This window comes from Mesorhizobium sp. M7A.F.Ca.US.005.03.1.1, assembly GCF_003997975.1.
Lineage (GTDB): Bacteria > Pseudomonadota > Alphaproteobacteria > Rhizobiales > Rhizobiaceae > Mesorhizobium > Mesorhizobium ciceri.
On sequence record NZ_RZRO01000004.1, the window covers coordinates 1 to 115,343 of the forward strand.

Sequence of the window (115,343 nt, forward strand, 5' to 3'; positions counted from 1 at the left end):
ATTCAAAACCCTCGCGCCGCGCCTGCCGCCGATGACGAGGCTTTCTCGCTCACCCCGCTCTGGCATGTCGCCGGCAAGGGCAAAGCCTTTGTCGACCAGCAACACGACGTCACCGCGTCCGACATCGAGCTGGCGCAGCGCGAGGGTTTTGAATCGGTCGAGCATCTGAAGCGCTACACCACGCTCGGCATGGCGACCGACCAGGGCAAGACCTCCAACGTCGCCGGCCTCGCCATCATGGCGGCGGTAACAGGCAAATCCATTCCCGAGACCGGCACGACCATCTATCGCCCGCCTTACGTGCCCGTCGCCATCGGCGCCTTTGCCGGACACCATCGCGATGAGACTTTTCATGCAACGCGGCTGACGCCGTCGCATCACTGGGCGGTGGAACAAGGTGCTGTCTTCGTCGACACCGGTCTTTGGAAACGGGCGCAGTGGTACCCCCGCGCGGGCGAGAAGGACTGGCTGGAATCGGTGACGCGCGAGGTCAAGGCGGTGCGCTCAGGCGTCGGATTCTGCGATGTCTCGACGCTCGGCAAGATCGACGTGCACGGTCCGGATGCCGGCGCCTTCCTCGACCGCGTCTACATCAACACCTTCTCCAGTCTTGCAGTGGGCAAGGCGCGCTACGGTCTGATGCTGCGCGAGGACGGCATCGTCTATGACGACGGCACCACGTCGCGGCTGGCCGAAGACCACTATTTTCTCACCACCACCACGGCCAAGGCCGGTCTGGTGATGCAGCATCTCGAATTCTGCCGCCAGGTGCTGTTCCCGGAGCTCGACGTGCAGCTCACTTCCGTCTCCGACCAGTGGGCGCAGTTCTCGATCGCCGGACCGAGCGCGCGGGAGTTGCTGAAACAGATCGTTGATGAGTCCGAGGACCTTTCCAACGAAGGCTTTCCGTTCATGGGCGCGCGCGAAGTGACATTGCGCGGCGGCCTCAAGGCGCGGCTGTTCCGCATCTCGTTCTCCGGCGAAATGGCCTTCGAGATCTCGGTACCGGCACGCTTCGGCGATGCGATGGCGCGCAATCTGATGCTGGCCGGTGCGCCATTCGGCGTGACGCCTTACGGCACCGAGGCGCTCGGCGTCATGCGCGTCGAAAAGGGCCACATCGCCGGACCGGAACTGAGCGGCACGACGACAGCGGCCGATCTTGGTCTGGGCAAGATGATGTCGACCAAGAAAGACTATATCGGCCGCGTCATGGCCGGACGCGAGGCGCTGGTAGCCCCAGATCGCCAGGTCGTCGTCGGCATCAAGCCGACGGACGAGACACGCCGGTTGCGCTCCGGCGCACACATCATCCCGAAGGGGCAGACGCCCGGCCCCGGCAACGACCAGGGCTATGTCACCTCGGTCTGCTTCTCGCCGACGTTGGATCAGTGGATCGGGCTCGCGCTTGTCGAACGCGGCCGCGAACGCATCGGCGAGATCGTGCACGCGCATGATCCATTGCGCGGCGAAGACTATGACGTCGAACTCTGCAATCCCGTCTTCTACGACCCGGATGGAGGGCGCCAGCGTGGTTGAGTTTTCCTGGGCTCCCCGCAGTCCGCTTGAAAAGGCGCTCGTTGCCGGCGTGCATGGTGCACGCGGTATTGAGGCCGGCGTCTCGCTGACCGAGATCCGCAATTTTGATCTGATCCAGGTGATGGCGCGGCGCGGCCAGGCGGCCGAGCTGGGACAAGCCGCCAAGGCTCGGTTTGGTGTTGCTGTCCCTGATGCGCCCAAGGCGGTGCGGACTTCGGACGCAACCCTGATCTGGTCGGGACCGGACCAGTTCTTCGTGCTGTCGAAGGGCGGCAAGCACACGATACAGACGCTGGAGCCCGCATTGTCCGGCTCGCTGTCGGACCAGTCGCATGCGCGGGTTCTGGTCAGCATCTCCGGCGCCAAGGCGCGGACAATGCTGGCGAAACTGTCGTCGATCGATTTGCATCCCGATGCGTTTCCGGTTGGCGCCGCCGCCGCGACGTCGATGGATCACACCAGCGTCACGCTCTGGCGCGGCGGTGATCGGACGGATGGGCAGGCGGTGTTCAACGTTCTGATGTTTGCGACGTTTGCCGAGAGCCTTTGGCATACGATGCTGGATTCGGGCGCGGAGTACGGCGTCGACATCGACCATACAGAGAGACTGGCTTAGCCTTGGCTAGTCTTCCCTTCTCCCACAACAAGGGGAGAAGGGAAAGCGCGCGCCACCTCCGCCTTGCCAAACCCAACCGCACTGCTATTCTTGCTGCTAAAATAATTTCACACACAGGCAAACTTGTTTCTCGAACCGCAAGGCTGAGATGAGCCAGTCGCCCTACCCCGCAATTGCCGCCGGACCGCCCAAGCCTAGCCTCATCCTGAGGCCCGGCCAGATCGCGCTGCCGCCGGGCATGGAGCGTTATACGATCCAGGGCAACGGCGCGGTGCTGATCGACATCGAGGCCGGCGACGCGATCACCGTGCGCAATGTCGAAGGCGGCCAGGCCTGCGAACTTCTGGCCTGGGACAGGACCGGCGCGACCGATCCCAGCATTTTTGGTGAAGCATCGAACAGCAACGCTGCCGGCATCAAAGCGCTGCTCATAGAGGGGGACGACAGTCTCGCATCCCTGCGGAGCGGGCTCGCCCGCCGGCAGGTGCAGCTTGACCACGCCAAGGCCGTGCGGGTGTTCGGCGTCACGACACCGGCCGGCACCGAGCAGGCTTTCACCGTCGCACGCGATGGTGTGGTGCTGATTGCCGCCCCCGGCGGGCCGATGCTGGTCGATGGTCATGACACGGCGACACCGCTGACCGTCTTCGTTCGCCGCGCCACGATCCGCCCGGCGGCGAAATCGGTATTGGCTGATCCGCTTGCCGACCCGGTGCTCGATTTGCGCGTCCATTCGGCGACCGCGGAGGCCTATTTCGTTAGGGCTGGCGACTATCTGCAGATCATCGATGTCGACGGGCGCCAATGCACCGATTTCCAGTGCTTTTCGGCGCGCAAGCTGGACAGGGGACTGGATCATCCGCTCGACGTGACGACGACGCGCACGCTCATGGGTGCGAGCTACCCGATGCCCGGCCTGCATTCCAAATACTATGACCAGGACATGGAGCCGCTGGTCGAGGTGGTGCAGGACACATGCGGCCGGCACGACGCCTTCGCGCTCGCCTGCGCCGCCAAATATTACGACGACATCGGCTATCCCGGACACACCAACTGTTCGGAGAATTTCAACGGCGCTCTGGTCGGCAAGGGCGTCAATCCCCGCGCGGGCTGGATGGCGATCAACTTCTTCTTCAACACGGCGATCGACGCGCATGGCGTCATGGTGTCCGACGAGCCGTGGTCGCGGGCGGGCGACTATGTGCTGCTCAGGGCGCTCACCGACATCGTTTGCGTTTCCTCCGCCTGCCCCGACGACACGACGCCGGCCAATGGCTGGAACCCGACCGACATCCATGTGCGGACCTATTCCGGCCAGCACAAATTCTCGCGAGCGATCGCCAGACGCATGACGCCCGATTCGGAACCGAAAATGACCCGCGAGACCGCTTTTCATTCGAGCTTTGCCAAGCACACCCGCAACTTTCAGGAGTACAAGGGCTATTGGCTCGCCAATTCCTTCGCCAAGGACGGGCCGATCGCCGAATACTGGGCCTGCCGCCAAGACGCGGTGATCATGGACCTGTCGCCGCTGCGCAAGTTCGAGGTCACCGGCCCGGATTCCGAAGCGCTGCTGCAATACACGCTGACCCGCGACGTCAAGAAGCTCGGCGTTGGCCAGGTGGTCTATTCGGCCATGTGCTACGCGCATGGCGGCATGATTGATGACGGCACCCTGCTGCGGCTGGGCAAGGACAATTTCCGCTGGGTCGGCGGCGACGATCTGTCTGGCGAGTGGCTGCGCGAGACGGCGACAAAACTCGGCCTCAATGTCCTTGTGCGTTCCTCCACCGACCAGATGCACAATGTCGCCGTGCAGGGACCGAAGAGCCGCGACATCCTCAGGGAGGTGATCTGGACCTCGCCGCTGCAGCCGTCGATCGACGAACTCGAATGGTTCCGCTTCGCCGTCGCCCGCATTGGTGGCGGCAACGGCATTCCGGTCGTCGTCTCGCGCACCGGCTATACCGGCGAGCTCGGCTACGAGATCTGGTGCCATCCGCGCGACGCCGAAAAAGTCTTCGACGCCATCTGGGAAGCCGGCCAGCCGCACGGGCTGAAGCCGATGGGACTGCAGGCGCTGGACATGGTGCGCATCGAGGCCGGGTTGATCTTCGCCGGATACGAATTTTCCGACCAGACCGATCCGTTCGAGGCCGGCATCGGCTTCACCGTGCCGCTGAAGAGCAAGACCGACGATTTCGTCGGCCGCGAGGCGCTGATCCGCCGCAAGGAGCACCCGCAGACGAAGCTGGTCGGTCTCGACATCGACGCCAATGTCGACGTCGGCCATGGCGATTGCGTGCATGTCGGCCGTGCCCAGATCGGCGTGGTCACGTCAGGCATGCGCTCGCCGGTGCTGAACAAGACCATCGCGCTGGCCAGGCTCGATGTCACCCATTCGGCTGTCGGTACCGAGGTCGAGATCGGCAAGCTCGACGGCCATGCCAAGCGGCTGCCGGCGCGAGTCGTCGCCTTCGCCCACTACGATCCGCAAAAGACCAAACCGCGTTCCTGACGGCCCTTCCCTCCCAAGACAGTGAGGCCGTGCTGCAGTTCGTGATAGGAATTTTTTCTTGACCTGCTGAGGGCAGCTATGCTACATATTCGTCCATGGTGCTGATTTGCGCTGCGACCCGCCTCCGGCGGGTTTTTCGCTTCCTGACCCTTGGTCCTTTTCCGAACAATCCCACCGCGGCAGTGTGAAGCCGACATGTTTCGCAAGCGTGATGTGCACGGCGCGACAAATCGCTTGACCTGAAAGCGCGCCGGATCAATCTTCACTGTTAAGAAAAAAATGCGACTGAGTGGAAACACCGACAGCCGCCCAAAGCATGCGTCGATGATGAAGCCTCGCGAAGTCGCGGCCGTCACGAACGGGGAACATCAAAATGGGGAACAAAGACATATGAGCACGATAACGACTGTCCTGGAGCCGCTTGCCGAAGGCAAGTTGCACCGAAATATCGACTGGCGCGGCGCCTTCTGGGTGGCGAGCGGCGTGCCGGCCCTGGTCCTGTTCTCGATCGGCGGCATTGCCGGCACGACCGGCACGCTGGCCTTCGCGATCTGGATCTTCTCCATGATCATGGGCTTCCTGCAATCCTTCACCTATGCCGAAATCGCCGGCCTGTTTCCGAACAAGTCGGGCGGCGCGTCGATCTACGGCGCCACCGCCTGGCTGCGCTATTCCAAGTTCATCGCGCCGCTGTCTGTCTGGTGCAACTGGTTCGCCTGGTCGCCGGTGCTGTCGCTCGGCTGCTCGATCGCCGCCGCCTACATCCTCAACGCGCTGGCGCCAGTGCCGCTGTTCACCGAAACCTCACCCGATGTCGTCGCCTATATCGCCGCGCATGCCGGGACGAGTGCCGCCGACGCCATCACAGCGGTGACCGCGGCGGCGACGCCGGCAATCCGCAACTGGACGCTTTACAGCCACACGCTGGGACCGGTCTCGTTCACCTTCAACGCGACCTTCTTCATCGGCGCAGTGCTGATGCTGATCATCTTTGCGATCCAGCATCGCGGCATTCTCGGCACCGCCAATGTGCAGAAATATATCGGCCTCTTGGTCATCGTCCCGATGCTGATCGTCGGCGTGGTGCCGATCGTCACCGGCCAGATCAACTGGGCGAATTTTTCGCCGCTGGTGCCGCTGGCCGCAGCCTACGCGCCCGAGCCCGGTGCCTGGAACATCGCCGGCTGGACGCTGGTGCTTGGTGGTATGTTCATCGCCGCCTGGTCGACCTACGGCTTCGAGACCGCCGTCTGCTACACATCCGAGTTCAAGAACCCCGGCACCGACACGTTCAAGGCGATTTTCTATTCCGGCCTTCTGTGCATGCTGCTGTTCATCCTGGTGCCGTTCACCTTCCAGGGCGTGCTTGGCCTCAACGGTATGCTGGCGACGCCGATCGTCGACGGCTCCGGGGTCGCCGACGCGCTGGCCGGCATGGTCGGCGGCGGCGCGCTAGTCCACAGCCTGTTGGTGATGCTGATGATCCTGGCGCTGGTGCTGTGCATCATGACGGCCATGGCCGGCTCTTCGCGTACGCTCTACCAGGGCTCGGTCGATGGCTGGCTGCCGCGCTATCTCAGCCATGTCAACGAACATGGTGCGCCGACACGGGCAATGTGGACCGATCTCGTCTTCAACCTGATCGTGCTGGCCATCGCCTCGGCCGACGCGACGAGCTTCTTCTTCATCCTCGCCGTGTCGAATTGCGGTTACATCATCTTCAACTTCCTCAACCTCAACGCCGGCTGGATCCACCGCATCGACAACGGCCATATCGCACGGCCCTGGAAGGCGCCGAGCTGGCTGCTCGGGATCGGGGCGATCTTCGCCTATGTCAACGCGATCTTCATGGGCGCCGGTGCCAAGGTATGGAACCCGATGGCGCTGTGGGCCGGCCTGATCACGGCAGCGCTGATCATCCCGGTGTTCTGCTTCCGACACTACATTCAGGACAAGGGCAAGTTCCCCGACCACATGCTGGCCGATCTCGGCATGACGGGGGCCGACCTCTCGGTCAAAAAGGCGGGCATGCTGCCCTATCTGACGCTGGTCGCCGGCGTGGTGGTGATGCTGCTCGCCAACTGGTTCTTCGTCATCTGACCTCATAAAAATAAAAAGGATCGGGCGCGCTTCGGCGCGCCCGATCCTTTTCGACTGGCGCGATCGATCTATTCGGCGGCCAGCGCCAGTTGCGGCTTTTCGGCTTCCTGGCTCAGTTCCAGATCGTCCGTCCGTCCCTCCGCCCCGCGCTTCTTCGGCTCCCGGCCGAAGAACAGGGCGTAACCGGCCGGCAGGACCAGGATGGTCAGCACCGTGGCAACCAGGATGCCGCCCATCATGGCGTAGGCGAGCGGACCCCAGAAGACGCCGCGCGAGATCGGGATCAGCGCCAGCACCGCCGTCAGCGCCGTCAGCGTGATCGGCCGGAAACGGCGAACGGCCGAACCGATGATGGCCTCGTAGCGGTCCATGCCCGCGGCGATGTCCTGGTCGATCTGGTCGACCAGGATAATCGAGTTGCGCATGATGATGCCGAGCAGCGCGATGACGCCGAGAATGGCGACGAAGCCGAACGGCGCACCGCTGATCAGGAGTGCCGCGGCAGCACCGATAATGCCAAGCGGACCGGTCGCCAGCACCAGCATCGCCTTGCCGAAGTTCTGCAGCTGGATCATCAAAAGCACGACAATGACGGCCAGCATGATCGGTGCCTTGGCGGCGATCGAAGCCTGGCTTTCCGCCGAATCCTCCGCACCGCCCTGGATTTCGATCTTGTAACCGGGCGCCAGACCCGCACGCAGGTCCTTCATGTCGTTGTACATCTTGGTGACGACGTCGTTGGACTGCACGCCGTCGGGCAAGGTGGCGCGCACGCTGATGGTCGGCAGGCGGTCGCGGCGCCATTCGATGCCTTGCTCCAGCACCGGCACCACCTTGGCCACCTGCGACAGCGGCACGAAACCGCCGAAGTCGGTCGGGATATAGACCGAGTCGACCGAGGACAGCAGGCTGCGGCTGGCATTCGGCTCGCGGGCGACGATGGACACCGTCTCCTCGCCGTCGCGGAAGTCGTCGAGCGGCGCGCCGGACATCGTCGCCTGCAGCATCTGGCGGATGCGCTGCGAGGTGACGCCGAGTGCGCGGGCACGATCCTGGTCGATGACCAGCTTCATCGCCGGAACCGGCTCCAGCCAGTCATCATGCACGGCGCCAAGCAGCGGATCTTCACGGAACTTCGCCTTCACCTGGTCGGCGATGCGGCGCACCTCCTGGCGATCCGGCCCCATGACGCGCATCTGCACCGGCCAGCCGGTCGGCGGACCGAGGAACAGACGATCGACCTTGGCACGGATGGACGGGAAGTCTTGCGCCAGGACGGTGCGCAACTTGACGATCAGACGCTCGCGAGCCGGTTCGTCATTGGCCATGACGAGCAACTGGGCAAAGTTGGGGTTGCTCAGTTGCTGGTCGAGCGGCAGGAAGAAGCGCGGCGCGCCCTCGCCGATATAGGTGGCGATGAAACGCTTGTCCTTGTCGTCCATCATCTTGGTCTCGAGCGCCTTGGCCTGCGCCTCGACTTCCTTGATGCTGGTGCCTTCCGGCAGCCAAAGGTCGACGAGGATTTCCGGCCGCGACGATTGCGGGAAGAAGTTCTGCGGAATGAACTGGAAAGCCCACAGGCTGGTGCCGAAGGTGACCAGCGTCATCACCAGGACGATGATGCGATGGCGCACGGCCCAGCTGACGGTGGCACGAAGCCGGCGGTAGAAACGCGTGTCGAAGACATCGTGATGGCTGCCGGCATGCTTGCGCTGCTTGAGGATCATGTTGCCGAGCCATGGCGTGAAATAGACCGCGACGAACCAGGAGACGATCAGCGCGATGCCGACGACATAGAACAGCGTGCGGACATATTCGCCGGCGGTCGAGGCCGCGAAGCCGACCGGAATAAAGCCGGCCGTGGTGATCAGCGTGCCGGTCAGCATCGGGAAGGCGGTCGAGGAATAGGCGAAGCTCGCCGCCTCGACCTTGACCATCCCCTCCTCCAGCTTGCGCTCCATCATCTCAACGACGATCATCGCGTCGTCGACCAGAAGACCGAGCGCGATGATCAGCGCGCCGAGCGAGATGCGCTGCAGGTCGATGCCGAGCTCGTACATGATGGCGAAGGTCGCGGCCAGCACCAGCGGGATGGCGATGGCGATGACCAGGCCGGAACGCCAACCGATCGACAGGAACGAGACGACGAGCACGATCAGCAACGCTTCGCCAAGCGCATGCATGAACTCCGCCACCGCATCGGTGACGACGCCCGGCTGGTCGGAGATCTGGTCGACCGCAACGCCGTAGGGCAGCGCCTCTTCGAAGCGCTTGTAGGTGGCCTCGACATCCTTGCCGACATCGGTAACCTTGAAGCCCTTGGCCATGACGACGCCCAACTGCACGCTGTCGTGGCCGTTGAAGCGGTACTTTCGCTGGAACGGATCCTGCAACCCCGAACTCACCGTGGCGATGTCGCCCAGCCTCGTGACCTGACCGCCGGCGCGCAGGCGCAGGTTCCTGATATCCTCGACCTTGCCGACATCGCCCTCGACGGAAATGCGCACCGAGTTGGTGCCGGTATCGACGGAGCCGGCCGGGTCGACATTGTTCTGTCCCTTGATCGCATTCTGCAGATCGGTCAGCGTCAGGCCGCGTTCGGCCAGGGCCTTGGACGAGACGTCGATATAGAGCTTTTCAGGCTGGTCGCCGATGATAACGGCCTTCTCGACGCCGGGCGTCGTCAAAAGCATGTCGCGCGCCTGGATGGCGAACTTCTTCAGCTCGGGATAGCTGAAGCCGTCGCCGCTGATCGAATGCAGGGTGATGAAGGTGTCGCCAAATTCATCGTTGAAATAGGGGCCGAGCAGACCTTGCGGCAAGTCACCGGCAATGTCACCGACCTTCTTGCGCACCTGGTAGAACGCGTCGGTCACCTCGGCAGTGTTGGTGTCGCCCTTGATCTGCACGGTGATGATGGCGCTGCCGGCGCGGGTAAAGGAGCGCACGAAATCGAGATGCGGCGTTTCCTGCAGCTTGCGTTCGATCTTGTTGACGACCTGGTCTTCCATCTCCTGGATCGAGGAGCCCGGCCAGATCGCCTGGACGACCATGACCCGGAAGGTGAAATCGGGATCTTCCTTCTGGCCCATGCGCATCAGGCCGAGCGCGCCGGAAATGATGATCAGGCCGAACAGGAACCGCGCAATGGCGGGATGGCCGATTGCCCAGCGCGACAGGTTGAAGGGCCGCTTCTCTTCCGTGGAATTGGTCATCGACGCTGGTCCATCTATCTAGCGCAACAAAATCGAGGGTTCGTAGTGGCTTCCGGGCGGCAAGGCTCTCCCAGCGGAGAAGCACTCATCGCGGTGGGACGCGAAATCGATGTGGGGGTTACATCAATCGAGCGTCTCGGTCGGGCGCCTGCCGCCCGGAAACCAGCGACTGCGGGAACGCGCAGCCGGTTGTCTGTCGTCAGCGCACCTGCTTGGCGTCGCCGTCCGCCGCGGATGCCGATTGCAGCGCCGTATCACCGGCGAGCTTCACCTTGAGGTTCTCGGTCATGAATTGCGTGCCGGCGGCGACCACGACATCGCCGGGTTTCAAACCCTCCGCGACACGCACGCCATCGGCGGCGAACTCGGCAACCTTGATCGGACGAGCATGAACGGTGTCGGCGCCACGATCGACGGTCCAGACGATCGATTGGGTGCCTTGCTCGGCCAGTGCGCTCAGGGGGATCGAGACCAGCTGCCGCTCATTGGCCGCCGTGGCTTCGATGCTGGCGGTCATGCCGAGCAGCACACGCGGATCGTTGGGCAGGCTGACGCGGACGGCAAAGGTGCGTGATTGCGGATCGGCGCTGCCGGCGACTTCGCGGACCTTGCCGTCGAGCGCCAGCGCATCGTCCGACCAGAAGCCCGCCTTGACCGCCTTGCCCGGCTTGAATTCGGCGATTTCCATTTCGGGGACGGCGATCAGCACTTCCTTTTCGCCGTCGACAGCGACAGTGACAACCGGCGTACCGGAACCGACCACCTGGCCAACGTCGGCGCTGACCGTGGTGACGATGCCATCCCTGTCGGCCTTGAGATCGGTATAACCGACCTGGTTCTTCGCCTGAGCCAGTGTCGAAAGGGCGGAATCACGGGTGGCGACCGCTTGGTCATAGGTCAAGGTCGCCTGTTCGAGCTGTGATTTCGGGGCAAAATTCTTGGCAAAAAGCTGCTCGGCACGCTTGCGGGCGAGTTCCACGGTCTCGACCTGCCGCTCGGCGGCATCGAGCGCTGCCTGCGCGCTCTTGACCGAAAGGTCGTAGTCAATGGGATCGATGCGGGCGAGCACATCGCCCGAGGCCACATGCTGGCCGATATCGACGAGGCGCTCGGTGATCTTGCCATTGACGCGAAATGCCAGAGCGCTCTCGGTGCGGGCCCTCACCGAGCCGGAATAGGAGAGCGTGCGGGTGTCATTTACCTTCGCGATCTCGACAACCTTGACCGGGCGGATGATATCCTTGACTTCGGCTTTTTCCTGGCTGCAGCCGGCAAGCCCGAGAGTGGCGGTGACAAGCAGCACCGGGCCTACAACCGGCAGCCTGCCGATGATTGAACTGAACGAAGACACGCGCGTACTCCCGAAATGGAGATGAATCGTTGAAACCGGCGCCCGACGGGCGGAGGCTACTTCAAGGCCTTGATTGCATAGTCGACGAGGTCGTCAGGCATTGCCCGGTTGGTCTTGGCAAGGCATTGCGCCACCATCTGCGGGTGACACAGGATGACGGTCGCGGCGCCGAAACAGCGAGACGCGATAACCGGATCCTGTTTTCTGAACTCACCGGCCTCGATCCCGTCACGAATGATTTCCGCGAACAGGTCGTGAATGCTGTCGACATGCTTGTCGATCACACCCCAATCCCGTTCGAGGGCGACGATGACCATCTCGTGGACCTTCTGGTCGTCGAGCATGACCTCCATCGTCATCTTGTATTGCGCATGCACGTAGCGCCGGAGCCGCTCCTCGGCGCTGATCGGCAGACGCGAAATCTCGTAGGCCATCTTGTAGCTGGCGCCGAGCATCCGGCCGCAGACGGCCTGGTGGATTTCGACCTTGGAGGCGAAGAAACGGTAGATGTTGGCCGGCGACATGCCGAGCTCACGCGCAATGTCGGCGACATTGGTCTTGCCGTAGCCATAGTGCCGGAACAGGCGCTCGGCGCAATCGAGAATGCGCGTTACATTTTCCTGTCGGGCGGCTTCGGCGACTATGGTGGCGGCTTCGGACATGATCCTCTATCGATTTACGAGTGACGAATTTTGATTTTCATCACTCGTAAATCGAAAAGAAGGACCTGTCAATGCGAATTCGGTATACACGTACGAATGGTGACAGATGGTGACAGTGAGAAGGTGGAATCGACGATCGCTGTTAGCGGCTGGCCCTGATGAATTCGTCATCCTAGGGCGAAGCAAGGAGCGAAGCGACGCGGCGCAGACCCTAGGATCCATGCCGCGGCGTTGGTCAAAGAGTGCGACGGATCAATAGGTTACACCGGTCAGCGAGCTGTAGCCTGCAGCCGCCATTCTCGACTGTCGGAGCTCGGCCGCAAGGTGACGGCATGGATCCCTTGGGCTGCGGAGCAGCTCCAGGGTTTCCGCGACGTCGCTCGCGACTGCTACACCCTAGGATGACGAAGCCCGGAAGCCCGCGACAAATTGTCGAGGCGAAGCATGGGTGGCGATGCAGCTAAGCCCCCTTGGCCATCTCGCGTAGCCGGAATTTCTGGATCTTGCCGGTCGAGGTTTTCGGGATTTCGGCGAAGATGACCGCCTTCGGCACTTTGAACCGGGCAAGCAGCGCGCGGCAGTGATCGATGATCTCGGCTTCGGTCGCGACCTTGCCGGGTTTCAGCTCGACATAGGCAACAGGCACTTCGCCCCATTTGTCGTCGGGCCTGGCGACGACGCCGCAAGAGGCAACCGACGGGTGCTTGTAGAGCGCGTCCTCGACCTCGATAGAGGAAATGTTCTCGCCACCGGAGATGATGATATCCTTGGAGCGGTCCTTGAGCTGGATGTAGCCATCGGGGTGCATGACGCCGAGATCGCCGGAATGGAACCAGCCGCCGGCGAAGGCTTCGTCGCTCGCCTTGCGGTTTTTCAGGTAGCCCTTCATGACGATGTTGCCGCGGAACATGACCTCGCCGATTGTCTCGCCGTCGGCCGGTGTCGTCCGCATCGTCTCGGGGTCCATGACCGTCAGGCCTTCGAGCGCTGCATAGCGCACGCCCTGCCGCGCCTTCCTGGCGCTGCGCTCGCCCTTTTCGAGATCATCCCAGGCGCCGTGCCATTCGTTGACGACCGCCGGGCCATAGGTCTCGGTCAGGCCGTAGAGATGGGTGACGGCAAAGCCGGCATCCGCCATCCCCGACAGCACGGCTTCCGGCGGGGGTGCTGCAGCCGTGTTGAAAGTGACCGTCTGCGGAAATGCGCGCTTGTCCTCGTCCCTGGCATTGATCAGCACCGACATGACGACCGGCGCGCCGCACAGATGGGTGACGCCCTGATCGGCGATCGCATCGTAGATCGGCTTCGGCCGCACCCAGCGCAGACAGACATGGGTGCCGGCCTGGACGGCGAGCGTCCAGGGAAAGCACCAGCCATTGCAGTGGAACATCGGCAGCGTCCACAAATAGACCGCGTGCTTGGCCATGCCGGCATGGATGGTGTTGGTGTAGGCCATCAGGGCCGCACCGCGATGGTGGTAGACGACGCCCTTCGGATTGCCCGTCGTTCCGGACGTGTAGTTGAGCGAAATCGCATCCCACTCGTCGTCGGGCATCGACCAGGCGAAGTCCGCGTCGCCGCCTGCGACAAATGCCTCATAGTCCAGTGAGCCTACCCGCTCGCCCTTTGGGTACGGCGCGTCGGCGGCGTATTCGGGATCGTCATAGTCGATGACCAGCGGCTTGACCCTGGCCAGTTCCAGGGCCTGCTTGACGACGCCGGAGAATTCGCGGTCGACGATCAGCACCTTGGTCTCGGCATGATCGAGTTGGAAGGCGATGACCGCCGCATCGAGGCGGGTGTTGAGCGAATGCAGCACCGCCTTGGTCATCGGCACGCCGAAATGCGCCTCCAGCATCGGCGGCGTGTTTGACAGCATGACGGTGACGGTGTCGCCCTTGCCGATGCCGCGCTTCTGAAGGGCCGAGGCAAGCTTCAGCGACCGCTGCCAGAAAGTGCGATAGTCGATGCGCTGGCGGCCATCGATGATGGCGATATGGTCGGGATAGGTCTTGGCCGCGCGCTCCAGATAGGTGAGCGGCGTCAGCGGCTGATGGTTGGCCGCGTTCTTGTCGAGATCCTGTTCGTAAGGATTGCCCATCCCATGCTCCCCCGCGATTTTCTTTCAGACGTTCTAATCACAGGCTCGGGCCGCGTCACCACAAACGATGCCACGACGGAGCGCATTCGGCACAATGATGAACCAGATTCGGCGCAAGCGGGAGCATCGCATACCTCTGCCCAGTTTGACTTTTGTCGAGAGCCGTGAATAATGTCAGCTGAGGAGACGGCATGGCGATCCGACCGGCAGAACAACTCATCCACAAGGCCGCCTGGCTCTACTATGCCCATGGCCTGCGGCAGGACCAGGTGGCGAGCCAGCTTAACATTTCCCGTGCCTCGGTCGCCATGTACCTGCGCAAGGCGCGCGAGACCGGCATCGTCAACATCTCGACTTCGACCCAGCTTTTCACCGACGACGTGCTGGCGCGCAAGCTCGAGGATGCGCTGAGCCTCGACGCCGTCTGGATCGCGCCGGAGAATGATCATATTGCCGACCCGTCGACGGAAATCGCCGTGCTGGCGGCGAGCGTCTTTCTCGAACTGGTCAAGAAGGGCGACCGCATCGGCGTCGCCTGGGGCCGCACCGTCTATATGATTGCCGACGTCATGTCCTATGCCGATCTGCAGGATGTCACGGTGGTGCAGCTCTGCGGCAATCTCGGCGCGCCCTATTCCTATCGCCCCGACCAATGCACTATGGAAATCGCGCGGCGGCTCAACGCCAAAGGGCTCAATTTCTACGCGCCGCTGGTGCTGTCTACGGAAGAACTTGCGCGTGCGCTGCGTGCCGAGCCGGTGATCCGGGAACAATTGTCGGGTGTCGGCGAATGCGACCTGGCGTTATACTCGGTCGGCGCGGTCGACGCCGACAGCCATCTGGTCAAATGCGGCGCGCTGACGCCAAGTGAAATGGCGGATCTGCGCAGCCAAGGCGCTGCCGGCGTGATTGCCGGGCAGATCATAGACGCCGAGGGCAAGGTGCTCGACTGCAGTTATAACAGGCGGGTGATCTCCGCCGAGCTTGCATCGCTGCGCGCCATCGCCAGGCGGTTGGTGGTGGTGCAGGAGGACAGCAAGTTCGAACCGCTGCTCGCGGCGATCGCCGGCGGCCTTTGCACGCATCTGGTGGTCGGCGCGCACATGGCGCAGCGGCTCCTGGATCATGCTGCTGCCACGACAGAAAAGGCCTCCTAGGAAATCCCCTCTCCGTCGCCGGCGCATTGTCATCAAAGCGTCGCGGCATTCCTGTTTCACCATCAAAGACAAACAACCGGACGAAGCGAACATGAAGAATTTGTGGAATGACGAAGCAGCCGAAAAACTCGTCGCCGACTACGCGAAAAAGGGTGTCGGCCGCGACCTGGCGCTGCGCGTCTACACGACCCGGCTGCTCGGCGGCGAACCACGGCTGGTCCTGCATGGCGGCGGCAACACTTCTTGCAAGACGACGGCAACCGACCTCGTCGGCGACCAGTGGGACGTGCTGTGCGTCAAGGGCAGCGGCTGGGACATGGGCGTCATCGAGCCGCAGGGCCTGCCGGCGGTCAAGCTCAAGCCGCTGCTCAAGGCGCGCGCGCTGAACAGGCTGGCCGACGAGGACATGGTTGCCCTGCAACGCGTCAACCTCATCGATCCGTCCTCGCCCAACCCGTCGGTCGAGACGTTGCTGCATGCCTTCCTGCCGCACAAATTCGTCGACCACACGCACTCGACCGCCATTCTCGCCATCGTCGACCAGGAGGACTCCAAGCCGCTGGTGAAGACGGTTTTCGGCAGCAAGATGGGTTACGTGCCTTACATCATGCCCGGCTTCGACCTCGCCAAGGCGGCTGCCGACATCTTCGACGCCGATCCTGACGTCGAGGGCCTGATCCTCGACAAGCATGGCATCTTCACCTTCGGCGACGATGCGAAGCAGGCCTACGACCGGATGATCCATTATGTGAACGTCGCCGAGGACTATATTGCCGCAAGCGGCAAGCCGAAGGCGGCAAAGGCAGCCTTGCCGGCAAAGCTCGCGACGCCGGCGTCGATCGCGCCGATGCTGCGCGGCGCGGTGGCGGTAGCGCGCGGCGAAGGCCGCTTCGACCGAATGGTCAGCGATTTCCGCACTTCGCCGGCAATTGTCGATTTCATCAATTCAGCCGAGATCGCCGATTATGCCGGGCGCGGCGTCTCGACGCCCGATCTGTCGATCCGCATCAAAACCGGGCCGATGGCGCTGCCGGCGCCCGACGCGGACAAGGCCGGCGACTACAAGGCGGTGATCAAGAGCCATGTCGACGCGTTCGCCAAGGATTATCGCGCCTATTTCGAAACCAATGATGCGCTCGACGACGTCAAGCGCACCATGCTTGACCAGATGCCGCGGCTGACGCTGGTGCCCGGCCTCGGCATGTTCGGCCACGGCCGCACCCTGAAGGACGCGAAGATCGCGTCGGATGTCGGTGAGATGTGGATCGAGGCAGTGCGTGGCGCCGAGGCCGTCGGCCGGTTCCATCCGCTTTCCAAGGCCGACCTGTTCCCGCTCGAATACTGGTCGCTGGAACAGGCCAAGCTCGCCTCCAACAAGCCGAAGCCGCTGACCGGCCAGGTGGTGCTGATCACCGGCGGTGCCGGCGCGATCGGTGCAGCGACGGCAAAGCTGTTCGCCGACAATGGCGCCCATGCCGTCGTCGTCGATCTCGACGCCGAAAAAGCCGCCGATGCAGCGAAGAAAGCCGGCAACAATTCGATCGGCGTCGCCGCAGACATCACCGACCCGGCACAGGTGCGTGCCGCCTTCGACAAAGCGGTCGCCGTGTTCGGCGGTGTCGACATCCTGGTTTCCAATGCCGGCGCCGCCTGGGAAGGCCGCATCGGCGAGCTCGACGATGCACTTTTGCGCAAGAGTTTCGAGCTCAATTTCTTCGCCCACCAATCGGTGGCGCAGAATGCCGTGCGCATCATGCTCGAGCAGGGCACCGGCGGCGTGCTTCTGTTCAACACCTCCAAGCAGGCCGTCAACCCCGGCCCGAAGTTCGGCGCCTATGGCGTGCCGAAGGCGGCGACGCTGTTCCTGTCCAGGCAGTACGCGCTCGACTATGGCGCGCATGGCATCCGCTCGAACGCCGTCAACGCCGACCGCATCCGCTCGGGCCTTTTGACCGACGCCATGATTGCCAGCCGCTCAGGCGCGCGCGGCGTGTCGGAGAAGGACTACATGTCCGGCAATCTGCTCGGCCAGGAAGTGACGGCGCAGGACGTGGCGCAGGCCTTCCTGCATCACGCGCTGGCCGACCGCACCACCGCCGACGTGACGACCGTCGACGGCGGCAATATCGCGGCAGCGATGCGGTAGGGAAAACCGGCCGAGACTGACGCAAAACAGGCGAAGGTATTCGGGATCTGCAGCTACAGCTGTTCTCGGATGCCTTCCCACGCCATTCTGCCCAACCGTGATTCGGCCTCGTCATTGCCGCCATGTGCATGCAATGTCGAGCGTGGTGTGTTCTCGCCAGGCAAGAGAATGCGATGCCCCGCATCCGGCGATGACACGAGATGTGTGATCTTGCCTGCTTCGCTGCGCCGCCGAACAATTTCTGTCGCGAACCATAGGGAGGGCCACAGCGCATCGTCACCGCCTGCGACCAGCAGGATCTCGGCCGATGCGGTCTCAACGGGGATGGTCGCCGCAGCCGCTTCCTGCCTGAAGGTTTTCAAGCAATGTTCGAAGAGTCCCCTGTAGGATACCAAGCCATCCACGTATTCTGGTGTCCAGTTTGGATCCGTCGGCACAAACGGCAGGGGGATTCCGTCGAGCGACCATGAGGATCGTTCAGGCCAGCTGACGCCATCCGGGCCAGCACCAATATTTCCCCAAATCACCGATGACGGGCTGATGGCGACCACAGCGTCGATGCGCGGGTCATGGACCGCCGCAAGCAGTGAGGCCTCGGCACCCTTGGATGTGCCGACATAGACGATGCGGTGGCATCCTGTTTCAAGGAGACAATCGGTTGCCGCGAAGAAGGTTTCGAGGGGAATTTCGCATATTCCGGGAGGCTGGCCCTCACCGCTAAACCATTGCAGGGCCAAAGCCGACGAGCCCTCGTTTGCAAAGAGCCGTGCGCGCCCGACATCGACGCGGCCACTCGACCCACCCAGCACCACGACACCCGTGGTGGCCTGCGGGCATCGAAACAAGGTTCCGGCGACGGCGCCGGACAGGTTTTCCTCGATTGCCGCTTGGACTTCCATATACGCACCGAACCTTGGGCCGGAGCCTGGCGCCGGCTGCAGATATTCGGCAAAAAGGCCGCCTGCAGCAAGCGGCTGCAGGCGGCCTTCGATAGCGAAAGTTACTTGGCGTTCGGGTTCGGCATCCAGGCCGGCATCGCGACATCGGCGTGGGCGAACTGCGGCAGCTTGGCCGACAGGTCCTCCATGTTCTTGATGTCCTTGTCGATGAGGTCCTTCTGGGTGATCAGTGTCGGCGGCACGACGACGTTGTGGCCGGGGTCTTCACCGGCCAGCAGCTGTGCCAGCGCACGCACCGAGACCTGGCCGACGACGGCCGGGTTGGTCGCGGCGGTCGCGGCCCAGGCGCTGTCGGGCTCGCGCATCGCAGCGATGTCCGAGGTCGAAATGTCGGCCGAATAGATCTTGATGCCCTTGTTCAAGCCCGCTTCGTCGACAGCGATCTTCACGCCCTTGGCGAATTCATCATAGGGAGCGAACATCACCTTGATGTCGGGATGCGCCGTCAGCACCGAACGCGCCTGGTTGGCGACGGAGTTGGCGATCGGATTGTCGAGCGTGCCGAACATCGCGACTTCCTTGATGCCGGCATATTTCTTCTTGACGTCAACCCAGGTCTCGTTGCGGCGGTCGAGCGGCGCGATGCCGGCGACATAGACATAGCCGGCATTCCAGCTCTCGCCATTGTCCTTGACCGCCTGCTCGAGCGCGAGGCGGGCCAAGTCGCGATCGGACTGTTCGATCTGCGGGATCTTGGGGTTTTCGACATTGACGTCGAAGGCCACAACCTTGATGCCGGCGTCGACCGCACGCTGCGCGGCATCCTTCATCGATTCCGTCAGGCCGTGCTGGATGATGATGCCCTGCACGCCGAGCGCGATGGCCTGGTCGACCATGTCGGACTGAAGAGCGGCATCCTGGCGGCTGTCGAGGACGCGCAGGTCGATGCCGAGCGCCTTCGACTGCGCCTCGACGCCCGAGAGATAGGCCTGGAAGAAGTCACCGGTCGAGAGATAGCGCACTAGCGCGATCTTGACGCCGGGCTTGTCGAAGGGCGCCGGCTTGTCCGCGGCAAAAGCCGGAAACTGCATCAGCATGGTTGCGCCGGCCAATCCGAGCGCCACCTTCCCCAGAAGTCTTCTTGTAATGCTCACTTTGTTTTCCTCCACTCTTGTTGAACTCGAAAATCCTGTTCCGGTCGAAAGCTATCTCCTGCCCCTGCCCGAAAGCGCAAAGGTGAAGACAAGGGCGACGACCAGAACCACGCCCTTGATGAAATCCTGCGTGTAGTAAGGCGCGTTCATCATCGTCAGGCCTTGCAGCAAGATGCCGACGAACAGCGCGCCGATGGCGGTGCCGAACGCATTCGGCTTGGCGGCACCCAGCACCGCGTAGCCGATCAGCGCCGCGGCAACCGCATCGAGCAGCAGATTATTACCCGAGGCGATGTCGCCGCGTCCAAGCCGGGCAGCGAGCAAAATGCCGCCGATCGAGGCAAAAACACCTGAAATGACGTAAGCCCAGATCTTGTATGCCTTGACAGGCGCACCGGCGAGTTCGGCGGCGCGCTCATTGCTGCCGACGGCATACATCATGCGGCCGAAACGGGTGTATTCGAGGAAGAACCAGATCAGCACGGCGAGCACGAGCAGCACCACCACCGACACTGGAATGAGGTTCGGGATGAAGAAGTCGAAGCGGTGGCGGCCGAGCGCCAGGAAGGCGTCGGAGAATTTGCCGTTGGCGACCGAACCGTCCGGCATGGTCATGCCGGTGGCGATCGAGCGGCCTTCGGTTGGAATGCGCTGCAGGCCGACGAGCAGGAACATCATGCCGAGCGTCGCCAGCAGATCGGGCACACGCATGTAGACGATCAGCCAGCCATTGATCAGGCCGACGATGGCGCCGATGAGCAGGCAGACGACGACCGCGACAAGGGCGTTCTGCTCCAGCACCACCATGACATAGGCGGCCGCCATCATGGCTGAGGTGGCGACCGAGCCGATCGACAGATCAAAACCTCCGACGACCAGCGTGGCGGTGACGCCGAGCGCCAGCACGCCGGTGATGGCGACCGACTGGAAGATGAAAACCGCACTTTGCGGCGAAACGAAACCGTCGGCGGCGATCGAGAAATAGGCGACGAGCCCGAACAAGAGCACGATGAAGCCGTAGCGGATGGCGTGGTCGCGCAATGTCATTCGGCGCTCCCGCGCGCTGCTGCCGTTTTTAGCCAATCCGAACCCATGCTCTTTCCATTCCCATTCCTAACGCCCGTGCTCAGGCGGCACTGTGCAGCGGCCCGCCGGCGACCTCGGCCAACAGGCGGTCGAGATCGACATCGGCATTGCGGTGCTCGCCGACGATGGTCTGTTCCGACATGACCAGGATGCGATCGGCGGTCTCCAGCGCCTCGTCGAGTTCGGTGACGAACAGCAGCGTGGCGCGTCCGTTTGCACTGGCCCTGAGCTTGGCGGCGATGTCGCGCCGGGCGGAAATATCGACGCCCTGAAACGGCTCGTCCAGAATGAACAGTCTCGCATGCTGGGCCATCCAGCGGGCGACCATCACCTTCTGCTGGTTGCCGCCGGAGAGCTCCGACATCTCGTCCTTCTCGGAGCGGCAGACGATGCCCAGCTCCTCGATCTGCCGGCGCGCCGTGGCGCGTTCCAGACGGCGCTTGAGAACAGCGAAACGTGACATGCGCTTGTGAAACGGCAGGCTGATATTTTCCTGGATGTTGAAGCCGCCGACGATGCCGTTCTCGCCGCGGTCCTTGGCAACGAGGAACACGCCGGCGGCGATCGCCTCGCCGGCTGTTTCAGGCGCATAAGGCCTGCCGTTCAGCGTCATTGTGCCGGCCAGCGGCTGGCGCACGCCAAACAGCGTCTCGGCAAGCGCCGTCTTGCCGACGCCGACGAGGCCGGTGATGGCAACGACCTCACCGTCGCCGAGCGTCAGCGAGATCGGCCGCGCGCCTTGTGCGATGCGCAGACCGTCTATCTTGAAGACGGCATTGGCTGAATCCCTGACAACAATCCGGTCGAGATGGATCTTGCGGCCGAGCATGGCGTTGACCGCGCCTTCATAGTCGAGCGGTTTCTTGTCGAAAATGCCTGAGATGATCCCGTCCCGCATCGATACGATGCGGTCGGCCAGCCGCCTTATGTCCGACATACGGTGCGAGATGTAGAGGATGGCCACGCCTTGCTCGCGCAGCCTGTCGATCAGGGCAAACAGCCGATCAGCCTCGGCGCTGGAGAGCGATGAGGTCGGCTCGTCGAGGATCAGCACTTTCGGCTTGTGCGCCAGCGCGCGGGCAATCGCCACCATCTGGCGATCGGCCAGCGAAAGATCACTCACCCGCGCCTTCAAATCGATGGCCAGCCCCATGCGGTCGGCAACCGCCTTGGCCTCTCGCCGCACGCGCATTGGATTGAACAGGGTCGGCGCACCGCTGCCGCTCAGCCGGTCCAGCGTCAGGTTGGTGGCGACGTCGAGATCGGCGACGACACCGTCATTGATGTTCTGGTGCACGGTGACGACGCCGGCGCGGATCGCCTCGGCCGGGGTTTTCGGCGCGAAATCCTGGTCGGCGAGCACCATCGTCCCGCCGCCGCGTTCATAGACACCAGAGATGATCTTGACGAGGGTGGATTTGCCGGCGCCGTTGGCGCCCATCAGCACGGTCACTTCACCGGCATACAGTTCCAGCGAGACGCCGCCAAGCACCTCGTTATGGCCAAAGGATTTCCTCAGTCCCTCTACGCGGAACACGGCATTGCCGACCATGCGTTCCTCCCTGACATGACGCTATGAGCTGCATCGGCAATTGTCAACACGATTGACAATTGCCAGATCGCTTCCTAGCTTGGCCCGGCCGCCACGCCTCCGTTATGTTGGAAGCGCATATGCGGGAGGATAACGATGACTGAAGAATTGCCGTTCGAAGCCCTGTCGGTCGAAACCCTGGCTGCACGCCTTGGCGGCAACGAGGCGCTGTGCGCGAAGATCGGCAAGGACACTGGCGCCTGGAAGGTCCGCGAGGTCGGCGACGGCAATCTCAACCTGGTGTTCATCGTCGAGGGCGCCAGCGGTGCGGCCGTGGTCAAGCAGGCCCTGCCCTATGTCCGCCTGGTCGGCGACAGCTGGCCGCTGCCGTTGAAGCGCTCCTTCTTCGAATATCACGCGCTGACCAGGCAAGAGGCGCGCGCGCCGGGCTCGGTGCCGGCGATCCATTATTTCGATGAAGGTCAGGCGCTGATCATCATGGAATATCTTGCGCCGCCGCATATCATCCTGCGCCGTGCCCTGATCGACGGCCGCCAACTGCCGAACATCGCCCGGGATATCGGCCTGTTCATGGCCCGGACGCTGTTTCGCGGCTCCGACCTGCATATGGCCGCCAAGGACCGCAAGGCCGATCTGGCGCTGTTCGCCGACAATGTCGAGCTTTGCGACATCACCGAAAACCTGGTGTTCTCCGATCCCTATTTCGATGCCAAGATGAACCGGCACACCTCGCCGCAGCTCGACGGCCTGGTCGCCGAACTGCGCGCCGACCGCGACCTCAAGGTCGAGGCGCAGCGGCTGAAGCACATCTTCGCCGCCAATGCCGAAACGCTGCTGCATGGCGACCTGCATTCCGGTTCGATCATGGTCACCGACACGGAGACCCGGATGATCGATCCGGAGTTCGCCTTCTACGGCCCGATGGCTTTCGACGTCGGCATGCTGCTTGCCAATTTCTGGATGTCCTTCTTCTCGCAACGCGGCCACGAACAGAAGGGCAAGCGCGACGCCATGCGCGCCTATCTGCTCGGTGTGACGGTCGAGACCTGGTCGGTGTTCCGCGCCGAGTTTTCGCATCTATGGCGCAGCGAGCGCACCGGCATGCTCTACCAAAAGAGCCTGTTCGAGGACCAGGGCGACATCCTTGCCTCAGAGCAGGCGCGCGACCATGTGCTGCACCAGATCTGGACCGACCTGCTAGGCTTTGCCGGCGTCGAAGTGCACCGGCGCATCCTCGGTCTCGCTCACAATGCCGATTTCGAGACCATTGCCGACGAGGATCTGCGCGCCAGTTGTGAAGCAAAGGCGCTGAAATTCGGCCGCCACCTCGCCGTCAACCGGCGCCAGATCCACAGCATCGACGAGGTCAACCAACTGGCCGCGCTGATCGAACAGGAGAGCAGCATTTGAACGTCGGCGACCGCCACTATCGCACCATCTGGCTGAGCGACGACGGGCGTTCGGTCGATATCATCGACCAGCGCTGGCTGCCGCATGATTTCCGCATCGAGAGGATCGGCACGGTTGCCGGCATCGCCACCGCCATCCGTGACATGTGGGTGCGTGGCGCGCCTCTCATTGGCGTCACCGCTGCCTATGGCGTCGCCATGCAGATGGCCGACGATGCGTCGGATGCAGCGCTCGACGCCGTGTGGGAGACCCTGCACGAGACGCGGCCGACCGCGATCAATCTGCGCTGGGCGCTGGACGAAATGCGGCGCTTCCTGCGGCCTTTGCCTACCGAACAACGCGCTGCAGCCGCCTATCGGCGGGCCAGTGAGATCGCCGACGAAGATGTCGGCCTCAACCGCGCCATCGGCGAGAACGGTCTCACCATCATCAAGGCGATCGCGGCGCGCAAGCAGAAGGGCGAGCCGGTCAACATCCTGACCCATTGCAACGCCGGCTGGCTGGCGACGGTCGATTACGGCACGGCGACCGCGCCGATCTACCTGGCCACAGAAGCCGGCATTCCGGTCCATGTCTATGTCGACGAGACGCGGCCGCGCAACCAGGGCGCCCAGCTGACCGCCTGGGAGATGGCCGGGCACGGCGTGCCGCACACGCTGATCGTCGACAATGCCGGCGGCCATCTGATGCAGCGCGGCGCAATCGACATGGTCATCGTCGGTACCGACCGCACCACGGCCGACGGCGATGTCTGCAACAAGATCGGCACCTATCTCAAGGCGCTCGCCGCCGCCGACAATGACGTGCCGTTCTATGTCGCATTGCCGTCGCCGACCATCGATTGGACGGTGCATGACGGTCTGGCCGAGATCCCGATCGAGCAACGCTCGGCCGACGAGGTCTCGCTGGTCTGGGGCAAGACCGCCGCCGGCGAGATTGCCCAGGTGCGCATTTCGCCTGAGACGACGCCGGCGGCCAACCCGGCCTTCGACGTGACGCCGGCGCGGCTGGTGACCGGCCTGATCACCGAGCGCGGTGTCGCCAAGGCCTCGCGCGAGGGCCTGAAGCAGATGTTTCCCGAGCGGGCGTAGCCGCTCGCTTCTAGTACAGAGGCTCGGCCATGTGCTTGGGTGTCGGCCAAGTCTCGGTGATACCCGGCTGCACCGGCCGCTCCAGATAGGTCGAGAGCACCACATAGCTGCGCGTCGAGGTGACGCCCGGCGTTTCGTAGAGGCGCGCCAAAAGGCCTTCGAGGGCCCTGGTGTCTTCGGTGCGGACCTTCAGCAGCATGCAGGTGTCGCCGGCGACGGTATGGATTTCCTCCACTTCGGGATATTGCGAGACCGCCATCAGTTCCGGCGTCTTTCCCCAGCCCCTGGTGTCGATATGGACAAAGGCGAGCAAAGGCTTTTTCACCGCCCGGGGATCGATGATGGTGACCGTGTTGCGGATGGCGCCGCTGCGCCGGAGCCGTTTGACCCGCTCATGCGCTGCCGGTGGCGACAAGCCGACGCGATCGCCGAGTTCGGCGTAGCTGATCGTGGCATCATCGACCAGGACACCTAATATTCTTCGGTCTATCGCGTCGAGATCGCGGGCCGCTGGCCTGTTCTGCAGAATGCCATCTGTTTCTTCATCCATGGCGAAATTCCTGGTTCTCCGCTGAATATAATACGGCCATTATGCCGATATGTCGAACATTGATCAACTTGCACCATTGACTGCCCGAGCCCCGATCCCGGCGCTTGCCTATCTGTTGACGGGCTGCATCGCGGTCATCGGCTCGAACTCGCTGGTGCTGGGTCCGATTGCACCGGCTGTCGCCTCGTCGTTCGGAACCAGCGTGCCGGCCGTGATGATTGCGGCGGCCGCGTTCGGCCTCGGCACCTCTGCCAGCGCGCTGTTCCTGGCGCGCTACATCGACCGGCTCGGTGCTCGCAGAATGCTGCAGGGCGCACTGCTGCTGTTGGCACTGGCGCTGGTCGCCAGCGCCGCGGCACCCACGGTGATCATGCTGGTCGCCGCACAGCTGCTGGCCGGCATCGCCGCCGGCGTCGCCATGCCGGCGATCTATGCCAGCGCGGCGGCCATCGCTCCTCCGGGCAGGGAGAGCGGCACGATCGGCGTCGTGCTGACCGGATGGACACTCAGCATGGTTGCCGGCGTTTCGCTTTCGGCCGTGCTTGCCGATCTGGTGCATTGGCGCGCCGTTTTCGCAGCGGTCGCGGTGCTTGCGGCCCTTGCATGGATGGGGCTGACAGCGACGTCGCTCAGCGACACCAGGAAGGCCGGACCGGCGCCCGCCCCGCTGGAAGCGCTCGGCATTCCCGGAATCCTGCCGCTGCTGGTCGCGTGCGCGGCCTTCATGACTTCGTTCTACGGCGTCTATGGCTATCTCGGCGACCATCTTCATGTCGGGCTTGGACAGCCGGTGAGCGCCAATGGCCTGGCGGCGCTTGCCTACGGCATAGGCTTCGGGACGGCTGCTCTGCTCGACGGCATCATCGACAGACTGGGTGCGCGGCGCGTCATGCCGTTTGCCTATCTTCTTGTCGCCGTCGTCTACGTCGCGATGGCGGCGACGAGCGACAGTTTCGGGCTGACCCTGACCATGGTGGCAATCTGGGGACTGGCCAACCATTTCGGCCTGAATGTCCTGGTGATGCGCCTGTCGGCGCTCGATCCGTCGCGGCGCGGCACGATCATGGGGCTGAACAGTGCGGTGACTTACCTCGCGGTCTTTGTCGGCACCACCAGCTTCGGGCCGCTTTATTCCAACTTCGGCTTTGCTGTCTGCGTGATGGTTGCAGCACTGCTCATGCTGATCGCCGCATCGGCGGCGGCGTGGCGCACGCGGTAGTCGAACGGACTTGGCCCAACCTTCTCACGGTTGACAGCAGCGTCCTGCCCTTTCATACAAAGCCGTTAATGTTCTCAGGGCGGGGTGAAAGTCCCCACCGGCGGTAAGGGTTTCTACCCAAGCCCGCGAGCGCTTTCCGGTCCACGCATCAATGCGTGGATTCTTAAGTGCTAGAGCGTCCTTTACGCGTCCAAGGGACGCGTGGCGCTCTAGTGGAAAGGTCAGCAGATCCGGTGTGATTCCGGAGCCGACGGTTACAGTCCGGATGGAAGAGGACGAAACGGAAGCCGGCCCGCTTTTCGCGGGCTTAATCCGTATCGTGCGTCCTGATTCTGGTTCGAAACGGAAGGATGGACCCATGAATCAGCATTCCCATAAAGACTACGAAACGACCCGCATCGCCGTTATCCGCGCGCGCTGGCATGCCGATATCGTCGACCAGTGCGTACTGGCGTTCGAGACGGAACTGGCCTCTCTGGGAGGCGAGCGCTTCACCGTCGACATCTTCGATGTGCCCGGCGCCTATGAGATCCCCCTGCATGCCAAGACCCTGGCCGGGACCGGCCGTTATGCCGCGATCCTCGGCACAGCCTTTGTCGTCAATGGCGGCATCTACCGGCATGAGTTCGTCGCAAGTGCCGTCATCGACGGCATGATGAACGTGCAGCTGTCGACCGGCGTGCCGGTGCTGTCGGCGGTGCTCACCCCGCACAACTACCACGACAGCGCCGAGCACCACCGCTTCTTCTTCGAGCACTTCACCGTCAAGGGCAAGGAAGCGGCGAACGCCTGCGTGCAACTCCTGGCGGCGCGGGACCTGATCGCGGCCTGAGGTCGTCAAACTGGCCGGATTTCAACCCTGCAACAAGAATTGCGATCGATAAGCGCTCCGAAGGTTGCGGTTCCCTTGAAATCCCGCCAGAAGCATCAAGGGCCGACCGGCAAACCGGCCGGCCCGCGACGTTGCGCTTGAAACCAGATACGGGAGACTATTGGGTGGCTCGCATAACACTGAGACAATTGCTCGACCACGCCGCCGAATACGGCTATGGCGTGCCCGCTTTCAACATGAACAACATGGAACAGGGCCTCGCCATCATGGAGGCCGCCGAGGAGACCAAGTCGCCGGTCATCCTGCAGGCTAGCCGCGGCGCGCGCGCCTATGCCAATGACGTGGTGCTGGCCAAGCTGATCGACGCGCTGGTCGAAATCCATCCCGACATTCCGGTCTGCATGCATCTCGACCATGGCAACAACGAAGCCACCTGCGTCACCGCGATCCAGTACGGCTTCACCTCCGTCATGATGGACGGATCGCTGAAGGAAGACGGCAAGACGCCGGCCGACTACGCCTACAATTCCGGCATCACCAAGCGCGTCGTCGACATGGCGCATTGGGGCGGCGTGTCCGTCGAAGGCGAGATCGGCGTGCTCGGCTCGCTCGAGAGCGGCGGCGGCGAGCAGGAAGACGGCCACGGCGTCGAAGGGGCGATCAGCCACGACCAGCTTTTGACCGATCCCGAACAGGCGGTCGAGTTCGTCAAAGACACCCATGTCGATGCGCTGGCGGTTGCCATGGGCACCAGCCATGGCGCCTACAAATTCTCGCGCAAGCCGGACGGCGCGGTGCTGGCCATGAACGTCATCGAGGAGATCCACCGCCGCCTGCCGAACATGCACCTGGTCATGCACGGCTCGTCCTCGGTGCCCGAGGATCTGCAGGAGATCATCAATAAATATGGCGGCCAGATGAAGCCGACCTGGGGCGTGCCGGTCGAGGAGATCCAGCGCGGCATCAAGCACGGCGTGCGCAAGATCAACATCGACACCGACAACCGCATGGCGCTGACCGGCGCGATCCGCAAGGTGCTGACCGAGAATCCAAGCGAGTTCGATCCGCGCAAATATTTGACACCGGCCATGGCCGCCATGCGCAAGCTCTGCAAGGAGCGCTTCGAACAGTTCGGCACCGCCGGCAACGCGCAGAAGATCAAGCCGCTGCCGGTCGCCGAAATGGCCAAGCGCTACAAGTCGGGCAGTCTGGACCCGAAGTTCGGCTGAGCTGAACGCTGGTATCGAGGGCAGGAGCGCGGCAGCGCCCTGCCCGTTTACCGAACACTATTGAAGCGTCCGCGCCGGCTGACCGGCGTGGTCGCGCGCGATGCCGGCGTCGGCATCCTCGGCGCCAAAAGCACGGTCGAGGCCCGTCGCCACGACCGAGACCCTGAAGCGGCCTTCCATGCCCTTGTCGAAGATGGCGCCAACGATGATGTCGGCATCCTCGTAGACCTCTTCGCGGATGCGGGTGGCGGCCTCGTCGACTTCAAACAGGGTCATGTCCCTGCCACCCGATATCGAGACCAGCACGCCCTTGGCGCCTTTCATCGACACTTCGTCGAGCAGCGGGTTGGCGATCGCGGCTTCGGCCGCCTTCATCGCGCGGCCTTCACCGGAAGCCTCACCGGTGCCCATCATGGCGCGGCCCATGTCGCGCATCACGGATTTGACATCGGCGAAGTCGAGATTGATCAGGCCTTCCTTGACGATGAGGTCGGTGATGCAGCTGACGCCGGCATAGAGCACCCGGTCGGCAATGACGAACGCATCGGCGAAGGTGGTCTTGGCATCGGCGATCCTGAACAGGTTCTGGTTCGGGATGACGATCACCGTGTCGGCGCTCTCGCGCAGCCGCTCGATGCCTTCTTCGGCCATCTGCATGCGGCGCCGGCCTTCAAAGGTGAACGGCTTCGTGACGACGCCAACCGTCAGGATGCCGGCTTTGCGCGCCGCCTGGGCGATGATTGGAGCCGCACCGGTTCCCGTGCCGCCGCCCATTCCGGCGGTGACGAAACACATATGCGTGCCGGCCAGATGATCCATGATCTCGTCGAGCGATTCCTCGGCCGCGGCGCGGCCGATCTCGGGAAGCGATCCGGCGCCCAGCCCTTCGGTGACATGAGCGCCAAGCTGGATCAGCCGCGTCGCCTTGGACATGGTCAGCGCCTGCGCGTCGGTGTTGGCGGCGATGAATTCGGTACCCTGAAGCTGCTCGGCGATCATGTTGTTGACGGCATTGCCGCCGCCGCCGCCGACGCCGATAACGGTGATCTTGGGTCTCATCTCGGAGATTTCGGGCTTCTTGAACTCGGCCATGCCTGTTTCTCCTTCGTCAATTGCGCGCGCTTCACGACCCACCCGCAGACTGCCTTGGGCATATTGCAATCGAGCGGCATGACGCGAATCAGTCCGTTGCGATGGGTACCCCAAAAAGCCAGACAGCGGCCAGAGGTGCAAGTGCATGCGAGGTCAAGATTTGTGATGACCGTTTTGCACAGCGTGGCTCGGGCGCTGCGTGCGCCAGATCTTACCGCAGCGAGCTCGCCGCTCCCGCCGATAGCGGCTGCGCGCTGGTTTACCGGCTCGTGCTTGGCATTCCGCCCTCCAACCTCTATGTTGCGATCGCAGATCGCGCAATTGGTTTTGAAATGCCTCCCGACATACCAGCTAGTGACTTGAAAAAATAAGGAAAAGCGCTTGGCGACAGCCACGTCTGTTTTCCTAAAACTCACCAGCTATTTTTACCAGGGACGTGCGGCCGGTCAGGCTGCGGCACCTTCGAAAACCAGAGGTTTTAAATTGAGCGATGCAATTGCGGACGTTTTGAACTGGCTTGAAAGCAGAACCGACATCCAGAGCCTGAGGGCGGCGGTGTGCGACCTCAACGGCATCATGCGCGGCAAGCGCATTCCCGTCGAGCAGGCAAGAAAGGCGCTGGAAGGCAAGCTGCGCATGCCTTTTTCGCTGATCGGACTGGATGTCTGGGGCGAAGACATCGAAGGCAACAGCCTGGTTTTCTCGACCGGCGATGCCGATGGACTGTGCCAATGGACCGGGCGCGGCATTCTGCCGGTGGCCTGGACGGCGCATCCGACGGCACTTGTCCCGCTGTGGCTTGCCGACGAAAGCGGCGCGCCCTATCTCGGCGACCCGCGACGGGCGCTGGCCCGCATCCTCGATCGCTACAAGGTCCTGGGCCTGACCCCGGTCGCGGCAACGGAACTCGAATTCTACCTCGTCGATCCGCAATCGCAACGGCCGGTCGGCCCTGTCTCGCCGGTGACCGGACGCCGGCTCGATTCCGACGCGGCGCTGTCGATCGACGAAATCGACGATTTCGAATCCTTCATCCATGACGTCTACGAGGCCTGCCGGACGCAAGGCATTCCCGTCGACACGGCCATCGCCGAAAACGGCGTCGGTCAGTTCGAGATCAATCTGAACCATGTCGCGGACGCGTTGCGGGCGGCTGACGATGCGGTGCTGTTCAAGCGCACGGTGAAGGGCATTGCCCGCAAGCACGGCTTTGCCGCCTGCTTCATGGCCAAGCCCTATGGCGACCGGGCGGGCAACGGCTTTCACGTTCATTTCAGCCTGGTCGACGGTGAAGGACGCAACGTCTTCGACGACGGCACCGACCAGGGCTCGGAGACCATGCGCCATGCAGTCGGTGGCCTGCTTGCGGCAATGGCCGAGAGCACGCTGGTGTTCGCGCCGCACTTCAATTCGTACCGCAGGCTGCGCCCAAGATCCTATGCGCCGACTGCGGTCGCCTGGGGCTATGAGAACCGCATGGTCGCGATCCGCATTCCGGGCGGGCCGACCGCTGCTCGCCGTATCGAGCACCGCGTGTCGGGAGCCGACGCCAACCCCTATCTGGTGCTCGCGGCCATATTGGGCGCCGCGCTGACCGGCATCGAAAGACAGTTGTCGCCAGGTGATCCGATCGGCACAGACGGCCAGGGACTTCCGCCGGCAAAGCTGCCGCCGGACTGGGCATCCGCGATCGCCGCCTTCGAGAGCGGGACGCATGTGGCGGAGATTTTTCCAGCCATCCTGCGCGACTCCTTTGTGGCCTGCAAACGCCAGGAGCTGAACACGTTCGCGCTCAATGTCAGCGATTTCGAGATCGAGACATACCTCGAGAGCGTCTAGATCGGGTTACGCCAGTACGGCCAAGCTGGCGCGCATCGGCCAATCATGTCCTGGCGGCCGCGATACGGTCGGCAGGCCTCGGGCTTCCTGCGTACCGAACCCTAATCGCGTCAGGCAGGCTCGCGCCAGGGCCGCATTGCTGTCGATGACGACCAATCCATTCACGTCGTTGAGGCTGGCGGCCACCACCGACAGTTCGGTGCAGCCGAGCAGGGCGGCATCGGCGCCGGTCGCTTGCGCGATGTCGAGCGCGCGCTCGGTTTCAACCGCCGCATCCGCGATCGAACCCGCCTTGACGAGGCTGATCGCGCTGTCGACGCACGCCTGAAATTCGGTGTTCGCGGGAAGGCAGATCTCAAATCCCGCCGCCGACATCCTGTCCTGATAGAAGCCGGAGGCCAGCGTGCCTTGGGTGGCGAGAACAGCAACCCGGCCCCGCTCCAGGCTACGACGCGTCTCCGCCACCACGGCGTCGCCGATATGGATGATTTCCGCGCGCGAATTCGCCGCCAGTTGGTCGTACCAATGATGGGCGGTGTTGCACGGCATCGCGACGCAGGCGACGCCGAGCGCATTGAGCGTCGCGACCGCGGCTTTCAAAGGCGCCAGCGGGCCGTCATGGCCGGCAAGGATGGCTTCGGTCCTGTCGGGCAGCTGCGGTACGCTGAGGATCACGGCAGGCACATGTTCGTTGTCTCTGAACGCCTGGGTCATCCGGGTCAATTTGAAGTAGAAGTCAGCCGATGCAAGCGGCCCGAGGCCGCCGATAATGCCGAGCTGGGGACGGATGCTGTCGTCGATCATCCGGCAGGCTCGGCTTCGAGCTGTCCCGAGACGGTTTCAGGCTGTGTCGCCTCCCTGTGGCTGGGAGCGATCATTGCCGTGCTCGCTGCGACGGTGCAGACGCTGGCCAGCGTCATGAACGTGTCCACGGCCGCATCCACCGCGACGAACAAAGCGAACGCCGCCTCGAAGGGAAGCTTCAGGTAGCCGCAGACGATGGACATCTGCGACAGGATGAGCAGGCTGCCCATGCCGCCGGTGGTGAGGGCGAGAAGCGCCGAGATGATGCCGACGAGCACGAGGTCGGGGACTGCAAGCGGATGGCCGTAGAGTTGGGCGATGAACAGCGCACCCGAAGTGTAGAGCAGCGCCGGGCCTGTACGCAGCAAAGCCGCCTGCAGCGGCACCAGCAGTTCCACGACCACCAGGCTGAACCGCAGGCGCTCGCTCAAAAGGTTGATGACCCACGGCAGCGAGGCGACCGTAGAGCGTGTGGTGATGGCCACCATGAGAAGGGGCTGGCAGGTCTTGATCGTCGTCCAGTAGCTTCGTCGCGACCGGATGGCGATAATGGCAAAGGCGCCGGCAACGAATATGAGGCAGGAAAGACCCATCACCAGCAGGTAACCGCCCATCAGCGTGAGCGGCTTGGTTCCGGTCGACGCGGTCTGGTCCGCGATCAGGATGAAGGTTGCAAAGGGCAACCCCCAGATGAACCAGTTGGTCAGCACCGTACAGGCCCTGTAGACCGCGTTGAGCGCCTGCGTCAGGCTCATGGACGAGGGCTGGGGAATCTTCCCCATCGCGAGCCCGAAAAGCAGGCAGAACAGCAGAACCTGGATGGTCTGTCCCGAGGCCAGCGCATTGAAGACGTTGTTCGGCACCAGGTCGAGCAGGATCGAATGCCCGGGATCCCCATTGGAGGGCGGCGGCTGGAACGGGAAGGCGAGATCGGTGGACACGCTGCCTTGCGAATTGATGAACTCGCCAAGCTCGATGCGCGACTGGGGATTCTCGATCTGGCCCGGCTGCAGGATCAGCGACAAGGTGCCGCTCACCAGCACGGCCAGGAACGACACGACCAGCACGGCCATACCCACCTTACCGAGGTAGCGGACCGATTTCGGGTCCTGGACCATCGCCGTGATGGAGAAGATGACCGATGAGACCAAATAGGGCAGGACGACCATCTTGAGGAAATTCAGGTAGAGTTGTGCGACAGGGCTGATCGCATGGGCAAAGTCTGGATAGTAGAGGCCGCACAGGATTCCTGCAGCAATCATCGCAATCGTCGTCACCGGCGATCGCAAGATACGCCTTGCCACGAGGCGCCAATCGAAAGGCAGGGGTCCGGCTACGTCGGAGATGGCCATTGTCAGGCTTTGCTCCCCAGGCGATAGCGGGCGATGATCTCGTCCGTGTTGAGAATCTGCTGACCCCGCGCGAGGTCGAGATACAGATCGACAAAGGCCGCGAGATGCGGATTGTCCGGCCGCACGCCGACTGCGATCGTATCGACCTTGTCGGTCAGCGTGATGGAGCGCGCTACGACTGTCATCGACGGATCGTCGACCATCAGCTTCTTGATCTCGAAATCATCGCGATAGGCCATGTCGATCGTCCCGTTTCGGATCGCATCGATGATCAGATCCCAGCTTGCCAAGCGATGGATTTGCGCATGTGGGAAAGTCGTGGCCGCATAAGTGGCGAAGGAAGAGCCCTCGATCACGCCGAGATCGCCTGAGAAATCACGGACAATCTGTTCTGGCGGCTTGCCTTGCGCGATACGCGCCAGGTTGAGGCGGTTGGCGATCAGCCCTTGCCGCAGCATGGCGTAGGGGCGGGAATAGATGATCGACCGGCCGCGCTGAAGCGTCCTGCTGAGCTTGCCAATCGCCATGTCGGCCTGTCCGGAACTGACCTGTCTGACGATATCGTCGAACGTTGCGGCGGATCGGTCGAACACCGGCTCGACGCCAAGCGCCGCGGCGATGCCGTGGGCCAGTTCCATGTCTATGCCATTGTCCCCCGATCCGTCGGCCGGGAAGAACGGATTGGAAGCGAAGGCCGGCATTGCGATGCGCAAGGCATCGCCGCTCGCGATCGGCTTTGGGGCGTTCTCCGCCTGCTGTCCTGGAGTGTTGGCCGCCCGGGCTTGCGAGATCAGCAACCCGCCGCTCCCGGCCGCAAGCAGTGTACGACGTGTAACCGGCATACGCGTTCTCAATTAGACCGGGAAAGCCAGCAAGATGCACAACCGACGTTAAACAAACGTATATATTACACTGGGCTTTTTTATGTATCGGATAAGCAGCTCAGAGCCACAAAATATTAGTATCGCCTAATGTAAAAGGAGTGGCGGAAGGCTCGCGTTACTTCCCGCCAGGCGATCAGTTGGCCCCTAGGCGATCAGCTGCACTGTCAAAACGTCTCTGCCCAGGGCCGCAGCTCAAGCTCCGAGCTCCAGGCGCTGCGATGCTGGCGATGGGTTGTAAGATAGGCCTCGGCGATGGCGTCCGGCGATAGACGGCGGTCCGGCCGGCCGGGATCGGCCACCTGTCCGGGCGGCTCGATCTGGCCGTCGATGATGAAGTGGGCGACGTGGATGTTCTGCGGAGCGAGCTCGCGGGCCATGGACTGCGCCAGGCCGCGCAGGCCGAATTTCGGCATGGCGAAGCCGGCTGAGCCGGGAAATCCCTTCACGCTGGCGGTGGCCCCGGTGAACAGGATCGATCCGGAACCCCGCGCAAGCAGCCGGCGCGCCGCCTGCTGGCCGACCAGGAAGCCGCCATAGGCGCCGACCAGCAATGCCTGTTTGACCGCTTCGGCATCGAGCTCGGCGATCGGTCCGCGGGTGCGCGCGCTGGCGTTGAACACTGCAAGCGCCAGCGGGCCGGCCTTGTCTGCGGTGTCGAACAGGCTGGCGACGGACGCGACGTCGGCAACATCCGTCTCGACGGCCAGCGCACCGGTTTCGTCGGTCAGAGCGCTGAGCTTCTCGACATTGCGGGCGGCCAGAACCACGCGAAAGCCTTCCCGGGTGAGAAGGCGCGCAAGCGAGGCGCTCAGACCAGCGCCGGCGCCTGCAATGACGGCCACATCGGATGCCATGATTTTTCACTCCTTGCGGATTTCGGCGGAAGCGTTCGCCAGATCAGGCAAGGTCGCGCCTTCGGGGCTGACAGGCAAGAGGTGGCATCTCGGCGGTTGTTGAGCCAGACGGCTGCAGAACCGACGTTGCGCGGTCCAGCATCGCCTGTGGCGCTACGAAGGCCGTTCGGTCTTCAGCACCGAGACCGCCACTTCGACAGTGGCAAGGCTTGGACCTTGCCCGCCAACCGGATTCATCCGACCGATATTTTGACGGTAGGATCGTCAGGCTTCGCAAAGCTATCGGTGATCTCATCGATGGGGACTGGAGCATGGTCCCGAAAAGTGGGAAACGGTTTTCGGAAAAGATCATGCTCAACGAGGAAACGACTATGGAACCAATCTGGGCCGTCGGCCTGATGACCGGCACGGTGCTGGACGGCAACATCGACGTCGCGCTGATCAAGACCGATGGCGAGCAGATCGAGGATTTCGGCACCTATCGGCTGATGCCCTATCCCGCGTCGATCCGCTCGCTGCTGGAAGAGACGCTGACGGAGGCGCGGGCGTGGAATTTCGTCGGGCCGGAGCCGGCGATCTTCCGCACCGCGGAGGATGCCCTGACACGCGCGCAATCGGCGGCCGTCAAGGAGTTGGTCGAAGGCTGTGGCATGACGATGGCCGATATCGGCATTGTCGGTTTTCACGGCCAGACCGTTCTGCATCGTGCGCCGCAGGTTGGACGGCTGGGCCAGACCCGGCAGCTCGGCGACGGTGAGCTGATGCATGCCATACTGGGCACCAAGGTCGCATACGATTTCCGCTCGGCCGACATGCGCGCCGGGGGGCAAGGCGCGCCGCTGGCCGCGGTCTATCACACCGCGCTGATGCGCAGCGCCGGTGCCAATGGCGAGGTCGCCGTACTCAACCTCGGCGGCGTCGCCAACATCACCTGGTGGGACGGCGCTGACAATGTCGTCGCCTTCGACACCGGCCCCGCCAACGCGCCACTCAACGATTTCATCAAGTCGAAGGCGCTCGGCGAGATGGACCGCGACGGCGCGCTTGGCCGGGCGGGAACGGTCGACGAGGCCCGGCTCGCCAAGCTGCTGCAGCACCCTTATCTGAGCAAAGCCTACCCGAAATCGCTGGATCGTTTCGACTTCGGTGCCGCGATGGCGGACGGCCTGAATGCAGAGGATGGTGCAGCCTTGCTCACCGCGTTCACCGCCGGCGCCGTCGGCAAGGCACTCGACCTCTTACCAAGCCGGCCTAAAAAGCTGGTGGTCAGCGGCGGAGGTCGCCATAATCCGACCATGATGGCGATGCTGGCCAGCCGCGCCGGCGTCGAGGTGGTGCAGGCCGAGAGCCTGGGCTGGAGCGGCGACGCGGTGGAGGCGGAATGCTTTGCCTTCCTCGCGGTTCGCGTGCTGCGCGGGCTGCCGATCAGTTTTCCGAGCACGACCGGCGCACCGCGGCCGATGCAGGGCGGAAAACTCGCCGGTTAAGCCAGTTTCTTCTGCAGGAAGATGCGGCTGCGGCCGACGGGGAAGTCGGCAAGTGTTCCAAAGGGCTGATAACCCTGGCGCTGATAGACCTTGGCGGCATTCGGATTGAAGGTGTCGATCCAGGCGTTTTGACAGCCGCGCGCCACCGCTTCATGTTCGGCCGCGTCCAGCATCTTGCCGGCCATGCGCTGGCCACGCAGCCGCTCATCCACCCAGAGCCATTGCACATAAAGCCATCCCCAGGCGGTGTAGCCGGAAATGCCGGCGACGACCGCGCCGGCGTCGTCGCGCACGAACACCGCAAGCGCATGCCTTTCGGACGCGCCGACATCGCCGTCGTTGAACGCCGTCAGCCTTTCGCTGAGAAAAGTGAGGTCTTGCGGCGAGGGATTTGCCGTCGTTTCCAGTGTCGTGTTCATCGCTTTTCCGAGATGGGTTGCGTATCGGCATCGCCGCCATTGCGAAATTCGGACGCGGCAATGCCGTAGCGCTTGAGCTTGTCATAAAAGGTCTTACGCGGCACGCCGAGCGCGTCGATGGCGCCGCGCACGTCGCCGCCATGGTCGCGCAGCGCATCGCGGATCAGTTGCGCCTCATAGTGGCCGACCCGTTCGGGCAATGCTGCCGCAGGCTCCGGCGAATGCGCGCGAACCGTTTTCGTCTCCTCGTCCGGGCCGAGACCGAGCGCGACGCGATCGGCGAAATGGGCGAGCTCGCGCACATTGCCCGGCCAGTCATGCGACTGGAGATGATCGCTGACGGCTGCATTCACCTTGGCGACAGGCCGGCCAAACCGTTCGGCCGCCTTGCCGAGGAAATGCCCGAACAGCATCGGGATATCGCCGCGGCGTTCACGTAGCGGCGGAATGCGCAGCGTCACCACGTTGAGGCGAAAATACAGATCCTCGCGAAAATCGCCGCGCTGGTCCGGCCGCCCGAGATCGACTTTGGTCGCCGCGACGACCCTGAGATCGATGCGCCGGATCTCGTTCGAGCCAAGCGGCGTGAGGCTGCGCGTTTCGAGCACCCGCAGCAGCTTGACCTGGAGCGCAGGCGGCATGGATTCGATCTCGTCGAGAAACAGCGTGCCGCCGCTGGAATGCTCGATGCTGCCAATCCGCCGCCGCTGCGCGCCGGTGAACGCGCCCGCCTCGTGGCCGAACAACTCGCTCTCTATGACCGTCTCCGGCAGAGCGCCGCAATTCAGCGCGACGAAGGGTTTTGCGCGCCGCCGCCCCCATCGGTGCAGGAGGTCCGCCACCACTTCCTTGCCGGTTCCCGTTTCTCCTTCCACCAGCACATCGACATCCATGTCGGCGATCTGGCGCAAGGTCTCGCGCAACCGTTTGATGGCAGGCGCCTCGCCGATCAGCGGCAGGCCGTCGGCAGCCACTGCCGCGGCTTCGCGCAGCCGCCGGTTCTCCATCACCAGCCGCCGCTTCTCACTCGCCCGTTTCAGCGCCTCGACAAGGCGATCGCCGGCATAGGGTTTCGGGATGAAATCGTAGACGCCGTCCTTGAGCGCGGCCACCGCGAGATCGACGTCGCCATGCCCGGTGACCAGGATCACGGGTATATCCGGATCGATCGCCTTGATGCGATCGAACAGCTGCAGACCATTCATGCCCGGCATGCGGATATCGCTGACGACGACGCCCTCGAAATTCCTGTCGACGACGGCAAGTGCTGCCTCGGCGGCGTCGAGTGCGACCACCGTGAAGCCGGCAAGCTCGAGCAATTGCGTGGTGGCGTGAAGGAGGTCCGCATCGTCGTCGACGAGCGCGACCAGCCCTGATCCGTCTGTCATTCAATTCGCCTCAAATCGATGGTGAAGGATGCGCCGCTGCCATTGCCGGGATCGAGCCGCAGCGTGCCGCCCAATTCCTGGGCGATCTCCTGCGAGATCACCAGCCCCAGGCCAAGCCCCTTCTCCTTGGTGGTCTGGAACGGCATGAACAGATTGCCAGCCGCCTCCGGACCAAGGCCGGGTCCATTGTCGCGCACCGAAATCAGCACCCTGTCGTCGCGCTCGGCAAGTTCGATCTCGATGCGGGGATCGGGCTGGTCCTTCATCGCGTCCAATGCATTTTGCAAAAGATTGACCAGGATCTGCTCCAGCCGGATGCGGCTCGCCATGACCACCGGCGAGGCATTGCCGCGCGGCCTGACGATGGTGACGCCGGAATCGCGTATGCGGCCTGACAGCAGCGACAGCGCGCCGTCGATCGCCTCGCGCACCGGCAGCGGCGAAGCGGCGACGCCCGGCCGGCGGGCGAAAGTGCGCAAGGTGCCGGTGATCGCGCCGATGCGTTCGGTCATCGAAACGATCGATGTCAGATTGCCGCTGGCCGATCCGGTCTTGCCGCTGTCCAGAAAACGACCTGCATTCTCGGCATAGGTGCGGATGGCGGCGACCGGCTGGTTGATCTCATGCGCCACGCCGGCGGCGATCTGGCCGAGGATGGAAAGCCGGTTGGCCTGGGCGAGATCGTCGCGCAATCGGCGGACCTTGGCTTCGGCATTCTCGCGCTCGGCGATTTCGCCGGCAAGTGCGGTGTTGGAGCGCGTCAGCTCGGCCGTTCGCGTGCTGACCCGGCTTTCCAGTTCGACATTCATGCGCGCCAGCGCTTCCTGCCTTAGCCTGCGCGTTCGCCGGCGCCGGGTCAGCACGTAGGCAAGCAGGCCTAGAAGCAGCAAGCCCAGGAGCGTGGTCAGGCGCGCCGTATTGGCGGCCGAGGAGAGAGCAGCGTCGGCGGGCGTCAGCAGCCACAGACGCCAGCCTGGGACTGCACCGGGCAAATCCTGCACCACCTCGACGAACTGGCGTGGTTTTCCGGCGTTGTCGATCGTCGCCAGGCCATCGCCGGCGCCGCGTCTGAACGGCAGCGGCTCGAAGGCAGCATCGGCCAATTGCAGTTGCTCATGGGCGGCGGCCACGTCCTCGGCCGACAGTGGTGCCAGCGCACGAAACCGCCAGTCGGGCTGGCTGGTGGCCAGCACGACGCCTCGTTCATCGGTGACAAAGACAAGGAAACCGCTGGAACGCCAATTTGCCTCGACGCCGTCGAGCTCGACCTTCAACACCGCAACGCCAAGCGGCTTGCCGTTATCGTCGACGCGGCTCGAAAGGTAGAGTCCCGGCCGTCCGCTGATCGTGCCGAGGCCATATTGGCTGGCAGCACCTTTCGCCATCGCCTCCTGAAAATAGTGCCGGAAATTATAGTCGATGCCGACAAAGCTGGTCGGTTCGCCGGCATTGCTGGCTGATATGGCGATGCCTGCCGTATCGATGACATAGATGGCGGAGGCCGAGGCATCGCCGGCAATCGCCTTGAGCTTGTCGTTGAGGGCCGCTTCTTGCATCTTCCCGGCCCGGCGCAGCGCGCCCCGCACAGCATCGTCGCGGGCCAGCACCAAGGGAACCAGGCGCTGCTTTTCGATTTCGCCGGTCAGCGTTCCCGCCGCCAGCGGCAGAGCGGCAAGTGCTGTGTCGCGCAGATTGTCGGCCGCCTGGCCGGAGGCGATGCGCCCGGCGATGGCGATCGCGCCAGCCAGGACGGCAAGGGCTGCGACCACGGCAAGCCAGCGGCCATCGCGCAGCCGGGCCACCGCCTCGCGCAGCAACTCACGGCCGGCAAACCCTTGGGATTCGCTATCGGTGCCTGCCTGCGGCGTCTGCCCTCTCCCTTTTCTTCGCGGCTTTCCGGTCAGTGTAATGCGAAAATCCGCCCAGGCAAACGCCACTTGTGCGGAAATCCGCACAAGTATTGTCCGCGCGACCTCTGACAAAGGCGGAAATCCGCGATTCCGGCCTTTCCCCGATCTGGCACGACGCTTGCAAAACTGCTTTCAGCGGCGTGCGACCGGAGCGCCGCGATGGGAGAAGTCACGCAGGCGATCCGTTTTCGCCCATCCGGCCAGGGAGAGTTCGATGCACATCGCAGACCAATCAGGCGCGCTTGCCGCGCAGCGCAAACCTTTCTATGCCCAACTCTACGTGCAGGTGCTCGTCGCGATCACCGTCGGCATCCTGCTCGGCCATTTCTATCCGTCGGTCGGCGAGAGCATGAAGCCGCTCGGCGACGCCTTCATCAAGCTGGTCAAGATGATCATCGCCCCGGTCATCTTCCTGACCGTGGCAACGGGCATTGCCGGCATGAGCGACCTGCAGAAGGTCGGGCGTGTTGCCGGCAAGGCGATGCTCTATTTCCTCACCTTTTCGACGTTGGCGCTGATCATCGGCCTTGTCGTCGCCAATGTCGTGCAGCCGGGCGCCGGCTTCAACATCGACCCGGCGACGCTCGACGCCTCGACCGTCAACACCTACGCCGCCAAGGCGCACGATCAGTCGGTCACCGGGTTCCTGATGAACATCATCCCGTCGACCATCGTCGGCGCCTTCGCCGACGGCGACATCCTGCAGGTGCTGTTCTTCTCGGTGCTGTTCGGCATCGCGCTGGCGCTGGTCGGCGACAAGGGCATGCCCGTGCTCAACTTCCTGCAGGCACTGACGACGCCGATCTTCAAGCTGGTCAGCGTGCTGATGAAGGCCGCCCCCATCGGTGCCTTCGGCGCCATGGCATTCACCATCGGCAAATACGGCATCGGCGCGGTCATCAATCTCGCCATGCTGGTCGGCACCTTCTACGTGACGTCGTTCCTGTTCGTGTTCATCGTGCTGGGTGCGGTCTGCCGCTACAACGGCTTCTCCATCCTGTCGCTGATCCGCTACATCAAGGAAGAGCTGCTTTTGGTGCTGGGCACCTCCTCGTCGGAGGCCGCCCTGCCCTCGCTGATGGAAAAGATGGAGAAGGCCGGCGCCAAGCGCTCGGTGGTCGGCCTGGTCATCCCGACCGGCTATTCCTTCAACCTCGACGGCACCAACATCTACATGACCTTGGCGGCGCTGTTCATCGCACAGGCGACCAACATCCACCTGTCGATGGGTGACCAGATCCTGCTGCTGCTGGTGGCCATGCTCTCGTCCAAGGGTGCCGCCGGCATCACCGGAGCGGGCTTCATCACCCTTGCCGCCACGCTGTCGGTGGTTCCGGCGGTGCCGGTCGCCGGTATGGCGCTGATCCTCGGCGTCGACCGCTTCATGTCGGAATGCCGGGCGCTGACCAACTTCGTTGGCAATGCCGTCGCCACGCTGGTGGTGGCGCGCTGGGAAGGCGAACTCGACGAGGCCAAGCTGGCGAGGGCGCTGGCGGGCACGGCTGACGACAGCCTGCCGGCGGATGTCGTCCCCGCCGAGTAACCACGTGTGGCTTATGCGTAAAAGGCCGGAGGCATGCTGCCTCCGGCCTTTGTCATGCAGTCGCACGTCAGACGGTGCCGATCTTGCTCAGTGGTGTGTCCGGATATGTGCTTGGGCCGACAGGCATGCGGGCTGCCAAAGTGCCCTCGTCGTCGAACAGCACAAGGCTGGCGGCGCCGACGAGCCCAGCATGGCGGCCGAGCTGTGCTGGAACGACCGGTACGTCGCGATAGGCGCGCATGGCCCGCTGCCTGATGGTTGCCTCGATGGTCGGCGCCATCAGGTCGAGCCCATTGGCGATGCCGCCGCCGACGACCAGCACATCGGGCGAATAGAGATGTAACAGGTTGGTGAAGCCGACGCCCAGCCAGCGGGCTTCCTCGTCCAGCAAGGCCGAGGCAAGATCGTCGCGCAGCCGTGCCGCCTCGACGACATGGCGGCCGGTCACCTCCGCATCCGCTGACAGGCGCCGCAAGGCAGAGCCGTCGCCGGCCGCCGTGGCGGCGCTGGCGCGGCGGCCGAGCGCGGTTCCCGAAGCGATGGCCTCGAAGCAGCCGATGACGCCGCACACGCAACGCTCGCCCTCATTGGTGATGGTCATGTGACCGATCTCGGCGGCAAGGCCACGGCGGCCATGCAGGATGCGCCCATCGACGACGACACCGCCGCCGATGCCGGTCGACACCGTGACAAAGACCAGCGAGCGAGCGCCATGGCCGGCGCCGAAGCGCCATTCGCCGAGCGCCGCGGCATTGGCGTCGTTCTCCAGACGGACCGGCAGGCCGAGCCGCCGCTCGAGGATGTCGGCAAGCGGTACATCCAGCCAGCCGGTGAGTGTCGGCGGGCCGACGGCGATGCCGGCCAGCGGATCAAGCGGTCCCGGCGCACCGACACCGACGCCGACGACCGACAGTGCCGGGGCTTCGGCATGGACGGTCGCCGCCAGCGCCTCGATCTGGCCGATCACCACGTCTGGACCGGCCTGCGCCTGCGTCGGCACCGCCGCGAATGCCAGGATCTTGCCTTCGCGGTCGACCAAGGCGGCGCGAAGCTCCGTCCCGCCAAGATCGATCGCAAGGGCGGCTTCCGTTGTCATGCCGCGACCTTCAAGCCGCGCAGCCAGCCGATGCGGCCGGCGAGGTCCTTGTCACCGAAGGCGAGCGAACCGAGAACCACGGTTTCGGCGCCGGCGGCACGCAGCAGCGGCACGGTCTCGTGGCGGATGCCGCCGTCGGCGGCCAGAACCACTTGCACCTCACGGCCGGCCTTTCTCAGGATAGCGCGGGTAGCGCCCAGCCTGTCGCAGGCCTTGTCCGACAGGCTCTGTCCCTTGACGCCGATTGCGGTTCCAAGAAGCGTTACGAAGGCGACTTCCGGGACGAAGGCCGTCACCGCTTCCACAGGCGTCTCCAGCCTGAGCACGACGCCCGCCTCGGCGCCGAGCTCCCGCGCCAGCCGCACGGCGCGCAATCCCGCTTCGCCATTCTCGGCATGGACGCTGATCATGTCGGCGCCGGCTTCGATGAACTGGCGCGTCTGCGCCTCGACGATTGCTTCATCGACCATCAGGTGGACGTGGATGGGTTTCGCCGTCAGCCCGGCGATGCGGGCAACGAGGTCGGGGAAGAACAGGAAGGACGGGGCGAAATGACCGTCCGCCACATCGATATGATGAAGATCGACATAGGGTTCGATGCGCTTCAAGTCGTTCTCGAAATTGGCAAGATTGGCAGACCAGAGCGAGAATTCGGCGATCATGCGATCGCGTGGCAGTTCGGCGATGGCGGCCGGGCCGGAGAGAGATTTCGAGATCATGATTGGTCCTGGTTGTCAAAATTTGTGTTGAGAAAGCTGCCGATGGCGGCGCGGATTTCGGCGAAATGACGCTCCTTGTCGGTGGCCTTCGGCGTCACCTCGACAAAGGCGGCATTGGGGATGGTGTCTGCAAGGCTGCGCGCGGTGGCCAGCGGATGGACGAGATCGATGCCGCTGCCGATGACGAGTGTCGGGAGCGCGAGGCCGGCGGCCGCTGCCCGCGTCACGCCGGGCCCATCGTTTGCGATTGCTCGCATCACCTCGGCGAAAACATTCGCGTTCTCGCGCGCAAAAAAGCCAAGCAAGGACGCGAGATTGTCCGGCGCTTCGGTGCGAAACCATGTGGCAGTCGCGGAGGCCGCGAAGGCATCGCGCGCGTCATCCAGCGGACGGCTGAGGATGAGCTCCGCCACTTCCACGTAAGGGCGCATGTTTTGCGGTGCCGCGTCGAAAGCCCAGGCAGGGCGAACAAGCACGAGACCTGTGACCCTATCCGGGTGCCGGGCCGCAAGCCGCAAGGCGATGGCCGCGCCCATCGAGATGCCGCCGGCGACGAAACGGTCGAGGCCGACCGCATCTGCGGCGGCCAGCACGTCGTCGGCGAACATCGCGATCGAAAACGGGCGATTGCTGCCGGCGTCGGAACCGCCCTGCGCTCGGCATTCGACGGTCAGCCGGCGGTATGAAGGGCCATCGGGAAAGTTCTGCGCCACCTGCGCCGCATCACCGCCGAGGCCATGCTGGAAGACGACGGGAGGCCTGCCCTGCCCCGTGTCGAAGACACGAAGCGATGCATCGTCGCGAAGCAGGATCGCCGGCGCGGCGCCCATCAGAGGAGTCCCCGCAGAAAGGCTGCGACGCCGGGGGCTTCATCGGCGGACAGCCCGTGGGTGACGAGCGATCCGTCGAAGCCCGCTGCCTTCAGCCGTGAAACAAAATGCGGAAAATCGACGATGCCTTGTCCGGCGGTGGCAAAGCGGCCGTCACCAGAGCGATCCTTGGCGTGCGCCATGGCGATATGGCCGGCAGCCTCGTCGATCGCGGCGGCGACGATGGCGCGCGCTTCGTGTTGCGTCGCGTGCTCGAACAGGTTCGCCGGATCGAGCACGATCTTCAGATGCTTCGATCCCATTTCGGCGATCAGCCTGGTCGCGTCCCTGGCCGAGGTAACGATGTTGGCCTGCTCGGGCTCGATGCCGAGATCGACGCCGGCGTCTTCGGCAAGCGCCAGCGCTTTCTCCATCTCGGCGGCCATGTCGGACCAGGCGGCCGGCGTGCTATTGTCGGGATGATACGCCCATTGATCGGCGGCATTGCGCGAGCCGGTGCAGAGCGTGACCAGCGGAATACCGAGGGCCGCCGCCGTCTCGATGACGACGGCAAGACGGCGAAGACCATCGTCGCGCACAGCCTTGTCGGGATGCGCCATGTTGTAGGTGCCCGACAGCGCGGCCAGCGAAACGCCTGACGATCGCACTGCGGCACGGACGGAAGCGATGGCATCCGCCGGCACGACATCCGGCATCGACGGCAGGCCGGCGCAGGCGAGATTGAACTGCGTCGTCTCATAGCCAGCCTGCTTAACCGCCGTCAGCACGGCAGCCGGCTCTGTGCCGGCAAATGTCTTGGCGAAAATGCCGAGACGCATCAGACCGCTCCCGAAACCGAGGCGAGTTCGACCCGTTCACCTGTCTCGACCGAACGCGCGATGGCGACCATGGCGCGGATCGAGGCGATACCGTCCTCGACATTGGCGCCGCGCATCGGCGTGCCGGTGAGCACGGTGTCGGCAAGACCTTCGAGCTGGCGGCGGAAGAAATGGCCGTCGGCGCCGAGCGGCTTGTGGGCGGTGGCGGTCTTCTCGTAAAAGATCTCGACCTCGCTGGCGCGGAAGTACCAGGGGTTGAAGGTTTTCGCGATGACGGAGCCGTTCTCGCCATAGAGCTGAAAACCTTCGTGCCAGTCCATGCGCACGGCAACCGTCAGGTCGAGATGGCCGAGCGCGCCGCTGGCGAATTCGGTCTCGACGAACCAGCAATAGGCGCCGAAGCGTTCGTTGAGGCGGGCGCGCACGGCAACGATTTCGCCGCACAGGAAACGCGCCGTATCGACGAGATGCGAGCCGTGCGCCAGCATGAAATATTGCCTGAGATCAGCCTTGGGATTGCCGGTCGGCTTCTTCGCCAGCTTGCTGGTGACCGGCAGCGGCTGAATGGCATCGGTGTTGGTGTAGCGATGGGTGGAATCGCAGTACCAGGCCTTCAGCGCCAGCACCTCGCCGATCTCGTCGCGCACGAAGTCGCGCGCCGCCTCCAGCGCCGGGTCGAAGCGCTTCATATGCCCGACCTGCAGCACCTTGCCCGAGCGCCTGACCGCCTGGGCCAGCGCCTCGCCTTCCTCCACCGAGGTGCCGATCGGCTTTTCGCACAGGACATGCTTTCCCGCATCGAGCGCCTTGATCGACATCGGCACGTGATAGGCGTCCGACGTGGCGACGATCACCGCTTCCAGTTCGGGATCGGCGAGCATGGCGTCGTAGTCGGCATACATCTTTTGCGGCTCGTAGGTGGCGCCCATGCGGGCGAGCAGATCGGGTGCCGCGTCGCAGATGGCGTAGAGGTCGGCATTCCCAGCCTTCACGCAGGATTGCAGATGCGCGAACTGCGCGATGGGGCCGCAGCCGAGCACACCGACCCTGAGGCGTCTGTCCTGTTTCTTGATCATCGTCTCGTTCTTCAGGCGCCCAAGCTGCGCATTGTCTGGCGGTTGGTTTTTACCGCGCCGGCGGGATCCGCGGCGGCCGTTTCGGATTCCTCCTCCAGCACCAGCCAGCCATTGAAGCGCGGTGCGGTGTTGGCGATCTCGATCACCGCCGGCGTGTCGCAGACGCCCTTGCCGAGCATGGCCCAGGTGCCGTTGGCATCGACGTCCTTGAGGTGGATGTAGCGGATGCGGTCGCGGTAGGTGCGCAGCGTATCGGACATGTCGTTGTGGCCGCGCAGTATATGGCCGGTATCCGGTACCCAGCCGACCAGGTCGGGGTCGAGCAAGGCAAAGATCGCATCGTAATCGGCGCGGTCGAACAGCAGCGTGTTGTGGTGCGAGCTGGGATGCACCGCAACCTGGACCCCGGCCTTGCGTCCGATCTCGCCGGCGTTGTTGTAGACATCGGCCGCGATGGCGAACTTATCCTCACGCGGCCCGTCGGACACCACCGTCGCCGAGCCCATCGAGACCAGCGCGCCCGGGAACGCAGCCGCGAAGCCGATCCAGCGTTTGGCGGTCTCGAGATCGTCGCCGATCTTCTCCTTCAGCGTAAAGCCACTGTTCGAGCCAAAGGCGAAAGAAACCAGCGTCAGCCCCGACGTCTTCAGCGCGGCGGCGAACTCCTCCGGCTTGTCGCCATAATGTCCGATCATGGTGTCGGTGATCTCGATGCCGGCATAGCCACCGTCAGAGATCGCCCTCAGCAGATCGTCGGGGCCGCCGGTGAACCGGTCTCCCAGCATTTCCCAGGTGAAGGTCTGGCAGCCGACTTTGAGGTCTTTCACGTTCATCCTTTCAATCCTTGATACCGCTTATTGATTGATGCCACCCTGCGTCGCCGTGGGATGAACATCCTACTTGACCGAGCCCGCGGTCATGCCGGCGAGGAAGTACCTCTGGGCAACGAGGTAGATGAGCAAGAGCGGTAGCGAGCCGAGCACGCTCATCGCCATCATCTGGTTCCATTCGAAGGCATGCTGCCCCATCAACAGCTGGATGCCGATCGGGACCGTGCGCATGGACGTCGACTTCGTCAGCGTCAGCGCAAAGAGAAATTCGTTCCAGCACAACAGGAAGGTGTAGACCGACGTCGCCACGATACCAGGCAGTGAAATCGGGACAATCACCCGCCAAAGCGCGGTCCAGCTGCTGCCGCCGTCGACAGCCACGGCTTCATCGAGATCGCGGGGCAAGGTGTTCAGATATCCCGTCATCAGCAGGATCGCGTAGGGCAGCGTAAACACCAGGTAGGTCAGGATCAGCGCGACGTAGGTATCGAAGATACCGTATGAGACGACAAGCCCGAAGAAGGGGATCAAAAGTGTGATCGGCGGAATCGTCTGCGTGCTGATGATGATTGTGTTCAGGCTGCCCTTGCCGCGGAAATTGAAGCGGCTGAACCCGTAGGCCGCCAGCAAGGCGATCAGCACCGTCAGCACGGTCACCGCTCCCGCCACGAAATAGCTGTTGAAGAAGAAGCGCAGCTTTACCGGGTCGCCAAGGATGGCTGCATACGCTTCCAGCGTGAACGCCTTTGGCAGGATGGTTGGTGGCAGGGCAAAGATTTCGGTATTCGATTTGAACGAGCTGCTCAGCATCCAGTAGATCGGGAATGCCGCGAAAAAGAGCCCTGCTGCAAGCGCTACATGGAGCGCCACGGTGATCAGCCTGTCTTTCGGCGTGTGCCTTTTCCTCATGGTGATTACCGAGCCTTTTGATAGCGAATATAGAACAGCGTCAGGCCGAGAGAGATCAGCAGGATGACCACGGCGCTGGCCGAAGCCTGCGACAGGTTGTAGCTCGAAAATGCCAGCTTGTACGTGTAGGTGCTGAGGACCTCGGTCGAGTAGATCGGGCCACCGCCCGTCGTTATCCAGATTAGCGGGAAGACCTGCATGGTCCAGATGAAGTCGAGCAGCGAGATGCTGATGATGATCGGCATCAGCTGCGGAATGGTGATGAAGATCAGCTTCTGGTAGGCTTTCGCCCCGTCGATATCGGCGGCCTCGTAGAAATCCTTGGGAATGCCCTGCAAACCCGCGAGCAAACTGACCATGAAGAGCGGGTAGCCCGCCCAGATATTGGCAAAAGTGACTGCATGCAGCGCGGTCTCAGGCGAGGAAAACCATTCGACCTTGGAACCTATGATGCCGATTTGCATGAGAATACTGTTCACGACACCGTTCGGCTCAAGCAGGAGGCGCCAGATCACGGCGATGATCACCGCGGTGAACAGCCAGGGCAGTATGTAGAGCACGCGCAGAATATTGCGCAGCGTCGGATTGATGCGGTCGCTGTTCAGCATGAGCGCGAAGACCATGCCGATGGTCATGTGGAAAATGACACTCATGCATGTGAAGTAGAGCGTGTGCCACAGCGAAGCCCAGAACACGGGGTCGTCGAAGATCGCCTGGTAGTGCTTCAGTCCGGCAAAGGATGGGTCACGACGCAGCACCGCGCTGTTCTGGAACGAGTAGGCAATCACCGTCACCATCGGCAGCAGCATCAGGAGCCCGATTATGAGCAGCGAGGGCGACAGATAGAGGTAGGGTGCGACCGCTCGTTTGAGCTTGTGGTGGGAGCGCTTTTGCCGGGTCATGTGCCAACCTTGGGATACGCCTTCAAGGGAAGGTAAGCTTTCAAAAACAAGTCCACTCAGAATGCCGATCCGTTGTTGCCGGGTGGCCTGCCCGAAGTCAGGTCACCCGGTCGAAGACAGCAAACGGGAACAGGCCGATCAGAATTTCGCCATCCAGCCCTTCTGAGCGGCGGCGGCTGCTTGTTCCGGAGACTGCTCGCCGGCGAGCATCTTCTGGGCTTGCACGTCGAACTGGGTCATCAGGTCTTCAGCCACCGGCAGGCCCGTGAACTCATTGGCGAGATGACCGGTCTTGAAGATTTCAAAAGCCTTGCCGAAAGCCTTGTCCGAGGTCACGAAATCGGGCTTGGCGTTGACGTTGCCCGGGAACGCGTTTGCAAGCGACACGAGCTTGGCGTTGACCTTTTCACTCATCAGATACTGGACGAGTTTCCAGGCCTCTTCCTGATGTTTCGAAGCCGCAGAGATGCCGATGCCCCAGGAGGCATAGGGAAGGCCGCGCTTGCCGGTATAGTTTTCCACGACAGGGACCGGGATGAGGTCGAAGTTCAGCTTGGGATTGCGCTTGCGGATGAGGTTCACATGCGCGAGCGAGTCGATCATCATCCCGACGCGGTTGTTGACGAACTCCTCGACCTTTTCCTGCTCGGTCTTGGTGGCGATGCCGGGCGAGATGGTGCCGGCGTCATTGAGTGATTTGACGAAAGTGAGCATATCCACCACCGGTTTGCCCTCAAGGTCCGGCTTGCCGCTCGCCATCATCGACTGGCCCGAAGCCCAAACCCACGACATCATGTCGTTCTGGACGCCGGATGGCGTTTGCAGCGACAGGGGCAGCACCCAGCCATACTGGTTCTGGTCGGCGTGCGTCATCTTCTTGGCGGCTTCGAGAAACTCCGCACGGGTCGACGGCAGCTTGGTCACGCCCGCCTTGGCGGCGAGGTCCAAATTCACGAAGACCGGATAGACGAACGAAGCCACGGGAAACATCACGGCCTTGCCGTCCACCTTGATGATATCCGCGACCTGGCTCTTGTCGAAACCGCTCGCATCCATCATCGGATTCATGTCGGCGAGTGCACCCTGCGCATTCAGATTGTTCACCCAGGCGCCGTCGAGACCGACGACGTCGCTGAGCGTTCCGGTTGCAGCACCAACCGAGATCTGGTCTCGCGTGGTGGCGTAGGGGCCGCTGACCAGCGTCACCTTGATTCCGGGGTTTGCCGCCTCGAACTCGTCCATAATTGACCTGAGCGAGCCAGCCGGCAATTCGGGCTCCCACCATTGGGTGAATTCCAGCGTCGTATCCGCCATGGCGCCGGTTGCGCCAAGCAACCATGCGGCCGCGGCCATTTTCAGCATCGCGGATTTAATACGAAACGTCATTTTCTCCTCCTTCTTTATATTCGCCCGCACAATGCGGCCGATCGTCTGATTATTCAGAAGTCTTCTTACGCAGGCGCCTCACCCTCGCCCGCGGGTCTCATCGCTGATATTCAGATTGCCAGATGCGTCTCGGGGTCGAAGAAATGGAGCTTGGCATCATCCAGGGCCAAGCTGATTTCCGAGCCGGAGCGGACTGTGCTGACCGGTTCGAATTTCGCCACCGCATTCGACGCCAGGCCGAAATCCTGCACCGCGTCAGGGTCGCCGGAGTCCACCCGGACCGCATCGATGTTGAGATGGACGATTTGTTCGGATCCGAGTTCTTCGATCGAGGTCACCTTTGCCGGAATCGTCTGATACTTGCGGCCCGATTCGAGACTGCTGTCATAGAGATCCTCCGGTCGTATCCCGAACACGACCTTGCGCCCCGCATACGACCTCAAGCCCGGCCTGCGCACGAAGGCTGCATCCTGCAGCCGGATGGCCAAGGCGCCGGACATCAGTTCGTCGCCCGTCAGGGTTGCCTCGAAAAGATTCATCGAAGGAGACCCGATGAAGCCGGCAACGAAAGCGTTCACCGGCGATTCATAGAGTCTCTTGGGTGCGTCGACCTGCTGCAGCACGCCGCCTTTCAACACCGCGACCCTGTCGCCCATCGTCATGGCTTCGGTTTGGTCGTGGGTCACATATATGGTCGTTACGCCGAGCTGCTTTTGCAGACTGGTGATTTCGGCGCGCATTTGAACACGCAGTTTCGCGTCCAGATTGGAAAGGGGTTCGTCCATGAGAAAGGCTGCCGGCTCGCGCACCATGGCGCGGCCCATGGCAACCCTTTGACGCTGTCCGCCTGAAAGGTTCGCGGGTTTGCTGTCCAGCAGAGACGTCAGTTGAAGGGTTTTGGCGATCTCGTCCACGCGCTTTTTGCGCTCGGCCTTCGGCTTGCCTGCCAGCCGCATCGAAAAGCCGATGTTTTCGAACACAGTCATATGCGGATAGAGGGCGTAGCTCTGGAAGACCATCGCGATGTCGCGATCCTTGGGCGGCATGTCGACGACGTCGACCCCGCCGATCCGGAGGCTGCCGCTGGTGACGTCCTCCAATCCCGCGATCATCCGCAACGCGGTGGATTTGCCACAGCCGGACGGCCCGACGAGAATCAAGAACTCGCCGTCCTTGACCGACAGGTTCAATTGGTCGATTGCGTGAAAATTGTTCCCGTATGTCTTGCAGATATTCTCAAGAACGACTTCTGCCATATTCCTCCCTCCACAAGTCTAAGCCATTGATTCTTATGATTGTCCTCGGCTTACGCTCACCTGCGAAATTTTTCCTCGGATAGTTCAGGCTATGTTCCGGTATCAAGCCGCGCATATTTCAGTTCGACTGCCGACGGCGCGTTCGTCGATGCCAGGAGTTCCTTGACCTGGTCGTCGGTCGGAAGCGCCTCGCGCCCGCCCCGCCCCGTTATCGAAAGGGCCGCCGCCGCGGCCGCGAATGCGACCCGGCCTGCGGTGTCGGCCCCGCGCGTCAAGGCAAGGGCATAGGCGCCATGAAAGCAGTCACCGGCGCCGGTCGAGTCGACGACGGCAACCCGGTGCGGAGGCAGGTGCCAGAGCCCTGTCTCGTCGCGTCCGCGATAGAAGACGCCTCTGCCGCCATCCGTCAGAACCACGGCGGACCGCGACGGCAACCACAATGCGTCGAGTATCTCGGCCGGAGCCTGGCGGCCGGTGGCGGTCCGCGCGAAACCGAGCGGAAGAATGAGATGGTCGCAGAGCCCGATCAGTCTCTCGGTGGCCGGGCCGTGGCTCCATTCGACATCGCCGAGGATCGCAAGGCCGAGATCGCGAGCCCGAGCCACGACATCCAGCGACTCGATCCCGTAACTGTCGACGATCAGGACAGTCGCGCGGCTGAGAACCTCGTCCGGAAAGTCCGGCGCGGTGCCCAGCATCGCTTCGTCGTCATACGCGATGAACCGCTCCCCATCCGAACCGACGGTGATCCGCGAGCGCACCGGGCGCGCGTGCGGGTGGCGCGGCGCGAACGCGGTTTCAACGCCGCTCGCAACGAGATCGCACAACACGGCGTCGTCGGCGGCACTGCCCAGCCATCCGACGAACCCGGCGCTTCCGCCGAGCCGCGCGACGGCGGCAAGTGCCGTCGCGACGTTTCCCCCGAAAGCCCGGGCACTTTGCAAAACCTTCCCCTTGCCCGCCGACAACGGCTGATCGACATAGACGATGTCGTCGATCGCAATAGCTCCGAAGCCGAGGATTGAAGGGACGGCGGGCATCGTTCAGGCACCCGCCTTCGCCAAGGCGTCTTGCGCCGAAAGGCCGTCATGGATGACGCCCCGAAAGGCGATCGCTGCCTTTTCCGGATCGCCGTGCCCCCAGAGATTGCGGCCCACCACGGCACCGCGCGCGCCGGCACGGATGGCGTCCGCCGTCTGCTGAAGGGCGCCGAGCAGCGTGTCGGTCTTCGGACCTCCGGCGATCACAACCGGCACCGGGCAGGTCCGAACGGTCTCTCGAAACGACTCGAAATCGCCCGTGTAACCGATCTTGATCACATCGACGCCGGACTCGTAGCCGATGCGTGCCGCATAGGCGATCTCGTCGGGGGTGAAGACGATTTTTGCCCCGTCGGTGAAATCGCGAGGGTAGATATGCGCCACCACCGGCATGCCGTAACGAGCCGCCGCGTTCACCGAATCGGTCAGCCAGCGTATGTATTTTCCCTCGGTCGCGCCACGCACCGGAATGGCCACGGCCAACGCATCGGCGCCGGCGCGCACCGCATCCTCGGGCGTTGCAATCAGTTCACTGATGCGATCGTCTGGGGTGAAGCAGCCGGCCTGGATCACCAGGGAAGCCTTGCCCGCATATTGCGGCCACAGATGGCGCGCGGTGCCAGGCTGGATGCTGACGTAGTCGGGTTTGCCTACCATGACGCGTGCAAGCGCACCCGGCAGGTCGGCAAGACCTCCTTTGCGCACGTCGCCATAGCCGACAAAGTGGTCGACCGCGCCGCCAAAAAGATTCCCCGATGGATGTGAGAAGAGGCGCGCCAGGCGCACCTTGGTTCCGAGGCTCATGAGTCCAAAACTCTCCAATTGATTGATTTCAAAATCCTGGACCCAGTGTTTGCGAAAGAAATAACAAATGCAATCTTTCGAAAGCTTTCGAATTCCCCTATTTTCGGTAGAGTGAACCGAGGCCAGGGCGATCGCTTGGCGCATGGAGGCAAGGACAGGCCAATGTTGTCAGAGCAGAGACGCCAATCGATCCTGGGTGAAGTGCAACGCAGCGGACAGGTTCGCATCAAGGACCTGTCAGATGATTTTGGCGTGTCGGAAGTCACGGTGCGCTCCGACCTCGAGATACTGGATCGCAAGGGACTGCTGACCAAGACCCGCGGAGGCGCGGTGACCCGGACCACGGATTCGACCACGGCCGCGTTCGCCCGGCGGATGCAAACAAACCTCGATGCAAAGAAACGCATCGCCCGGGCAGCGATAGACCTGTTCGAGGACAACCAATCAGTCATCTTCGATGGCGGCTCGACATTGATGCAGGTTGCCATGCTGTTACCGCCGCTCAGCAATGTCGTGGTCGCGGCCACGGCGATGAATATCGTGCAGCATCTGATGCATCGGCCCGGGCTCGACGTTCACATGATCGGCGGCCGGGTCTACCCGGACACGGTAAGCACGCTGATCACCGATGCCGACACGGCTCTCGGCGGCTTGGTAGCGCATCAGGTCTTTGTTGGAGCGCATGCGATTGACTCGTCACTGGATGTGGTCGACGTGAACGAAGACATGGCGCGAACCAAGCGAAACCTCGTGCGCATGGCCCGGCGCGTTGTCCTCCTTGCGGATTCGAGCAAATGGGGCGTCAGCGGAACCTCCAAGGCCTTTTCGCTGTCGAGCGTCGATGTCGTGATCACCGACGATGGCCTGTCCGGCCCAATACGCAGCCAGCTTGATAGGACAGGGGCCAAGGTGATCTATGCCTGACCCCGTCGAGGTCCCTGGCCGCGGCGGAAATATCCGATGCGCGCATGACCCACGGCATCCGCATCGGCGGTCGGCCGTTTTTTCATGTCGGTCATTTTCTCCTCCCAGGACTGGCAGCCTCCCGATATCGCGCCAGCATTTTCGCATGTTGTATAAAAATTTTACGCGCGTCAATATTTAAAATGTTGTATAGCCCTTTGCGAAGGCGATCCGTTACTTCTGGGCGGATTCGGCAGACGGTGACCGCGTTGGGAGGTACGATCGAAAATGCACGGGATATCAACGACGAAACTCGGGATCGGCGTCATCGGATGCGGCAATATCTCGATGACCTATCTGCGCAATGCCGCTCTCTTCGGCGGCATCGAGTTGCGCGCCTGCGCCGATATCTCGGCCGACATGACGGCGCTGCGGGCGAAGGAATATGGCATACGGGCACTCGGCGTCGATGCACTGCTGGCCGATCCCGAGATCGATCTCGTCCTCAACCTGACCATTCCGGCGGCGCATTTCGACATTTCGTTTGCCGCCCTTTCGGCCGGCAAGCACGTCTTCACCGAAAAGCCGCTCGCCACCTCGGCGGCCGATGGACGGCGCCTGGTCGACGAGGCGCGGTCGCGCGGGCTGCTGCTCGGCTCGGCGCCCGACACCTTCCTTGGTGCAGCCGGACGCCGCGCCCGCCGGCTGATGGATGACGGCGCCATCGGCCGCCCGGTCACCGGCACCGCCTTCATGATGGGCCGCGGCATGGAGCACTGGCACCCCAACCCGCAGTTCTACTACCAGCCAGGCGGTGGCCCGGTGTTCGACATGGGCCCCTACTATCTGACCATGCTGGTCAATCTGCTCGGCCCGGTCGAACGCGTCATGGCGATGGCGACGCGCGGCCAGGAGGAGCGGCTGATCACTGCCGAAGGGCCATTCAAGAACACCACATTCAAGGTCGGCACGCCGACCAATGTGCTGTCGCTGCTGGAGTTCCGCTCCGGCGCAACCGTCACCTTCGGCGCCTCGTGGGATGTCTTTCGCCACTCCAACCATCCGATCGAACTGCACGGCACGGAAGGCTCGCTGCGCCTGCCCGACCCCGACACGTTCGGCGGCACCGTGTCGCTGTCGAAACGCGGCACCGACTGGAGGGATTTCGCCAGCGAAGGCGAACTCTATGGCGCCCGCAACTGGCCTTATGCGGCGCCCGATCGCGCCAATTACCGCATGCTCGGCGTCGCCGATCTGGTGCGCTCGCTTCAGACCGGCAACACGCCACGCGCCTCCGGCAATCTGGCGCTGCATGTACTGGAGATCATGGAGGCTATCCTGCGCTCCGGTGAAACACAGGGCTCGGTCGCCATCGCGGGCGATGTCGTCCAGCCGGCCCTGCTGACCGAGGAAGAGGCGAGCGATCTGCTGGCCTGAGGGTATGATCATGACGCTCGATCCGGATGCGCTGCGCGTCCTCGACATGGCTCGTGCAGCCGGCGGCAAGCCATTCGAGACCGGCAGCGTGGCGGCGGCGCGAGCTGCCTACAACGCCTCGTTCCCGACGCTGCAAGGTGAGCATGAGCCGGTCGCGACGACCTTTGAACAGCAGATCGACGGGCCGAACGGCCCCATCACTGTCCGCATCCATCGCGGCATCGACGCACTGCCGAGCGGGGCGCCGGCGCTGCTCTATCTGCATGGCGGCGGCTGGGTCATCGGCAATCTCGATTCACATGACGAGATCTGCCGCCTGATGGCCAATCTCGGCAACGCCGTCATTGTCTGCCCCGACTATCGCCTGGCCCCGGAGCACAAATTTCCCGCCGGGCTCGAGGATTGCCTGGCGACACTTCGCTTCATGGCCGAGAATGCCGTCGATCTGGGCATCGACAAGGTGCGCATTGGTGTTGCCGGCGACAGCGCCGGCGGCAATCTTGCCGCAGTGCTGGCGCTGCTCGCACGCGATGGGCTCGCTCCACCACTTGCGACGCAGATCCTGATCTATCCCAACACCGACGCGCGGCAGACATCGGACAGCTACCGGCGTTTCGGCGACGGCTTCGGCCTTACCGCGACGACCATGGCATGGTTCCGCGACCATTATGTGCGAACGCCCGACGATATCATGGACTGGCGCGTCTCGCCCTTGCTGGCGCCTGATCTTGCCGGCGTCGCGCCGGCATTCGTGGGGCTTGCCGGCTGTGACATCCTGGCCGACGAAGGGGCAGCCTATGCGGCGTGCCTGCAGGCCGCGGGCGTGTCTGTGATCCTGCGGCAATGGCCGGGCCAGATCCATGGCTTCGTCTCGATGGGACGCCATATTCCCGCCGCCCGGCAAGCGGTGGTCGAGGCGGTGACGGCCTGGCGCCACTTCGAGGGATCGACGTCGACCGGTTAGGCCGACTGACGCATCACCAGGGTGGCACCGAGCTTGACGGTGCGCGCCATGCCCTGCTTCGGCGGATCGGCCTCGTCCAGCAGGGCCAGCAGGATCTCGACGCTGCGGCCGGCCATGGCGGTGAAATCCTGCGCCATGGTGGTCAGCGCCGGACAGGTGTAGCGGCTCAGCGGATGGTCGTCGTGGGCGGCAACGCGCAGATCGCAATCGGGCCTGCGGCCGACCTTCAGGCCGCGCGAGTACGCGGCCGCCATTACGCCAAAGGCGAGACGATCGTTGGCGCACAGGATGGTGCGGCCAGGCAAGGTCCCGGCCTCCAGCATTTTTTCCGTCTGCTCGTAGCCGATGCGTTCGAAGTCCCAGGTGTAATCGCGCGCGGCCTCGATGACGGCCGGCTTGAAGCCGGCGGTCTCCATCGCGACGATGTAGCTCTCCTGGCGTTCGCCGGAGTTGTGGTTGACATGTGGGATGTCGAGATAGACCGGCGGTTCGCCCGAGCGACAGAGATAGTCGACGATGGTCGACACGCTCTGCCGGTTGTCGTTGCCGACGAACGGCGTATCGCCCTCGATATAGGTGTCGAAATAGACGATCGGAATGTCCTGCCCGAGCTTGTCGAAGACGCTGCGGTCGGAGGCCAGGCCGAGCGGGGCGATGATCGCGCCAGCCACCTTCAGCGACAGCAGCGTCCTGACCGACTCCGCTTCCAGCTTCGGCGAGCCATGCGAGGAGATGACGATCGGCCAGTAGCCTTCGTCGCGGCAACGAAATTCGATGCGGCTGACCATCTCGGCGTAGAAAGGATCGGTGATCGTCGGCACGACGATGCCGATGTTGCGGGTGCGCTTGCGGTTGAGATTGCGGGCGAAAAGGTTCGGCTGATAGTCCGAGGAACGCAGGGCGGCTTCGATGCGCGCCCGCGTCGCCGGCTTCACGCTCGCCGGATCGTCGAAATATTTGGACAGCGTCGGGCGCGACACGCCGCATGCCTGGGCGAAGTCGTCCATCGTGCGGTGCGTCTTCTCCGCCATCGATATGTTCCTGATCCCCTGCCAACGATCGGCCCCGCCCACAGTCATGCGGCCGTTGACCGGATGCGACAATGCTCGACGGAACTTATTCAGTCAATTTTCACAGTTCCCATTAGAATGCAAAAAGATTGCGTGCGTCAAATTATTTGTTAACGCTTTAAACCTGATGGCGTCAGTTCGACGAGGATAGGCTGCAGAAGCTTGCCGCTCAGCCCTCGGCTACGGGCCTGCTTGCCAAATGTCGCCATGCCGCCCATACACGGCTTGGAAATCACCCCACCCCGTTCGCCCCCCCTGCCAGGGATACCGTCCAATGTCCGTGACGCCGTGGTCAAAGCCGTGACGGATCACTCCACGCCATCGCTCGCCAGCCTGGGCTGGACCGAACTTTTCGGCGACCAGCTCGAGCCCGGCGAAGCCAATCTTGTCCCGACGCGGATCGCCACCGTCCACCGCGATCGCCTGACCGGCCTGTCCCAGGCAGGGCCGGTCGACCTGACGCTGCCGGCGCAGGCGAACACCGGTGACTATGCCGTCGGCGACTGGGTTCTGGTCGATGGGCATGAACACCTTGTGAAGCGCCGCCTGACCCGCAAGACGGTGCTGGAACGCCGCACCCAGGGCGGTGGCAGGGTGCCGCAGCTTGCCGCGGCCAATGTCGACACGCTGTTCATCGTCACCTCGTGCAATGCCGACTTCAATCCCGCCCGGCTCGAGCGCTATCTGGCGCTGGCCAACGAGGCCGGAACGACGCCGGTGATCCTGCTGACCAAGGCCGATACCGCTGAAGACGCCGAGACCTACCAGAAGCAAGCTGCGGCGTTGCAGCGTGGATTGCCGGTGGTAATGCTGAACCCCCGCACATCGGATGCGGCAACCGTCCTGGCTGCCTGGTGCGGTGTCGGCCAGACGGTGGCGCTGATCGGCTCCTCCGGCGTCGGCAAATCGACGCTGGTCAACACGCTGGCCGGATCGGCGCAGCAATCGCCGCAACAGACCGGGGGCATCCGCGAGCACGATTCCAAGGGACGCCACACCACCACGTCGCGATCGCTGCATTCCATCGCCGGCGGTGGCTGGGTGATCGACACGCCGGGCATGCGGACGCTGCAGGTCAGCGATGTCGGCTACGGCATCGACACGCTGTTTGCCGAAATCACCGAGCTTGCACCGCTCTGCAAGTTCCGCGACTGCACGCATGTGCACGAGCCGGGTTGCGCGGTTCAGGCTGCCTTGAAGGCGGGGACGCTCGACCCGGAGCGCCTTGCCCGCTGGCGAAAACTGTCCGACGAGAACCAGAACAACACGCCGGTCCAGAGCGGGCCTCGCGGAGCCAAGACTTCCGGCGGTCGCGGAAAGAGGCGCTGAACGGCGAGGACTGAGGACTTCAGAGCTGCGCCGTGCCGAAAACGCGATCCCAGAATGCCGAAGTCACACCGAAATTGGCCGTTTCGTCGATGTGGTGATGCACCGCATGACGGCGCTTGAGCGTGTAGAGATAGCTCGGATGCGCCGGGTGCCAGTGATGGATCATGTGGTGGATGCTGATGTACCACAGATATCCCAGCATCAACCCGCAGCTCACCGCGCTCGCCGTGGCGAAATCTGAGACCACCCAAACGGGCACAAACGCGACCAGCGCATGCACGCCGAGACTGAGCCAGGTTGGCGTGCCCACAGAACTGCGTTCCTCGACATGGTGACGGTCGTGCAGGTCCTTGACGTAAGGAATATGGTGAAGAGCGAACCTGTGCAGCACATACTCGATCAGCGTCCAGAGGCCGAGACAGGCGAGGACAGTGCCGATCCAGCCTGGCGCACTCTCTTCGCCAGCCTCGAGCAGCCCGGCCACTGCCAGCACGGCGATCACCAGCGGATACACCACGAAGTCGCTATAGTAGCCAATAAGACCGAGTTGCATCGTCACCTAGCCTTCGAGCCGCCAAATAAGCGATGGTATCAGATTGCCGGACTCGCGACCGAGGTGCAATGCAGACGCGCCTGACATAGCGTCGCAATCCCCTAGTGCAAGGTTCGCATCAACGATTCAAGGACCATCGGCAGGCTGCCGGCTTCGCAAATGGACGTACAAAAATGGCAAAACGCAGTGCGGGATTGCTGATCTATCGCCGCAGCGATGGCGATCTTAGGGTGTTGCTGGTTCACCCGGGCGGGCCGTTCTGGGCGAAGAAGGACGATGGCGCCTGGTCGATACCGAAGGGTCTCGTCGGCGAGGACGAGGATGAGTTGACGGCAGCGCAACGCGAGACCGAGGAAGAGCTCGGCGTCAAGGTCGACGGCACCTTCGCGCGGCTTGGCGACTACAAACAACCCGGTGGCAAGGTTGTCACGGCCTGGTCCGTCGAGGCGCGCATCGACATCGATGTGGCTGCCATCAAAAGCAACATGTTCACCATGGAATGGCCGCCAAGGTCGGGATCCCTGAAGGAATTTCCGGAGGTCGACAGAGCGGGCTGGTTCACTTTGGCCGAGGCGGAGGTGAAAATCCTCAAGGGGCAGCGCCCGATGCTTTTGGATTTTGCCAGGCAGCAAGGCGCCGGATGATCCGCAGCCCTCAATAGGGCAGGCCGACATAGTTCTCGGCGAGCGCGGTCGATGCGGCACGCGACTGCACGAGATAGTCGAGCTCGGCCTCCTGGATGCGCTGGCCGAACTCGCCGGTGTCGGGAAAACGGTGCAGCATCGTCGTCATCCACCAGGAAAAGCGAACCGCCTTCCAGACCCGTGCCAGCGCCTTGCCGGAATAGGCGTCGATGCCAACAGATGATTTCTCGATGTAGAAGTCGCGAAAACCGGCGAAGAGATAGCGCACGTCGCTGGCGGCGAGGTTGAGGCCCTTGGCGCCGGTCGGCGGCACGATGTGGGCGGCGTCCCCGACCAGGAACAGCCTGCCGAAACGCATCGGCTCGGCGACGAAAGAGCGCAGCGGCGCGATCGACTTTTCAAAGGATGGTCCGGTAACGACGCTTGCCGCGGTCTGCTCCGGCAAGCGGCGGCGCAACTCGTCCCAGAAGCGATCGTCCGGCCAGGCTTCGACGCGATCGTCCTGCGGACACTGCACATAATAGCGGCTGCGATGCGTCGAGCGCATCGAGCACAGGGCAAAACCCCGCTCGTGATTGGCGTAGACCAGTTCGTGATCGGCCGGCGGCACTTCGGCCAGCACGCCGAGCCAGCCGAACGGATACTGCCGCTCGAAGATTTTCAGCGCACGCTCGGGCACCGATTTGCGGCTGACGCCGTGATAGCCGTCACAGCCGGCAATGAAGTCGCAATTGATGCGATGCGTGACCCCGTCCTTGTCATAGGTCGCGAAAGGTGCGGCGCCGTCGAAATCGTGCAACGCGACATTTGCCGCCTCGTAGATCGTGGTCAGTCCGTCCGCATCGCGCTTGTCCATCAAATCGTGCGTCACCTCGGTCTGGCCATAGACGGTGACATGCCTGCCGCCGGTTAGTGCCTCGAGGTCGATGCGGTGCAGGCGTCCGTCGAAGGCGAGCGAGATGCCGGAATGCGGCAGTCCTTCGGCATGCAGCCTTGCCGCCGCGCCAGCCTGTTCCAGCAATTCGACGGTGCCCTGTTCGAGCACCCCTGCCCGCACACGGCCAAGCACGTGCTCGCGGCTCGCGCGTTCCAGAATGACCGTCTCGACGCCGATGCCGGCCAGAAGCTGCCCAAGCAGCAGGCCGGACGGTCCGGACCCGACGATGACGATTTGCGTGCGCATCAGTGGCCGAGACTTTCGACCTGTGCGGTCAGCTCAGCGGCAAGGCGGAGCGACGCGGCCGTCGCGATGACCATTTGCGGCAGCAATAGCCATTCCAGCGTCCAGGCAGCGCCCGAGCGCTCCTGCTCATGCACGAGCGCGTGATGCATGCCCGCAAGCTGCGTGGCGTTGAAGCGGGCAAGCGCCACCAGCGCTTCGGCCTTCACCGGGTTCTGCTTGTGCGGCATGGCCGAAGAGCCGCCGCCGCCGGAAAGCTCGATCTCGGTTCCACCTTGCGCCATCAGCGCGATGTCCTGGCCGAATTTGCCGAGGCTGCCTGATAGCAGCGACATCAGGCCGGCGAAATCGGCGAGTGCGTCACGCTGGTTCTGCCAATGCGGTGCGTCGCCAAGGCCGAGCTTTGCGGCCAGTGCTGCGCGCACCGCCGGACCTTTGTCGCCTAGCTTTTCCAGCGTGCCGGCGGCACCGCCGAACTGCACCACCAGCAGACGCCTCGACTGTTCCGACAATCTTTCCTGATGCCGTTGCAGTGGCGCCCGCCACGTCCTGACGCGATCGGCCACTTTGATCGGAATGGCTGGCTGCATGCGCGTCATTCCCTTCAGCGCCCTGCCGCCAAACCGCTCTTCGAGCGAGACGAGCCGTATAATGGTCTCGGTCAGGAGCAGGCCGAGATGCTCGACGATGGACTTCAGCCGAAACACCAGGCCGGTATCGATGACATCGTGGCTGGTTGCGCCGAGATGCACTTTGTCGCCATGCGGTTCGCCGACCGCCGCCCTGATCTGGCGTACCAGTTCCGGCACAATGACGCCGTCTTTGGCGACGGCAGCCCGCAGCAAGGCGGTGTCGGGCCGGAATGTGGCAAGTGCGGCCACGATCGCGGCGGCATCATCCTTGGTGATAATCCCGTTTTCAGCTTCCGCTTGCGCCAGCGCCCGCTCGAAGGCAAGCATCGCCTCGATTTCCGCCTCGACGGAAAAACGCCGGTTCGCCTCCTCGTCGCCGAGAAGAGCGGAGAGCAGTGGATGGTCGAAGGGCGATACGGTCATATCCTGCTCCTCCTGACCATCAGCTGTCGAAGAAGACCGTTTCCTTCTCCCCCTGGAGATGGATGTCGAAAACATAAATATCGCCGTTGCGCTCGGCGATCAGCGTCGGCACGCGGACGCGGTGCTCGATGCGCGCCAGGATCGCATCCCCGGCATTGGCCTTTTCCTCATCGGAAAAATACAGGCGTGTGTGCAGGCCGAGATTGATGCCGCGCGCGACAATCCAGAGGGTGATGTGCGGGGCCATCAGGCTTCCGTCCCTGAACGGCACGCGGCCCGGCTTGATCGTCTCGAACGTGCACAGACCGGTGTCCATGTCGGTCGGGCAACGGCCCCAGCCGAAAAAGTTCGGATCGGCCGCGCCGCGCAGTTCAGCCGGCGAATTGTAGAGCCCATCCGCATCTGCCTGCCAGATCTCGATCAGCGCATCCTTGAGCGGCGTGCCGGTACCGTCGAGCACCCGGATGCGCAGGCCGATGCGCTCCCCCTTGGTCTTGTCGTTGACCATGGTCGCACCAAGGTCGGTCGCATAGACGCCGCCGATGCCGCAGAAATTGGGCGTCAGCCCGATATGGACATAAGGTCCGGCGGTCTGCGAGGGGCTTTCCCTGAGCCGGTCGAGCGACTGGGCCATCAATTGCCCTCCAGCCTGTTTTCGAACAGCGACGCGCGGCGCCCGCGCAGCACGATGTCGAACTTGTAGGCGCGCGCGTCGAAGGGGATCGTCGCCTGCATGTCGAGCGTGGCGATCAGCGTTTCGACGGCGGCCTTATCGGGGATGCCGCGCACGATCGGGCAGTGCCAGATCAGCGGATCACCCTCGAAATACATCTGCGTGATCAGCCGCTGCGCAAAGCCGTGGCCGAAGACCGAGAAATGGATGTGCGAGGGCCGCCAGTCGTTCGGCCCGTTCGGCCAGGGATAGGGGCCGGGCTTGACGGTGCGAAAGGCGTAGCCGCCATCCTCGCCTGTTATGGCGCGCCCGCAGCCGCCAAAGTTCGGGTCGAGCGGCGCCAGATAGCCGTCCTTCTTGTGGCGGTAGCGGCCGCCGGCATTGGCCTGCCAGAATTCGAGCAGCGCGCCGGGTACGCCAACACCGCGTTCGTCGAGCACCCGGCCATGGACGATGATGCGCTCGCCGAGCGCGCTCTCGCCGGGCCTGGCGAAATTGTGGATCAGGTCGGCGTCGAGTTTGCCGAGCATGGCGTGACCGAAGACCGGACCTGCAATCTCCGACAGCGTGTTGTCGAACGGCAGCGGCGCCTTCTGCGGCGAGCGCAGCACGGAGGTCTTGTAATTCGGTGTCAGAACAGGCGGATGCCAGGTCCGGTCACGCTGGAAGAAGGCGCCGGTCTCGGGCCTCCGGTTCGAGCCGGACTCAGCGGTCATTCTGGCTTCCGTCCATTTCCGAAAACACGTCCTTGGCAATTTTGAAGGCACGGTTGGCGGCCGGCACGCCGGCATAGATGGCGACATGCAGGAACGCCTCGCAGATATCGTCGCGCGAGGCACCGGTGTTGACGGTGGCGCGCACATGCATAGCAACCTCCTCATCATGGCCGAGTGCGGCCAGCAGCGCCAGCGTGACGATCGAACGCTCACGCCTGGTCAAGCCCGGCCGCGCCCACACGGTTCCCCAGGCGGCCTCGGTGATCAACTCCTGGAAAGGCTGGTCGAAATCGGTGGCGGCGACCTCGGCGCGGTCGACATGGCGGTCACCAAGCACCGAGCGCCGCACCGCGAGGCCGGTGCGATATCTGACTGCATCGCCGGAGACTTCATCCATGGGTTTCTGCTCCAGGGGCAAGCGACGAGATAAAACTGCGGATCAGGGCGGTGAGCGCTTCAGGCTGTTCGACGCAAGGAATGTGTCCAGCGTCGCGGATGATTTCGAAGCGCGCGCCGGGGATCAGCGCGGCCAGCGAGCGGACGAGATCGGGAGGTGTCGAGCCATCCTGGTCGCCGGCGACGCAGAGCGTCGGCACCGCGATGCGGCGTGCAGCATCGGTGAAATCGGCATCGCGAACGGCCGCGCAAGTCCCAATGTAACCTGCAAGCGCTTGCCTCGTCATCATGTTCCAGTAACCGTCGAGCTCGGCCTGACGCGCCGCGTGGAAGGCGGGGGTGAACCACACTTTGAGCACGCCATCGGCAATCGCCTGGATGCCCTTGCTTTCGACAGTCGCGATGCGTGTGTTCCAGCTGTCTGTCGTGCCGATCTTGTGTGCCGTATCGCAAAGGATCAGGCCTTCGACGATTTCAGGCCGCCTGGCATAGAGCCCCTGCGCGATCATGCCGCCGACCGACAGGCCGCACAGCACGACCTTGCTCAAGCCGAAATGATCGATGAGCGCCGAGAGGTCATCGACGTGATCGTCGATCGACCTGATGTCGCCGATGTCGGACAGTCCGTGGCCGCGCTTGTCATACACCAGCAGCGGCATTTCACCATCGAACGTCGAGACAATTTCGTCCCAGATCCGGAAGTCGGTGCCGAGCGAATTGATGAATATGATTGGGCGCGCATTGCCGGTCGCCTTGATGTGGCGATGGTGCAGCGTGATGCCGCCGATGGTGACGAATGGCACGGTTTCGATCCTCCGCCCCCACATTGCACAAGGCGTTTGGTTCGGTAAAATGATATTTTGCGGCGTTTCATTAACTCAGGGGTTATCGAATCCATGTCCGAGAGCCGCATTCGGTTCCGTCACCTGCAGGCATTCCTGGAAGTTGCGCGGCAGGGGAGCGTGGCGCGAGCGGCTGACTTGCTGCATGTCAGCCCGCCGGCCGTGACCAAGACATTGCGCGAACTGGAAGAGGCGCTGGGGGTTGCGGTGGTGGAGCGCGACGGCCGCGGCATCCGACTGACGCGCATCGGCGAGATCTTCCTTCGCCACGCCGCCACGGCGATCACGGCGCTCAAGCAAGGCGTCGATTCCGTCCGCCAGGACGGAGCGGTCAACCGGCACCCGATCCGCATCGGCGCGCTGCCGACGGTGTCGGCGCGGGTGATGCCGCTTGCCATGAGCCTGTTCCTCAAAGAGAGCACCGGTGCGGCGATCAAGATCGTCACCGGCGAGAACGCGGTGCTGCTCGAACAGTTGCGCACCGGCGCGCTCGATCTCGTCGTCGGACGGTTGGCGGCGCCGGAGAACATGACCGGCTTCTTCTTCGAGCATCTCTACTCCGAACAGGTGCTGTTCGTGGTGCGGGCGCGACATCCGCTGCTTGAGCCCGGACAGGACGTGTTCGCGCGGCTCGACGAGTTCCCGGCGCTGATGCCGACACGGGAATCGGTCATCCGCCCTTTCGTCGACCGCCTGTTCATCACCAGCGGCATGACGGCGCCGGCAACCGAGATCGAAACCGTCTCGGACTCCTTCGGCCGCGCCTTCCTGCGGCAGAGCGATGCGGTTTGGATCATTTCGGCCGGCGTCGTCGCCAATGAACTCGGCAGTGGCGCCTTCGTCGCCCTGCCGGTCAACACCGAGGAAACCAAGGGACCGGTCGGCCTGACGATGCGGACCGACACGGCGCCCTCGCCGGCCTTCTCCATCCTGTTGCAGACCATCCGCGAAGCGGCGAGGCAAAGCAGTTGATGCGGCTCAGACTGGCGATCAGATCTCCCGCGAAGGCGTGAAGCGAACGCTTGCGGACCGCATGTGCCCGGGCGCCAGTACGATACAGCCGGCCTCGATGCCCGTGTCAGCCCTGCGGTTGAAGGCATCGGTGATGTTGCTGACCGGTTCGGCGCAAAAGAACGGCTCGCCGGGCGGCGTGTAGAGGACAAGGAAATCGAGTGGCGCCTCGGCCTCGATGTCCAGTTGCCGTCCATGCTCCGGCCAGGAGATCCGGGCGCGGCGCGACCATCCGGTGAAGACCGTGTCGAAGTCCGTCTCCGACACGTCGAAGCCCGTGGTCGGGTTGGAGCCTGCAGGCGGCAGGACGTGCCGGGTGGGCAGGATTTCCGCGTCGGTCTCCCACATGCCGGACACCCGCGCCTGGACATGCGTCCACGGTGTCGATGGGAAATAGGGATGCAGGCCGAGCCCGGCCGGCATCGGCGCGTCCGACAGGTTGCGCAGCGAGATGGCGGTGATCAGGCTGCCATCGACCAGCGAGATCTCTTGCCTTGCCTCATAGCTCCACGGCCAGGAATCGGCGGCATGGCGATAGGATAGGACGGTGGCGCTGGCTTCGTGCCGCACGACGGTCCATGGCCGACGCCAGCCATGGCCATGCTCATGATGTGGATCGTCCGGGCTGGTCGGCAGTTCGACGGTGCGGCCTGCGAATGCGAAGCGGCCGTGCCTTATGCGATTGGAATAGGGAACCAGCGGGAAGCAGGCCATGGCGCCGGCATCGCGGCCGTCGATCGCCGCCTGATCCGCAGGGCGCAGCCAATCCACGACGGATCCGTTTTGCCGCCAGCGATACGACGCCAGCGCGCCGCCGGCGGCCGGCGCGATCTCCACGGTCGCAATGCCGTCGCTGATCGAGATCAGCCCTTGGTGCTGCTCGGCAACGGCAGCGGAATTCTTTGTCATCGGCACTCCCCCATCCCTTGACTCCAATCGCAATGCCGATAAGACATATCATATGAATAGTATGAAGAATAACAAATCTTTCAGTATGGCGCGTACGTCGAGAGTCGCGGTGGCGGTTTCCAGCGGCTCCACCGCTCTGCATGCGACCGTCGTCGAGCAAATCGGATTGCGCATCGTTCAAGGCGATTTCCTACCCGGCGAGGCACTGCCCAATGCCGACGATTCAAGCGAGATGCTGGGGGTCAGCCGCACGGTGCTGCGCGAGGCGATCAAGGTGTTGGCGGGCAAGGGGCTGGTCGAATCGCGGCCGAAGACCGGCACAAGGGTGCGTCCTCGTGCCGACTGGAATTTCCTCGACCCGGACGTCCTGTCATGGCGCTATGCCAGCGGTGTCAGCGCCGACGATGTCCGGGCGCTGTTCGAATTGCGCAGGGCCATCGAGCCGATGTCGGCAGCGCTTGCGGCCCAGCGCGCCACGCCAGCGCAGATCGCCGAGATCAATGCAGCTCTGGTCGAAATGGAGGCGGTGGTCGACGACGGCGACCGCTTCGCCAAGCCTGACCTTTTGTTCCACCAGACCATACTGCGCATGACCGGCAATGAGCTGATCGGCTCGCTGGCGGCACTGGTCGAAACCGCATTGGTGACGAGCTTTCGTCTTTCCAACGACAATCCGGAAGGGCAGCGCCCCTCATTGCCGCTGCACCGGGAAGTCGCCGAAAAGATCGCCGCCGGCGACGCGACCGGCGCACAAAAGGCGCTGCTGGTCCTCATCGACAATGCTGAGGAGGACGTGCGCCGCAGTGTCGAGAACCGCAACAAGCGCCGCCAGAATCGGGAGCTGGCATCGTGAGCGAGAACAAACGCAAGCTACGGTCCGAGGCCTGGTTCGGCGGTGAGGGCAAGAACGCCTTCATGCACCGCAGCTGGATGAAGAACCAGGGCATTCCCGCCGACGCTTTCGACGGCCGCCCGGTGATCGGCATCTGCAACACCTGGTCGGAATTGACCCCGTGCAATGCCCACCTGCGGGCGCTGGCCGATCACGTCAAGCGCGGCGTCTATGAAGCCGGCGGCCTGCCGCTCGAATTTCCGGTGATGTCGCTGGGCGAGAGCAACATGCGCCCCACCGCCATGCTGTTTCGCAACCTGGTCAGCATGGATGTCGAGGAGTCCATCCGCGGCAATCCGATCGATGGCGTCATCCTGCTGGTCGGTTGCGACAAGACCACACCGGCGCTGCTGATGGGCGCCGCATCGTGCAACCTGCCGACCATCGCCGTTTCCGGCGGGCCGATGCTCAACGGCAAGTTCCGCGGACACGATATCGGCTCGGGCACCCATGTCTGGAAATTCGCCGAGGAGGTTAAAGCCGGCCGCATGCCGGTTGCCGACTTTCTCGCCGCCGAGCAGGGCCAAAGCCGATCGGCGGGCAGCTGCATGACGATGGGCACAGCCTCGACCATGGCCAGCATGGTCGAAGCGCTCGGCATCGGCATGCCGGACAACGCCGCGATCCCGGCGGTGGATTCGCGCCGTGGCGTGCTCGCCCAGATGGCCGGACGCCAGATCGTCGATCTGGTGCGCAGGGACGTGACGATCGCGGAGATCCTCACCAGGCAAGCGTTCGAGAACGCCATTCGCGTCAACGGCGCGATCGGTGGCTCGACCAATGCGGTGCTGCATCTGATCGCCATCGCCAACCGGATCGGTGTCGATCTCAGCCTCGAAGACTGGGACCGCCTAGGTCGTGACGTTCCAACCATTGTCGATTTGATGCCGTCGGGCCGGTTCCTGATGGAAGATTTCTACTACGCCGGGGGGCTAGCTGCGGTCATGGCGTCGCTTGATGAAGTGGGGCTTCTTCATCGCGACGCCATGACCGTCAGCGCCAAGACCATCGGTGAATTGATCGACGGCGCGCCCAACTACAACAGCGAAGTGATCCGCCCAATGAGCGAGCCGCTGACCAAGGAAGGGGGCATCTCCATCCTGCGCGGCAATCTGGCGCCTGACGGCGCGGTCATCAAGCCGTCCGCGGCAACGCCCGAGCTGATGCAGCATCGCGGCAAGGCGGTGGTGTTCGAAAACATCGAGCATTACTACGCCCGCATCGACGATCCGGAGTTGGACATCGACGCCACCTCGGTGATGGTGCTGAAGAACTGCGGGCCGCGCGGTTATCCCGGAATGGCCGAGGTCGGCAACATGCCGCTGCCGGCCAAACTGCTCAAGCTAGGCATCTCCGACATGGTGCGCATTTCGGACGCGCGCATGAGCGGCACCGCCTACGGCACCGTGGTTCTGCATGTGGCGCCGGAAGCAGCCGCAGGCGGCGCGCTGGCGCTGGTGCGCGACGGCGACCTCATCGAGCTCGACGTCGCCGGCCGCCGGTTGGAACTTTTGGTGTCGGAAGAGGAGCTCGCCATCCGCCGGCGTGACTGGAAGCCGCCGGCGTCGCCGGAGGGCGGCTACCAGAGCCTTTATGTCGAGCGCGTGCTGCAGGCCGACAAGGGCTGCGATTTCGACTTTCTCGTCGGCCGGCGCGATGCCGGCATTCCTCGGCATTCGCACTAGAGAGGCGCGCGATGACGGATGAAATCGGCTACGCGATCTATCCAAGCCTCAAGGGCCGCAGCGTCTTCATAACAGGCGGCGGCAGCGGCATCGGCGAAAGCCTGGTGCGCCATTTCTGCGCCCAGGGCAGCCGCGTCGCCTTCGTCGACATGGCCGAAGAACCATCCCAACGTCTGGTCGACGCGATTGCGGCCGACGGACATGCCGCGCCGCTGTTCATTCCATGCGACCTGCGCAACGTCGAAGAGTTGCAGGCGGCAACCGTGCAGGCAATGCAGCACAATGGCCCCATCCAGGCGCTGTGCAACAATGCCGGCAATGACGACCGCCACCAGACCAAGGATGTGACGGTTGCCTATTGGGACGACCGCATGGCGGTCAATCTGCGCCACCAGTTTTTCGCGGCGCAGGCAGTGCGTCCGCAGATGAGCGCGCAGGGCGGCGGCTCGATCATCAACTTCGGCTCCATCACCTGGATGGTCGGCGATCCGGATTGCCCAGCCTATGTCACCGCGAAAGCGGCTGTTTACGGCATGACGCGGGCGCTGGCCCGCGAGCTTGGCCCTGAGCGCATCCGCGTCAACTGCATGGTGCCGGGCTGGGTGATGACCGAGCGCCAGATTCGCCTGTGGCTGGACCCGGCCGGCGAACGCCAGATCGCGGAAAGGCAGTGCCTGCCCGACCGGCTGCAACCCTCCGATATCGCGCGCATGGCGCTGTTCCTCGCCGCCGACGACAGCCGCATGTGCACAAGCCAGCAGTTCATCGTCGATGCGGGCTGGGTGTGACCCGTACGGCTTCAAAGGAAGAAGGTTAGTTCATGCGTCTTGTTCAGTTCAGAATGGCCGACGGCAGCAGAGGGGTTGGCCGTGTCTGCGATGACGGCAATCATCTGCACCCTCTCGAGAAGACCAGCAGCGTGCTGGAGCTGGCCGAAGCGGCAATTGCCCAGGGCACGTCGATCGCAGCGCTGGTCGAGAAGCGGACCGGCACAGCGAAAATCGACTACGACCAACTGTTGCGCGATGGGCAGGTGCTCGCTCCGGTCGACCATCCCGAACCGGCGCGCTTCCTGGTCACCGGCACCGGCCTCACCCACACCGGAAGTGCCGCCGCGCGCAACCAGATGCATGTTCTGACCCATGGCGAAGGTGCCGACGAATCCGATTCCTTGAAAATCTTCCGCATGGGACTGGAGGGCGGCAAGCCTGGCGCCGGCAAGATCGGGATTCAGCCAGAGTGGTTCTTCAAGGGCGTCGGCACCTGCGTTGTCCCGCCCGGCGCGCCGCTGCCGATGCCGGCATTCGCGAAAGCCGGTGCAGAGGAAGCCGAGATCGTCGGGCTTTATGTCAATGGACCCGATGGCCATCCCTATCGCATCGGCTATGCGCTCGGAAACGAATATTCCGACCACGTGACGGAGGGCGAGAACTACCTTTATCTCGCCCATTCCAAGCTGCGCTCCTGCTCGATCGGTCCGGAACTGCTGATCGGTGACCTGCCCGAAGAAGTGCGCGGCCATTCGCGCATCCTGCGCGACGGCACTGTTATCTGGGAGCAGGAGTTCCTGTCGGGTGAAGCGCACATGTCGCACTCGATCGCCAATCTCGAACACTTCCATTTCCGCTACCCGATGCACCGCAGGGCGGGCGACCTGCACGCCTATTTCTTCGGCGCGGCGGTGATGAGCTACGCCTCCGGCGTCAAGACGGCTTCCGGCGACGAGTATGAAATCCAGGCACAGACGTTCGGCAAGCCACTGCGCAACCGGATGGTGTCGGTGCCGGACGAGGGACTGGTCGCTGTTACCCAGCTGTGACGGCGCAGGCCCGAAAATTACGGTCCACCAGAACGATAATGGGAGATTAAAAATGGGACTGAAGAAAGCGTTTCTAAGACTAGCGACAATCGGGCTCAGCATCGGCCTGATGACATCGGCGGCGCTCGCCGCGAACCTTCGGGTACTGGCCTGGGACGGCTACGCCGATGCCGACTGGGTCAAGGATTTCACCGCCGCGACCGGCATCGGCGTCGATGTCGTCTTCATCGGCAGCGACGACGAGATCTGGGCCAAGATCAAGGGCAGCGAGGGCCAGGACTTCGACGTCTTTGCTGTCAACACCGCCCAGTTGCAGCGCTACATCAAGGCTGACCTGGTGTCGCCGATCGACGTCACCAAGCTCGCCAACCAGAAAGACGTGCTGCCGCGCTTCCGCGACCTGACGGCGGTCAGCGGCGTGACCAAGGACGGCAAGGTCTACGGCATTCCGTTCTGCTTCGACTCCATCGGCCTGATCTACGACACCGACAAGGTCAAGCCGGCGCCGACCTCGATGTCGGTTCTGTGGGACCCGGCCTACAAGGGCAAGGTGCTGGCGTATGATAATGGCGAGCACAATTTCTCGTTCACCGCACTGACGCTCGGCTACAAGGATCCGTTCAACCTCAATGAAGAGCAGATGGCTGCAGTCAAGGCCAAGCTGGTCGAACTCAAGCGCAACGTGCTCAGCTTCTACACCACCGCCGACGAGGCGCAGCAGATCTACCAGAACAATGATGTGGCCCTGATCTGGGCCAATTACGGCCAGCAGCAGGTCAAGGCGCTGCAGAAGATCGGCGCCCATGTCGCCTACGTCAATCCGAGCGAGGGCGCGCTTGCCTGGCTCGACAACTGGGTCATCTCCAAGGGTGTCCGTGATAATGCGGCAGCCGAGAAATGGATTGATTTCATGCTGAGCAAGAAGGTCGGCGGCGAGCTTTCCGAGCGCACCGGCTTCGGCAACACGGTGACGGAAACCGGCAGCGCCGGCGGCAACGACAAGCTGGTCTGGCTCAACAATGTCGAGGACCCGCTCAAGCGTTCGGACATGTGGAACGAGGTCAAGGCAACGCCCTGATCTTTCCGCACCATGCCTTCGAAGGACCCGGCGGTCCGGAGTTCCGGACCGCCGAAGCGTATGCGAGAGTATTTCATGAACCAGAACACCGACCTCTTGACGCTGCGGTCCGTCTCGAAATCCTACGGCACGGTCCCCGTGCTGCACGACATCGACCTGTCGATCAAGGACGGTGAGTTCCTCACCGTTCTTGGACCCTCCGGCTCCGGCAAGACCACGGTGCTGCGGCTGATCGGCGGGCTGGAACCGCTGACGTCGGGCGAGATACGCCTGGATGGGCAAGACATCAGCCGCATGCCGATCAACCGGCGGCCGTTCAACACCGTGTTTCAGGACTATGCGCTGTTCCCGCACCTGACCGTTTCCGGCAATGTCGGCTACGGGCTTTCGGTTCGCCATGTCCAGCGCAAGGAAATCGCGCGCCGAGTCGCGGAGGCGCTGGAACTGGTCCAGCTCGGGCGTTTCGCCGACCGCTTTCCGGCGCAGCTCTCCGGCGGCCAGCGCCAGCGCGTCGCACTCGCCCGTGCGCTGATCTGCCAGCCGCGCCTGATCCTGCTCGATGAGCCGCTCGCCGCACTCGACCTCGAACTGCGCCGGCAGATGCAGGTGTTCCTAAAGTCCATCCAGCGCGAAATCAGGACCACCTTCCTGTTCGTCACCCATGACCAGGAAGAAGCCATCGGCATGGCCGATCGGATTTGCGTCATGGAGGCCGGCCATATCCGCCAGCTCGGCACGCCGCACGACCTTTACTACAGACCGGATTGCGAATTCGTCGCGCGTTTCTTCGGCGAGAACAATCTGGTGGCCGGGAAACTCGGACCGGTCCAGGGCGAGCTGCGATCGATCGAGACGGCGCTCGGGCGCCTCATCTGTTCGATCAGCGACCAGCCGCATTTGAAAGCCGCAGCGGAAGGCGCCAGCGCTTACGCCGCGTTCCGTCCAGAAGCCTTGCACCTTGCGGATGCAAAGGACACCGACAACCGTTTTTCCGGCACGATCTCCGATCTGGCCTTTGCCGGCTCGTCGACCGTCGCCACCATCGCGGCCGGCGCCGACAATGCCGCGCAACGCTTGCGGCTGCGCGTGCCGAGCCGCGTCGACGGCAGCGCGCTCAGATCCGGCGAGGCCGTATCGCTTTCCTTTGCGCCGCATGAAGGCCATCTGGTGCTGGCATGAGCAAAGCAGGATCGACGCTGCCTGCGGAAAAACGGCTGTCGCTGCTGGTGACGGTGCTGGCGTTTGCCTTGCCAGTGGTCTTCGTCCTGGTGCCGCTGGCGATCTTCCTCGGCTACAGCTTCTTCAGCGTCGACCAGGGCACGATCGTCTACGGCTTGTCGCTGGGCAACTATGTCAGGTTCTTTACCGATCCGGTCTTTCTGCCGGTGTTCTGGAACACCATCGTGCTTTGCGTATCGGTGGCCATCATCTGCATCCTGCTCGCCTATCCCGCCGCCTATTTCCTGACGATGCTGAAAGGCCGTTGGCGCTACGCCTTGCTGATGCTGCTCTTGGTGCCGCTGCTGATGAGCTACGTCATCAAGATCTATGCCATCCGCAGCATCCTCGGCCTCAACGGTTTCCTCAACAAGGCACTGGTGGCGCTCGGCATTCTGCAGGAACCGTCGACGCTTTTCGTGTTCAACATGAACGCCATCCTTTTGACGCTGACCCTGCTCCTGATCCCCTTCGCCATCCTGCCGATCTTCCTGTCGCTGGAGCGGATTCCGCAAGTGCTGCTGCGCGCATCCGACGATCTCGGCGCGAGCGGCTTGCAGACCTTCCTGCGCATCACCTTGCCGCTCAGCCTGCCCGGCGTCGCTTCGGCGGCGAGCTTCGTCTTCGTGCTGGCGATCGGCGATTTCCTGACGCCGCAGATGGTCGGCGGGATCAGCGGCTTCACCTTCGGCCGCATCCTCTACAGCCAGTTCGGCACGGCCTATAACTGGCCGTTCGGCGCGGCGCTGTCGGTGGCGCTGGCCGTCGTGGTGATCGCCGCAATCCTCATCGGCGAACGCTTTGGCCGCAACCCGGGGACTTCGGTATGAGCGCCCTGCCCCGACTGTCCACGATCTTTCTGGCCGCGATCACGACACTGGTTGCGGTCCTGCTCTACAGCCCGCTGTTCGTGCCGATCGTGTCGTCGTTCTTCACCATTTCGCATGGCTCCGTCGACTGGTCGTCGCCGACGCTTGCGACCTATGTGGCGCTGGCTGAAAACCACGACATATTGGCCGCTCTGCGCACGACGCTGATCGTCGGCGTCTGCACCGTCATCCTGTCGGTGGTCAGCGGAACGCTGCTGGCGCTCTATTATCATGGGCGCCGTTCCGGACGCTCGCTGCTGCAGTTCATCATCTTCCTGCCGTTCCTGATGCCGCCGATCATCAGCGGCCTGGCGCTGCTGATCTTCTTCCGCGAGATCGGCCTCGAACGCTCGCTGCTGACGGTCGTTATCGGCCATACGGTTTTCGTGTTGGCGATAGTCTACCGCACGGTACTGATGCGGCTGCAGTCGATGAGCCGCACGCTGGTTGAAGCGTCCTACGATCTCGGTGCCACGGGCTGGCAGACCTTCTGGCGCATCATCCTGCCGAACCTGTCGAGCGCCATGGTCGGCGGCGCCATCCTGGCCTTCGCCCTGTCATTCGACGAGACCATGATCACCATCCTGGTCACTGGCACGCAAAGCACGCTGCCGGTCAGGCTGTGGGCGATGATGCGGCTTGGCTTCTCACCCGATATCAATGCGCTGGTGGCGCTGATCCTGATGTTCACCGTGCTGCTCTGCGTGCTCGCCGCCCGCTTTCTCATCCCCAGGCAAGTTGCGACGGAACGGACGTGAGTGCCGGGCAAGAGCGCCGCAATGAGGCAGCCATATTCTTGGTCCGGCATCGATGCTGACATAATCGATGCCGGACCAAACGGAATGATGCTTACTGAAGCTTGGCCTGCAAGACGTTGACATCGTCGGTGGTCATTTCACCGTCCGTCGCTACCTTGCCGTCGACGATCTTCCACAGCCGGAACGGGCCTGTGATGTCGCCATATTTATCGAAGGCGACCGGGCCGATGACGCCTTCGTAGCGGATCGGCTTGCCGTCCTTGATCAGGCCGAGCGCCTTGGCGAACTCTTCCTTGCCAGCAAAGATCGGCGTGCCGGCCGGATCGACCGCCTTGTACATCGCGTCCTTGATCTTGGCCGGGTCCTCGGAGCCGGCAATGGCGATGGCGAGGCCAACAATCGCGCCGGCGTCATAGGAACGGTCGGCTGCCGGATTGGTCGGTTCGATGCCGGAGAATTCCTTATAGTTCTTGGTGAAATACTCCGTCGAGGCCGTCGGGCTGGTGCCGGACGACGTGCCGTAGGCTTCCTTCAGATAATCGGCGCCGACGGATTCGATGAAGTCCGGGCTGTTCATGCCGTCATTGAGCAGGAATTTCTGCACGCCGCCCTGCGAGATCCAGGTGCGGGCGACCGTGGCGCCGTCGACCGGTGTGCTGACGAGGTAGAGACCGTCCGGTTCACCGGCCATTGCCGCGGTGACTTCGGAGGCATAGCTCGACTGCTTTTCATTGTAAGGCGTGTCGGAGACGATGGTGCCGCCGAGCGCTTTGTAGGCACGCGAGAATTCGGCCACCATGTTGACGCCGAAATCGTTGTTGACGTGGATGATCGACAGCTTCTTGAAACCCTTGTCGATGGCATATTTGGCGGCGGCGACACCCTGCAGCGCATCCGAGGTGATGGTGCGGAAGAAGATGCCGTTGGTCTTGCCGTCGCGGCCGAGCGCCGTCAGAGTCGGCGAGGATGACGCTGGCGAGACCTGGACGATCTTGGCTGGCGCGGTCACCGAGGTCAGGATCGGGATCGACACCGACGAGATGATGCCGCCGATGATGACCGGCACTTTCTTGACCTGCACAAGCTGAGTGGCGGCGTCGACGGCGATGTTGCCCTGGCTCTGGCTGTCGCGCGTGTCGGTGACGAGATCGCAGCCGCGCACCCCGCCGGCTCCGTTGATGTCGCGGAAGGCCATCTCGACCGACTTGGCGCCGGCCTGGCCGTATTCACCGGCCGGGCCGGTCAGCTCCATGACGAGGCCGACGGTGATCTTGCAATCGGCGGCCTGCGCAGCACCCGCCATCGTGACGAGGGCCAGCGCTGTGGTGAGTTGGAGTATCGTCTTTGTCATTGTTGTTCCCCTTTCGTTACTCGACTGTATTTGAGTTCTGGAGCTTGTTCAGCGTTCCGGCACCTGCAGCCAGGTTTCATGCAGATGTCGCCATTCGACGCCGTTGGGCGCCGATGAACTGGTCGTGAAGACGGCGCTCGATTGACGGCGGCTGTGCTTGCCTGCGCGCAGCTGCGCTTCGACATAGAGGACGACGATGGTATCCGCGTCCTGCCAGCCGGGCCGGATGTCCTCGATCGAAATGGCGAAACCATCGTCGCAGGAAGCACGGCTTGCGCGGACATGGTCGACGACCGCTTCGCGATCGAGGATCTGCCCGTCCGGCGCCACCATGCTGAGGTCCTTGCCCATGGCGCGTTCGAAGCGGCCGAAGTCCACCGTGTTGGCTCGCGCGGCGACGAACCAGTCGACGAAGAAGCGGTGCAGGTCGATGATTTCGGCGCTGGCGCGTGAAAACAGGGAGGGTTCGCCGCTCATTTCTTCCCCGCATTGAGGTTGTAATGCATGATCGAACCGTGGCGGCCGCGGCGGTCGCGTTCCAGCGTGTAGACGTCACCTTCGAGGCCGGTGCCTTGCGCGATGACGGCCGCAATCCGCTCCCGGTCCTCGGCGTGGAGCGCAACGTCCATGATTTTCGCATTGGCAATGGCGTGGGCCTGGTTGCGGGCGCCGACGATGACCGCCGCCACTTGCGGCTGCTCCAGCACCCAGGCGCTGGCGATGGTGGCGACGTCAACGCCGTGGCGGTCGCCAACGGCCTTCAGCGCTTGCAGCAGGTGCTGGAACAGCTCCCAGCCGCCAAAATCGTCGATGATCAGCTTGTACTTGACCAGCGAGCGGTTTTCGAGCGGCGTGGCGGGCTCGGCCGCACCGAGCCATTTGTTGCTGAGGAAGCCGCCGGCGACTGAACCATAGCAGAGGAAGCTGACGCCGTTCTGTTTTGCGAGCGCGGCCAGGCTGCTGCCCGGGCGCTGGTCGAGCACGGAATATTGCAGTTGCTGGCTGACCAGCGGGATGCCGGCAGCGAGTATCTCGGCGAGCCTTGGCGTGTCGAAATTGGTGGTGCCGAGATTTCGCACCTTGCCCTCCAACCGAAGCTCGTTGAGCCAGCCCATGGCATCGACATAGCGCGGCTGTTCATAGTCCCACCAATGGAACTGCACGAGATCGAGCCGCTCGGTCTTCAGCCGCCGCAATGACTGGTCGATGATGCCCCTGATGTAGTCACGGCTGATACTGGCCAGCCGTTCGAGGTCGGGCACCAGCTTGGTGTGCACCTTCATCCGGGCCGCGACGTCGAGGCCGCGCTCGCTGGCCAGCCGCAGGCGCGCGGCACCGATCAACTCCTCGACGCCGGTGTAGATGTCGGCGCAGTCATAGGTCCAGATGCCGGCATCGAACGTGGCGATCAGATCGGCCACCGCCTGGCTGCGGTCAATGGCGCCGTGGCCGCCAGCCAGCTGCCAGCCGCCGCGAATGACGCGCGAGATGGTGTAGCCGGGGCCGAGTTCGAAGGTCTTGGCGGTCATCTAAGGTCATCCTCTTTCGGCAGCGGCACCGCCGTCGTCTCGGCGTGGCTGAACCGCCGCTTGGCGGCCCTGACGATCCGCAGCCGGCTGCCGCAATTGGGATCGGGACAAGCGATCTCGGCGTCCGAGGTCATCCAGTCGTTCGGGTGGGTTGGGCGCTGCTTGGCTGCCAGCAGCGGCAACACGGCGGCGATCGAATAGATCGAAAAAACCTGCCCTGCCGGCATCGACAGCATCTCGCCCTTGAGCTCGAAATAATCGCCTTCCTTGGCGCCGCAATAGATAGGTTTGTCCTTGGGGATGATGGCCTCGACGCGAAGGTCGAACAGCTCGAAACTGTCGTCGGCCATGTCAGGCCTCCATCAGGCTGAAGGTGACATCGCAGGCGCCGTTGCGGCGGATGACACCGCACGCGGCGGCGAACCGGTCACGCTCTTCGACGCGCACCTGCGCCACCACACTGCCGGCCAGCCAGCCTATCGGGAACAAGAGCCGCGCGCCCTGCCCGTAGTAGAGGCCAATGTCGAAGATCGCATTGGGATTGCCGCCCCACATGCGTGGCGGCACGTAGGACAGTACGATGTCGCCCGGCTGCGGGTTCAGCGTCGCGTTCTCGGCCGGCAACGGTTTTGCATAGGCCTGGCCCTCGAGGTCGGTTGATGGAACCGGACAGGAAATCTCAGGCCCCGTCCACATCGCATGGATGCCCGGAACAACGCGTGGCGTGCCGAGGTAGGCCAAGAGGAAGGCAGCGTTTTCCGGCGCCTTCTCGGGCAGCAGCAATGCCGTTACGGAAAGCTGCGAGCGCGGCTCGGTGATCCTGATGGCGGTCATGTCTGGTCTTTCGCGGCGGCGGCCTGCAACTTGCTGCGCAGGAAGGTGAAGGGTCGGCTGATGTCGGCGACCAGCGACTCGCGCGCCGCCTGCGCATCCTGCGTGGACAGCGCCGTGACGATGCGGCGGTGATATTGGGCGGTGTCGACCTCGCCGGCTTCCGAGAAGGCGTAGATGGCGACACGAATGCAGGGACCCGATTGCAGCCACAGGCTCTCGATCATCGGGATCAGCACGGCCGAACCGCAGGAGCGGTAAATCTCGAAATGAAAGCTCTGGTTGAGCGTCACTTCGCGGTCGACGTCCTTCTTGTGTTTCAAAGCCCGCATCTCGTCCCATTCGGCGAGGATGGTTTCGATGGTGGCGATCTGGCGCGGACCCATGCGGGCGGCGGCCAGCGCGATCGCCTCGCCCTCGATCAGGATGCGAGCCCGCAGGAGATCGTCGAGGCGTTCCAGCGTGATCGGCGGCACGCGCACCGAACGGTTGGGCAGCGCCTCCAGCGCCTTTTCCGTGATCAGCCGGCCGAGCGCCTCGCGCACCGGCATGGTCGAGGTGACCAAGGCGTCAGCCAGGCCACGGATGGTCAGCACCTGGCTCGGTTCGAACAGGCCGCCAATCAGGGCGCGGCGCAGCTCGGAATAAACGCGGTCCTGCACGGTCTCGCGGCCGACCGGCGCAAGCTGGGCCGCGATCACCTCGTTGTTCTTTTCGATGGCAGCCTTTTGCATGGAATTCCGTTCGTGGCCGGTTTTCGGCTTGCGGAGGAAATTAAAGCCGAATAGCGTGATCAACGCAAGTGTGATCACAAATCATAATCAGGAGGCGGCAGCGATCGTCTTCGGCCAGAGGGTTTGATGAGCGAGGCAACCAAACGGCAAGGGGAAACCCGCGCGCCGGTTCTGACGGCAAGGAATGTCGTCAGGCGGTTCGGCGGCCTTGTCGCGGTCAACGACGTCTCGTTTAACGTCAAAGCGGGCGAAATCCTCGGCCTCATCGGCCCCAACGGCGCCGGCAAGACGACGATGTTCGACCTGCTTGCCGGCAGCATATTGCCGACCAGCGGCGAAATCCTTCTCAACGGCGCGCGCGTCTCGGGCGAAGCAGCACATCTGCGCATCGGACGCGGTCTCGGCCGCACGTTTCAGATACCGCGCCCGCTGCCCAACCTGACGCTGATCGAAAACATCATGCTGGCGGCACAGGGTCAGGCCGGCGAAAAGCTGCTTGCCAATTTCGTCACGCCATGGCGCGTCGCCGCGCAGGAAAGGGCCGCCAGGACAAAGGCGCTTGAACTGCTGGAACTGGTCGCCCTCGCCCATCTCGCGCATGAGCCGGCGCGCGTGCTTTCCGGCGGCCAGCGCAAGCTGCTCGAACTCGCCCGCGTGATGATGGCCGATCCGGCGATCATCTTGCTCGACGAACCGGCGGCCGGCGTCAACGCGACGCTGCTCGAAGTCATCATCGACCGCATCCGCGACATCAATGCGCGCGGTATCACCTTCCTGCTGATCGAGCATAATATCGACATGGTGACGCGGCTCTGCCATCGCGTCCTCGTCATGGCGAGCGGCCAGTTGCTCAGCGAAGGCACGGCCGAAGAGGTCGCTCGCGACCCGCGCGTCATCGAGGCCTATCTCGGAGGCGCGGCATGAGCGAGATCGTTCTCGATGTCCGCGACCTCGAAGCCGGCTACGAGCCCGGCGTGCCGATCGTGCGCGGCGCCTCGATCACCGTCGCCAAGGGCGAGATCGTCGTGGTGCTCGGCCCCAACGGCGCCGGCAAGTCTAGCTTCATCAAGGCCATCGCCGGCCTCGTCCCGATCACCGGCGGCACAGTATTTCTGGACGGGAAGGACATCACTGCCGCGCCGGCCCACACCATGGTGCGCCTCGGGCTGGCCTTCGTGCCGCAGACCGAAAACATCTTCCCACTGATGTCGGTCGAGGACAATCTCAGAGTTGCTTGCGGCATCCTTGAGCGGCGCGAGATTCCTGCGCGCATCGAGGAGATGTATGCCGCCTTCCCCGATCTCGTCCGCCAGCGCCGCACCGCCGCCGGCAACCTCTCGGGCGGACAACGGCAGATGCTCGCCGTTGCGCGGGCGCTGATCGTCCACCCCAAGGTGCTGGTGCTAGACGAGCCGTCGGCCGGCCTGTCGCCGAAATTCGTCTCGATGGTGTTCGAGATGCTGGCAAACATCCGCAAGTCCGGCGTCACCATCCTGCTCGTCGAACAGAATGCCAAGGCAGCGCTCGCCATCGGCGACCGCGCCTATGTGCTGGTCGAAGGCAAAGACCGGCACGAGGGCATTGCCTCCGAGCTGTGGAACGATCCGGTGGTCGCCGAACTCTATCTCGGCCAGCGCCCCCGCAAGTCCGGCACAGGAGGTGGGGCATGAGCTTGCAATTTGTCGTCGACGGATTGCTGACGGGTTCGATGATCGGCCTGGGCGCCATCGGCGTGACGCTTACCTATTCGATCCTGCGCTTCTCGAACTTTGCCCATGGCGACTTCATGGCCTGGGGCACCTATGCGACGCTGGCCGTCGTCAGCGCCATCGGCGCGACAGTCGGCAAGGTGGCACCGATCGCACCGCTGTCCTTCGGCTGGCCGCTGATTGTCGCGCTGGTCGTCGGCATGGCGTTCACCGCTTTGCTGGCGCTGCTGCTCGACAAGGTGCTGTTTTCGCGGCTGCGCTCGCAAGGCCAGGCGATCATCGTGGTGATGGCGAGCTTCGGTGCCTCGATGGCGCTGAGAAGCCTGCTCGAATTCACCTTCACCTCGCGGCCGACCTATTTCAGCCGGGCGATCCAGATCGCCATGCCGGTCGGCTTCGGCATCCGCATCACATCAGACCAGATCGCGCTTTTGCTGCTGACCGCGGTGCTGGTGCTCGCCGTGCATCTGTTGATGACGCGCACGCAGACCGGCCGCTCGATGCAGGCCCTGAGCCAGAACGCGGCACTGGCCCGCATCGTCGGCATCGACGTCGCCAGCGTGGTGCGCGTCACCTGGGTCATCGGCGGGGCGCTGGCCTGCGTGGCCGGCGTGATGATCGGCATCCTGGTGCAGATCCGCCCGTTCATGGGCTTCGACATGCTATTGCCGATGTTTGCCGCCGCCATTCTCGGCGGCATCGGCAGCATCCCCGGCGCCGTGCTCGGCGGCCTGATCATCGGGCTCGCCGAGGCCGGTGCCGTGCAGCTGATCGGCGCCGAATGGCGCGCCGCCGTCTCCTTCATCATCCTGATGGCGGTGCTGTTCGTGCGGCCGATCGGCCTGTTTGGTGTGAGGGAACGCTGATGGATCTGATCGGCTACGGCGCCTTCTTCCTGACCACCGCGCTGATCTTTTCGCTGGTCACGCTGGGGCTCAATTTGCAGTGGGGCCTGACCGGCCTGTTCAATGTCGGCCTTGCCGGCTTCGTCGCCATCGGCGCCTACACCTCGGCATTGCTGACCACTCCCGACGACGCCGCGCGGCTGGGTGGCCTTGGCCTGCCGATCGTTGTCGGCTGGGCGGGCGCCATGGTCGTCGGCGGCATTGCCGCGGCGTTAACTGGCATGGCGACGCTGCGGCTCAGGTCCGACTATCTGGCGATCACCACCTTCGGCGTCGCCGTCGTCGTGCAACTGGTCGCGCTCAACGCGCAGAAACTGACCGGCGGCCCGTTCGGCATCGGCTTCATCCCGCGCCCCTTCGGCAGCCTTGCCGAGACGCCGCTGCTGTTCAACCTGTCGAACCTTGCCGTGGTCGCGGCGGTGACTCTGGTCGCCTATCTCGCTTTGGAACATCTGTCGCGCAGCCCGTGGGGCCGCGTGCTGAAGGCGCTACGCGAGGATGAGCGGGCGGCGATCTCGCTTGGCAAGAGCGCGCGTTTCTATCGCGTCCAGGCCTTCGCCGTGGGCGGCGCCATCATGGCACTGGCCGGCGCATTGCAGGCGCATTTCACCGGCTTCATCGCGCCGGACAATTATTTGCCGATCCTGACCTTCCAGGTCTGGGTGATGCTGATCGTGGGCGGCTCGGGCAGCAATCTCGGCGCCGTCATCGGCAGCATCCTGGTCTGGGCGATATGGGCTGGGTCGGGCACGCTGACCAGCATCCTGTTCCCGCCGGAACAGCAGGCTCGTGCCGCCGCGCTGCAGATCGCCGCCATCGGCGTCATGCTCTGCGTTATCCTGCTGGTCCGGCCGAACGGGCTGTTCGGCGACAGGCCACGGCGGCCTTGGCTCGGCAAGCGGACGAGGATCGCTGCAGACAGGAGCAGTTCCAGCTCATGAATGCCGTCATCCGGCAGGAAGCGCACGGCGTTTCGCTCTGGCATGCCGTCGGCCGCAATCGACGTGAGCGGCCGGCACTGCAAGGCGGGCTCGATGTCGACCTAGCAATCGTCGGCGGCGGCTTTTCTGGCCTTTCAACCGCGCTGCATGCGGCGGGGAAAGGACTTTCCGTCGCCGTTCTCGAAGCCGAGTTCATCGCCTGGGGTGCGACCGGCAGGAATGCGGGCTTCGTCGTGCCGAACTTCGCCAAGATGGACCCGGTCGACATACTGGCCCATCTCGGGCCGTCGCGCGGCGAAAGGCTGATCGATTTCGCCGCCGGCAGCGCCGACCTGGTTTTCCGCCTGATCCGGCAGCACGGCATCGACGGCGACGCCGTGCAGAACGGATGGGTCCAGCCGGCGCATTCGCCTGCGGCCTTCGAGAAGGTCAAGTCACGCGCCGGGCAATGGGCACAGCGTGGCCGGCCTGCGGTCACATTGGATCGGCAGGAAATCGAAGCAATGACAGGCGTGCCAGGCTATGTCGGCGGCTGGATGGACCGTTCCGGCGGCGTGCTCAATCCGGTCGCCTATGCGGGCGGATTGGCCGATGCGGCGGAGAAGGCCGGCGCAAAGATCTTCGAGCAGACGCGCGTCACCTCGGTTGATCGCATAGCCGATGGCTGGATGCTGAAAATGCCCTCTGGCTCGGTACGCGCGGGCAAGGTGCTGATCGCCACCAACGCCTATGGCTGGTCCCTCAATCCGTCGTTGCAGCGAACCTACTTCCCGCTGAAAGTCTTCCAGATCGCGACAGCGCCGCTGCCTCGTGAAGTGCGCAACCGATTGCTTCCCGGCGGGCAAGGTGTCGGTGACACCAGACGCAATCTGTTCACCTTCCGCTTCGACGCCGAAAACCGGCTGATCAGCGGCGGCATGCATATCCTTGGCGCCGGTGCGGATACGCGCGTACCGCAGACGATCTGGCGAAGGCTCGGCCGGCATCTCGGTCTGCCCGACCTGCCGCCGCTTGCCTACAGCTGGTCGGGAATGGCAGCGGTCGAACCGGATTTCCTGCCGCACCTGATCGACCTCGGTCCGGGACTGATCGCCGGTCGCGCCTGCAACGGGCGCGGCATCGCCATGACGACGGCGATGGGCAAGGTTCTGGCCGACTGGGCCGCCGGCACCGACGCCCGCGACCTGCCGCTGCCCTTCGCGCCGCCGGCGCCAATACCGTTCCACGCCGTGCTGCGGCACGCGCCCAACATGCTGCTCGGCTGGAGCATGCTGCGCGACCGGCTGGACGGGACGAGCTAGGCCGACGGCTCCCTGGCAGCGTCAAGGTTTGCAGACAGCACAGCGGCCGCCACGGCGATGTCCTCTTCTATGAAAATCCGCACAGTGGGACCGCTGCGCTGCTCCAGTGCGGCGACGATCTTGCGATGCGCGTCGTTGGACTGCGGGATGTAGCGATCGGCCTGCATCAGCAGCTTGAGATAAGGCCCGACCCGCCCCCAGAGGTCGCGGATCATGTTCAAAAGGATCGGCGCGCCGGCATGCTGGTAGATGGCGAAGTGGAACGCCTCGTTCAATGAGAGATAGGCCCTGGCGTCGCCGGCCTCAATGGCACGCTGCATGCCGGCGAGCGTCGCCTGGATGTCAGCCAGCCCGCTTTCGCTCATCCTGGTCGCCGCCATCTCGCCCGCCAGTCCCTCGACGGCGATGCGGATGCGCGTCAGCTCCTCGAAGGCAGGCGCGGACAGCAACGGCACGATGACCGAGCGGTTGTTCTGCATCTCGAGCAGCCGCTCGGCGACAAGCCTCTGCAGCGCCTCGCGGATCGGTGTCGTCGAGATGCCGAACGTCTCGGCGAGCTTGCGGATGACCAGCGCCTGGCCCGGGCTGAAGCCGCCGGAAATCAACTCCTGCTTGAGCGCGCCATAGGCGCGGTCATTCAGGGTCTGATGTTCAAGCTTCAGCATACGCGGGCCGCTCCGATCACCAGTTCGACAGAGCGCGATCGAGCGTCTCGGCCAGTTGCTCGGCATTGTCCCTGGCAAAGGGCAGTGGCGGCCTGATCTTCAGCACATTGCCGCGCGGACCGCAGGACGAGATCAGCACGCCGTCCTCGCGCATGGCTTCGACGACCGCCGATGTCTTGGTGGCGGCCAGAGCCTCGTCGCCGTCCGCCGTCAGCTCGACGCCGAAATAGAGGCCGTTGTGCCTGACATCGGCGACCGCGCCGTGCCGGCCCTGCAGGGCGCGCAGCAGTTCACTCGTATAGGCGCCGACATTGAGCGCATTCTCGATCAGCCCCTCGCCTTCGATGACCTCCAGAACGGCGAGGCCGACGGCGGCCGCGACCGGATTGCCGCCGAAGGTGTTGAAGTAGCCGGTGTTCGAACCGAAGGAGGCGACAAGCTGCGGCCGCACGAGCACGGCGCCCATCGGGTGCCCATCGCCGATCGGCTTGCCCATCGTGACGATGTCAGGCCCGATGCCATAGTTTGCGAAGCCCCACATGCCCTGGCCAAGCCGGCCGAAGCCGGACTGGACCTCATCGGCGATGACGATGCCGCCGGCCTTTTTGACGTGATCGGCTGCCTCGCGCATCACCTTCGCATCGGGAAAGAAAATGCCGTCGCTGGAAAAGGCCGAGTCGAGAAGCAGCGCCGCCGGCTTGATGCCTTTTGCTCGCATGTCCTCTATGGCAGCGGCGACATTTCCGGCGAAATCATGCGCGGCCCGGCCATGGTCGCGGAACGTGTCCGGCGCTGCCACCGTGCGGTGGTGCGCTGGTACCCCCTTTGCCCCGACCGCCGCCGGCGACAGTTGCGCCGTCGCTATGGTGGCGCCGTGATAGGCGAAATCGGTGATGATCACCCCGGTGCCGCCGCTGGAATGCTGGGCAATGCGGATGGCAAGGTCGTTCGCCTCGCTGCCGGTGCAGGTGAACATGGCGTGGCCAAGATGGGCCGGAACGGTGCCGAGTAGTTTTTCCGCATAGTCGAGGATGATCTCGCTGAGATAGCGTGTGTGGGTGTTGAGCGTTGCGGCCTGCCTCGAAAGCGCCTCGACGACGCGCGGATGGCAATGCCCGACCGAGGCGACGTTGTTGTAGGCGTCGAGGAACTTGCGGCCCTGGGCGTCGTAGAGCCACACACCGCTGCCGCGCACCAGATGGATCGGGTTGCGGTAGAAGGCGCGGTAGGTCGGCCCAAGCAGCCTGGCGCGGCGTTCGAGCAGCGCGCGCTCCGATGCAGCCGCGTCGGCATTTGCGGGGTATGGCGAGGACTGGGACACGGGAATCTACTCCGGATTGGAATGGTCGAGAAAATAGCGGCGGGCATCGGTGGACGACAGGCCGTTCAACCGTTCGAGTGAAGCCCAGACTTCGGTGGCGAGGCGCAGCACGTAGTCGCGCTTGGCCGGGAAACGCTCGGCCTGCCAGCTGGCGATGTTGACGATGAGCGCAAGTCGGGCACGGATCAGATCGAAGAGAATGCCAATCTCTTCCTCCTCCAGTGGTTGGAGCGACTGATAACCTGCGACAAAGCGCGCCGCCGGTGCCAGCGGATGGCCTTCCGCCGGCCAGCGGTAGACGGCGCCGATGGCGAGGTCGCAGATCAGCGGCGAATGGATCATGTCGCCGAAATCGAGAATGCCGCTCACGACCTCCGGCCGCGAAGCATCCATCACCACATTGTAGGAATTCATGTCGTTGTGGACGATCTGCGCGCGCAGGCTCGGGATGACCGGCGCAGCATGCTCCTCGAAGGAGGCGATCGCGCGCTCGACCATCGCCCGCCGACTCGGATCAGTGATGTGCGCCATCATCGGCCGTGTCTTGGCGACCTTGCGGATGTCCCAGAGCAGGTCGTTGCCGGCGGCCGGATGGAAGAAGCCGCGCAGCGCCCGGCTGAGGCGGGCGAGGAAGATGCCCAGATTGCGATCCTGCGCCTCGGAAGTCGGCGAGCGCGACAGCAACTGACCGGACAGATAGGTCACCAGCCGGATGATGCGCGGCGCCGATCCAGCGACGCTGACCGCGAACTGCGCTTCATCCTCGAGGCTTTTGCGCACCGAGGGAACCGGCAAGGTGGGGTCGACCGCAAGGATGTGGTCGAGCGCCTTGTTCTGGAAATCGGTGAAGCCAGCTTCTTCCGCCGGATGGGAGATCTTCAGGACGAACTCGCCCTCGCCGTCGGTCTGAACATGGAAATTGTGGTCGCGTTCGCCAGGCAGCGGACGCGCGGTGCCGTTCAGCCCGTAGTGCCGGCGCAGGATGGCGAGGGCGCCGGCCGTGGAGACATCCGGTGCGTCCTCGGCGAGTGTTTCGCCGAACGCATCGGGCACCGCCGCATTCATGGCTTAGCCTCGATAGGTTCGAGGCCACACCAGTCGGCGATGAACAGCGCGATCGTCTGGGTGACCTTGCGCACCGAGTCGAGATCGACGGCCTCGTCATAGCCATGCGGCATGCGGCAGATCGGGCCGTAGACGATCGCCGGCGTGTCGGCATAGAGGCCGAAGAAACGTGCATCGGTGGTCGCCGAGGTGACGTGTTCCGTCAGCGGCTCGCCCCAGACGGCGGTATGGCTGCGGCGTAGCACCGCTTCCATCTCGTCGGCGCCCTCCAGCACATAGCCCTCGGCCATGAAGCCATTGTAGGTCATCTTGGGTGGTCGGTTGGCCAGGAACGGATCGGCGCGCGCCGCATCGGCAATGCAGGCCTCGAGCTCGGCCCTGGCGTCTTCGAGCCTCTGGCCGGGATAGGTGGCGACGCGCATCTCGAAGACACAGCGCGCCGGAACGCTCGATGTCCACTCGCCGCCTTCGATCTTGCCGAGGTTGAAGCGGATCGGATGCGGGTGATCATGGAAATGCCTGTCATCGACCTTGCGCGCGTTCCAGACGATTTCGAGCTGCTTCAGCGCCTGAATGATGACGAAGGCCTTTTCGATGGCATTGGCGCCGGCCGAAAATGCACCCGACGCATGCTGCGGATCGCCGTCGACCTCGACCCTGAACCAGATCGGCCCGACCTGCGCCCGCATCAGCCGCGGCTCCAGCGGTTCGGGAATGAAGGCGGCGTCGGCGCGATAGCCGCGCTGCAGGCATGCAAGCGCGCCATTGCCGGTGCATTCCTCCTCGACCACCGACTGGAGATACACGTTCGCGGCCGGCTGATAGCCAAGGCTACGCAAGGCGCTCAGTGCATAGAGGCAGGCGGACAGGCCGGCCTTCATGTCGCCGGCGCCGCGGCCATGCATCCAGCCGTCCTCGATCACCGGGTCGTAGGGATCGCGCACCCAGCGGTCGAGCGGTCCGGTCGGAACGACATCGATATGGCCGTTGAGGATCAGCGAGCGGCCGGTCGCGTTTCGCGGCGTGTGGGTAGCAACGACGTTGAAGGCATCGTCGTAAGAGACCGCCACGGGTGAAAAACCCGGCAGGTCGCGAATCTCATCGACATCGACGCGCCACATGTCGACCGCGTAGCCATCCGCCTCGTAGGCGGCGGCCATAAACGACTGCGCGGGGTGTTCCTCGCCACGTTGGGAGGGAAAGCGCACGAGGTCTTGCAGAAACGCGACCTGTCGGGCGAAGCCATCATCGACTGCCCTCAGAATGGCCTCATCCGCAATCCGCTCAGGCATCATATTTCACTTTCACCTGGATGATGTATCATATCTCATATACCATTCCTGTGAAATGCAAGAGGCATACGCGCCAAACTTTCAGTCCAGGACTTGCCGTTCGATACTGCCATGGTCTTGGGGGAGTTGGCATCGGATGCAGCAAGCCGATACTGCTATCTCTGGAAGACATGACGAGGAATGCGTTGATCACAGAAGACACGATGCCCGCCGAAATCACCGATCTCGCCATTGGCTACCATCGCCTGCCGGCTGGCAAGCTTGCCAATGCGGTGACCTGGATGGAAGCGCGCACGCCGCAGCCGGATCTCGCGCGCCCCTTGGGCATGACACGGATCACGACGCCCGATTGCGTTTCCTACCGGGCGATCTTTCTCGAGATCGGCGCACCCTGGCTGTGGGACCGCGTTTCCGAAATGTCCGATGCCGAAATCACCGAGCATTTCGCCGACCCGCGCCAGCATCTCTACTACGGCCACGACGAAACCGGCGCGCATCTCGGCATGGTCGAGTTCTTCGCCGCCGACTATAACGAGATCGAGATCACCTATTTCGGCCTGTTCCCGTCCCTGACCGGCCGCGGTTTCGGCAAACGGCTGATGGCCGGGGCACTGGAGCTCGCATGGCGTCTCAACCCGAGCCGCATCTGGCTGCATACAAGCAGCTTCGATCATCACAGCGTCATCGGATTCTACAGCGCCTGCGGGTTCGTGCCCTTCGCTACCGGATTTGAGATCGTCGACGATCCCCGTATCAAGGGAACCTTGCCGCGCGATGCCGCACCGCAAATTCCGCTGATCGAAGCGGAGTGGAGCGGCTGCGGCGACTCTCCCCCAGAGAGCTACAGGCTGTGCGGACCTAGATGAGAACAGCTCCGCAATCCGTCAGCCAAGCGTCGCCGCACCATCGCCGATGGGTGCGCCGCGAGACCATTCTGTCGACGCTGGAGCGTCATATCGACACGCGCATCGTGCTGTTCGCCGCGCCCGCTGGCTTCGGCAAATCGACGACGATGGCGCAATGGGCTGCGGAAATCGCACGCCACGGCAGGCTGACGGCATGGCTGTCCTGCGAGGCGACGGACAATGATGAGGGCGCCTTCCTATCGCATCTGGTGGGCGCGCTGCGCCATCTGGTCCAGAGCCCGGCGGAACTCGACCTTGCCTTCCAGTCGAGCCCCATCCCGCAGCTCGATGTCGTGCTCGCGGCACTTGTGGCGGGTCTGGCGGCGCGCGAGGCCTACATCACCCTGTTCTTCGACGATTACCACGCCGTCGAGGCGCCGGCGGTGAAGCGGTTCATGGAGCGCCTGACCCGGCAGGCGCCGGAAAATGTTGCTTTCGTCATCGGCTCACGCAGCCTGCCCGACCTGCAGCTCGGCAAGCTCCGGGTGCTTGGCGACGTTTTCGAAATCGGCCCCGACGATCTGCGTTTCGCCTCATCCGAGGCCGAAGCTTTCTTCAACGACAAGCTGGGCCTGAGCGTCAGCAGCGGCACGGTGGAGACCTTGTGCTCGCGCACCGAAGGATGGGCCGCCGGCCTGCAACTGGCCTCTTTGTCACTGAGTGCCGCGCATGCACCGGAAACCGTCATCGGCAATTTTACCGGCGCCAACCGAAACGTCGCCGACTTCCTGATGGGCGAAGTGTTCCTGGAACTGCCGCCGGCGATCGCAAAATTCCTGCTCTACAGCTCGATCTTCGAACGCTTCAGCGCCGAGGCCTGCCGGGCGGTGATGCGCGCGGCCGACGCCGAAGCGGCGATCACCGAGATCGAGACGCGCAACCTGTTCCTGGTGCCGCTCGACGAAGAGCGGCGCTGGTTCCGCTTCCATCATCTGTTCCGCGATTTCCTCAGCCGCGAAATGGAACGGCGCGAACCGGAGATGATCGCGCCGCTGCATCTGGCGGCCGCCGAATGGTTCGGCGAGCGCAAGATGCTGACAGAGGCGATCGGGCACGCGCTGGCCGCCGGCGACCAGGCCCGCGCGGCGGTGTTCGTGGAGAACAATGCGCTCGACCTCATCGCCCAGTGCCAGCTTCTCTACGTGCGCCAGCTGCTGGCACTGCTGCCGAGGAAGCTGATCGACCAGCGCATTCGGCTGCAGCTGGTCGTGCTGTGGTTGGCGGTGCACAGCAGCCAGCCGGAGATTGCCCAACAGACGCTGAGCAATGCGCGCAAGTTGGTCGAGACCGGACCGACCGACAGCAACGACCCAGGCACGATGACCGGCACAACGATCGAGGCTGAGCTCGTGGTTCTCGCCGCCGCCGTTCACAGCACGCTGGAGCAGTTCGATCAGGCGCGCGACACAGCCCTTGCGGCCCTGCGCGTCATCGCGCCCGATGCCTGGTTCATGGAGGGCGCGACCGCCAATGTCATTGGCTACAACCTCTATGCGCTGGGTGACCTCGACGGCGCACGCGCCGCCATCGATGCGGCACGCCGGGCGCATGAGCGAAGCGGCAGCCTGCTCGGCGTCACCATTGCCAATTGCTACATGGCCGTGATCGAGCGTTCGGCGGGCCGCTTGCCCGCCGCCGAGCGGCTGCTGCGCAACGCGATCATCGAGGCTCGGGCGCGGATCGGTGCAAACTCCTATGCCGAGGCCCTGGCCGGCACGCTGCTTGCGGAACTTGCCTATGAGACCAATGCGTCGGGCGAAGCGCTGACCCTGGTCGAGAATCTCGGACCGCAGATCGAAGGCGCGGCAGTCATTGTCTATCCTCTGGCCAGCGTGCCGACCTATGCCCGCGTGCTGCAGCTGACCGGGCGCACCGAAGCGGCACTGGATATGCTTGAGCGCGTCTATCAACGCGTACACGGCACGGTGTATCGCCGCCTGGCATCGATGATCGTGCATGACCGCATACGTGTGCTGCTCGATCAGAACCGTATTGCCGAGGCGCGTGCGCTGCTGGCCGAGCATCGGGGCGAAGGGACCGAGGCTTCGGTGGTCATCACCACCGCCAACGAGTTCGAATTCTTTGCCGAGGGCCGCCTGCTGACGGCCGAGAAATCCTATGCCGCTGCCGCGGGAGTTTTCGACGCGCTGCTCGAGCGCACGAAAGACAGCGGGCGCATGCGCCGCCATATATTGGCGCTGATCCTGCGCGCCAAAGCGGCCAGCGCTGCCCACGACCAACGCGAGGCAGACCGCAATCTCCTCAATGCGTTACGTCTCGCCCAACCCTCCGGCTTCATCCGTTCTTTCGTCGACGAGGGAAGGCCTGTTGTCGAAGGGTTGATGCGGCTGCGCGCGGCTCAGGCGAAGACCGATCCCGCACTGTCAGCCTATGCGTCGCGCATCATCGATGCCGCGCAGGCGATGCCTGTCGCGACACGCAAACTGACCGCACCAGCCGCCGAGAAGGAACTGCTCACCCAGCGCGAGGCCGAACTGCTGCGCTATCTCACTGAGGGCATGTCCAACCGCGATATCGCCTTGGCGCTGTCGGTGAGCGAGACCACGGTGAAATGGCATCTGAAGAACATTTTCGGCAAGCTCGCGGTGACCAACCGGGTGCAGGCGGTGCGCGCCGCGCAAGGATCTGCAGGCGCCCATACCCCTCCGAAAGGAGGGGCATAGATAAGAGGCGCGACCCCACTTTCGGGTCGGGCGATCTGATCGTTAGCCTGCTAGCGTCACCTGGTTTTCAGAGGACGCTGCGGATGGCGACAGGCTACGTTTTTCACGAACAGCTGATGTGGCATGACACCGGCTCCAGCGCCGACATGATGCCGCCCGGCCGTTTCGTGGAACCCGGCCGGCATCTGGAATCCCCTGGCTCCAAGCGCCGGCTGAACAACCTCATCCAGGTCAGCGGCCTGTCGCGGCATCTGGTGCCGATCATCCCCGAGCCGGTCTCGGTCGACGACCTGTTGCGCGTGCACACGCAACGCCATGTCGATGATATCCGCATGCTCAGCGAACGCGGCTCCGGTTTCGCCGGGCCGCAGGCGCCGATCGGCCTCAACAGTTTTGACATCGCGCTGCTGTCGGCCGGCACCACCTATGCCGCGATGCGCGCCGTGCTGACGGGCCGCGTCGACAATGCCTATGCGCTGGCGCGGCCGCCGGGACACCATGCCGAGCCCGACCAGGCGATGGGCAACTGCCTGTTCTCCAACATTGGCGTCGCTGTCCGCCGGCTGCAGCATGAAGGCCTGCTCGGGCGCGCGGCGATAGTCGACTGGGATGTGCATCACGGCAACGGCACCGAGACGGTGTTCTATTCCGACCCGTCGGTTCTGACCATTTCCGTGCACCAGGACAATCTCTATCCGACCGGGCGCGGTGCGCTGGCCGACAACGGGAAAGATGCCGGCGAGGGCTTTAACATCAACATCCCGCTGCCGGCCGGCAGCGGAACCGGTGCTTATGAAGCGACTTTCGACCGCGTTGTCGCGCCGGCACTGCGCGCCTACAGGCCGGACCTCGTCATCGTCGCCTCCGGCTTCGATGCGTCCGGCTTCGATCCACTCGGCCGCATGATGCTCAACAGCGAATGCTTCAGGCGTCTTGCCGCGCGCATGGTTGCGCTGGCCGCCGAGACCTCGCAAGGGCGCCTGATGATGACCCATGAAGGCGGCTACTCCGAGGGCTATGTGCCGTTCTGCGGCCATGCCGTCATCGAGACGCTAGCCAATCACCGTACCGAAGTGGTCGACCCTTTGTCGGACCATATCGACGAATGGGCCGGGCAAGACCTGCAGCTTCATCAGGCCGCGGTGATCGATGCCGCCGAAGGCCTGCTCGCCGGCCTGCGCCAACGTCTCGCCAGTGCGGCCTGACGCGATGGATTTCGTCATCACCACGCTGCTCAATGCGCTGACGCTGATCAGTATCCTGATGCTGGTCGGGCTCGGGCTAGCGATCAGCTTCGGCCTAATGAACGTGACCAATTTGGCACATGGCGAGTTCGTCACCGTCGGCGCCTTCGCGGTCTATTTCGTCCAGAGCATGGGTGGCTCGTTCTGGCTAGGGCTGGTGGCTGCCCCCATCGCCGGCGCGGTGATCGGCTGCATCCTCGAATTCGCCATCATCCGCCATCTCTATTCCAGGCCGGTCTCAACTGTGCTTGCCACCTGGGGCGTCAGCCTGATCCTGCAGCAAGGGCTGGAACTGATCTTCGGTCTCGGCGCCAAGCCGGTGACGCCGCCTATCGAGGGCACGCTCGACCTCTTCTTCACCGTCTACCCGGCCTATCGGCTGATCCTGATCGGCATCGCCATGCTGACCTTGCTCGGCGTCATCCTGCTGATCAGCCGCACGTCCTTCGGTCTCGACATCCGCACCGTCATCCAGAACCGCGAAATGGCCGAGGGCGTCGGCATCAACACGCGGCGCACCTACGCCATCGCCTTCACCTTCGGCGCGGCCATCGCCGGGCTCGCCGGCGGACTGGTCGCGCCGCTGGCGATCGTGCTGCCGCAGATGGGGGTGAACTATCTCGCCAACGCCTTCTTCGTCGTCATTGTCGGCGGCGTCGGCTCGATCGGCGGCCTCGTCGCCGGCAGCGTCTTCGTCGGCGGGCTGACCAGCATCCTCAATTATCAGATCTCGCCGTCGCTGGCGCAGGCGGTCGTGCTGCTGGCGGCCATCGTCGCTGTCCGGCTTCGGCCCAACGGCCTGTTCAACGGAGCGTCGCGATGATCGCCCGCGACCGCAACTGGCTGCTGATCTTCGCCGCCTGCGTGGCGCTCGCGATCATCTATCCGTTCTTTGTCGGCGGGTATCAGCTGACCGTGATCCGCGACGCGCTGATCTTCGGCCTGTTCGCCGCGAGCCTCGACTTCTTCTGGGGCCGCACTGGAATCCTGTGTTTCGGCCACGCTGCGTTTTTCGGCATCGGCGGCTACATCATGGCGCTGATCACGCTCAACGATGCGATCTCCTTCGCCAGCCTGCTTGGCATCATCGGTGCGGTGGCCGGTGCGGCCTTGGTCTCCGCCATCATCGGCTACTTCCTGTTTTTCGGCGGCATCCGTGGCAGCTATTTCACCATCGTCACGCTGGCCATGGGCGTCATCTGCCAGCAGGCGGCGGTCTCCTGGAGCTCGGTCACCGGCGGCGACAGCGGGCTGATCGGCATTCCGCCGATTGCCTTCGATGTCGGCGGGCTGCACGTCGATCTCAGCCAGGACCTGCCCAGCTACATCTTCGTCTCGGCCATCGTCGCGGTGACCGTGCTGGCGCTGTGGTCGATCAGCCGTGGCCGCTGGGGTACGGTGCTGACCGCCATACAGGACAATGAAGTCCGGGCAGCAGCGCTCGGCCACAATGCGCCGTTGCGGCTGCTCGTCACCTTCGTCCTGTCGGCGGCGATCGCCGGCCTTGCCGGCGCGCTCTATGTCTGCATGGCGGGGTTGGTGGCACCGGATCTGTCCGGACTGCTTCTGTCGACGGAAGTCATCGTCTGGGTGGCGGTCGGCGGGCGCGGCACGCTGCTGGGGCCGGTGCTCGGCGCCATCTTCATCCAGCGTGCGCAGCAGACGATCAGCAGTTTCAACCCGAGCCTGTGGCCGCTATTGCTCGGCTGTGTCTTCGTCATCATCGTCTTCGTCCTGCCGGACGGCATCCTGTCGATCTACGCGCGACTGAAAGCCCTGTTCAAAGGCGGGAGGCGCGCACAATGAGCGACATCCTGCTCCAGGCCGAAAATGTCGGCATCCGCTTTGGCGGGCTGCAGGCGCTGGAGGCCCTGAACCTCACTGTACGCGACAAGGAACTCTGCTGCATCATCGGCCCGAACGGCGCCGGCAAAAGCACCTTCCTCAATGTGTTGACCGGTACGCTGCGCCCGACCAGCGGCAGCGTGCGCTTCCTCGGCCACGACATAGCCGGCCTGCCGCTGCATCGCATCGCCCGGCTCGGCATCGCGCGCAAGTTCCAGATCCCGTCCGTTTTCCCGAGCCTCTCGGTGGAAGACAATGTGAAGGTCGCCCGCTGGGGGGCGCCCTCGCCTGTGCGCCCGGTTGGCGAATTGCTGGAATTGGTCGCGCTGAGCAATCGCGCTGCCACACCGGCCGGCGAACTCGCGCATGGCCAGAAGCAATGGCTGGAGATCGGCATGGCGCTGGCAATCGAGCCGCGGTTGCTTTTGCTCGACGAACCCACCGCCGGCATGACGCCGCAGGAGACGCTGGCGACGGCCGATATGCTGCTACGCCTAAAGGGCGAGTTCTCGATCGTCGCCGTCGAACACGATATCCGCTTCGTACGGGCGCTGAACTGCGAGACGCTGGTGCTGCATCAGGGACGCCGCCTGCGCAGCGGTCCTTTCCATGACATCGAGACCGACGAAATGGTCCGCGATGTCTATCTGGGGAGGCGCTGATCATGCTGCGGACAATGGCGGTCTCGGCCGGCTACGGCCCGCTCCCGGTGCTGAACGGCATCGACCTCAGTGTCGCGCCGGGCGAAGTCGTCGGCCTGCTCGGCCGTAACGGCGCCGGCAAGACGACGCTGCTGCGCGTCATCGCCGGCGGCTTGCGGGCGAGCGGTGGCGCCGTGGTTCTCGGTGACAAGGACCTCACGAACGCGCCGGCTTTCCGCCGCGCGCGGGCAGGCATCGCGCATGTGCCGCAGGGGCGCGGGATCTTCAACCAGCTGACGGTGCGGCAAAACCTGGAGGTCGGTACCCGCGCTGCCGAGGACCGTGGCGACGGCGGCATTCCGGTCGACATCTTCGGCTATTTTCCGATCCTGCGCGAGCGCGAAGCGCAGGTCGCCGGCACGCTTTCGGGCGGCCAGCAGCAGATGCTGGCGATCGGCCGCGCGCTCTGCGGCCTGCCGTCGGTGCTGCTGCTCGATGAGCCTTCGGAAGGCATACAGCCGAACATCGTGCAGTCGATCGCCGAGCTGGTGCCGCGCATCGCGCGCGAACGCAGCATCGCGATCGTGCTGGTCGAGCAGAATCTCGATCTCGTTCTCAAGGCATCGGACCGCTGCCTGGTGATGGAGAAGGGCAGGATCGTCCATGAAGGCGCGCCAGAGGCGTTCGCCGACGAGACCCTGCTGAAGGATCTGTTGGCCCTATAAGGCGCGCCTGAAGCGCGCCTGGGAGCTTGTTGACTTGTAAGGCGTGCATGGGGCGCGCCTGGGACTGGAAGGGAACACAACAATGATAAGCAGAAGAACTGTCTTGAAATCCGGCGGCGCCGCGGCCGCTTTCGCCATGGTCGGTGCGCCGTCGGTCCTGCGCGCCGCCGACACCGTCAAGGTCGGCCTGTCGATCCCGATCACCGGGCTGCAGGCGATCCTCGGCGAGACGCTGCTCAATTGCTACAAGCTCGCCGCCGCCGAACTGAACGCCGCCAATGGCATTGGCGGGCGCCAGGTCGAGTTGTTCATCGAGGACAACCAGACCACGACCAAGGGTTCCATCGACAAGGCGCGCAAGCTCATCAACGAAGACAAGGTCGACGTGGTCATGGGCACGATCATTTCGCCGGAGCGAAGTGCTACGCTGTCGGTGACCTCGAAGGCCAAGAAGCTGTTCTTCTACCCAACCAATTTCGAGGGCGGCGAATGCAACCGCTACTTCGTCGCCACCGGCCCGATCCCGATGCAGCAGGTCGACCCGATGATGCCGTGGGTGGCCGAGACCCTCGGCAAGACCATCTACGTCATGGCCTCCGACTATGCCTGGCCGCAGAAGATGACCGAGGCGATCACGGCGGCTTACGAAAAGGCCGGCGGCAAGATCATCGGCGCCGACTACTATCCGTTCGGCACCACGGATTTCGGCCCGGCCTTCCAGAAGATCAAGTCGCTGAAGCCCGATGTCGTCTGGTCGATGGTGGTCGGCAACGACGCCGTCACCCAGCTCAAGCAGTATCGCAGCTTCGATATCAAGCAGCCGCTGATCGCACCGCTCGACGAGGTCTTCAACAAGGACGCGCTGCCGCCCGGCGTCGCGGCCGGCACCTACGCACCGCAGCCTTACTGGATGGCGCTCGACAATCCGGTCAACAAGAAGTTCATCGCGAGCTTCCGCGAGAAGTTCGGCAAGGAGAAGATGGTCAACGGCATCGGCGAAGCCGGCTACAACGGCCTGCATCTCTACGCCCTGGCCGCCGAGAAGGCCGGATCGCTGAAGGACGATGATGTGCTCAAGGCGCTGCCCACGATCGAGTTCGACGCGCCGCAAGGCAAGATCCGGGTCGATGCCAGCAACAACCACACGCTCTGCCATTCCTATGTCGGCAAGGCGGCCGCAGACGGCATCAGCTATGAGATCGCCAAGGATTTCGGGACGATCGCGCCGGTCACCCCTTACTGCAAGCTGTAGGCGCTTCGGCAACAGCTCCAGGTAATCCTGACGGCGGCTTTGCCGCCGTCAGCTCGCTTGCGGCGCAGGCAGCCGCTCGCGCAATTCGTCGACAAGCACCCTGGTGTTTTCGGAATAGTCGATGGGCACGACGACGAGGTGCACGCCGCCGCCGGTGAAGGCCCGTTCCAGCGCCTGCCGCAAATCGGCGATCTCGCCAACTCTTGTCCCCTTGGCTCCGTAGGCCTCGGCATATCTGACGAAGTCGGGATTGCCGAAGGTCATGCCGAAATCCGGAAATTCGTCGACCGCCTGCTTCCAGCGGATCATGCCATAGGCATGGTCTTCGAGCAGCAGGACGACGAGATTGAGCTTGAGCCTGACGGCGGTCTCCAGTTCCTGGCTGTTCATCATGAAGCCGCCATCGCCACAGATGGCCATGACACGGCGCTGCGGATAGAGCAGTGCCGCCATCATCGCCGACGGCAAGCCCGCGCCCATGGTGGCCAGCGCATTGTCGAGCAGGATCGTGTTTGCCATGCGCGTCCGGTAGTTGCGCGCGAACCAGATCTTGTACATGCCATTGTCGAGGGCGAGGATCCCGTCCGGCGGCATCACGGCGCGCACGTCATGCACGATGCGCTGCGGCGTGAAGCGATCTTCGGTGGCGCGCGCGGCGATGCGGCTCAGAATGCCTTCCCGCAGCGGCAGCAAGGCCTGTGCATTGGGGACCTTGCCCTCGATGCTGTCGGCCAGCAGCGCCAGCGAAGGACCGAGGTCGCCGACGATTTCGGCTTGCGGGAAATAGACCTGCTCGACATCGGCTGAATGGTAGCCGACATGAATGACCTTCGGCCCCTTTGCCCCCATGATGAAGGGCGGCTTCTCCACCGTGTCGTGACCGATGGTGATGATCAGATCGGCCTGTTCGATGGCCTCGTGCACATAGTCGCGCTCCGAAAGGGCTGCCGTTCCCATATAGAGCTCCGTGCCGCCAGGCACGGTGCCCTTGCCCATCTGCGTGGTGAAATAGGGAATTTGCGTCCGCAGCACGAACTGGGCGACATCGGGAGTCACGCGCGGTCGCGACGCCGCCGCACCAAACATCAGCAGCGGACGCCTGGCTTCCATGATCATACGGGCGGCGCGATCAAGCGCGCCCGGGCTGGCCAGCGGCAGTTCGACCGGATGCGTTGGCACGAGTGCTACCGGTTCACACTCGGCCGCCGCAATGTCTTCCGGCAATTCAAGATGTACGGGGCCGGGACGCTCTTCCTGGGCGACACGGAAAGCTTCGCGAACCAACGAGGGGATCATCTTCGGCGAGACGATCTGACGCGACAGCTTGGTCAGCGGCTTCATCGCCGCGACGATGTCGACGATCTGGAAGCGCGCCTGCCGGGATGACAGGATGCCTTTCTGGCCGGTGATCATGATCATCGGCATCGCGCCGAGCAGCGCATAGGCCGAACCGGTCGAAAGGTTGAGCGCGCCCGGGCCAAGCGTGGTGATGCACACACCCGGCTTGCCGGTAAGCCTGCCATAGGTGGCGGCCATGAAAGCGGCTGCCTGCTCGTGGCGGGTCAGGATCAGCTGGATCGAGGAGCGGCGGATGGATTCGACGATATCGAGATTTTCTTCGCCCGGAATGCCGAAAATCCGCTCGACCCCTTCGTTCTCGAGGGCCGCGACGAACAGATCCGAACCTTTGGTCATGACCACCTCTCCCGCAACATTCCGTCGGCCACCTTCATATGGCATCGGAACGCGACGCCTCAAAGAGGCATCTTCGGCTGCGGGTCAGAGGCGCGTGTTGCAGCTCGCCGCTTTCGGCGAGGCGAAAAGTTCCTTCGGCGCAGACCATTGGCTGATCGGTGCGCCGCGCGTGCCGGTGATCAGCGAACGCAGTTCTGACAGATAGGTCTGCACGAAGAACGAGGTCTGCCTTTCCAGCGGCGTATAGGGACCCGGCCGGTAGGCGCGCGACATGATGCCGTCGGCATTGTCCTCGGTGATCTTCTTGTCCTGCACCGTGGTGACGTCCCACATCCAGCTGATCGCATCGGCGTCGATGTCGCCATCGGCGTCCTTGTCGACGAGCCAGGTCAGAATGACGTCGGTTTCCGTGGCGCTGCGCGGTATCATCTGGAACAGCGTGACATAATCATTGGCAGCACTTGCAAACGACAGGCGTCCGAGGCGGAAGCCGCTTTCGCCACCATCATAGGCGTGACGGCCGCCCATCAGGCATGAGACCCCCTCACCTGTATTGGACAGCGTGTTGCGGCCGGATCCGATCGGCTTGCGGTGCATGGCAAACGGCATCGTGTCGAGGTCGCCAGCCTGCCACGCGCCCTTGTGGAACTCGGCATCGCCGATGACGCTGTGCCAGGCCTCGATTTCATTCTGCCACTCGACCGCCTTGTCGGCGTCGCGGGTCGCGGTCACTTTGACATGGCCGTTGACGCGGTAATATTCGGGGTGGGCCGGCCGGCAGTGATAGCATTCGAGGAAGTTCTCGAGCACCAGCTTCCAGTTCGCCTTGGTGAGATAGTTCTTGCGCGCGACGATGCGTGCGCGGTCAAGGCCGTTTTCGCGCAAGCCGCCGGTCAGCCCGTCCGCGACAGGCTGGATGTCGGGCAGCGAATTGGCATCGAGGCCGCAGAACACGAGGCCGCCGAAATGCTTGCAGGGCACGCGGTGCAGTCCCAGCGCTTCCGGATCGACGCTTTCCGGTAGATCCTGCCGTGACTGCAACTCGCCGGTCAGCCTGAACGACCAGGCATGGTAGGGGCAGACCAGAAGCTTGCCGCGACCATCCTTGGCGCAGAGCCGCGAGCCGCGATGGGTGCAGACATTGTAGTAGGCCGCGATGTCCTCCTCGCCGTCGTCGAAGCGCACGACGATGATCTCCTCGTCGAAAAGCTGGCGCACGATGTAGCGGCCCTTTTCTGGGACCTCGCTGGCATGGGCGACAAGCATCCATTGACGCGGAAACCACAAGTCCCGTTCCAGCGCGAAGATGGCAGGGGCCGCGTAGAAGGCCTGTTCCAGCGACCAGTCCGGACGTTGCCGGTCGATCAGCCTGACGGTCTCGCTTCTGTCGATAGGCTGGCTGTTCGATGTGTAGGCCTGCACGGCAAACACCTTTCTGCTCGCTGGCGTTCGAATGACGTTTCGATAGAGTGTGCGATGCGGAAAGGCTTGCAGCAAATACAGAAATGATAGACCTTCATATCGAAAAGGCATGAAAGCAGGTTTGGATCGTGAAAACCCTCAAGACATCGCTTCCCCTGCTGAACGCCATGGTCGTCTTCGAGGCTGCCGCCAGGCATGGCGGGCTGACGCTGGCCGCACAGGAGCTCAACATCGCACAATCGGCGGTCAGCAGGCATGTCGCCAATCTCGAGCGCCAGCTGTCGGTCGAGCTGTTCACGCGCAGAGGCAACCGCGTCGCCGTCACCGGGGCCGGCAACACGCTGGCCGAAGCGATCCGCGAGGGTCTCGGCACCATCAGGCAAGCGGTCGAGGATTTGACCGCGCACGACAGCGATACATTCGTGGTCGGCTGCAGCCACGACTTCGCGCAGGCATGGCTGATGCCGCGCTTCGGCCTCATCACATCGCAGGTTGCCGATGGCCGCGTGCTGCTGCAGACATCCACCGACTACAGGGATTTCGACCAGCCTGAAGTGGCATTGTCGATCCGTTTCGGCGAAGCCGGGCAATGGCCCGAATTCGTGACCGAAAAACTGCTCGAGGGTGAGTGGTTCCCGGTTTGCGCGCCGGCGTTCCTGGCGCGTTATCCGGCGCTCGCCTCGGAAGAGCCTGAGGCTTTCCTGGCAGTGCCGCTGCTGCATCAGGTGACGCCGCCGGGCGCGATCGACAGTTGGCAATCGTGGGTCGGAACCGACCGGAAACTCGACGGACCTCGGTTCACCGGCTACATGTCGATGATACACGAAACCATCGCCGGGCGCGGCGCGGCGCTCGCCTGGGCGGGATTTGCCGACGAGCATCTGCGCCGCGGCCAGCTCGTCCGGCTGACCAAGACCTCGCGGCGCCACGCCGGCTCCTTCCACATCGTCATGAGGAAGAACGCCGGCCCGGTTGTCAGGGCGGTGGCGCAGGCGCTGCTCGGCAGCGTCGGCGACAGCTTGCAGGCAAGCGCCGGGGGCAGCTGACGATCAGGCCTCGCGACCAAACCGCGACGCCTCGTGACGCGCGCCCCAGACCGGCATGGCGGCTTCGATTTCAGCTTCCGACTTGAAAGCATCGGATGCGTAGCGGTCGACACGGAACCGCTCGGCGGAAACGAACGGGGTCTGCCCGAGAACCAGTTCGCAAGAGAGCCGGCCAAGACCCGGCCCATGGGTGACGCCGCTCTCATTGTCGCCACCGACGACCACGATATTGTCGCTGCCGGGGACCTTGCCGACGATAAGGCCGTTGTCGGGCGTGTAGCACGGCACGCCTTGCGCCCAGCTCGCGATCGTCGAACCGCGCAGCGGCGGGAACACCGTCTGCAACTCGGCAAGCTCCTGCTCGGAGGTTTCCTGCATCAGCCCGATATTGTGCGGCTGGCCGGGTTCGATTTCGCTGTCGTTCGTCTTGTAGAGAGGTTTGTAGTGCCGGCCGGTTCCCCACATTATGGCGCCGAATGTCTCGCGCAGCCACAGCCGCAATTCGCGGCACTGGACGGTGGGAATGGTCGATGGCAGCCCACGGTCGTCGGTGACGATGCGCGTTGCAACGACGCGCAGCAGCGGCAACTGCCAGCCAAGGCCTGACAGGACCTGGTTGTTCCAGGCGCCGGCGGCAACAATCACGCCATCAGCCTCAAGACCGCCCTGGTCGGTCTCGATCGTCACCCGGTCGCCGGCATCATGGACGGCAGTCACGCGTGCGTTGCTGCGGAAGACGCCGCCGAGCTCGCTGATCTGGCCGGTCAGCACCCCCATCGCCAGCTTGGTGTCGAGCTGGATGCCATGCGGATTGTAGGCCGCCGAATGGACCCGGGCCGGATCGATGAGACCCTGCATCTTCTGCCCGATCTGCACGGCATCCAGGTCCTGCATTTCCGGCGGCGCATAGGGAGAATCCAGCACCGGGCGGACGAAGCGTTCGCGCCCGTCCTCGGTCAGCGCCATGATCAAGGTGCCGTTCGGCCGATAACCAATCTCGGCGCCGACCTCGTGCAGCCTGCGATAGAAATCGAGGCCATATTGCTGCAGCTGAAAGCCCTCTTCACCGAGCGGGATCATGCCGGCGGACCAATGGGAGACGAAGCCAGCACCGGCGCTTGTGGTTGCGGCACCCGGCTGGCCGGCATCGATGACCGTCACCCGGCGCACGCCGGACCGCAGCAGATGGAAAGCCGCGCTGCAGCCGATGATGCCGCCGCCAATCACCGCGATATGCCTGCTATCGCTGCCGCCATGGCTTCCGTTTGAACTCATCTTTGTTCTCTCTCTTGCCGATGTTCCGGTCGGAGCGACATACAGCGACGGCGACCATACAGGCTCGTCCCGGACTGTCTAGACACATGTGTCTGTGGCCTGATACTTGATGCGCACTGCATCTGGATCACACGTCCGGAACGCCGCTTGATCCGGCTTTCCGTTGTGTTGTGTCGCCGAGAGAGCGAGGAAAAAGTGAGCGTTTCGACAGCCGCCCAGGCCATTTTCGACAGTGAAATCATATGGGACGCGCATTCCGGCTTCATGCCGGACCCGGCGGCGGACCTGAACAATCTGCAGATCTGGCGCGACGCCGGCATCGACTATCTGTCGATCGATGTCGGCTTCGACCTGTTGCCCTGGGAGCAGACCGTGCGGACGCTCGCAAATTTCCGCCACTGGATCCTTGCCAATCCCGAGCACTACACGCTGGTCTCCTCCGTCGCGGAAATCCGCAAGGCCAAGCTTGAAGGCAAACTGGCGATCACCTTCGACATCGAGGGCATGAACGCGCTCGACGGCCGCGTCGAGATGGTCGAGTTCTATCACCATCTGGGCGTCCGCCAGATCCTGTTTGCGTACAACAGGAACAATCTGGCCGGCGGCGGTTGCCACGATGTCGAGACCAGCCTGACGGCGTTCGGCCGCGAGGTCATCGACGAGATGAACCGTCTCGGCATGTTCGTCGACGTCACCCATACCGGCTATCGCACCTCGATGGAGGTGATGGAATACTCCAACCGGCCGGTCATCTTCTCGCACTCCAACGCCAAGGCCTTGTGCGGCCATGGCCGCAATATCACCGACGAGCAGATCAAGGCCTGCGCGCGCACCGGCGGCATCGTCGCGATCGTCGGGCTCAATCGTTTCCTGGGAGAGGGACGCACGGACTCGGACAGGCTGGCTGACCACATCGAATATCTCGTCGACCTGGCTGGCCCAAATCATGTCGGCATCGGACTGGACTACGCCTTTCCGGTTGATGTCAAAGGCATCGACCGCATCATTTCCGACAATCCGCAATTCTGGCCCAAGAGCGAATATCCGGAGGGGGCGACGACCTACGCGGCTCCAGGTCAGATGCGCGAACTGACCGAGGTTCTTCTGCGCCGCGGCCAGTCCGAGCAGACCGTGCGCGATGTCCTGGGCGGCAATTTCATGCGCCTGGCGGCTGAAATCTGGAAGTGAGCGGCGGCCGAGAGGCCTATCTCTGCTACAGCTCTTGATCCAGCCCCACCGAATGGCGGGCCAGGCCATATCGTCTGCGCGATCACATTCCGCCCGCGACTTGCCCAAGTCGACGCGCCGGCGGCGGTCGGAACAGATGTCGAGATTTTCCGCAAGATCGTCCGTATCCAAGATTCGGACGTGCCGGCAAAATTTTCGCTAGACATAGATGTCTATTATTAGCAGTTTTAGCGGACCGACACATTCGGCCCGGCTTGGAGAATGGCCTGCGGCCTGAAAACAAGACAACGAAAACAGCTGAGGGGTAGAGCATGTCCATTCTAGCCGACACCAGGGTTTCGCGCCGCAGCCTGCTCGCCGGAGCCGGCGCTTTCGGCCTCGCCTCAATGGTCAATCCAAAAGTTTCCTGGTCGAGCGACGGGCCGATCCTCAAGGTGCGCTCCTACGCCGACATCCAGACGCTCGACCCTTGCTTCCGGCTGGCGGCGCCTGAAGGCGACATCACCAGCGTCATCTTCGCCGGCCTCGTCGTCACCACGCCGGGCGACAGCTGGGGCTGGCGGCCGATGGCGGCGGAAACGATCAAGCAGCTCGATCCGCTGACCGTCGCCTTCCAGCTGCGCGACAATATCGGCTTCACCGATGGCTACGGCCAGATGACGGCCGAAGACGTGAAGTTTTCGATCGAACGCATCGCCGACCCAGCCAACAAGAGCCCCTATTCCGGCGACTGGGCAACGCTCAAGGAAGTCGAGGTCAAGGACAAGCTGTCGGGGCTGATCCACCTGAAACAAGCCTTCGCGCCGCTGTGGACGTCGACCTTGCCGACGCCGTCCGGCACCATCCTGTCAAAGCGCGCCATCACCGAGCTCGGTGGCAAGATGGGCGTCAAGCCGGTGGCTCAGTCAGGCCCCTACATCCTGAAGGAATGGCTGCCCAAGCAGCGCACGGTGCTGGTCCGCAATCCCGACTGGAAGTACGAGCAAGGCGCCTTCGCGGAAATCCACATTCATCCGATCGAGGACGAGAAGACCGCCGAACTCGGCTATGAGGCCGGCGACCTCGACTACACCTGGACCGCGGTCTCCTCGATCTCGCGCCTGAAGCAGACGCCGCCGCCGAAGACGACCGTGGTGGAGAAGCCTTCGCTGGCCTTTGTCTGGCTCGGCATGAACCAGGATGTCGCTCCCTTCAACAATCCCAACATGCGCCGCGCGGTTCAGTACGCCGTGGACCGCAAGGCGGTGGTCGATGCTGCCTATTTCGGCGCCGCCGCAACCGCCACCGGCATCATCGCGCCCGGCCTGCCCGGCCATCGCGAGAAGAACCTTTTCGATTTCGACCCGGACCGCGCCCGCGACATGATCACCAAGGAAGGATTGGCCGGCACGACGATCACGCTCGACATCCTCAACAAGACCGAGCGGCTGACCGCGGCGCAGGTCGTGCAGTCGAACCTGCAGGATGTCGGCCTCAATGTGGAGATCAAGCAGAACGACAGCGGCACCTTCTGGACGCTTGGCGCCAAGGAAGGCGACTACTGGAAGAAGCTGCAGATGATCATCAGCCGCTTCTCCATGCAGCCGGATCCGAGCTGGGCGACTGCCTGGTTCACCCGCGACCAGATCGGCGTCTGGAACTGGGAGCGGTTTTCCAGCGAGGAATTCGACAAGCTCAATGCCGAAGGCATGGTCGAGCTCGACCCGGCGAAACGTGATGTCATCTACAAGAAGCTGCAGGACCTGATGGAGGAGAACGGCAACTACGTTTTCCTGACGCATGAGGTCACCGGCATCATGAATCGAGACACGCTTGTGGCCGGCCTGAAGCCGAACGGCGAACCCGTGTTCACCGACTTCAAACCGGCATGATGTCGGCGGGCGGGGCTCGCCCCCACCAAAGACCGTCCGACAGGTACCGAAAATGATCCGCTACGCCCTCAAGCGTCTGTGGCTTGGCGCCATCATCATCAGCGTCGCTATGATGATGATGTTCGCCATGGTCTACCTCATTCCCGGCGACCCGGCCTCCGTCGCGCTGGGGCCACGCGCGACGCCGGAGATGATGGAGGCGCTGCGCGTACGCATGGGCCTCGACCAGCCGGTGTGGCGGCAGTTCCTGCACTTCTACGGATCGGTCCTGCGCGGTGACCTGGGCATCGAGGTTCTGTCGAACCGGCCGGTGCTGGACGTGGTGATGGAGCAGCTTCCGTTCACGCTGGCGCTGGTGGTCGGCGGCATTACCTGGTCGGTGGCGCTTGGCATCCCGCTTGGCTGTATCGCCGCGGTGCGCCGAGGCGGCTTTGTCGATCAGGTGATCGGGGTTCTTTCGGTGGCGATGATCGCGGTGCCGTCCTTCGTCGTCGCCATCTATTCGCTGCTGGTGTTCGCGGTCGCACTGCAATGGCTGCCGGCGATCGGCGCCGGCGAACCGGGCGACCTCGCCAGCCGGCTCCAGCACCTCATCCTGCCGTCGCTGGCGGTCGGGCTTGGCTGGATCGGCTACATCTCGCGCATGGTGCGCGCCTCGATGCTGGAGACGCTGGAGGCCAGCCATATCCGCACGGCGCGCGCCTTCGGCCTGACAGAGCACCGGATCGTCTACACCTACGCGCTGCGCATTGCCGTGCTGCCCACGATCACCCTGCTCGGCGTCGGCATCGGCCACATGCTGTCGTCTTCCGTTTTCGCCGAAATCGTCTTCGCCCGCCCCGGCATCGGCAAGCTGGTCTATGAGGCGATCTCGGTGCGCAACTACCCCATCGTCTCCGGAGCCGTGCTGGTCACCACGGTCTTCTTCGTCCTCGTCAACGTAGCGGCCGACATTCTGGTCGGTGTATTGGATCCCCGTGTCAGATCAAGTTTCAACTGAGCTGTCTTCCGGCGGCAGCCGGTTGTCCGGATTGTGGCGCACCGTGCGCGGCATCATGCGCGAGCCGCTCGGCGCCGTCGGCCTGACGCTGGTGACGCTGGTGGTGCTGTCGGCGGTGTTTGCCAGCGCGCTGACCAGCTATGCGCCGAGCAAGATATCGCCGGCCGAACGCTTCGCTTCGCCGAGCCTGCTGCATCTGCTCGGCACCGACCACCTCGGCCGTGATCTTCTGACCCGGGTGCTCTATGGCGGGCGCGTCGCGCTCTTGATCGCGCTCGGCGCGACAGCGGTGTCGCTGGTCGTCGGCGTGGTGCTCGGGCTGATCGCCGGCTATGGGCCGCGCTGGCTCGACAATGTGCTGCTGCTGATCTTCGACGCCGTGAAGAGCTTTCCCACCGTCATGCTGGCGCTGACGCTGGTCACCCTGTTCGGCCCCTCGCTCTATGCGGTGGTGCTGGTGGTGATGCTGGTCAATGTGCCGGGCTATGCCCGCATCATCAGGACGCAGACGCTGGTGCTGAAGTCGGCCGAACATGTCATGGCGGCGCGCTCGATGGGCGCCAGTGCCGCCCGTATCCTGCGCGTCCATATCCTGCCCAACATCATCGGCCCGATCCTGATCCTGATATCGATGGACATTCCCGTGGTGGTGGCGATCGAGGCCGGCATGAGCTTCCTCGGGCTCGGCGTGCGGCCGCCAACGCCGAGCTGGGGCGCGATCCTCAATGACGGCTTTGCCAACATCCGCGATTCCTACTGGATCGTGATTGCCGGCGGCCTGCCCATCGTGCTGACCACACTCGGCTTCACCTTCTTCGGCGAGACGCTGCGCGACCTCTTCGATCCCCGGCTGAAGGGGCGGTCATGACGGTTCTCGCGATCAAGGATCTGAGCGTCGCCTTCCACACCGAGAGTGGGCGACTGGAGGCGCTGAAGCAGGTGAGTTTTTCCGTGCCGGCCAACCGCAGCGTTGGCGTGGTCGGCGAATCCGGCTGCGGGAAGTCGACGCTCATCAACGCCATTCTCGGCCTGCTCGCCGACAATGGCGAGATATTATCGGGCGAGATCATCTTCGAGGGTGACAAGGACCTCGCCCGGCTTGACCCCATGGCGATGCGCGGCTTGCGCGGGCAAAGGATCGCCACCGTTTTCCAGGACCCGATGGGCGCGCTCAACCCGGTGCTGTCGGTGGGGCGGCAGATGCGCGACATCCAGTATCGCTCGGGTCTGTCGAAGCGGGACAAGGATGCGCGCTCGGTCGCCATGCTGCGCAAGGTTCGCATTCCCGATCCGGAAAGCCGGCTGACACAGTTTCCGCACGAATTCTCCGGCGGCATGAAGCAGCGCATCGCCATTGCCATGGCGCTGATGATGGAGCCGGCGCTGCTGATCGCCGACGAGCCGACCACGGCGCTCGATGCGACGCTGGAGGTGGCCACCATCGAACTGCTCAAGGATCTGCAGCGCGACATCGGCTGCTCGGTGCTGTTCATCTCGCATCATCTGGGCGTGATCGCCGAACTCTGCGACGAGATGATCGTGATGTATGCCGGCGAGGTGGTGGAAAGCGGCACGACCCGCGAGATCTTCCACGACGCCCGCCATCCCTACACGCAGAAGCTGCTGGCCTGCGATCCCGCCCGGCTGTCGCAGCGTGTGTCCCGGCTGCCGACGATTGCCGGGACCTTGCCGGACCTGCGCCGCCGACCAAGCGGCTGCGTCTTCCAGCCGCGCTGCGATCGCGCCGACGCCCAATGCCTGACGACGCCTCCCAGCGCCCCTGTCGGCGGATCTCATATCGCCCATTGCTGGCACTCGGACGTTCCACTGGGGGCCATGGGCGCATGAACGAAGACCTGCTCCGTGTCAGCGACCTGCGCGTCTCGTTCCGGGTTGGCGGCCTGTCCGCCAGGCTCGCGGGGCGGGCCACCGAAATCGAAGCGGTCTCCGGCGTCAGCTTCACGCTTCAACGAGGCAGCACCTTCGCGCTGGTCGGCGAATCCGGCTCGGGCAAGACGACGCTGGCGCGCACCCTCAACGGTCTTCAGCCGGTGAAAGCAGGCACGATCGTGTTCGAAGGACAGGAACTGCAAGGCCTGTCCAACGCCGCGATGAAACCGGTGCGGCGGCGCATGCCGATGATGTTCCAGGATCCGGTCGGATCGCTGTCGCCGCGGCTCAGCGTGCGCTCGCTGCTGTCGGAGCCTTTCGTCATCCACGGTTTGTCGGATCGCGATCTCAACGCTGAAGTCACACGGCTTCTTGCGCTGGTCGGGCTGCCGCGCGATTTCGCCGACCGCTACCCGCACCAGCTATCTGGCGGCCAGGCGCGCCGCGTCGGCGTAGCGCGGGCGATTGCGCTGGACCCGGTGCTGGTCGTCGCCGACGAGCCGACCGCCGGCCTCGACGTCTCCGTGCAGGGAGAGGCGCTGAACCTGCTCAACGACCTGCGCGACCGCATGGGCCTGTCGATGCTGATCATCACCCACAATCTGCATGTCGTGCGCCAGATCGCCGACCGCATGGCGGTGATGTATCTCGGGCGCTTCGTCGAGCAGGGCGAAACCGAAGCGATCTTCCGCGCCCCGCATCATCCCTATACGGCGGCCCTTCTCTCCGCCAATCCCGAGCCTGATCCCGACAGGGTGCATCAGCGCATCACGCTGCCGGCTGACGTTCCGTCCTTGCTGGCGCGCCCCTCAGGCTGCGAGTTTCACACACGCTGCCCGCAGGCCGAGGGCCGTTGCGCGCTGGATGTCCCCGTCCCGGCCTCGGTCGGCGACAGCCGTCTGACCTGCCATTTCCCGCTGAACACATAAGGATCGCCACCGGCGCAAGTGTCGGCCGAGGCGTTGAGAGGAGCCGCCATGCAAGATATCCGCGTCGTCACCGATTTCCCGCGCAAAATCCGCGAGATCGAGAATTTGTGGATTCCGATGCCGGATGGCGTCAAGCTGGCGGCGCGTGTCTGGCTGCCGGAAGACGCGGAGAGCGATCCCGTGCCGGCGATCCTCGAATATTTGCCCTATCGCAAGCGTGACGGAACGGTGGAGCGCGATGCGCTGACGCATCCCTATTTCGCCGGTCACGGCTATGCCGGCGTGCGGGTCGACATGCGCGGCTCGGGCGACAGCGAAGGGCTGTGCAAGGGTGAGTATCTGAAGCAGGAGCAGGATGACTGCCTGGTGGTCATCGAATGGCTGGCGAGGCAATCCTGGTGCTCGGGAAGCGTCGGCATGATCGGCATCAGCTGGGGCGGCTTCAACGGGCTGCAGGTCGCGGCCCGCCGGCCGCCGGCGCTGAAAGCCGTCGTTTCGCTGTGTTCGACCGACGACCGCTATAACGACGACGTGCATTATCTCGGCGGCGCGATGATGTGCGACAATCTGATGTGGGGAACCACCGCCTGGGCCATCGCCATGACCCCGCCCGACCCGCTCATTGTCGGTGACCGCTGGCGCGGTCTTTGGAAACAACGGCTGAATGGCAATGGCATCTGGATGCAGGACTGGTTCGAACACCAGCGCCGCGACGATTTCTACAAGCACGGTTCGATCTGCGAGGATTATTCCGATGTCGAAATCCCGGTCTACGCCGTCGGCGGCTGGGCCGACGGTTACCCCAATCCGATCTTCCGGATGCTGGAAAAGCTAAGCGGTCCCCGCAAAGGGTTGATTGGACCCTGGGGCCATAAATATCCGCACTTCGCCATGCCAGGACCGCGCATCGGCTTCCTGCAGGAGTGCCTGCGCTGGTGGGACCAATATCTCAAGGGCATAAACACCGGCATTGCCGACGAGCCGATGCTGCGCGCCTGGATTCAGGATCCCGCACGGCCGGCAGCGATCTATGACGAGCGACCCGGCCGCTGGGTCGCGGAGCCGGCATGGCCGGGGCCGGGGATCGGCGAAAAGGTGCTGAACCTTGCGCCGCATGTGCTGAGCGAGGCCAGGGGCGAAGACACGATCCTGGAGATTTCATCGCCGCAGACGGCCGGCCTGTCTTCCGGCGCCTGGTGCGGTTATGGCGTCATGCCGACCTTGCCGGTCGACCAACGCACGGAAGAAGGCAATGCCCTGATCTTCGAGACGGCGCCGTTGACCGAAGCGGTCGAGATCCTCGGTTTTCCCGAATTCGAGGTCAAGCTCTCCTCCGACAAGCCGGTTGCGCTTCTGTCCGCCACGCTGTCGCAAGTGTTCCCTGAAGGTGCTGCCTCGCGCGTCAGCTACGGCATCCTCAATCTGAGCCATCGCAACGATGATCTGGACATCGCACCCATGGTGCCGGGCCGGGCGGAGACCGTCCGCATCAAGCTGCGCTGCTGCGGGCAGCGTTTCGAGGTTGGCGAGCGTATCCGGCTGGCACTGGCGACATCGCATTGGCCGATCGTCTTTCCGACCGCCGAGCAGGCGACGCTGTCGATCCATTGCGGCGATAGCCGGCTGATCCTGCCGGTGCGCGCGCCGCAGAAGCTGGACGACACGCTGGGGGCCTTCCTGGCTCCGGAAAGCGCCGCGCCGATGGAGCAGGAGGTTCTGACCAAAGGGGACGGCTTTCAGCGCTCGGTTTCGACAGACCAGGTCACTGGCGAGACCGTCTACCAAGTCGTCAATGATGGCGGCACGGTGCGGCATCCGCATACGGGAATCGTCCTTTCAGCGAAGCATGTCGACCGGTTCTCCATTCACCCCGACGACCCGACCTCGGCGGTCGGCACCTGCACCTGGGAAAAATCCTATGGCCGCGGCGACTGGCAGGCGCGCCTTTCAGTGACGGCGACGGTGCGCGCGCTGCGCGACGTCTGGCGGATCGAGACCCACATCACTGCCCATGACGGAGACGAGCGGATCGTCGACCGCAGCGAGGTCAAGGAGTATCGGCGCGATCTCAACTGAGCGGCGGCGATTGGACTGGGCAATCAGGCCATCGATTTCGGCAAGGCGAAGGCCAGCGCATCGACGGCCAGCCGCACCTTCAGCGGCAGATGCGGTGTCTGCAGCCAAAGCGCGTGGCAGTCGTAGAGATATCGCGGCTGGTCCGGCAACAGCGCCATCAGCGCGCCGGCCTGAATGCGGTCGCGTACCAGCCACCAGGGCAGCCAGGCCAGCCCCATGCCGTCGGCGGCCGCGTCAGCGATGGCATCGAGATCGTCGAGCCGCAGCCGTCCGGTTGGCGTGATCTCGAGCGTGGGTTGCCCCTCGCGCACAAACAACCACGGCTGAATGACCTGGCCGAGCCGGCGGTAGACAGTCGCCTGATGGTCGGCGAGATCCTCGATCCGCTGCGGCTCGCCATGAATTCTGAGATAAGAGGGTGCCGCGCAGACGACCATGCCCTGACGCGCGACGCGACGCGCAATCACCCCCACCTTGTCGTCAAGAGCGCCGGTGCGGATTGCGAGATCGTAGCCGTCCTCGGCAAGATCCGCCAAGCGGTCGGTGAGCGACAGGTCGAGTTCCAGCATCGGATATTGATGGGCCAGCTTCAGCAACACGGGGGTCACGCAATGGCGCCCGAAATGCGCCGGCATGGTGACCCGCAGTTTTCCACGTGGCTCCGAAAACTGTTCGGCGGCGAGCGCATCGGCGGCTTCGGCCTCGGCCAGCACCACCCGACAGCGTTCATAGTAAGCGCGGCCGAAGTCGGTCAGGCTCTGCCGTCGCGTGGTCCGGTTGAGCAGCCGCACGCCCAGCCGCTCCTCAAGAAACCGGACATGCTTGCCGACCATCGGTCCGGAGAGATCAAGCGCGACCGCCGCGGCCGCGAACGAGCCGAGATCGACCGCCTTGACGAACACGGCCATGCTCTCAAGCCGATCCATATTCAGAACTCCTGGTTTCTACTGTTCTTCTCTTACAGCCATTTATCCCTGGCAAGACCGGCTGCATAGCTCATTCGGTTCAGCTGATTTGGAGTATCCGAATGACACGCGTAGTTCGCTTTCACCAGCATGGTGGCCCCGAGGTTCTGCGCATCGAGGATGTCGCGCTTTCCCCACCGGGTTCGGGCGAAGTTCAAATCCGGGTCAAGGCACTCGGCCTCAATCGCGCCGAAGCGCTGCTGCGCGCGGGTTCCTATATCGAGACGCCGACGCTCCCCTCGGGGCTTGGCCTTGAGGCAGCGGGCGTCATCGAGGCTATTGGCGACGGTGTGAGGGATTTCGCGCCGGGCGACAGCGTCAGTGTCATCCCGCCGCAATCGATGATCCGCTGGCCGGCCTATGGCGAGTTTGCCACCTACCCCGCCGGACTTGTCGTCAAGCATCCGCCGTCGCTCGACTGGCAGACGGCAGCGGCCGTCTGGATGCAGTATCTCACCGCCTATGGCGCGCTGATCGATATCGCCGGGCTGCACAGCGGAGACCACGTGGTGATCACCGCGGCCTCGAGCAGCGTCGGGCTTGCGGCAATCCAGATCGCCAACAGGGTCGGTGCACCAGCGATTGCGGTGACGCGGACATCGGCGAAGAGGCAGGCCCTGCTCGACGCCGGCGCGGCTGAAGTCGTCACCTTGGCCGAGGAGGATTTGGCGGCACGGCTGAATGAGATCGCAGGGCCTGAAGGCGTGCGCGTCGTGTTCGATGCGGTCGGCGGCCCGATCTTCGAGCCACTCACAGCGGCCATGTCGCGTGGCGGCATCCTCATCGAATATGGCGGTCTCAGCCGCGAGCCGACGCCATTCCCGCTGCCAGCGGTGCTGAGCAAGACGCTGACACTGCGCGGCTACCTCGTCCACGAGATCACCGGCAACCCTGTGAAACTCGAGGCCGCCAAGGCGTTTATCGTCGAAGGTCTGGAGGACGGGACGCTGAGGCCGATCATCGACAGGACCTTCGCGTTCGACCAAATCGTCGAGGCGCATCGCTATCTGGAATCGAACGAGCAGTTCGGCAAGATCGTAGTGACGATCTGAGATCGTAGTGACGATCTGAGATCGTGGTGACGATCTGAGATCGTGGTGACGATTTGAATCGTGGTGACTGCCTGAGCAACGGTGGCGAACAAATCATTCTTGCAGGGCAATATCGGCCTTGAAGCCGCGGCTTTGCATCCCTAACTGTTCGGTGCGGGCCGGGCCCCTCTGACTGTCGCTTTTGGCGATTGTGATGTCGGACCGCTTTAACGGGCCCGTTTCCATTCTTTCGGTCAAGCGGGCTCATTCCTTTCGGTTTGGAGCCCCGTATGACATCTACTTCCCTCCTCGGTATGGTTTGCCCCTCCTGCCGCGTCGCGCTCGTGAT

Annotated in this window: 104 protein-coding genes and 1 riboswitch (1 of these 105 running past the window's edge); of the genes, 51 read left to right on the top strand and 53 right to left on the bottom strand. The window is 63.7% G+C overall.

Annotated elements, in window-relative coordinates:
* The 4 genes from EN990_RS02785 to EN990_RS02800 form a co-directional block, all read left to right on the top strand.
* A partial coding sequence (locus tag EN990_RS02785; RefSeq protein WP_281056223.1) for a glycine cleavage T C-terminal barrel domain-containing protein occupies positions 1-1,539 on the top strand: 1,539 nt, incomplete at its 5' end.
* Entirely contained in the window at positions 1,532-2,155 is a 624-nt protein-coding gene (locus tag EN990_RS02790) for a sarcosine oxidase subunit gamma family protein (RefSeq protein WP_127368329.1), read from the top strand. The genes EN990_RS02785 and EN990_RS02790, both read left to right, overlap by 8 nt.
* Before the next feature lie 148 nt (positions 2,156-2,303).
* Complete coding sequence (locus tag EN990_RS02795) at positions 2,304-4,673, top strand: aminomethyltransferase family protein (RefSeq protein WP_127368328.1); 2,370 nt, start codon at positions 2,304-2,306, stop codon at positions 4,671-4,673.
* Between the two features lie 390 nt (positions 4,674-5,063).
* Complete coding sequence (locus tag EN990_RS02800) at positions 5,064-6,773, top strand: APC family permease (RefSeq protein WP_024502584.1); 1,710 nt, start codon at positions 5,064-5,066, stop codon at positions 6,771-6,773.
* Positions 6,774-6,841: 68 nt separating this feature from the next.
* Here EN990_RS02800 and EN990_RS02805 read toward each other — a convergent pair whose 3' ends face one another.
* The 4 genes from EN990_RS02805 to EN990_RS02820 all read right to left on the bottom strand — a co-directional run bounded on the left by EN990_RS02805 (position 6,842) and on the right by EN990_RS02820 (position 14,102).
* The gene (locus EN990_RS02805; protein ID WP_013532913.1) at positions 6,842-9,988 is read right to left on the bottom strand and encodes an efflux RND transporter permease subunit; all 3,147 of its coding nucleotides are present in this window, start codon (positions 9,986-9,988) and stop codon (positions 6,842-6,844) included.
* Positions 9,989-10,187: 199 nt separating this feature from the next.
* Complete coding sequence (locus EN990_RS02810; RefSeq protein ID WP_127384737.1) at positions 10,188-11,339, bottom strand: efflux RND transporter periplasmic adaptor subunit; 1,152 nt, start codon at positions 11,337-11,339, stop codon at positions 10,188-10,190.
* 56 nt (positions 11,340-11,395) lie between these two features.
* Positions 11,396-12,001, bottom strand: a complete 606-nt coding sequence (locus EN990_RS02815) for a TetR family transcriptional regulator (protein WP_013532915.1) — start codon at positions 11,999-12,001, stop codon at positions 11,396-11,398.
* Between the two features lie 460 nt (positions 12,002-12,461).
* The gene (locus EN990_RS02820) at positions 12,462-14,102 is read right to left on the bottom strand and encodes an acyl-CoA synthetase (RefSeq protein WP_127368160.1); all 1,641 of its coding nucleotides are present in this window, start codon (positions 14,100-14,102) and stop codon (positions 12,462-12,464) included.
* 191 nt (positions 14,103-14,293) lie between these two features.
* Between EN990_RS02820 and EN990_RS02825 the strand changes: the two genes are divergently transcribed.
* Together EN990_RS02825 and EN990_RS02830 are read left to right on the top strand one after the other, a co-directional pair.
* Positions 14,294-15,259, top strand: coding sequence for a sugar-binding transcriptional regulator (locus EN990_RS02825; protein WP_013532917.1), 966 nt, complete (start codon positions 14,294-14,296; stop codon positions 15,257-15,259).
* Between the two features lie 91 nt (positions 15,260-15,350).
* Positions 15,351-17,405 carry a bifunctional aldolase/short-chain dehydrogenase gene (locus tag EN990_RS02830; RefSeq protein ID WP_027163848.1) on the top strand — a complete coding sequence of 685 codons (2,055 nt, stop codon included), beginning with the start codon at positions 15,351-15,353 and terminating at the stop codon, positions 17,403-17,405.
* A 53-nt stretch (positions 17,406-17,458) separates the two neighbouring features.
* On the opposite strand, the gene EN990_RS02835 is transcribed toward EN990_RS02830, so the two are convergent.
* The 4 genes from EN990_RS02835 to EN990_RS02850 form a co-directional block, all read right to left on the bottom strand.
* Positions 17,459-18,304 carry an acyl-CoA thioester hydrolase/BAAT C-terminal domain-containing protein gene (locus tag EN990_RS02835; RefSeq protein WP_127368159.1) on the bottom strand — a complete coding sequence of 282 codons (846 nt, stop codon included), beginning with the start codon at positions 18,302-18,304 and terminating at the stop codon, positions 17,459-17,461.
* Between the two features lie 101 nt (positions 18,305-18,405).
* On the bottom strand, positions 18,406-19,458 hold the full coding sequence (locus tag EN990_RS02840) for a substrate-binding domain-containing protein (protein ID WP_013532920.1): 1,053 nt from the start codon (positions 19,456-19,458) through the stop codon (positions 18,406-18,408).
* 51 nt (positions 19,459-19,509) lie between these two features.
* Positions 19,510-20,505 (bottom strand): ABC transporter permease, encoded by a 996-nt coding sequence (locus tag EN990_RS02845; RefSeq protein WP_013532921.1) that lies wholly within the window; start codon positions 20,503-20,505, stop codon positions 19,510-19,512.
* A gap of 79 nt (positions 20,506-20,584) precedes the next feature.
* A complete protein-coding gene (locus EN990_RS02850; protein ID WP_024502579.1) occupies positions 20,585-22,096 on the bottom strand; it encodes a sugar ABC transporter ATP-binding protein in 1,512 nt (503 codons plus the stop codon).
* Between the two features lie 135 nt (positions 22,097-22,231).
* On the opposite strand from EN990_RS02850, the gene mtnK reads away from it, so the two are divergent.
* Both mtnK and mtnA read left to right on the top strand, forming a co-directional pair.
* Positions 22,232-23,506, top strand: a complete 1,275-nt coding sequence (gene mtnK / locus EN990_RS02855; RefSeq protein ID WP_063171611.1) for an S-methyl-5-thioribose kinase — start codon at positions 22,232-22,234, stop codon at positions 23,504-23,506.
* Positions 23,503-24,597, top strand: coding sequence for an S-methyl-5-thioribose-1-phosphate isomerase (mtnA, locus tag EN990_RS02860; protein WP_013532924.1), 1,095 nt, complete (start codon positions 23,503-23,505; stop codon positions 24,595-24,597). Before mtnK ends, mtnA begins: the two co-directional genes overlap by 4 nt.
* 10 nt (positions 24,598-24,607) lie before the next feature.
* On the opposite strand, the gene EN990_RS02865 is transcribed toward mtnA, so the two are convergent.
* A complete protein-coding gene (locus EN990_RS02865; RefSeq protein ID WP_013532925.1) occupies positions 24,608-25,147 on the bottom strand; it encodes an Lrp/AsnC family transcriptional regulator in 540 nt (179 codons plus the stop codon).
* 49 nt (positions 25,148-25,196) lie between these two features.
* Between EN990_RS02865 and EN990_RS02870 the strand changes: the two genes are divergently transcribed.
* The 3 genes from EN990_RS02870 to fba all read left to right on the top strand — a co-directional run bounded on the left by EN990_RS02870 (position 25,197) and on the right by fba (position 28,427).
* Positions 25,197-26,366, top strand: coding sequence for an MFS transporter (locus EN990_RS02870; protein ID WP_027163854.1), 1,170 nt, complete (start codon positions 25,197-25,199; stop codon positions 26,364-26,366).
* A gap of 66 nt (positions 26,367-26,432) precedes the next feature.
* A riboswitch (FMN riboswitch) is annotated at positions 26,433-26,647 on the top strand.
* A gap of 77 nt (positions 26,648-26,724) precedes the next feature.
* Complete coding sequence (locus tag EN990_RS02875) at positions 26,725-27,198, top strand: 6,7-dimethyl-8-ribityllumazine synthase (RefSeq protein ID WP_027163855.1); 474 nt, start codon at positions 26,725-26,727, stop codon at positions 27,196-27,198.
* A 164-nt stretch (positions 27,199-27,362) separates the two neighbouring features.
* Positions 27,363-28,427 (top strand): class II fructose-bisphosphate aldolase, encoded by a 1,065-nt coding sequence (gene fba / locus EN990_RS02880; protein WP_013532928.1) that lies wholly within the window; start codon positions 27,363-27,365, stop codon positions 28,425-28,427.
* Positions 28,428-28,484: 57 nt separating this feature from the next.
* Here fba and ftsZ read toward each other — a convergent pair whose 3' ends face one another.
* Positions 28,485-29,519, bottom strand: coding sequence for a cell division protein FtsZ (gene ftsZ / locus EN990_RS02885; protein ID WP_013532929.1), 1,035 nt, complete (start codon positions 29,517-29,519; stop codon positions 28,485-28,487).
* A gap of 483 nt (positions 29,520-30,002) precedes the next feature.
* On the opposite strand from ftsZ, the gene EN990_RS02890 reads away from it, so the two are divergent.
* Entirely contained in the window at positions 30,003-31,358 is a 1,356-nt protein-coding gene (locus EN990_RS02890; RefSeq protein WP_127369437.1) for a glutamine synthetase family protein, read from the top strand.
* A 6-nt stretch (positions 31,359-31,364) separates the two neighbouring features.
* Here EN990_RS02890 and EN990_RS02895 read toward each other — a convergent pair whose 3' ends face one another.
* The 4 genes from EN990_RS02895 to EN990_RS02910 all read right to left on the bottom strand — a co-directional run bounded on the left by EN990_RS02895 (position 31,365) and on the right by EN990_RS02910 (position 35,252).
* Complete coding sequence (locus tag EN990_RS02895; protein WP_127369438.1) at positions 31,365-32,162, bottom strand: amino acid racemase; 798 nt, start codon at positions 32,160-32,162, stop codon at positions 31,365-31,367.
* On the bottom strand, positions 32,159-33,424 hold the full coding sequence (locus tag EN990_RS02900) for a cation:dicarboxylase symporter family transporter (protein WP_245461024.1): 1,266 nt from the start codon (positions 33,422-33,424) through the stop codon (positions 32,159-32,161). Before EN990_RS02900 ends, EN990_RS02895 begins: the two co-directional genes overlap by 4 nt.
* 92 nt (positions 33,425-33,516) lie before the next feature.
* Positions 33,517-34,356: a transporter substrate-binding domain-containing protein gene (locus EN990_RS02905; RefSeq protein ID WP_164753666.1), complete on the bottom strand. Its 840-nt coding sequence runs from the start codon at positions 34,354-34,356 to the stop codon at positions 33,517-33,519.
* A gap of 206 nt (positions 34,357-34,562) precedes the next feature.
* Positions 34,563-35,252 (bottom strand): SDR family NAD(P)-dependent oxidoreductase, encoded by a 690-nt coding sequence (locus tag EN990_RS02910; protein ID WP_024502571.1) that lies wholly within the window; start codon positions 35,250-35,252, stop codon positions 34,563-34,565.
* Positions 35,253-35,623: 371 nt separating this feature from the next.
* On the opposite strand from EN990_RS02910, the gene EN990_RS02915 reads away from it, so the two are divergent.
* Positions 35,624-36,739, top strand: a complete 1,116-nt coding sequence (locus tag EN990_RS02915) for an anhydro-N-acetylmuramic acid kinase (protein WP_127369954.1) — start codon at positions 35,624-35,626, stop codon at positions 36,737-36,739.
* Here the strand turns inward: EN990_RS02915 and EN990_RS02920 are convergent.
* The 3 genes from EN990_RS02920 to EN990_RS02930 are packed head-to-tail and all read right to left on the bottom strand — an operon-like array spanning position 36,736 to position 40,501.
* Positions 36,736-37,158 carry a GNAT family N-acetyltransferase gene (locus EN990_RS02920; RefSeq protein ID WP_127369953.1) on the bottom strand — a complete coding sequence of 141 codons (423 nt, stop codon included), beginning with the start codon at positions 37,156-37,158 and terminating at the stop codon, positions 36,736-36,738. The two genes, EN990_RS02915 and EN990_RS02920, sit on opposite strands and share 4 nt — an antisense overlap.
* Entirely contained in the window at positions 37,155-38,546 is a 1,392-nt protein-coding gene (locus EN990_RS02925; RefSeq protein ID WP_127384991.1) for a sigma-54 dependent transcriptional regulator, read from the bottom strand. The genes EN990_RS02920 and EN990_RS02925 overlap by 4 nt, the downstream gene beginning before the upstream one ends.
* Complete coding sequence (locus EN990_RS02930; protein ID WP_063171603.1) at positions 38,543-40,501, bottom strand: sensor histidine kinase; 1,959 nt, start codon at positions 40,499-40,501, stop codon at positions 38,543-38,545. The genes EN990_RS02925 and EN990_RS02930 overlap by 4 nt, the downstream gene beginning before the upstream one ends.
* Positions 40,502-40,670: 169 nt before the next feature.
* On the opposite strand from EN990_RS02930, the gene EN990_RS02935 reads away from it, so the two are divergent.
* Entirely contained in the window at positions 40,671-41,999 is a 1,329-nt protein-coding gene (locus EN990_RS02935; protein ID WP_127370168.1) for a dicarboxylate/amino acid:cation symporter, read from the top strand.
* A gap of 67 nt (positions 42,000-42,066) precedes the next feature.
* On the opposite strand, the gene EN990_RS02940 is transcribed toward EN990_RS02935, so the two are convergent.
* From EN990_RS02940 to EN990_RS02995, 12 genes are all read right to left on the bottom strand, one after another.
* Positions 42,067-43,095 (bottom strand): ROK family protein, encoded by a 1,029-nt coding sequence (locus tag EN990_RS02940; protein ID WP_027163865.1) that lies wholly within the window; start codon positions 43,093-43,095, stop codon positions 42,067-42,069.
* Complete coding sequence (locus tag EN990_RS02945) at positions 43,092-43,814, bottom strand: ribulose-phosphate 3-epimerase (protein ID WP_127370510.1); 723 nt, start codon at positions 43,812-43,814, stop codon at positions 43,092-43,094. Before EN990_RS02945 ends, EN990_RS02940 begins: the two co-directional genes overlap by 4 nt.
* Complete coding sequence (locus EN990_RS02950; protein WP_127384990.1) at positions 43,811-44,644, bottom strand: alpha/beta hydrolase; 834 nt, start codon at positions 44,642-44,644, stop codon at positions 43,811-43,813. Before EN990_RS02950 ends, EN990_RS02945 begins: the two co-directional genes overlap by 4 nt.
* Complete coding sequence (locus tag EN990_RS02955; RefSeq protein WP_127384989.1) at positions 44,644-45,462, bottom strand: sugar phosphate isomerase/epimerase; 819 nt, start codon at positions 45,460-45,462, stop codon at positions 44,644-44,646. The genes EN990_RS02950 and EN990_RS02955 overlap by 1 nt, the downstream gene beginning before the upstream one ends.
* Entirely contained in the window at positions 45,462-46,538 is a 1,077-nt protein-coding gene (locus tag EN990_RS02960; protein WP_127369156.1) for a Gfo/Idh/MocA family oxidoreductase, read from the bottom strand. Before EN990_RS02960 ends, EN990_RS02955 begins: the two co-directional genes overlap by 1 nt.
* A gap of 11 nt (positions 46,539-46,549) precedes the next feature.
* On the bottom strand, positions 46,550-47,371 hold the full coding sequence (locus EN990_RS02965) for a sugar phosphate isomerase/epimerase (RefSeq protein WP_127369155.1): 822 nt from the start codon (positions 47,369-47,371) through the stop codon (positions 46,550-46,552).
* 63 nt (positions 47,372-47,434) lie between these two features.
* Positions 47,435-48,277 (bottom strand): carbohydrate ABC transporter permease, encoded by an 843-nt coding sequence (locus tag EN990_RS02970; protein ID WP_013532946.1) that lies wholly within the window; start codon positions 48,275-48,277, stop codon positions 47,435-47,437.
* Between the two features lie 5 nt (positions 48,278-48,282).
* A complete protein-coding gene (locus tag EN990_RS02975; protein ID WP_023764771.1) occupies positions 48,283-49,179 on the bottom strand; it encodes a sugar ABC transporter permease in 897 nt (298 codons plus the stop codon).
* Between the two features lie 138 nt (positions 49,180-49,317).
* On the bottom strand, positions 49,318-50,565 hold the full coding sequence (locus tag EN990_RS02980; protein WP_127369154.1) for a sugar ABC transporter substrate-binding protein: 1,248 nt from the start codon (positions 50,563-50,565) through the stop codon (positions 49,318-49,320).
* Positions 50,566-50,675: 110 nt separating this feature from the next.
* Complete coding sequence (locus tag EN990_RS02985; RefSeq protein WP_063167588.1) at positions 50,676-51,821, bottom strand: ABC transporter ATP-binding protein; 1,146 nt, start codon at positions 51,819-51,821, stop codon at positions 50,676-50,678.
* Between the two features lie 89 nt (positions 51,822-51,910).
* Complete coding sequence (locus EN990_RS02990; protein ID WP_027163873.1) at positions 51,911-52,861, bottom strand: PfkB family carbohydrate kinase; 951 nt, start codon at positions 52,859-52,861, stop codon at positions 51,911-51,913.
* Positions 52,862-52,864: 3 nt separating this feature from the next.
* Entirely contained in the window at positions 52,865-53,665 is an 801-nt protein-coding gene (locus EN990_RS02995; protein ID WP_023756676.1) for a class I fructose-bisphosphate aldolase, read from the bottom strand.
* A 162-nt stretch (positions 53,666-53,827) separates the two neighbouring features.
* On the opposite strand from EN990_RS02995, the gene EN990_RS03000 reads away from it, so the two are divergent.
* From EN990_RS03000 to EN990_RS03010, 3 genes are all read left to right on the top strand, one after another.
* Positions 53,828-54,589, top strand: coding sequence for a DeoR/GlpR family DNA-binding transcription regulator (locus EN990_RS03000; protein ID WP_013532952.1), 762 nt, complete (start codon positions 53,828-53,830; stop codon positions 54,587-54,589).
* A 267-nt stretch (positions 54,590-54,856) separates the two neighbouring features.
* Positions 54,857-56,005: a Gfo/Idh/MocA family oxidoreductase gene (locus tag EN990_RS03005; RefSeq protein ID WP_013532953.1), complete on the top strand. Its 1,149-nt coding sequence runs from the start codon at positions 54,857-54,859 to the stop codon at positions 56,003-56,005.
* Between the two features lie 10 nt (positions 56,006-56,015).
* Positions 56,016-56,969, top strand: coding sequence for an alpha/beta hydrolase (locus EN990_RS03010; protein ID WP_127370402.1), 954 nt, complete (start codon positions 56,016-56,018; stop codon positions 56,967-56,969).
* On the opposite strand, the gene EN990_RS03015 is transcribed toward EN990_RS03010, so the two are convergent.
* On the bottom strand, positions 56,966-58,000 hold the full coding sequence (locus EN990_RS03015) for a LacI family DNA-binding transcriptional regulator (RefSeq protein WP_063173610.1): 1,035 nt from the start codon (positions 57,998-58,000) through the stop codon (positions 56,966-56,968). The genes EN990_RS03010 and EN990_RS03015 overlap by 4 nt on opposite strands.
* Positions 58,001-58,327: 327 nt before the next feature.
* Here EN990_RS03015 and rsgA point away from each other — a divergent pair, with 327 nt between their 5' ends.
* Positions 58,328-59,368 (top strand): ribosome small subunit-dependent GTPase A, encoded by a 1,041-nt coding sequence (gene rsgA / locus EN990_RS03020; RefSeq protein ID WP_127369459.1) that lies wholly within the window; start codon positions 58,328-58,330, stop codon positions 59,366-59,368.
* Positions 59,369-59,387: 19 nt separating this feature from the next.
* On the opposite strand, the gene EN990_RS03025 is transcribed toward rsgA, so the two are convergent.
* Positions 59,388-59,921, bottom strand: coding sequence for a sterol desaturase family protein (locus EN990_RS03025; protein ID WP_027163878.1), 534 nt, complete (start codon positions 59,919-59,921; stop codon positions 59,388-59,390).
* 173 nt (positions 59,922-60,094) lie between these two features.
* Between EN990_RS03025 and EN990_RS03030 the strand changes: the two genes are divergently transcribed.
* The gene (locus EN990_RS03030; protein ID WP_127369460.1) at positions 60,095-60,565 is read left to right on the top strand and encodes an NUDIX domain-containing protein; all 471 of its coding nucleotides are present in this window, start codon (positions 60,095-60,097) and stop codon (positions 60,563-60,565) included.
* A gap of 10 nt (positions 60,566-60,575) precedes the next feature.
* Here EN990_RS03030 and pobA read toward each other — a convergent pair whose 3' ends face one another.
* Genes pobA through pcaD form a run of 6 tightly spaced genes read right to left on the bottom strand, consistent with a single transcriptional unit; the run spans position 60,576 to position 65,388 of the window.
* On the bottom strand, positions 60,576-61,748 hold the full coding sequence (pobA, locus tag EN990_RS03035; protein WP_127369461.1) for a 4-hydroxybenzoate 3-monooxygenase: 1,173 nt from the start codon (positions 61,746-61,748) through the stop codon (positions 60,576-60,578).
* Positions 61,748-62,800: a 3-carboxy-cis,cis-muconate cycloisomerase gene (locus EN990_RS03040; protein ID WP_127384967.1), complete on the bottom strand. Its 1,053-nt coding sequence runs from the start codon at positions 62,798-62,800 to the stop codon at positions 61,748-61,750. The genes pobA and EN990_RS03040 overlap by 1 nt, the downstream gene beginning before the upstream one ends.
* A 19-nt stretch (positions 62,801-62,819) precedes the next feature.
* On the bottom strand, positions 62,820-63,434 hold the full coding sequence (pcaG, locus tag EN990_RS03045) for a protocatechuate 3,4-dioxygenase subunit alpha (protein WP_013532961.1): 615 nt from the start codon (positions 63,432-63,434) through the stop codon (positions 62,820-62,822).
* Positions 63,434-64,189, bottom strand: a complete 756-nt coding sequence (gene pcaH / locus EN990_RS03050; protein ID WP_013532962.1) for a protocatechuate 3,4-dioxygenase subunit beta — start codon at positions 64,187-64,189, stop codon at positions 63,434-63,436. Before pcaH ends, pcaG begins: the two co-directional genes overlap by 1 nt.
* Complete coding sequence (gene pcaC, locus EN990_RS03055; RefSeq protein WP_127369970.1) at positions 64,179-64,586, bottom strand: 4-carboxymuconolactone decarboxylase; 408 nt, start codon at positions 64,584-64,586, stop codon at positions 64,179-64,181. The genes pcaH and pcaC overlap by 11 nt, the downstream gene beginning before the upstream one ends.
* Complete coding sequence (pcaD, locus tag EN990_RS03060) at positions 64,579-65,388, bottom strand: 3-oxoadipate enol-lactonase (RefSeq protein WP_127369971.1); 810 nt, start codon at positions 65,386-65,388, stop codon at positions 64,579-64,581. Before pcaD ends, pcaC begins: the two co-directional genes overlap by 8 nt.
* 93 nt (positions 65,389-65,481) lie before the next feature.
* Between pcaD and pcaQ the strand changes: the two genes are divergently transcribed.
* On the top strand, positions 65,482-66,399 hold the full coding sequence (gene pcaQ / locus EN990_RS03065) for a pca operon transcription factor PcaQ (protein ID WP_127384966.1): 918 nt from the start codon (positions 65,482-65,484) through the stop codon (positions 66,397-66,399).
* 18 nt (positions 66,400-66,417) lie between these two features.
* On the opposite strand, the gene EN990_RS03070 is transcribed toward pcaQ, so the two are convergent.
* Positions 66,418-67,347 carry an aldose 1-epimerase gene (locus EN990_RS03070; protein WP_064995067.1) on the bottom strand — a complete coding sequence of 310 codons (930 nt, stop codon included), beginning with the start codon at positions 67,345-67,347 and terminating at the stop codon, positions 66,418-66,420.
* 109 nt (positions 67,348-67,456) lie between these two features.
* Here EN990_RS03070 and EN990_RS03075 point away from each other — a divergent pair, with 109 nt between their 5' ends.
* The 8 genes from EN990_RS03075 to EN990_RS03110 all read left to right on the top strand — a co-directional run bounded on the left by EN990_RS03075 (position 67,457) and on the right by EN990_RS03110 (position 75,666).
* Positions 67,457-68,200 (top strand): FadR/GntR family transcriptional regulator, encoded by a 744-nt coding sequence (locus EN990_RS03075; RefSeq protein ID WP_013532967.1) that lies wholly within the window; start codon positions 67,457-67,459, stop codon positions 68,198-68,200.
* A complete protein-coding gene (locus tag EN990_RS03080; protein WP_127384965.1) occupies positions 68,197-69,924 on the top strand; it encodes an IlvD/Edd family dehydratase in 1,728 nt (575 codons plus the stop codon). Before EN990_RS03075 ends, EN990_RS03080 begins: the two co-directional genes overlap by 4 nt.
* A gap of 11 nt (positions 69,925-69,935) precedes the next feature.
* Positions 69,936-70,712 (top strand): SDR family oxidoreductase, encoded by a 777-nt coding sequence (locus EN990_RS03085; RefSeq protein WP_127369526.1) that lies wholly within the window; start codon positions 69,936-69,938, stop codon positions 70,710-70,712.
* Between the two features lie 32 nt (positions 70,713-70,744).
* Entirely contained in the window at positions 70,745-71,743 is a 999-nt protein-coding gene (gene araD1, locus EN990_RS03090; RefSeq protein ID WP_127369527.1) for an AraD1 family protein, read from the top strand.
* A 52-nt stretch (positions 71,744-71,795) separates the two neighbouring features.
* Positions 71,796-72,821 (top strand): ABC transporter substrate-binding protein, encoded by a 1,026-nt coding sequence (locus EN990_RS03095; protein ID WP_127367184.1) that lies wholly within the window; start codon positions 71,796-71,798, stop codon positions 72,819-72,821.
* A 75-nt stretch (positions 72,822-72,896) separates the two neighbouring features.
* Positions 72,897-74,000 (top strand): ABC transporter ATP-binding protein, encoded by a 1,104-nt coding sequence (locus EN990_RS03100; RefSeq protein WP_024502540.1) that lies wholly within the window; start codon positions 72,897-72,899, stop codon positions 73,998-74,000.
* Positions 73,997-74,869 carry an ABC transporter permease gene (locus EN990_RS03105; RefSeq protein ID WP_127369877.1) on the top strand — a complete coding sequence of 291 codons (873 nt, stop codon included), beginning with the start codon at positions 73,997-73,999 and terminating at the stop codon, positions 74,867-74,869. Before EN990_RS03100 ends, EN990_RS03105 begins: the two co-directional genes overlap by 4 nt.
* Positions 74,866-75,666 (top strand): ABC transporter permease, encoded by an 801-nt coding sequence (locus EN990_RS03110; RefSeq protein ID WP_063171580.1) that lies wholly within the window; start codon positions 74,866-74,868, stop codon positions 75,664-75,666. Before EN990_RS03105 ends, EN990_RS03110 begins: the two co-directional genes overlap by 4 nt.
* Before the next feature lie 91 nt (positions 75,667-75,757).
* On the opposite strand, the gene EN990_RS03115 is transcribed toward EN990_RS03110, so the two are convergent.
* Genes EN990_RS03115 through EN990_RS03140 form a run of 6 tightly spaced genes read right to left on the bottom strand, consistent with a single transcriptional unit; the run spans position 75,758 to position 80,111 of the window.
* The gene (locus tag EN990_RS03115; RefSeq protein WP_127369302.1) at positions 75,758-77,017 is read right to left on the bottom strand and encodes an ABC transporter substrate-binding protein; all 1,260 of its coding nucleotides are present in this window, start codon (positions 77,015-77,017) and stop codon (positions 75,758-75,760) included.
* A 48-nt stretch (positions 77,018-77,065) separates the two neighbouring features.
* Entirely contained in the window at positions 77,066-77,494 is a 429-nt protein-coding gene (locus EN990_RS03120) for a DUF4440 domain-containing protein (RefSeq protein ID WP_064995060.1), read from the bottom strand.
* Complete coding sequence (locus tag EN990_RS03125) at positions 77,491-78,546, bottom strand: aldo/keto reductase (protein ID WP_127369301.1); 1,056 nt, start codon at positions 78,544-78,546, stop codon at positions 77,491-77,493. Before EN990_RS03125 ends, EN990_RS03120 begins: the two co-directional genes overlap by 4 nt.
* On the bottom strand, positions 78,543-78,896 hold the full coding sequence (locus EN990_RS03130; RefSeq protein ID WP_127369300.1) for a TIGR04076 family protein: 354 nt from the start codon (positions 78,894-78,896) through the stop codon (positions 78,543-78,545). The genes EN990_RS03125 and EN990_RS03130 overlap by 4 nt, the downstream gene beginning before the upstream one ends.
* A 1-nt stretch (position 78,897) precedes the next feature.
* A complete protein-coding gene (locus EN990_RS03135; protein ID WP_127369299.1) occupies positions 78,898-79,380 on the bottom strand; it encodes a DUF3830 family protein in 483 nt (160 codons plus the stop codon).
* A complete protein-coding gene (locus EN990_RS03140; RefSeq protein ID WP_024502532.1) occupies positions 79,377-80,111 on the bottom strand; it encodes a GntR family transcriptional regulator in 735 nt (244 codons plus the stop codon). The genes EN990_RS03135 and EN990_RS03140 overlap by 4 nt, the downstream gene beginning before the upstream one ends.
* A gap of 126 nt (positions 80,112-80,237) precedes the next feature.
* Between EN990_RS03140 and EN990_RS03145 the strand changes: the two genes are divergently transcribed.
* The 5 genes from EN990_RS03145 to EN990_RS03165 are packed head-to-tail and all read left to right on the top strand — an operon-like array spanning position 80,238 to position 84,967.
* On the top strand, positions 80,238-81,035 hold the full coding sequence (locus tag EN990_RS03145) for an ABC transporter ATP-binding protein (RefSeq protein ID WP_013532981.1): 798 nt from the start codon (positions 80,238-80,240) through the stop codon (positions 81,033-81,035).
* Positions 81,032-81,781 carry an ABC transporter ATP-binding protein gene (locus EN990_RS03150; protein ID WP_063171575.1) on the top strand — a complete coding sequence of 250 codons (750 nt, stop codon included), beginning with the start codon at positions 81,032-81,034 and terminating at the stop codon, positions 81,779-81,781. The genes EN990_RS03145 and EN990_RS03150 overlap by 4 nt, the downstream gene beginning before the upstream one ends.
* A complete protein-coding gene (locus EN990_RS03155; protein WP_013532983.1) occupies positions 81,778-82,686 on the top strand; it encodes a branched-chain amino acid ABC transporter permease in 909 nt (302 codons plus the stop codon). Before EN990_RS03150 ends, EN990_RS03155 begins: the two co-directional genes overlap by 4 nt.
* A complete protein-coding gene (locus EN990_RS03160; protein ID WP_164753650.1) occupies positions 82,683-83,666 on the top strand; it encodes a branched-chain amino acid ABC transporter permease in 984 nt (327 codons plus the stop codon). Before EN990_RS03155 ends, EN990_RS03160 begins: the two co-directional genes overlap by 4 nt.
* Positions 83,663-84,967, top strand: coding sequence for an FAD-dependent oxidoreductase (locus EN990_RS03165; protein ID WP_127388239.1), 1,305 nt, complete (start codon positions 83,663-83,665; stop codon positions 84,965-84,967). Before EN990_RS03160 ends, EN990_RS03165 begins: the two co-directional genes overlap by 4 nt.
* Here EN990_RS03165 and EN990_RS03170 read toward each other — a convergent pair.
* The 4 genes from EN990_RS03170 to EN990_RS03185 are packed head-to-tail and all read right to left on the bottom strand — an operon-like array spanning position 84,964 to position 89,310.
* Positions 84,964-85,632, bottom strand: a complete 669-nt coding sequence (locus EN990_RS03170; protein ID WP_024502527.1) for a GntR family transcriptional regulator — start codon at positions 85,630-85,632, stop codon at positions 84,964-84,966. The two genes, EN990_RS03165 and EN990_RS03170, sit on opposite strands and share 4 nt — an antisense overlap.
* 16 nt (positions 85,633-85,648) lie before the next feature.
* Positions 85,649-86,953, bottom strand: a complete 1,305-nt coding sequence (locus EN990_RS03175; RefSeq protein ID WP_127384962.1) for an aspartate aminotransferase family protein — start codon at positions 86,951-86,953, stop codon at positions 85,649-85,651.
* A 6-nt stretch (positions 86,954-86,959) separates the two neighbouring features.
* Positions 86,960-88,018 carry a phosphotransferase gene (locus EN990_RS03180; protein ID WP_127368781.1) on the bottom strand — a complete coding sequence of 353 codons (1,059 nt, stop codon included), beginning with the start codon at positions 88,016-88,018 and terminating at the stop codon, positions 86,960-86,962.
* Entirely contained in the window at positions 88,015-89,310 is a 1,296-nt protein-coding gene (locus tag EN990_RS03185) for an ArgE/DapE family deacylase (protein ID WP_164753649.1), read from the bottom strand. The genes EN990_RS03180 and EN990_RS03185 overlap by 4 nt, the downstream gene beginning before the upstream one ends.
* A gap of 203 nt (positions 89,311-89,513) precedes the next feature.
* On the opposite strand from EN990_RS03185, the gene EN990_RS03190 reads away from it, so the two are divergent.
* From EN990_RS03190 to EN990_RS03225, 8 genes are all read left to right on the top strand, one after another.
* Positions 89,514-90,176, top strand: a complete 663-nt coding sequence (locus EN990_RS03190; protein ID WP_245465042.1) for a GNAT family N-acetyltransferase — start codon at positions 89,514-89,516, stop codon at positions 90,174-90,176.
* Complete coding sequence (locus tag EN990_RS03195) at positions 90,173-92,899, top strand: LuxR C-terminal-related transcriptional regulator (RefSeq protein ID WP_127368784.1); 2,727 nt, start codon at positions 90,173-90,175, stop codon at positions 92,897-92,899. The genes EN990_RS03190 and EN990_RS03195 overlap by 4 nt, the downstream gene beginning before the upstream one ends.
* 83 nt (positions 92,900-92,982) lie before the next feature.
* Entirely contained in the window at positions 92,983-94,104 is a 1,122-nt protein-coding gene (locus tag EN990_RS03200) for a class II histone deacetylase (protein ID WP_013532992.1), read from the top strand.
* A gap of 4 nt (positions 94,105-94,108) precedes the next feature.
* Positions 94,109-94,966, top strand: a complete 858-nt coding sequence (urtB, locus tag EN990_RS03205; protein WP_064995186.1) for an urea ABC transporter permease subunit UrtB — start codon at positions 94,109-94,111, stop codon at positions 94,964-94,966.
* Positions 94,963-95,949 carry a branched-chain amino acid ABC transporter permease gene (locus EN990_RS03210; RefSeq protein WP_024502520.1) on the top strand — a complete coding sequence of 329 codons (987 nt, stop codon included), beginning with the start codon at positions 94,963-94,965 and terminating at the stop codon, positions 95,947-95,949. Before urtB ends, EN990_RS03210 begins: the two co-directional genes overlap by 4 nt.
* Positions 95,946-96,650, top strand: coding sequence for an ATP-binding cassette domain-containing protein (locus tag EN990_RS03215; RefSeq protein ID WP_013532995.1), 705 nt, complete (start codon positions 95,946-95,948; stop codon positions 96,648-96,650). The genes EN990_RS03210 and EN990_RS03215 overlap by 4 nt, the downstream gene beginning before the upstream one ends.
* 2 nt (positions 96,651-96,652) lie before the next feature.
* Positions 96,653-97,354 (top strand): ABC transporter ATP-binding protein, encoded by a 702-nt coding sequence (locus EN990_RS03220; RefSeq protein WP_127369991.1) that lies wholly within the window; start codon positions 96,653-96,655, stop codon positions 97,352-97,354.
* An 82-nt stretch (positions 97,355-97,436) separates the two neighbouring features.
* Entirely contained in the window at positions 97,437-98,606 is a 1,170-nt protein-coding gene (locus EN990_RS03225) for a substrate-binding protein (RefSeq protein ID WP_013532997.1), read from the top strand.
* Positions 98,607-98,654: 48 nt separating this feature from the next.
* Here the strand turns inward: EN990_RS03225 and EN990_RS03230 are convergent, their stop codons facing one another.
* Both EN990_RS03230 and EN990_RS03235 read right to left on the bottom strand, forming a co-directional pair.
* Positions 98,655-100,301, bottom strand: a complete 1,647-nt coding sequence (locus tag EN990_RS03230; RefSeq protein WP_127370150.1) for an acetolactate synthase large subunit — start codon at positions 100,299-100,301, stop codon at positions 98,655-98,657.
* Between the two features lie 84 nt (positions 100,302-100,385).
* Positions 100,386-101,723 carry an aromatic ring-hydroxylating dioxygenase subunit alpha gene (locus EN990_RS03235; protein ID WP_164753891.1) on the bottom strand — a complete coding sequence of 446 codons (1,338 nt, stop codon included), beginning with the start codon at positions 101,721-101,723 and terminating at the stop codon, positions 100,386-100,388.
* 128 nt (positions 101,724-101,851) lie between these two features.
* On the opposite strand from EN990_RS03235, the gene EN990_RS03240 reads away from it, so the two are divergent.
* Positions 101,852-102,769, top strand: a complete 918-nt coding sequence (locus tag EN990_RS03240) for a LysR family transcriptional regulator (protein ID WP_127368421.1) — start codon at positions 101,852-101,854, stop codon at positions 102,767-102,769.
* Positions 102,770-102,772: 3 nt separating this feature from the next.
* On the opposite strand, the gene EN990_RS03245 is transcribed toward EN990_RS03240, so the two are convergent.
* Positions 102,773-104,044 carry an FAD-binding oxidoreductase gene (locus EN990_RS03245; RefSeq protein WP_127368422.1) on the bottom strand — a complete coding sequence of 424 codons (1,272 nt, stop codon included), beginning with the start codon at positions 104,042-104,044 and terminating at the stop codon, positions 102,773-102,775.
* A 195-nt stretch (positions 104,045-104,239) separates the two neighbouring features.
* Here EN990_RS03245 and EN990_RS03250 point away from each other — a divergent pair, with 195 nt between their 5' ends.
* From EN990_RS03250 to EN990_RS03280, 7 genes are all read left to right on the top strand, one after another.
* Positions 104,240-105,232, top strand: coding sequence for a membrane dipeptidase (locus tag EN990_RS03250; protein WP_082826414.1), 993 nt, complete (start codon positions 104,240-104,242; stop codon positions 105,230-105,232).
* Between the two features lie 311 nt (positions 105,233-105,543).
* Positions 105,544-107,103 (top strand): ABC transporter substrate-binding protein, encoded by a 1,560-nt coding sequence (locus EN990_RS03255; RefSeq protein WP_024502512.1) that lies wholly within the window; start codon positions 105,544-105,546, stop codon positions 107,101-107,103.
* A 52-nt stretch (positions 107,104-107,155) separates the two neighbouring features.
* Positions 107,156-108,103, top strand: a complete 948-nt coding sequence (locus tag EN990_RS03260; protein ID WP_127368423.1) for an ABC transporter permease — start codon at positions 107,156-107,158, stop codon at positions 108,101-108,103.
* 22 nt (positions 108,104-108,125) lie between these two features.
* A complete protein-coding gene (locus EN990_RS03265) occupies positions 108,126-108,971 on the top strand; it encodes an ABC transporter permease (RefSeq protein ID WP_127368424.1) in 846 nt (281 codons plus the stop codon).
* Positions 108,968-109,951, top strand: coding sequence for an ABC transporter ATP-binding protein (locus EN990_RS03270; RefSeq protein WP_127368425.1), 984 nt, complete (start codon positions 108,968-108,970; stop codon positions 109,949-109,951). The genes EN990_RS03265 and EN990_RS03270 overlap by 4 nt, the downstream gene beginning before the upstream one ends.
* The gene (locus tag EN990_RS03275; RefSeq protein ID WP_127368426.1) at positions 109,948-110,922 is read left to right on the top strand and encodes an ABC transporter ATP-binding protein; all 975 of its coding nucleotides are present in this window, start codon (positions 109,948-109,950) and stop codon (positions 110,920-110,922) included. Before EN990_RS03270 ends, EN990_RS03275 begins: the two co-directional genes overlap by 4 nt.
* A 48-nt stretch (positions 110,923-110,970) precedes the next feature.
* Positions 110,971-112,998: a CocE/NonD family hydrolase gene (locus tag EN990_RS03280; protein ID WP_127368427.1), complete on the top strand. Its 2,028-nt coding sequence runs from the start codon at positions 110,971-110,973 to the stop codon at positions 112,996-112,998.
* A gap of 23 nt (positions 112,999-113,021) precedes the next feature.
* Here EN990_RS03280 and EN990_RS03285 read toward each other — a convergent pair whose 3' ends face one another.
* Positions 113,022-113,924, bottom strand: coding sequence for a LysR family transcriptional regulator (locus EN990_RS03285; protein ID WP_127368428.1), 903 nt, complete (start codon positions 113,922-113,924; stop codon positions 113,022-113,024).
* A gap of 101 nt (positions 113,925-114,025) precedes the next feature.
* Here EN990_RS03285 and EN990_RS03290 point away from each other — a divergent pair, with 101 nt between their 5' ends.
* The gene (locus EN990_RS03290; protein WP_127388240.1) at positions 114,026-115,015 is read left to right on the top strand and encodes a zinc-dependent alcohol dehydrogenase family protein; all 990 of its coding nucleotides are present in this window, start codon (positions 114,026-114,028) and stop codon (positions 115,013-115,015) included.
* 93 nt (positions 115,016-115,108) lie between these two features.
* On the opposite strand, the gene EN990_RS35715 is transcribed toward EN990_RS03290, so the two are convergent.
* Positions 115,109-115,252 (bottom strand): hypothetical protein, encoded by a 144-nt coding sequence (locus EN990_RS35715; protein ID WP_206526336.1) that lies wholly within the window; start codon positions 115,250-115,252, stop codon positions 115,109-115,111.
* Between the two features lie 32 nt (positions 115,253-115,284).
* On the opposite strand from EN990_RS35715, the gene EN990_RS03295 reads away from it, so the two are divergent.
* On the top strand, positions 115,285-115,343 hold the 5' portion of the coding sequence (locus EN990_RS03295) for a zf-TFIIB domain-containing protein (RefSeq protein WP_024502504.1). It continues 244 nt past the right edge of the window; only the first 59 of its 303 coding nucleotides appear in the window; it begins with the start codon at positions 115,285-115,287; the stop codon falls past the right edge of the window.

Coding starts and splice junctions, on each gene's coding strand:
- EN990_RS02845 (WP_013532921.1), bottom strand. CDS start 20,505: ATGACATTGCGCGACCACGCCATCCGCTACGGCTTCATCGTGCTCTTG.
- EN990_RS02815 (WP_013532915.1), bottom strand. CDS start 12,001: ATGTCCGAAGCCGCCACCATAGTCGCCGAAGCCGCCCGACAGGAAAAT.
- pcaQ (WP_127384966.1), top strand. CDS start 65,482: ATGTCCGAGAGCCGCATTCGGTTCCGTCACCTGCAGGCATTCCTGGAA.
- EN990_RS02950 (WP_127384990.1), bottom strand. CDS start 44,644: ATGGGCGCCGCGCCGGCGATCCTGCTTCGCGACGATGCATCGCTTCGT.
- EN990_RS03225 (WP_013532997.1), top strand. CDS start 97,437: ATGATAAGCAGAAGAACTGTCTTGAAATCCGGCGGCGCCGCGGCCGCT.
- EN990_RS02980 (WP_127369154.1), bottom strand. CDS start 50,565: ATGACGTTTCGTATTAAATCCGCGATGCTGAAAATGGCCGCGGCCGCA.
- EN990_RS02820 (WP_127368160.1), bottom strand. CDS start 14,102: ATGGGCAATCCTTACGAACAGGATCTCGACAAGAACGCGGCCAACCAT.
- EN990_RS02910 (WP_024502571.1), bottom strand. CDS start 35,252: ATGGCATCCGATGTGGCCGTCATTGCAGGCGCCGGCGCTGGTCTGAGC.
- EN990_RS02895 (WP_127369438.1), bottom strand. CDS start 32,162: ATGATCGACGACAGCATCCGTCCCCAGCTCGGCATTATCGGCGGCCTC.
- EN990_RS03245 (WP_127368422.1), bottom strand. CDS start 104,044: ATGAGTTCAAACGGAAGCCATGGCGGCAGCGATAGCAGGCATATCGCG.
- EN990_RS02940 (WP_027163865.1), bottom strand. CDS start 43,095: ATGACAACGGAAGCCGCCCTTGCGATCGATCTTGGCGGGACGGAGCTT.
- EN990_RS03180 (WP_127368781.1), bottom strand. CDS start 88,018: ATGAATGCGGCGGTGCCCGATGCGTTCGGCGAAACACTCGCCGAGGAC.
- EN990_RS02795 (WP_127368328.1), top strand. CDS start 2,304: ATGAGCCAGTCGCCCTACCCCGCAATTGCCGCCGGACCGCCCAAGCCT.
- EN990_RS03150 (WP_063171575.1), top strand. CDS start 81,032: ATGAGCGAGATCGTTCTCGATGTCCGCGACCTCGAAGCCGGCTACGAG.
- EN990_RS02825 (WP_013532917.1), top strand. CDS start 14,294: ATGGCGATCCGACCGGCAGAACAACTCATCCACAAGGCCGCCTGGCTC.
- EN990_RS03190 (WP_245465042.1), top strand. CDS start 89,514: ATGCCCGCCGAAATCACCGATCTCGCCATTGGCTACCATCGCCTGCCG.
- EN990_RS03290 (WP_127388240.1), top strand. CDS start 114,026: ATGACACGCGTAGTTCGCTTTCACCAGCATGGTGGCCCCGAGGTTCTG.
- EN990_RS02995 (WP_023756676.1), bottom strand. CDS start 53,665: ATGAGCCTCGGAACCAAGGTGCGCCTGGCGCGCCTCTTCTCACATCCA.
- EN990_RS03145 (WP_013532981.1), top strand. CDS start 80,238: ATGAGCGAGGCAACCAAACGGCAAGGGGAAACCCGCGCGCCGGTTCTG.
- EN990_RS02920 (WP_127369953.1), bottom strand. CDS start 37,158: ATGAACACGACACTGGAAACGACGGCAAATCCCTCGCCGCAAGACCTC.
- EN990_RS03165 (WP_127388239.1), top strand. CDS start 83,663: ATGAATGCCGTCATCCGGCAGGAAGCGCACGGCGTTTCGCTCTGGCAT.
- EN990_RS02925 (WP_127384991.1), bottom strand. CDS start 38,546: ATGACAGACGGATCAGGGCTGGTCGCGCTCGTCGACGACGATGCGGAC.
- EN990_RS03200 (WP_013532992.1), top strand. CDS start 92,983: ATGGCGACAGGCTACGTTTTTCACGAACAGCTGATGTGGCATGACACC.
- EN990_RS03125 (WP_127369301.1), bottom strand. CDS start 78,546: ATGACCGCCAAGACCTTCGAACTCGGCCCCGGCTACACCATCTCGCGC.
- EN990_RS03285 (WP_127368428.1), bottom strand. CDS start 113,924: ATGGATCGGCTTGAGAGCATGGCCGTGTTCGTCAAGGCGGTCGATCTC.
- EN990_RS03275 (WP_127368426.1), top strand. CDS start 109,948: ATGAACGAAGACCTGCTCCGTGTCAGCGACCTGCGCGTCTCGTTCCGG.
- EN990_RS03115 (WP_127369302.1), bottom strand. CDS start 77,017: ATGACAAAGACGATACTCCAACTCACCACAGCGCTGGCCCTCGTCACG.
- EN990_RS02905 (WP_164753666.1), bottom strand. CDS start 34,356: ATGCCGGTTACACGTCGTACACTGCTTGCGGCCGGGAGCGGCGGGTTG.
- EN990_RS02850 (WP_024502579.1), bottom strand. CDS start 22,096: ATGGTCGGCAATGCCGTGTTCCGCGTAGAGGGACTGAGGAAATCCTTT.
- EN990_RS03195 (WP_127368784.1), top strand. CDS start 90,173: ATGAGAACAGCTCCGCAATCCGTCAGCCAAGCGTCGCCGCACCATCGC.
- araD1 (WP_127369527.1), top strand. CDS start 70,745: ATGCGTCTTGTTCAGTTCAGAATGGCCGACGGCAGCAGAGGGGTTGGC.
- EN990_RS02955 (WP_127384989.1), bottom strand. CDS start 45,462: ATGCGTCTCGGCATTTTCGCCAAGACATTTGCCGGCACAGAGCCGGCT.
- EN990_RS03000 (WP_013532952.1), top strand. CDS start 53,828: ATGTTGTCAGAGCAGAGACGCCAATCGATCCTGGGTGAAGTGCAACGC.
- EN990_RS03040 (WP_127384967.1), bottom strand. CDS start 62,800: ATGACCGTATCGCCCTTCGACCATCCACTGCTCTCCGCTCTTCTCGGC.
- EN990_RS02800 (WP_024502584.1), top strand. CDS start 5,064: ATGAGCACGATAACGACTGTCCTGGAGCCGCTTGCCGAAGGCAAGTTG.
- EN990_RS03015 (WP_063173610.1), bottom strand. CDS start 58,000: ATGGCGGAGAAGACGCACCGCACGATGGACGACTTCGCCCAGGCATGC.
- EN990_RS03230 (WP_127370150.1), bottom strand. CDS start 100,301: ATGACCAAAGGTTCGGATCTGTTCGTCGCGGCCCTCGAGAACGAAGGG.
- pobA (WP_127369461.1), bottom strand. CDS start 61,748: ATGCGCACGCAAATCGTCATCGTCGGGTCCGGACCGTCCGGCCTGCTG.
- urtB (WP_064995186.1), top strand. CDS start 94,109: ATGGATTTCGTCATCACCACGCTGCTCAATGCGCTGACGCTGATCAGT.
- EN990_RS02960 (WP_127369156.1), bottom strand. CDS start 46,538: ATGATCAAGAAACAGGACAGACGCCTCAGGGTCGGTGTGCTCGGCTGC.
- EN990_RS02865 (WP_013532925.1), bottom strand. CDS start 25,147: ATGGATGAAGAAACAGATGGCATTCTGCAGAACAGGCCAGCGGCCCGC.
- EN990_RS02935 (WP_127370168.1), top strand. CDS start 40,671: ATGCACATCGCAGACCAATCAGGCGCGCTTGCCGCGCAGCGCAAACCT.
- EN990_RS02985 (WP_063167588.1), bottom strand. CDS start 51,821: ATGGCAGAAGTCGTTCTTGAGAATATCTGCAAGACATACGGGAACAAT.
- EN990_RS02965 (WP_127369155.1), bottom strand. CDS start 47,371: ATGAACGTGAAAGACCTCAAAGTCGGCTGCCAGACCTTCACCTGGGAA.
- EN990_RS02945 (WP_127370510.1), bottom strand. CDS start 43,814: ATGATCTCGAAATCTCTCTCCGGCCCGGCCGCCATCGCCGAACTGCCA.
- EN990_RS03005 (WP_013532953.1), top strand. CDS start 54,857: ATGCACGGGATATCAACGACGAAACTCGGGATCGGCGTCATCGGATGC.
- EN990_RS03110 (WP_063171580.1), top strand. CDS start 74,866: ATGAGCGCCCTGCCCCGACTGTCCACGATCTTTCTGGCCGCGATCACG.
- EN990_RS03095 (WP_127367184.1), top strand. CDS start 71,796: ATGGGACTGAAGAAAGCGTTTCTAAGACTAGCGACAATCGGGCTCAGC.
- EN990_RS03085 (WP_127369526.1), top strand. CDS start 69,936: ATGACGGATGAAATCGGCTACGCGATCTATCCAAGCCTCAAGGGCCGC.
- EN990_RS03120 (WP_064995060.1), bottom strand. CDS start 77,494: ATGAGCGGCGAACCCTCCCTGTTTTCACGCGCCAGCGCCGAAATCATC.
- EN990_RS03280 (WP_127368427.1), top strand. CDS start 110,971: ATGCAAGATATCCGCGTCGTCACCGATTTCCCGCGCAAAATCCGCGAG.
- EN990_RS03025 (WP_027163878.1), bottom strand. CDS start 59,921: ATGCAACTCGGTCTTATTGGCTACTATAGCGACTTCGTGGTGTATCCG.
- EN990_RS02870 (WP_027163854.1), top strand. CDS start 25,197: ATGTCGAACATTGATCAACTTGCACCATTGACTGCCCGAGCCCCGATC.
- EN990_RS03130 (WP_127369300.1), bottom strand. CDS start 78,896: ATGGCCGACGACAGTTTCGAGCTGTTCGACCTTCGCGTCGAGGCCATC.
- EN990_RS03220 (WP_127369991.1), top strand. CDS start 96,653: ATGCTGCGGACAATGGCGGTCTCGGCCGGCTACGGCCCGCTCCCGGTG.
- EN990_RS03070 (WP_064995067.1), bottom strand. CDS start 67,347: ATGACAAAGAATTCCGCTGCCGTTGCCGAGCAGCACCAAGGGCTGATC.
- mtnK (WP_063171611.1), top strand. CDS start 22,232: ATGACTGAAGAATTGCCGTTCGAAGCCCTGTCGGTCGAAACCCTGGCT.
- EN990_RS03135 (WP_127369299.1), bottom strand. CDS start 79,380: ATGACCGCCATCAGGATCACCGAGCCGCGCTCGCAGCTTTCCGTAACG.
- EN990_RS03105 (WP_127369877.1), top strand. CDS start 73,997: ATGAGCAAAGCAGGATCGACGCTGCCTGCGGAAAAACGGCTGTCGCTG.
- pcaG (WP_013532961.1), bottom strand. CDS start 63,434: ATGGCCCAGTCGCTCGACCGGCTCAGGGAAAGCCCCTCGCAGACCGCC.
- EN990_RS03260 (WP_127368423.1), top strand. CDS start 107,156: ATGATCCGCTACGCCCTCAAGCGTCTGTGGCTTGGCGCCATCATCATC.
- pcaC (WP_127369970.1), bottom strand. CDS start 64,586: ATGGATGAAGTCTCCGGCGATGCAGTCAGATATCGCACCGGCCTCGCG.
- EN990_RS02970 (WP_013532946.1), bottom strand. CDS start 48,277: ATGAGGAAAAGGCACACGCCGAAAGACAGGCTGATCACCGTGGCGCTC.
- EN990_RS03155 (WP_013532983.1), top strand. CDS start 81,778: ATGAGCTTGCAATTTGTCGTCGACGGATTGCTGACGGGTTCGATGATC.
- EN990_RS03185 (WP_164753649.1), bottom strand. CDS start 89,310: ATGCCTGAGCGGATTGCGGATGAGGCCATTCTGAGGGCAGTCGATGAT.
- ftsZ (WP_013532929.1), bottom strand. CDS start 29,519: ATGGCCGAGTTCAAGAAGCCCGAAATCTCCGAGATGAGACCCAAGATC.
- EN990_RS03215 (WP_013532995.1), top strand. CDS start 95,946: ATGAGCGACATCCTGCTCCAGGCCGAAAATGTCGGCATCCGCTTTGGC.
- EN990_RS03270 (WP_127368425.1), top strand. CDS start 108,968: ATGACGGTTCTCGCGATCAAGGATCTGAGCGTCGCCTTCCACACCGAG.
- EN990_RS02875 (WP_027163855.1), top strand. CDS start 26,725: ATGAATCAGCATTCCCATAAAGACTACGAAACGACCCGCATCGCCGTT.
- EN990_RS03010 (WP_127370402.1), top strand. CDS start 56,016: ATGACGCTCGATCCGGATGCGCTGCGCGTCCTCGACATGGCTCGTGCA.
- EN990_RS02975 (WP_023764771.1), bottom strand. CDS start 49,179: ATGACCCGGCAAAAGCGCTCCCACCACAAGCTCAAACGAGCGGTCGCA.
- EN990_RS02990 (WP_027163873.1), bottom strand. CDS start 52,861: ATGCCCGCCGTCCCTTCAATCCTCGGCTTCGGAGCTATTGCGATCGAC.
- EN990_RS03100 (WP_024502540.1), top strand. CDS start 72,897: ATGAACCAGAACACCGACCTCTTGACGCTGCGGTCCGTCTCGAAATCC.
- EN990_RS03140 (WP_024502532.1), bottom strand. CDS start 80,111: ATGCAAAAGGCTGCCATCGAAAAGAACAACGAGGTGATCGCGGCCCAG.
- EN990_RS02900 (WP_245461024.1), bottom strand. CDS start 33,424: ATGATTGCTGCAGGAATCCTGTGCGGCCTCTACTATCCAGACTTTGCC.
- EN990_RS03210 (WP_024502520.1), top strand. CDS start 94,963: ATGATCGCCCGCGACCGCAACTGGCTGCTGATCTTCGCCGCCTGCGTG.
- EN990_RS02835 (WP_127368159.1), bottom strand. CDS start 18,304: ATGGAAGTCCAAGCGGCAATCGAGGAAAACCTGTCCGGCGCCGTCGCC.
- EN990_RS02915 (WP_127369954.1), top strand. CDS start 35,624: ATGGAACCAATCTGGGCCGTCGGCCTGATGACCGGCACGGTGCTGGAC.
- EN990_RS03030 (WP_127369460.1), top strand. CDS start 60,095: ATGGCAAAACGCAGTGCGGGATTGCTGATCTATCGCCGCAGCGATGGC.
- EN990_RS03255 (WP_024502512.1), top strand. CDS start 105,544: ATGTCCATTCTAGCCGACACCAGGGTTTCGCGCCGCAGCCTGCTCGCC.
- EN990_RS03170 (WP_024502527.1), bottom strand. CDS start 85,632: ATGCTGAAGCTTGAACATCAGACCCTGAATGACCGCGCCTATGGCGCG.
- EN990_RS02805 (WP_013532913.1), bottom strand. CDS start 9,988: ATGACCAATTCCACGGAAGAGAAGCGGCCCTTCAACCTGTCGCGCTGG.
- EN990_RS02830 (WP_027163848.1), top strand. CDS start 15,351: ATGAAGAATTTGTGGAATGACGAAGCAGCCGAAAAACTCGTCGCCGAC.
- pcaH (WP_013532962.1), bottom strand. CDS start 64,189: ATGACCGCTGAGTCCGGCTCGAACCGGAGGCCCGAGACCGGCGCCTTC.